Source organism: Mycetohabitans endofungorum (assembly GCF_002927045.1).
In the GTDB taxonomy this organism is placed as follows: Bacteria; Pseudomonadota; Gammaproteobacteria; order Burkholderiales; family Burkholderiaceae; genus Mycetohabitans; species Mycetohabitans endofungorum.
The window spans coordinates 1-115,343 of the sequence record NZ_PRDW01000005.1 but is presented as its reverse complement, the minus strand read 5'-3'; the positions used below and the strand labels follow the sequence as shown (position 1 = coordinate 115,343).

General features: G+C 59.9%; 83 protein-coding genes, 2 tRNA genes and 12 pseudogenes (1 of these 97 running past the window's edge). 59 read left to right on the top strand and 38 right to left on the bottom strand.

The features are described 5' to 3' along the window. A protein-coding gene (locus tag B0O95_RS06595; protein ID WP_104077189.1) for a fumarate hydratase crosses the window boundary here: on the bottom strand, nucleotides 1-953 show its 5' portion. The gene continues 571 nt to the left of window position 1, outside the view; 953 of the gene's 1,524 nt are visible here — the first part of the coding sequence; its start codon is at nucleotides 951-953; its stop codon lies off the left edge, out of view. 49 nt (nucleotides 954-1,002) lie between these two features. Continuing rightward, nucleotides 1,003-1,575, bottom strand: a complete 573-nt coding sequence (locus tag B0O95_RS06590; RefSeq protein ID WP_104077188.1) for a TIGR00645 family protein — start codon at nucleotides 1,573-1,575, stop codon at nucleotides 1,003-1,005. 424 nt (nucleotides 1,576-1,999) lie between these two features. Here B0O95_RS06590 and acs point away from each other — a divergent pair, with 424 nt between their 5' ends. After that, the gene (acs, locus tag B0O95_RS06580) at nucleotides 2,000-3,982 is read left to right on the top strand and encodes an acetate--CoA ligase (protein WP_104077186.1); all 1,983 of its coding nucleotides are present in this window, start codon (nucleotides 2,000-2,002) and stop codon (nucleotides 3,980-3,982) included. Nucleotides 3,983-4,086: 104 nt separating this feature from the next. Here acs and B0O95_RS06575 read toward each other — a convergent pair whose 3' ends face one another. Beyond that, nucleotides 4,087-5,055 (bottom strand): F-box protein, encoded by a 969-nt coding sequence (locus tag B0O95_RS06575; RefSeq protein WP_146064006.1) that lies wholly within the window; start codon nucleotides 5,053-5,055, stop codon nucleotides 4,087-4,089. A 568-nt stretch (nucleotides 5,056-5,623) separates the two neighbouring features. Here B0O95_RS06575 and B0O95_RS06570 point away from each other — a divergent pair. From B0O95_RS06570 to B0O95_RS17145, 3 genes are read left to right on the top strand one after another with little or no spacing between them, the layout of a single operon-like run. Next, on the top strand, nucleotides 5,624-6,361 hold the full coding sequence (locus B0O95_RS06570) for a type IV toxin-antitoxin system AbiEi family antitoxin (RefSeq protein ID WP_104077184.1): 738 nt from the start codon (nucleotides 5,624-5,626) through the stop codon (nucleotides 6,359-6,361). A gap of 46 nt (nucleotides 6,362-6,407) precedes the next feature. Further along, a complete protein-coding gene (locus tag B0O95_RS17150; RefSeq protein WP_233203182.1) occupies nucleotides 6,408-6,815 on the top strand; it encodes a nucleotidyl transferase AbiEii/AbiGii toxin family protein in 408 nt (135 codons plus the stop codon). Next, a complete protein-coding gene (locus B0O95_RS17145) occupies nucleotides 6,812-7,108 on the top strand; it encodes a hypothetical protein (protein WP_233203180.1) in 297 nt (98 codons plus the stop codon). Before B0O95_RS17150 ends, B0O95_RS17145 begins: the two co-directional genes overlap by 4 nt. A 137-nt stretch (nucleotides 7,109-7,245) precedes the next feature. On the opposite strand, the gene B0O95_RS06560 is transcribed toward B0O95_RS17145, so the two are convergent. Beyond that, nucleotides 7,246-8,763, bottom strand: coding sequence for a cryptochrome/photolyase family protein (locus B0O95_RS06560; RefSeq protein ID WP_104077183.1), 1,518 nt, complete (start codon nucleotides 8,761-8,763; stop codon nucleotides 7,246-7,248). A gap of 875 nt (nucleotides 8,764-9,638) precedes the next feature. Here B0O95_RS06560 and B0O95_RS06550 point away from each other — a divergent pair. Further along, nucleotides 9,639-10,185: pseudogene (locus B0O95_RS06550) on the top strand (NAD-binding protein); the annotation flags it as partial. Between the two features lie 576 nt (nucleotides 10,186-10,761). Here the strand turns inward: B0O95_RS06550 and B0O95_RS16460 are convergent. Next, on the bottom strand, nucleotides 10,762-11,451 hold the full coding sequence (locus B0O95_RS16460; protein WP_233203178.1) for a hypothetical protein: 690 nt from the start codon (nucleotides 11,449-11,451) through the stop codon (nucleotides 10,762-10,764). Here B0O95_RS16460 and B0O95_RS16455 point away from each other — a divergent pair. The 5 genes and pseudogenes from B0O95_RS16455 (at nucleotide 11,416) to ldcA (ending at nucleotide 15,508) form a co-directional block, all read left to right on the top strand. Beyond that, on the top strand, nucleotides 11,416-12,222 hold the full coding sequence (locus B0O95_RS16455; protein ID WP_233203177.1) for a hypothetical protein: 807 nt from the start codon (nucleotides 11,416-11,418) through the stop codon (nucleotides 12,220-12,222). The genes B0O95_RS16460 and B0O95_RS16455 overlap by 36 nt on opposite strands. Before the next feature lie 307 nt (nucleotides 12,223-12,529). Next, entirely contained in the window at nucleotides 12,530-13,600 is a 1,071-nt protein-coding gene (locus tag B0O95_RS06540; RefSeq protein ID WP_104077297.1) for a phytoene/squalene synthase family protein, read from the top strand. 51 nt (nucleotides 13,601-13,651) lie between these two features. Beyond that, a pseudogene (locus B0O95_RS06535) lies at nucleotides 13,652-13,959 on the top strand (DnaJ family domain-containing protein). A 24-nt stretch (nucleotides 13,960-13,983) separates the two neighbouring features. Further along, on the top strand, nucleotides 13,984-14,505 hold the full coding sequence (gene tadA / locus B0O95_RS06530; protein ID WP_104077180.1) for a tRNA adenosine(34) deaminase TadA: 522 nt from the start codon (nucleotides 13,984-13,986) through the stop codon (nucleotides 14,503-14,505). A 76-nt stretch (nucleotides 14,506-14,581) separates the two neighbouring features. After that, complete coding sequence (gene ldcA / locus B0O95_RS06525) at nucleotides 14,582-15,508, top strand: muramoyltetrapeptide carboxypeptidase (protein WP_104077179.1); 927 nt, start codon at nucleotides 14,582-14,584, stop codon at nucleotides 15,506-15,508. A 91-nt stretch (nucleotides 15,509-15,599) separates the two neighbouring features. Here the strand turns inward: ldcA and B0O95_RS06520 are convergent, their stop codons facing one another. Next, nucleotides 15,600-17,036, bottom strand: a complete 1,437-nt coding sequence (locus tag B0O95_RS06520) for a hypothetical protein (RefSeq protein WP_233203175.1) — start codon at nucleotides 17,034-17,036, stop codon at nucleotides 15,600-15,602. 667 nt (nucleotides 17,037-17,703) lie between these two features. Between B0O95_RS06520 and B0O95_RS15410 the strand changes: the two genes are divergently transcribed. Continuing rightward, nucleotides 17,704-18,975 (top strand): hypothetical protein, encoded by a 1,272-nt coding sequence (locus B0O95_RS15410; RefSeq protein ID WP_146064004.1) that lies wholly within the window; start codon nucleotides 17,704-17,706, stop codon nucleotides 18,973-18,975. A gap of 110 nt (nucleotides 18,976-19,085) precedes the next feature. Here the strand turns inward: B0O95_RS15410 and B0O95_RS06505 are convergent, their stop codons facing one another. Beyond that, nucleotides 19,086-20,243 carry an acyltransferase family protein gene (locus B0O95_RS06505; protein ID WP_104077175.1) on the bottom strand — a complete coding sequence of 386 codons (1,158 nt, stop codon included), beginning with the start codon at nucleotides 20,241-20,243 and terminating at the stop codon, nucleotides 19,086-19,088. 313 nt (nucleotides 20,244-20,556) lie between these two features. Between B0O95_RS06505 and B0O95_RS06500 the strand changes: the two genes are divergently transcribed. Together B0O95_RS06500 and B0O95_RS15800 are read left to right on the top strand one after the other, a co-directional pair. Further along, nucleotides 20,557-21,309, top strand: a complete 753-nt coding sequence (locus tag B0O95_RS06500; RefSeq protein ID WP_104077174.1) for a hypothetical protein — start codon at nucleotides 20,557-20,559, stop codon at nucleotides 21,307-21,309. A gap of 39 nt (nucleotides 21,310-21,348) precedes the next feature. Continuing rightward, nucleotides 21,349-21,735 (top strand): hypothetical protein, encoded by a 387-nt coding sequence (locus B0O95_RS15800; RefSeq protein ID WP_104077173.1) that lies wholly within the window; start codon nucleotides 21,349-21,351, stop codon nucleotides 21,733-21,735. 12 nt (nucleotides 21,736-21,747) lie between these two features. Here the strand turns inward: B0O95_RS15800 and B0O95_RS06490 are convergent, their stop codons facing one another. The 4 genes from B0O95_RS06490 to B0O95_RS06475 form a co-directional block, all read right to left on the bottom strand. Continuing rightward, nucleotides 21,748-23,004, bottom strand: a complete 1,257-nt coding sequence (locus B0O95_RS06490; RefSeq protein WP_104077172.1) for an oligosaccharide flippase family protein — start codon at nucleotides 23,002-23,004, stop codon at nucleotides 21,748-21,750. A gap of 82 nt (nucleotides 23,005-23,086) precedes the next feature. Further along, a complete protein-coding gene (locus B0O95_RS06485; protein ID WP_104077296.1) occupies nucleotides 23,087-24,280 on the bottom strand; it encodes a glycosyltransferase family 4 protein in 1,194 nt (397 codons plus the stop codon). A gap of 38 nt (nucleotides 24,281-24,318) precedes the next feature. Further along, nucleotides 24,319-26,043, bottom strand: coding sequence for a mannose-1-phosphate guanylyltransferase/mannose-6-phosphate isomerase (locus tag B0O95_RS06480; RefSeq protein ID WP_104077171.1), 1,725 nt, complete (start codon nucleotides 26,041-26,043; stop codon nucleotides 24,319-24,321). Next, a complete protein-coding gene (locus B0O95_RS06475) occupies nucleotides 26,040-26,675 on the bottom strand; it encodes a GNAT family N-acetyltransferase (protein WP_104077170.1) in 636 nt (211 codons plus the stop codon). The genes B0O95_RS06480 and B0O95_RS06475 overlap by 4 nt, the downstream gene beginning before the upstream one ends. A 402-nt stretch (nucleotides 26,676-27,077) precedes the next feature. Here B0O95_RS06475 and B0O95_RS06470 point away from each other — a divergent pair, with 402 nt between their 5' ends. Continuing rightward, nucleotides 27,078-28,094: an amino acid--[acyl-carrier-protein] ligase gene (locus B0O95_RS06470; protein WP_104077169.1), complete on the top strand. Its 1,017-nt coding sequence runs from the start codon at nucleotides 27,078-27,080 to the stop codon at nucleotides 28,092-28,094. On the opposite strand, the gene B0O95_RS06465 is transcribed toward B0O95_RS06470, so the two are convergent. Further along, nucleotides 28,068-28,268 carry a hypothetical protein gene (locus tag B0O95_RS06465; protein ID WP_104077168.1) on the bottom strand — a complete coding sequence of 67 codons (201 nt, stop codon included), beginning with the start codon at nucleotides 28,266-28,268 and terminating at the stop codon, nucleotides 28,068-28,070. The two genes, B0O95_RS06470 and B0O95_RS06465, sit on opposite strands and share 27 nt — an antisense overlap. A gap of 465 nt (nucleotides 28,269-28,733) precedes the next feature. On the opposite strand from B0O95_RS06465, the gene B0O95_RS06460 reads away from it, so the two are divergent. Then, the gene (locus tag B0O95_RS06460; protein WP_104077167.1) at nucleotides 28,734-30,626 is read left to right on the top strand and encodes an alpha/beta hydrolase; all 1,893 of its coding nucleotides are present in this window, start codon (nucleotides 28,734-28,736) and stop codon (nucleotides 30,624-30,626) included. Nucleotides 30,627-30,928: 302 nt separating this feature from the next. Here B0O95_RS06460 and B0O95_RS06455 read toward each other — a convergent pair. The 8 genes and pseudogenes from B0O95_RS06455 to B0O95_RS06420 all read right to left on the bottom strand — a co-directional run. Then, nucleotides 30,929-32,071, bottom strand: a pseudogene (locus B0O95_RS06455) (glycosyltransferase family 4 protein); the annotation flags it as partial. A gap of 258 nt (nucleotides 32,072-32,329) precedes the next feature. Next, the gene (locus B0O95_RS06450; RefSeq protein ID WP_104077166.1) at nucleotides 32,330-32,989 is read right to left on the bottom strand and encodes an amino acid ABC transporter permease; all 660 of its coding nucleotides are present in this window, start codon (nucleotides 32,987-32,989) and stop codon (nucleotides 32,330-32,332) included. Nucleotides 32,990-33,001: 12 nt separating this feature from the next. Then, the gene (locus B0O95_RS06445; RefSeq protein ID WP_104077165.1) at nucleotides 33,002-33,802 is read right to left on the bottom strand and encodes a cystine ABC transporter substrate-binding protein; all 801 of its coding nucleotides are present in this window, start codon (nucleotides 33,800-33,802) and stop codon (nucleotides 33,002-33,004) included. Nucleotides 33,803-33,884: 82 nt separating this feature from the next. Beyond that, on the bottom strand, nucleotides 33,885-34,931 hold the full coding sequence (locus B0O95_RS06440; protein ID WP_104077164.1) for a quinone-dependent dihydroorotate dehydrogenase: 1,047 nt from the start codon (nucleotides 34,929-34,931) through the stop codon (nucleotides 33,885-33,887). 39 nt (nucleotides 34,932-34,970) lie between these two features. Continuing rightward, complete coding sequence (locus tag B0O95_RS06435; RefSeq protein WP_104077163.1) at nucleotides 34,971-35,825, bottom strand: arginyltransferase; 855 nt, start codon at nucleotides 35,823-35,825, stop codon at nucleotides 34,971-34,973. Between the two features lie 340 nt (nucleotides 35,826-36,165). Continuing rightward, nucleotides 36,166-36,906, bottom strand: a complete 741-nt coding sequence (gene aat, locus B0O95_RS06430) for a leucyl/phenylalanyl-tRNA--protein transferase (protein ID WP_104077162.1) — start codon at nucleotides 36,904-36,906, stop codon at nucleotides 36,166-36,168. A gap of 68 nt (nucleotides 36,907-36,974) precedes the next feature. After that, nucleotides 36,975-37,520: an NUDIX hydrolase gene (locus B0O95_RS06425; RefSeq protein WP_104077161.1), complete on the bottom strand. Its 546-nt coding sequence runs from the start codon at nucleotides 37,518-37,520 to the stop codon at nucleotides 36,975-36,977. Between the two features lie 561 nt (nucleotides 37,521-38,081). Beyond that, nucleotides 38,082-38,158, bottom strand: a tRNA-Met gene (locus tag B0O95_RS06420). A gap of 227 nt (nucleotides 38,159-38,385) precedes the next feature. Between B0O95_RS06420 and B0O95_RS06415 the strand changes: the two genes are divergently transcribed. Both B0O95_RS06415 and B0O95_RS06410 read left to right on the top strand, forming a co-directional pair. Further along, nucleotides 38,386-38,883, top strand: coding sequence for a heme-degrading domain-containing protein (locus B0O95_RS06415; protein WP_104077160.1), 498 nt, complete (start codon nucleotides 38,386-38,388; stop codon nucleotides 38,881-38,883). A gap of 84 nt (nucleotides 38,884-38,967) precedes the next feature. Further along, nucleotides 38,968-39,255 carry a DUF1488 family protein gene (locus tag B0O95_RS06410; protein ID WP_076786893.1) on the top strand — a complete coding sequence of 96 codons (288 nt, stop codon included), beginning with the start codon at nucleotides 38,968-38,970 and terminating at the stop codon, nucleotides 39,253-39,255. Nucleotides 39,256-39,397: 142 nt separating this feature from the next. Here B0O95_RS06410 and B0O95_RS06405 read toward each other — a convergent pair whose 3' ends face one another. Together B0O95_RS06405 and B0O95_RS16910 are read right to left on the bottom strand one after the other, a co-directional pair. Beyond that, on the bottom strand, nucleotides 39,398-39,826 hold the full coding sequence (locus B0O95_RS06405; RefSeq protein WP_104077159.1) for a hypothetical protein: 429 nt from the start codon (nucleotides 39,824-39,826) through the stop codon (nucleotides 39,398-39,400). A gap of 262 nt (nucleotides 39,827-40,088) precedes the next feature. Continuing rightward, nucleotides 40,089-40,217 (bottom strand): hypothetical protein, encoded by a 129-nt coding sequence (locus tag B0O95_RS16910; protein ID WP_255710750.1) that lies wholly within the window; start codon nucleotides 40,215-40,217, stop codon nucleotides 40,089-40,091. A 353-nt stretch (nucleotides 40,218-40,570) separates the two neighbouring features. On the opposite strand from B0O95_RS16910, the gene B0O95_RS16450 reads away from it, so the two are divergent. The 3 genes from B0O95_RS16450 (at nucleotide 40,571) to B0O95_RS06390 (ending at nucleotide 42,432) form a co-directional block, all read left to right on the top strand. Continuing rightward, nucleotides 40,571-40,666 carry an entericidin A/B family lipoprotein gene (locus tag B0O95_RS16450; protein ID WP_233203201.1) on the top strand — a complete coding sequence of 32 codons (96 nt, stop codon included), beginning with the start codon at nucleotides 40,571-40,573 and terminating at the stop codon, nucleotides 40,664-40,666. Nucleotides 40,667-41,124: 458 nt separating this feature from the next. Then, nucleotides 41,125-42,222, top strand: coding sequence for a tRNA dihydrouridine(20/20a) synthase DusA (gene dusA / locus B0O95_RS06395; RefSeq protein ID WP_370641765.1), 1,098 nt, complete (start codon nucleotides 41,125-41,127; stop codon nucleotides 42,220-42,222). 134 nt (nucleotides 42,223-42,356) lie between these two features. Beyond that, nucleotides 42,357-42,432: transfer RNA gene (locus tag B0O95_RS06390), tRNA-His, on the top strand. 626 nt (nucleotides 42,433-43,058) lie between these two features. Here B0O95_RS06390 and B0O95_RS06380 read toward each other — a convergent pair. Then, on the bottom strand, nucleotides 43,059-44,381 hold the full coding sequence (locus B0O95_RS06380; protein WP_104077157.1) for an IS5 family transposase: 1,323 nt from the start codon (nucleotides 44,379-44,381) through the stop codon (nucleotides 43,059-43,061). Between the two features lie 106 nt (nucleotides 44,382-44,487). On the opposite strand from B0O95_RS06380, the pseudogene B0O95_RS17345 reads away from it, so the two are divergent. Together B0O95_RS17345 and B0O95_RS06370 are read left to right on the top strand one after the other, a co-directional pair. Beyond that, nucleotides 44,488-44,744: pseudogene (locus B0O95_RS17345) on the top strand (type II toxin-antitoxin system RelE/ParE family toxin). After that, nucleotides 44,678-44,950 carry a HigA family addiction module antitoxin gene (locus B0O95_RS06370; RefSeq protein WP_104077156.1) on the top strand — a complete coding sequence of 91 codons (273 nt, stop codon included), beginning with the start codon at nucleotides 44,678-44,680 and terminating at the stop codon, nucleotides 44,948-44,950. The pseudogene B0O95_RS17345 and the gene B0O95_RS06370 overlap by 67 nt, the downstream one beginning before the upstream one ends. A gap of 661 nt (nucleotides 44,951-45,611) precedes the next feature. Here the strand turns inward: B0O95_RS06370 and B0O95_RS15390 are convergent. From B0O95_RS15390 to B0O95_RS15385, 4 genes and pseudogenes are all read right to left on the bottom strand, one after another. Next, nucleotides 45,612-45,935, bottom strand: coding sequence for a hypothetical protein (locus tag B0O95_RS15390; RefSeq protein WP_146064002.1), 324 nt, complete (start codon nucleotides 45,933-45,935; stop codon nucleotides 45,612-45,614). A 325-nt stretch (nucleotides 45,936-46,260) separates the two neighbouring features. Continuing rightward, nucleotides 46,261-46,338, bottom strand: a complete 78-nt coding sequence (locus tag B0O95_RS17340; RefSeq protein WP_233203200.1) for a type II toxin-antitoxin system YafQ family toxin — start codon at nucleotides 46,336-46,338, stop codon at nucleotides 46,261-46,263. 507 nt (nucleotides 46,339-46,845) lie between these two features. Then, nucleotides 46,846-47,586 (bottom strand): annotated as a pseudogene (locus tag B0O95_RS06360) (lytic polysaccharide monooxygenase); the annotation flags it as partial. A 544-nt stretch (nucleotides 47,587-48,130) separates the two neighbouring features. Then, nucleotides 48,131-48,217: pseudogene (locus B0O95_RS15385) on the bottom strand (ATP-binding cassette domain-containing protein); the annotation flags it as partial. Nucleotides 48,218-48,278: 61 nt separating this feature from the next. Between B0O95_RS15385 and B0O95_RS06355 the strand changes: the two are divergent. Beyond that, nucleotides 48,279-48,639, top strand: a pseudogene (locus B0O95_RS06355) (hypothetical protein). Here B0O95_RS06355 and B0O95_RS06350 read toward each other — a convergent pair. The 3 genes from B0O95_RS06350 to lexA are packed head-to-tail and all read right to left on the bottom strand — an operon-like array spanning nucleotide 48,634 to nucleotide 50,312. Further along, nucleotides 48,634-49,296, bottom strand: a complete 663-nt coding sequence (locus B0O95_RS06350; protein ID WP_104077155.1) for a DUF2939 domain-containing protein — start codon at nucleotides 49,294-49,296, stop codon at nucleotides 48,634-48,636. The pseudogene B0O95_RS06355 and the gene B0O95_RS06350 sit on opposite strands and share 6 nt — an antisense overlap. A 24-nt stretch (nucleotides 49,297-49,320) precedes the next feature. Then, nucleotides 49,321-49,644, bottom strand: coding sequence for a hypothetical protein (locus tag B0O95_RS06345; RefSeq protein WP_104077154.1), 324 nt, complete (start codon nucleotides 49,642-49,644; stop codon nucleotides 49,321-49,323). A 20-nt stretch (nucleotides 49,645-49,664) separates the two neighbouring features. Further along, entirely contained in the window at nucleotides 49,665-50,312 is a 648-nt protein-coding gene (gene lexA, locus B0O95_RS06340) for a transcriptional repressor LexA (protein WP_104077153.1), read from the bottom strand. A gap of 218 nt (nucleotides 50,313-50,530) precedes the next feature. On the opposite strand from lexA, the pseudogene B0O95_RS06335 reads away from it, so the two are divergent. The 5 genes and pseudogenes from B0O95_RS06335 (at nucleotide 50,531) to B0O95_RS06315 (ending at nucleotide 55,520) form a co-directional block, all read left to right on the top strand. Next, nucleotides 50,531-51,579, top strand: a pseudogene (locus B0O95_RS06335) (sulfate ABC transporter substrate-binding protein). 110 nt (nucleotides 51,580-51,689) lie between these two features. Then, complete coding sequence (gene cysT, locus B0O95_RS06330) at nucleotides 51,690-52,586, top strand: sulfate ABC transporter permease subunit CysT (protein ID WP_104077152.1); 897 nt, start codon at nucleotides 51,690-51,692, stop codon at nucleotides 52,584-52,586. Further along, complete coding sequence (gene cysW, locus B0O95_RS06325) at nucleotides 52,583-53,494, top strand: sulfate ABC transporter permease subunit CysW (RefSeq protein ID WP_104077151.1); 912 nt, start codon at nucleotides 52,583-52,585, stop codon at nucleotides 53,492-53,494. The genes cysT and cysW overlap by 4 nt, the downstream gene beginning before the upstream one ends. A 20-nt stretch (nucleotides 53,495-53,514) precedes the next feature. Further along, nucleotides 53,515-54,576 (top strand): sulfate/molybdate ABC transporter ATP-binding protein, encoded by a 1,062-nt coding sequence (locus B0O95_RS06320; protein WP_104077150.1) that lies wholly within the window; start codon nucleotides 53,515-53,517, stop codon nucleotides 54,574-54,576. Between the two features lie 17 nt (nucleotides 54,577-54,593). Beyond that, nucleotides 54,594-55,520 carry a CysB family HTH-type transcriptional regulator gene (locus tag B0O95_RS06315; RefSeq protein WP_104077149.1) on the top strand — a complete coding sequence of 309 codons (927 nt, stop codon included), beginning with the start codon at nucleotides 54,594-54,596 and terminating at the stop codon, nucleotides 55,518-55,520. 64 nt (nucleotides 55,521-55,584) lie between these two features. Here the strand turns inward: B0O95_RS06315 and B0O95_RS06310 are convergent, their stop codons facing one another. Next, the gene (locus tag B0O95_RS06310; protein WP_104077148.1) at nucleotides 55,585-56,019 is read right to left on the bottom strand and encodes a hypothetical protein; all 435 of its coding nucleotides are present in this window, start codon (nucleotides 56,017-56,019) and stop codon (nucleotides 55,585-55,587) included. Nucleotides 56,020-56,290: 271 nt separating this feature from the next. Between B0O95_RS06310 and B0O95_RS06305 the strand changes: the two genes are divergently transcribed. From B0O95_RS06305 to B0O95_RS06295, 3 genes are read left to right on the top strand one after another with little or no spacing between them, the layout of a single operon-like run. Further along, complete coding sequence (locus B0O95_RS06305; RefSeq protein ID WP_199180443.1) at nucleotides 56,291-58,165, top strand: sensor histidine kinase; 1,875 nt, start codon at nucleotides 56,291-56,293, stop codon at nucleotides 58,163-58,165. Then, nucleotides 58,162-58,611 (top strand): response regulator, encoded by a 450-nt coding sequence (locus B0O95_RS06300; RefSeq protein WP_076786930.1) that lies wholly within the window; start codon nucleotides 58,162-58,164, stop codon nucleotides 58,609-58,611. Before B0O95_RS06305 ends, B0O95_RS06300 begins: the two co-directional genes overlap by 4 nt. An 18-nt stretch (nucleotides 58,612-58,629) precedes the next feature. After that, nucleotides 58,630-60,633 carry a response regulator gene (locus tag B0O95_RS06295; RefSeq protein ID WP_104077146.1) on the top strand — a complete coding sequence of 668 codons (2,004 nt, stop codon included), beginning with the start codon at nucleotides 58,630-58,632 and terminating at the stop codon, nucleotides 60,631-60,633. Between the two features lie 97 nt (nucleotides 60,634-60,730). Here the strand turns inward: B0O95_RS06295 and mscL are convergent, their stop codons facing one another. Beyond that, nucleotides 60,731-61,180 carry a large conductance mechanosensitive channel protein MscL gene (mscL, locus tag B0O95_RS06290; protein WP_104077145.1) on the bottom strand — a complete coding sequence of 150 codons (450 nt, stop codon included), beginning with the start codon at nucleotides 61,178-61,180 and terminating at the stop codon, nucleotides 60,731-60,733. Between the two features lie 387 nt (nucleotides 61,181-61,567). Then, nucleotides 61,568-62,032: a carboxymuconolactone decarboxylase family protein gene (locus tag B0O95_RS06280; protein ID WP_370641764.1), complete on the bottom strand. Its 465-nt coding sequence runs from the start codon at nucleotides 62,030-62,032 to the stop codon at nucleotides 61,568-61,570. 115 nt (nucleotides 62,033-62,147) lie between these two features. On the opposite strand from B0O95_RS06280, the gene pdxR reads away from it, so the two are divergent. Then, a complete protein-coding gene (pdxR, locus tag B0O95_RS06275; protein ID WP_233203174.1) occupies nucleotides 62,148-63,665 on the top strand; it encodes a MocR-like pyridoxine biosynthesis transcription factor PdxR in 1,518 nt (505 codons plus the stop codon). 178 nt (nucleotides 63,666-63,843) lie between these two features. Here pdxR and B0O95_RS06270 read toward each other — a convergent pair whose 3' ends face one another. Continuing rightward, nucleotides 63,844-65,043: a tetratricopeptide repeat protein gene (locus B0O95_RS06270; RefSeq protein WP_104077143.1), complete on the bottom strand. Its 1,200-nt coding sequence runs from the start codon at nucleotides 65,041-65,043 to the stop codon at nucleotides 63,844-63,846. Between the two features lie 62 nt (nucleotides 65,044-65,105). Beyond that, nucleotides 65,106-65,789 carry a PspA/IM30 family protein gene (locus B0O95_RS06265; RefSeq protein ID WP_104077142.1) on the bottom strand — a complete coding sequence of 228 codons (684 nt, stop codon included), beginning with the start codon at nucleotides 65,787-65,789 and terminating at the stop codon, nucleotides 65,106-65,108. Nucleotides 65,790-66,137: 348 nt separating this feature from the next. On the opposite strand from B0O95_RS06265, the gene B0O95_RS06260 reads away from it, so the two are divergent. Both B0O95_RS06260 and B0O95_RS06255 read left to right on the top strand, forming a co-directional pair. Beyond that, nucleotides 66,138-68,627 (top strand): penicillin-binding protein 1A, encoded by a 2,490-nt coding sequence (locus B0O95_RS06260; protein WP_233203172.1) that lies wholly within the window; start codon nucleotides 66,138-66,140, stop codon nucleotides 68,625-68,627. A 35-nt stretch (nucleotides 68,628-68,662) separates the two neighbouring features. Beyond that, the gene (locus B0O95_RS06255) at nucleotides 68,663-68,926 is read left to right on the top strand and encodes a hypothetical protein (RefSeq protein WP_104077140.1); all 264 of its coding nucleotides are present in this window, start codon (nucleotides 68,663-68,665) and stop codon (nucleotides 68,924-68,926) included. Nucleotides 68,927-69,259: 333 nt separating this feature from the next. Here B0O95_RS06255 and B0O95_RS06245 read toward each other — a convergent pair. Further along, nucleotides 69,260-70,344: pseudogene (locus B0O95_RS06245) on the bottom strand (IS3 family transposase). 650 nt (nucleotides 70,345-70,994) lie between these two features. After that, a pseudogene (locus B0O95_RS06240) lies at nucleotides 70,995-71,896 on the bottom strand (IS3 family transposase). A gap of 465 nt (nucleotides 71,897-72,361) precedes the next feature. Between B0O95_RS06240 and B0O95_RS06230 the strand changes: the two are divergent. From B0O95_RS06230 to B0O95_RS06125, 24 genes and pseudogenes are all read left to right on the top strand, one after another. Further along, nucleotides 72,362-72,805 carry a helix-turn-helix domain-containing protein gene (locus B0O95_RS06230; protein ID WP_104077137.1) on the top strand — a complete coding sequence of 148 codons (444 nt, stop codon included), beginning with the start codon at nucleotides 72,362-72,364 and terminating at the stop codon, nucleotides 72,803-72,805. 481 nt (nucleotides 72,806-73,286) lie between these two features. Further along, nucleotides 73,287-73,736 (top strand): phage tail protein, encoded by a 450-nt coding sequence (locus tag B0O95_RS06225; protein WP_104077136.1) that lies wholly within the window; start codon nucleotides 73,287-73,289, stop codon nucleotides 73,734-73,736. Nucleotides 73,737-73,798: 62 nt separating this feature from the next. Next, nucleotides 73,799-75,094 carry a phage tail sheath family protein gene (locus tag B0O95_RS06220; protein WP_233203171.1) on the top strand — a complete coding sequence of 432 codons (1,296 nt, stop codon included), beginning with the start codon at nucleotides 73,799-73,801 and terminating at the stop codon, nucleotides 75,092-75,094. Nucleotides 75,095-75,333: 239 nt separating this feature from the next. Continuing rightward, nucleotides 75,334-76,563, top strand: a complete 1,230-nt coding sequence (locus tag B0O95_RS06215; RefSeq protein WP_104077134.1) for a phage tail sheath family protein — start codon at nucleotides 75,334-75,336, stop codon at nucleotides 76,561-76,563. 21 nt (nucleotides 76,564-76,584) lie between these two features. Beyond that, complete coding sequence (locus tag B0O95_RS06210) at nucleotides 76,585-77,166, top strand: phage tail protein (RefSeq protein ID WP_146064001.1); 582 nt, start codon at nucleotides 76,585-76,587, stop codon at nucleotides 77,164-77,166. Beyond that, complete coding sequence (locus tag B0O95_RS16045; protein ID WP_199180442.1) at nucleotides 77,163-77,336, top strand: DUF5908 family protein; 174 nt, start codon at nucleotides 77,163-77,165, stop codon at nucleotides 77,334-77,336. The genes B0O95_RS06210 and B0O95_RS16045 overlap by 4 nt, the downstream gene beginning before the upstream one ends. Continuing rightward, complete coding sequence (locus B0O95_RS06205; protein ID WP_104077133.1) at nucleotides 77,336-78,010, top strand: CIS tube protein; 675 nt, start codon at nucleotides 77,336-77,338, stop codon at nucleotides 78,008-78,010. Before B0O95_RS16045 ends, B0O95_RS06205 begins: the two co-directional genes overlap by 1 nt. 15 nt (nucleotides 78,011-78,025) lie before the next feature. Further along, nucleotides 78,026-80,707 carry a CIS tube protein gene (locus B0O95_RS06200; protein ID WP_104077132.1) on the top strand — a complete coding sequence of 894 codons (2,682 nt, stop codon included), beginning with the start codon at nucleotides 78,026-78,028 and terminating at the stop codon, nucleotides 80,705-80,707. A 51-nt stretch (nucleotides 80,708-80,758) separates the two neighbouring features. Then, nucleotides 80,759-81,190 (top strand): GPW/gp25 family protein, encoded by a 432-nt coding sequence (locus B0O95_RS06195; protein WP_104077131.1) that lies wholly within the window; start codon nucleotides 80,759-80,761, stop codon nucleotides 81,188-81,190. Further along, nucleotides 81,190-81,621, top strand: coding sequence for a hypothetical protein (locus tag B0O95_RS06190; protein ID WP_104077130.1), 432 nt, complete (start codon nucleotides 81,190-81,192; stop codon nucleotides 81,619-81,621). Before B0O95_RS06195 ends, B0O95_RS06190 begins: the two co-directional genes overlap by 1 nt. 45 nt (nucleotides 81,622-81,666) lie before the next feature. Next, complete coding sequence (locus B0O95_RS06185) at nucleotides 81,667-85,041, top strand: baseplate J/gp47 family protein (RefSeq protein WP_104077129.1); 3,375 nt, start codon at nucleotides 81,667-81,669, stop codon at nucleotides 85,039-85,041. A 19-nt stretch (nucleotides 85,042-85,060) separates the two neighbouring features. Further along, nucleotides 85,061-88,039 carry a hypothetical protein gene (locus B0O95_RS06180; RefSeq protein ID WP_104077128.1) on the top strand — a complete coding sequence of 993 codons (2,979 nt, stop codon included), beginning with the start codon at nucleotides 85,061-85,063 and terminating at the stop codon, nucleotides 88,037-88,039. Between the two features lie 326 nt (nucleotides 88,040-88,365). Continuing rightward, nucleotides 88,366-88,824 carry a hypothetical protein gene (locus B0O95_RS06175; protein ID WP_146064000.1) on the top strand — a complete coding sequence of 153 codons (459 nt, stop codon included), beginning with the start codon at nucleotides 88,366-88,368 and terminating at the stop codon, nucleotides 88,822-88,824. Between the two features lie 85 nt (nucleotides 88,825-88,909). Further along, nucleotides 88,910-90,544, top strand: coding sequence for a hypothetical protein (locus tag B0O95_RS06170; RefSeq protein WP_146063999.1), 1,635 nt, complete (start codon nucleotides 88,910-88,912; stop codon nucleotides 90,542-90,544). Nucleotides 90,545-91,314: 770 nt separating this feature from the next. After that, the gene (locus B0O95_RS16440) at nucleotides 91,315-93,345 is read left to right on the top strand and encodes a protein regulator of cytokinesis family protein (protein ID WP_233203169.1); all 2,031 of its coding nucleotides are present in this window, start codon (nucleotides 91,315-91,317) and stop codon (nucleotides 93,343-93,345) included. Continuing rightward, entirely contained in the window at nucleotides 93,342-95,510 is a 2,169-nt protein-coding gene (locus B0O95_RS06165; RefSeq protein WP_233203167.1) for an ATP-binding protein, read from the top strand. The genes B0O95_RS16440 and B0O95_RS06165 overlap by 4 nt, the downstream gene beginning before the upstream one ends. Before the next feature lie 73 nt (nucleotides 95,511-95,583). Further along, a complete protein-coding gene (locus B0O95_RS06160; RefSeq protein WP_104077124.1) occupies nucleotides 95,584-96,510 on the top strand; it encodes a Pvc16 family protein in 927 nt (308 codons plus the stop codon). 110 nt (nucleotides 96,511-96,620) lie between these two features. Further along, nucleotides 96,621-97,571, top strand: a complete 951-nt coding sequence (locus tag B0O95_RS06155) for an esterase/lipase family protein (RefSeq protein WP_104077123.1) — start codon at nucleotides 96,621-96,623, stop codon at nucleotides 97,569-97,571. Between the two features lie 856 nt (nucleotides 97,572-98,427). Next, nucleotides 98,428-99,315: a ribosome-inactivating family protein gene (locus tag B0O95_RS06150; protein WP_104077122.1), complete on the top strand. Its 888-nt coding sequence runs from the start codon at nucleotides 98,428-98,430 to the stop codon at nucleotides 99,313-99,315. Nucleotides 99,316-99,415: 100 nt separating this feature from the next. Then, nucleotides 99,416-99,825, top strand: a pseudogene (locus B0O95_RS06145) (transposase); the annotation flags it as partial. Between the two features lie 321 nt (nucleotides 99,826-100,146). After that, nucleotides 100,147-100,776, top strand: a complete 630-nt coding sequence (locus B0O95_RS06140) for a LysE family translocator (RefSeq protein WP_104077121.1) — start codon at nucleotides 100,147-100,149, stop codon at nucleotides 100,774-100,776. A 571-nt stretch (nucleotides 100,777-101,347) separates the two neighbouring features. Beyond that, nucleotides 101,348-103,003: a ShlB/FhaC/HecB family hemolysin secretion/activation protein gene (locus tag B0O95_RS06135; RefSeq protein WP_104077290.1), complete on the top strand. Its 1,656-nt coding sequence runs from the start codon at nucleotides 101,348-101,350 to the stop codon at nucleotides 103,001-103,003. Nucleotides 103,004-103,043: 40 nt separating this feature from the next. Further along, the gene (locus tag B0O95_RS06130; RefSeq protein ID WP_104077120.1) at nucleotides 103,044-113,015 is read left to right on the top strand and encodes a two-partner secretion domain-containing protein; all 9,972 of its coding nucleotides are present in this window, start codon (nucleotides 103,044-103,046) and stop codon (nucleotides 113,013-113,015) included. Then, the gene (locus B0O95_RS06125) at nucleotides 113,012-113,272 is read left to right on the top strand and encodes a hypothetical protein (RefSeq protein ID WP_104077119.1); all 261 of its coding nucleotides are present in this window, start codon (nucleotides 113,012-113,014) and stop codon (nucleotides 113,270-113,272) included. Before B0O95_RS06130 ends, B0O95_RS06125 begins: the two co-directional genes overlap by 4 nt. 134 nt (nucleotides 113,273-113,406) lie before the next feature. Here the strand turns inward: B0O95_RS06125 and B0O95_RS06120 are convergent, their stop codons facing one another. Continuing rightward, a complete protein-coding gene (locus B0O95_RS06120) occupies nucleotides 113,407-114,834 on the bottom strand; it encodes an IS4 family transposase (RefSeq protein WP_104077118.1) in 1,428 nt (475 codons plus the stop codon). Between the two features lie 225 nt (nucleotides 114,835-115,059). Between B0O95_RS06120 and B0O95_RS16430 the strand changes: the two are divergent. Then, nucleotides 115,060-115,343 (top strand): annotated as a pseudogene (locus B0O95_RS16430) (hypothetical protein); the annotation flags it as partial.

Sequence of the window (115,343 nt, the reverse complement as noted above, 5' to 3'; positions counted from 1 at the left end):
ACGCGCTGGCTGGTCTCGGTGTTTGGCTGCCAATGTACATTGGGCCAGGCCTCCAGCGGCGGCGGATCCAGCCGCGCGACGCCGGAGCCGTCGAGCGTGAAGTGCGCATGGCGGGTCGCCGCGCAGTTCGGGATGATCGCGATCGGCTTGCTGGCCGCGTGCGTGGGCGCCGCCATGATCTTCACGTCTAACACGGTCGACAAGCCACCTAACCCTTGTGCGCCGATGCCCAGCGCGTTGACCTTCTCGTGCAGTTCGACGCGCAGCGCCTCGATCCAGTCACGCGGTCCGCGGGCGATCACATCCTGGATGTCGATCGGATCCATCAGCGATTCCTTCGCCATCAATACCGCCTTCTCGGCAGTGCCGCCGATGCCGATGCCGAGCATGCCCGGCGGGCACCAGCCGGCACCCATCATCGGCACGGTCTTGAGCACCCAGTCGACGATCGAATCGGACGGGTTCAGCATCGCGAACTTCGACTTATTCTCTGAGCCGCCACCCTTTGCCGCTACTTGCACGTCGAGCTTGTCGCCCGGAACGATCTCATAGTGGATCACTGCTGGCGTGTTGTCCCGGGTGTTCTTGCGTGCACCTTCGGGCGGGTTAACGATCGAGGCGCGCAGCACGTTGTCCGGGTGCGTGTAGCCGCGTCGCACGCCTTCGTTGATCATATCCGTCACGCTCATCGTCGCGCCATCCCAGCGTACGTCCATGCCGACCTTGACGAATACCGTGACGATACCGGTGTCCTGGCAGATCGGGCGGCGTCCCTCGGCGCACATCCGGCTGTTGGTGAGGATCTGCGCAATCGCGTCCTTCGCTGCCGGGCTTTGCTCGCGCTCGTAGGCGCGGCCCAGCGCCTGAATATAGTCCAGCGGATGGTAGTAGCTGATGTATTGCAACGCATCGGCGATGCTCTGGATCAGGTCTTCCTGCTTAATGACTGTCATGGTGCTTTTCTCATGGGGGCGCCGCATCGGTTGGCGGCGGAATCAACGCTCAATCGTGGGTTGGAGTTGCGACTGAAACAGGAACATGGGGCGCGTGCGATGTGAGCCGGTCCACCCAGGCCATCACGAGCGCCGACAGCAGGAACGCGGCGTGGATCAGCACCTGCCACATCACCGCTTGCGACGAATGCTGGTCGGGATCGATAAAGGTCTTGAGCAAGTGGATCGACGAGATGCTGATCAGCGCCATCGATAGCTTGACCTTCAGCACGCCGGCATTGACGTGGTCGAGCCACTCCGGTTCGTCCGGGTGGCCCTCCAGACCCAGTCGCGACACGAACGTCTCGTAGCCGCCGATGATCACCATAATCAGCAAATTCGAGATCATCACGACATCGATCAGCCCGAGCACCACCAGCATCACATTGGTCTCGGTCAACGAGGCCGCGTGCGACACCAGGTGCCAGAGCTCCTTCAGGAACAGGAAGACGTAGATGGCTTGTGCGAGGATCAGGCCCAGGTACAGCGGGAGTTGCAGCCAACGACTGAAGAAGATCAGCGATGGCAGCGCGCGCATACGGCGCGGACCAGACGGCGGAAATGGCGGGTGACTGGAAGGCATTGTGCAGCTGAATAAACGGTGTCGCACTGCCCATGCACGCGCGCGGGCAGGGGCGAACGCCAGGGTGGGACCAAAAACGCGGTTATTGTACCGCGTCGCAGTAGAATTGCCGCGGTGCGCCCCGCTCAGCCGATTGGCGCGGCACGCTCGGCTCACGCGCGGGTGTAGCGGTTCACTGCGGGAACACGGCGAATCCGATGCCGTTTAGCTTTTTCTTAATTGAGCAAGCATCGTAGGGTTCATTGTAGAGTGCTGGGTAAGCGCCGGCAAGCACGTGGGCCGATGCGGTGCCGCGACCGTCTTCGCTGCGATGCAGCAGCAGTGGCGGCGGCGCGCGGCGGCTTGTCCAGCGCTTGGCGACAGCGATGCGATACGGCGGCACACGACAACGATTTTTTTCATTCCATTATCAGGAGATAGTTTGATGTCTGCCATTGAATCGGTCCTGCAAGAGCAGCGCGTGTTTCCTCCCAGCGCGCAGACCACGGCCGCGGCCGCCATCGCCGGCATGGATGCCTATCGGGCGCTGGTCGCCGAGGCCGAGCGCGACTACGAGGGATTCTGGGCCCGCCTGGCGCGCGAGCACCTGGCATGGCACAAGCCGTTCACGAAAGTGCTGGACGAATCCAATGCACCGTTCTACACGTGGTTCGAGGACGGTCAGCTCAACGCTTCATACAATTGCCTGGACCGGCAAATCGCTGCGGGCCACGCGCAAAAGAACGCAATCGTGTTCGAGGCTGACGATGGCACGCTCACGCCTGTCTCATACGGCGAGCTGCACCGGCGCGTGTGCCAGTTCGCCAATGCGCTGAAGTCGCGCGGCGTGCGCAAGGGCGACCGCGTGGTGATCTACATGCCGATGTCGGTCGAAGGCGTCGTCGCGATGCAGGCCTGTGCCCGAATCGGCGCGACGCATTCAGTCGTGTTTGGCGGGTTTTCGTCGAAATCGCTCAATGAACGGCTGATCGATGTCGGCGCCGTGGCGCTGGTCACGGCCGACGAGCAGAGGCGCGGCGGTAAGGCGCTGCCGCTCAAGCGTATTGCCGACGAGGCACTGGCGATGGGCGGATGCGACGCGGTGAAGGATGTCATCGTCTATCGGCGCACCGGTAGCAAGGTCGCCTGGCACGAAGGGCGCGACCATTGGCTGCATGAACTGGTGGCCCAACAGCCTGAGCAATGCGAGCCGGAATGGGTCAGCGCCGAACATCCGCTGTTTATTTTGTACACGTCGGGTTCTACCGGCAAGCCGAAGGGCGTGCAGCACAGCACCGGCGGCTATCTGCTGTGGGCCGCGTTGACAATGAAATGGGCGTTCGATATCAAACCGGACGACGTGTTCTGGTGTACCGCCGACATCGGCTGGGTCACCGGCCATACGTATATCGCGTACGGACCGCTTGCGTGCGGTGCGACCCAGGTGGTGTTCGAGGGTGTGCCGACCTATCCGAATGCGGGCCGTTTCTGGAACATGATTGCACGTCACAAGGTGACCGTATTTTACACCGCGCCCACGGCGATCCGCTCGCTGATCAAGGCGTCCGACGCGGACCCGAAGTGCCACCCGAGCGCGTACGATTTGTCCTCGTTGCGTATCATCGGCACGGTCGGCGAGCCGATCAACCCGCAGGCGTGGGTCTGGTATTACGAGCAGGTCGGCGGCAAGCGCTGCCCGGTGATCGACACGTGGTGGCAGACTGAGACCGGCGGCCACATGATTACGCCGTTACCCGGGGCCACGCCGCTGGTGCCCGGCTCCTGCACACTGCCGCTGCCGGGCATCATGGCGGCGATCGTCGACGAGACCGGCCAGGATGTGCCAAACGGGCAGGGGGGGATCCTGGTGGTTAAGCGTCCGTGGCCATCGATGATCCGCACGATCTGGGGCGATCCCGAGCGCTTTAGGAAGAGCTACTTTCCGGAAGAGTTGGGCGGCAGGCTGTACCTTGCAGGGGACGGCAGCGTGCGGGACAACGACACCGGTTATTTCACGATCATGGGTCGCATCGATGACGTGCTAAACGTCTCCGGCCACCGCCTCGGCACGATGGAGATCGAATCGGCGCTGGTCGCCAATCCGATTGTCGCCGAAGCGGCGGTCGTCGGGCGGCCCGATGATACAACCGGTGAGGCGGTGGTCGCTTTCGTCGTGCTCAAGCGCGCCCGCCCGCAGGGCGACGAGGCGGTGCAAGTAGCGAATGCATTGCGTGCATGGGTGGCCAAGGAAATTGGGCCAATCGCCAAGCCGAAGGACATCCGGTTTGGAGAGAACTTGCCCAAGACCCGCTCCGGCAAGATCATGCGGCGGCTGCTGCGCTCGCTTGCCACGGGCGAGACGATTACGCAGGATGTGTCCACGCTGGAGAACCCGGCGATCCTCGAGCAGTTGAACGAGGCCCGCTGAGCAATGCTCGTCGTCAGCTTGCTGGGGCGGAAGCCGGATGCCTATACGCGCGCGCTGTTCGACTATATCCGGCATCCGTGAGCGCCAGATCGACGAGCGTTCGGTCAGGCTCCCGTACGAAGGCGTTCGATATGGTCCAGTGTTGACTGCGACACGATACGGTGCAGTGTTGGCCGCGATAGAGGGTGCGCGTCGGATGCCGCGTTGCCGGTCAGGTTCCTCAGCCGCTGCACAAGCCGGGACCGTTCCTCGCCTGCTATCGCGTCGTTGGCGCCCACACTGTGCTTGTCGCCTTGACGGCGGGCATCACCTATCGCCTGTTCGAGCAAGCTGACGAACTTGTGCAGCGGCAGGCCCTTGGGCCGCCATACGAAGACGGCAGTGCAAAACTCGATGTCGGGATTCTCCAACGCATGCTGATCGCGCTCGCCGGCGAACAGGGCGGCCTCGCTCTCGGAAAAACCGTAGTTCAGCAAATGAATGGCGTAGTTGCGGTTTGATATTCCGACATTTCCGTCTTGGATTCGCGGAAACAATCGTTCGACCGTCATCGCTTCCTTACCTTGCAATCCGATGATCCGTGTCAGTGCCGGTGCGCGTTCGCGTTCCGGCAGTGCTTCGATTTGCGACTTCAGGTGGTGCAGCAGGGCGCGATGTTGCAGTTCGCGTGCCGACGCGTTATCACCCGACGGCAAGCTGCCGTCCCGCTTGTTGCGGTGCGCTGCGGACGACGCGTTGTCATCGGAGCGCATCACATGATCGATCATCTGATTCAGCACGTCCTTCCTGTCCCGCGGTGCCAGCCATTCGAGTTCAAAGGACTGAATGATCCAATCCAGTTCGGCATGGCTGTGCTCGAGCCGTTCCAAAGACGCCGTCCATAGGCTTCTTGCTTGATCGTGCTGCTTGGGGCCGGGGGCCAGCTGGCGAACGGCCTGGAGCTTCTTGTTCACGAGAAAGCAATGGCGTCGGGGCAGCAATATCTGCCGGAACTTGTGGTTGACTTCGGACAACTGCGCCGTATCGCTGAGCGGAAGGCCGCGGAATATGTTGGCGAGAATCTCCGTTGGCATTTCGTTCAGACTAGTGGCAGCCCGCGGGCCATTGGACGGTTGCTTGGCAACCAGCCCGTCGAGTCGATGCGCCCCATAATGTCGTTGCACGGTGGTTTGGCACCCACCTGCATCGGCCGCGCAAGCCGCTGGGGGGACCGGTTCAAATGTCCCCGTGCCTTGGCTGGCAGGCGGTGTGACGCTCAAGGAGAGAGGATGTGGCATTCGGTAGTCTCTGAAAACCGCGATTGTCGGAGCAAGTGCGACAATAGGCTGCACCGGTGCCGAAACGGCAATGGAAGAACCGAACCGGCGCGATACGGTGAGATCGGACAATCTGTGGGCGCCACACTGCTGACACCATCAGCGATGCTTTACCCGAGCGCCAGGGCCGTGGCCCGGCATGAGTGGAAGATGTCGCAGCATGGTGAACCGGGTTGTTCGTTCAATACGGCTGGCCGTGCAGGTGGAAGGCGCTGCTTGCGTGCGGCGTGCGCGTGTGTCGAAATGGTTGACGCGATGGCGTTGATTCCGTACATGCTTGAGGCATTCATGGCACGGTATCTTAAAAAAACTAACTAATCGTAGTATGGCTACGATTGTGTCAAGCAAATTAAATGCACTCTATACGCGCGTGGCTCCGGGGACGCCGCTGACTTCGGAAGACCTTGTGACACTGGGCATCTCGGCGGATTTGGCGGTGCATTACGTGCGCGCTGGTTGGCTCACGCGTTTGACGCGTGGGGTGTTCTGTCGCCCAAACGACATCTTGGCCCTGTATCCCAGCCTGCTGTTGCTGCAGCGCAGGCTCGAAGGCTCGCACGTGGGTGGCAAGTCCGCGCTGGACTGGTACGGCTTGCGCCAGTATGTGCCGCAACAGCCATTCCTGCACCTGTACGGCTGGGCAGCCGGGCGTCTACCGGAATGGTTCACCGAGCGCTTCCCGGCTGAGTACCACCGCAAGCGGCTGTTCGAAGAACAGCCGGGCGCCATGCTGCACGTCGGGCCGTTCGAGAAGCGCAGCGGAGCCCCGCAGGTCTCAGCACCGGAACGCGCACTGTTGGAAATGTTGAGCGACGTTGGCGTGCGCCAGCCGCTGCAGGAGGCCCGCGAACTTGTTGAAAGCGCCTACAGCCTGCGTGCCGAAGTGCTGCGCGAGCTTCTGCAGCGTTGCACGAGCGTGAAGACCGTGCGTCTGTGCCTGCAGCTTGGCCGGGACGGGGGGCTGCCCTGGATGGCCAAACTTGATCCGACCACGTTGCCAACAGGCAGTGATCGACCTTGGGTGGCCAAATCGGCCGACGGCCTGCTGGTGCTCAAGCCATGAACCAGACCTATCTTGATACCGCGCGCTGACGCAGGTGGCTCCACTGGTGTTCGTAGACGACACCTTTGCACTGAAGGGCGGCACTGCGATCAACCTCTTCGTGCGTGACATGCCACGTCTATCGGTAGATCTCGATCTAATTTTTCCGGACCATACGCTGGCGCGCGACCAGGCTTTGGTGCGTATCAATGATGCCATCCGGCAGGCGGCCGAGCGCTTGAACAAGCGTGGATTCCAGACGCACATGCCGGTGGCCAATGCTGGCGAGACTAAGTTGCTGGTGCGGCGTGGCCGTACCGAGGTCAAGATCGAGGCCAACTTCGTGATGCGGGGCACGGTGCAGCCGGTGGGCCGCGCTTCGCTCACATCAGCAGCAACCGCCCGGTTCACGAGGTGCTGTTTCCGTCGCTGTGCGACATTCGACAGGACTACGAAAGCAACTTTCAAGGCATGACCGCTGAACCGGTGCCGCTCGATGCGTTGCTCGCGGTGCGTGAGCGGCTGGCACGCGAACTCCAACAAGGGTTGGATGAGAGCGAGCGCCGCTTCCTCCTGTCACTCGTCGCCGGCGTCCCCGAATGGCCGTTGCTGGGAATCACCCATCTCGACCAGCTACCGGGTATTCGCTGGAAGCTACACAATTTGGCGCAGTTGCAGAAGACCAATGCGAAGAAGTTTGCTGAGCAGGCCGATACGTTGGCAACACGGCTGTCTTTGGTCACCTTGCCGACGACTGGAGGAGCGTAAGCATGGATGTCCTATATTTCCTCCAGGACCGCATGAGGCTCATTCGTCAGTATGGCGGCACAGCTCTCCAACGAGGTTACAAGAAAGAGCGAAGCAGAGGAGGCGCCTTACATTCCTCCGTTTAGCGAAGACGGGGATTAAAACGATGTGCTTGTGACTCGCCCCATCGCCTTCAGCGCCCGTTCGCGCGCCTGCTGGTGAGGCACCACCGGCAGCGGATAGTCCTGACCAAGCCGAACCGACGCCAACGCCAGTTGTGCAGGTTGTGCGAGCCATGGCGCATGGACGCATCCGTTCGGCAAGCGCGCGAGTTCGGGCACCCAGCGTCGCACATAGGCGCCCTGTGGGTCAAATTTCTGACCCTGTAGCACCGGGTTGAAGATGCGAAAGTACGGCGCCGCATCGGCGCCACTGCCAGCCACCCATTGCCAATTCGCAGGATTGCTAGCGTCGTCGGCATCGACGAGCGTGTCCCAAAACCAGGTCTCTCCTTCACGCCAGTCGATGAGCAGATGCTTGACCAGGAACGATGCTGTCACCATCCGCACGCGATTGTGCATCCAACCGGTATGCCACAACTCGCGCATGCCGGCGTCCACAAGCGGATAGCCGGTGCGGCCGCGCTGCCACGCGCGCAGATCCGTGGCATCGGCACGCCACGGCATGGTGTCGAATTGCCGTTTGAAATTGACTTGATGCAACGGCGCACAATGGTAGAGCAGATAGTATGAGAACTCGCGCCAGCCAAGCTCGTCGAGAAACTTGTCCACGCTGCTGCTCGCGGTGGACGCGCTGCGCCCATTGCCGCAGTGGTGCGCGGCGCGTGCCGCAGACAGTACGGCATGCCATACCTGCCGTGCCGAGAGATTGCCGAAGCGAAGATACGGAGACAGCCGGCTGGTTGCCTGCATCGCGGGAACGTCGCGGCCACTTGCGTAGCGGGTCAGCGCGTTCGCGAGAAAATCGTCTAGCTGCGTCCATCCTGCTTGCTCGCCGCATTGCCACGTTTCGCGCAGTCCGCCGGCCCAATCGGGTGTACGAGGCTGGAGCGCCAGTGCAGACAGATTTTTCACGCGTGCCGCCACGGCGACGTTTTCCGGCACCGGAAAAAAGTCGATTCGCTGAGGTCCGGGCCGTGGCGCTTCAGGGGAATACTCGTGGCGCGCGGCGCGCCAGTACGCGCCGAAGACCTGAAACGGACGGCCATCTCGCGTGGCGACGGTCCATGGCTCTCGCAGCAAGTGTCCGTTGAAGGTGAAAACCGCAATGCCGCGTTCTTTGAGCGCCGTCTTGATCGCGATGTCGGTTTCGCGTTGCGACGCCGAATACCTGCGATTCCAGCACACCTTGATCGCGCCGATTGCCACGGCGAACGCTTCAATGGTCTGCGACTCGGAGCCGTGAAGGACAGTCAATTCGCCGCCCAACGCTATGAGCGTAGCATTGAGTGCGTGTAGAGATTCATGGAGCCACCAGCGCCCAGCTGCGCCCGGCGGGCGCGTATTTTGTGGCGCCGGGTCGTGAACATACACGCACACAACAGGGTGACCCGTGGCAATGGCGTATTCGAGCGCGGGATTGTCGGCTAGGCGTTGATCGTCGCGAAACCACACGACGACGGGCGGTAGCGAGTAGGGCGGCGCAGACGGCGGCATTGGGAAGTCGCGAAGCGGGTGGCCAACACAATCTCCATAATACGGGTTCCCGCGCGGATGGCTGTTGGAATTTATCAACAGCGTCGCATCGTTTCCTGCAGGCTACAGGCGGCGGATCAACTAGCGGGAGGTGTCGGGCAGCGAAGACTTGCGAGCGGTCAGCGGTGAAGTCCGCATCTTCGTGCTGGCTCGTGTTACGGACTCTTCTGCAGGCTCGCGTGTATTGCCTCGATCGGCGCATGGTCGTTGGCTTCCTCGATTTCTTTAGTCGTAACCGGAGGCCGTGTCGGGTCGCACATTCTGTCATGCAGGTCTCGTTGCATCGGGGTCAACGCGCCTCTGACGGCTGTCCCGACACGTTCGTATTCAGCCTGTTCCACGCTGTTATCCAGCGGCGGCGCGCAAGGTTGCGGTGCGCAGGATTGCGGCTCGGCAGGCGAAGGCGGTGCCATTAGGGCAGCGGGGGGGAATGGGTTATAGGGGAAAAAGTACGCCTGCGATTGGTTCAGGAACTGCGGCATGGTATTGGCGAAAGGTCCATTTGTAGTCCAGAGAAGATCGCGCAGAGCAGCGACCGGTCCCCACGACGGTATCTGGGAAGGCGCAGGTGCCGGACGCGCGCCTGAACTCACGGGCGTGGGCGTCGTTGTTTCAATGGGTCCAAGTCGTGGCGGTGTGGTGAGGTAAGGACCGTTGTCTGACATGTGGTGTTCCAGAAATAGCTGAGCGAGCGCGGCAGCGAAGCGAGCGCCCGTCATATGTCGGATATCGATTATCGCTGTTGCGCCATCTGGCTCGCGCGTCGGTCGGCGCAATCGTGGATGATGTCGCGAAGTCCGCTGGCGGCAATGGAATAAACGGTGGGGGGACTCCACCTAGCAGACTTTCGCCCCGGCGTGCCACTGATCGATTCAAGCACGATCGATCCAGCGACGATGCAAGCCGTTGCGGCGGCCGCCGGCCGGCAGCGCAATCCGTTTGCTGATGCGCCTGTCTCGGGGACACCGGCGGCGCGCAGGCCGGCACGCTCACTTTCATGGTCGGTGCCGACATGCAGTTGCTCGAGCGCATTCAACTGGTGTTGCTGAGCATGGGAAAGAACGTCGTTCGGTGCGGCGAACCGGGCATGGGCAGGTGGCCAAGATCTGCAACAATCTGGTGCTCGGTATATCGATGATGGGTGTGGCTGAAGCAATGTCGCTCGGTGTTTCGCTCGGTATCGACCCGGCGGTGTTGGCCGGCATCATTAGCACGTCGACCGGCCGTTGCTGGAGTTCGGATACTTATAATCCGTATCCGGGCGTGCTGCCGAATGCGCCGGCGGCGTGTGGCTACAGCGGCGGGTTTGCGACAGTCCTGATGCTCAAAGACCTCGGCTTGGCGACCGAGGCAGTGCGCCATGCGAAGCAGCCGGGCTGGCTTGATGGCAAATACTTGTCCGACTCGATTACATCTTGGGCGTCTCGCCGCCTGCACACGCCAGCTCCCGTGACGATAGACTGCCGCGCCCCGTTTCCCGGTTGTAGAATGTCATGCCACTGACACTACTCTGCCGTGTGGCGTTGTCATCGGTGTTTTGAACACCCGTCGGCCGCGGGTATTCCTATGTTGTTCGATGTTGCGCCGAGGTAGCCTGTTTCAAGCAGGATGGCCGAGTGGCCCGGCGCTTTTCGCCAAACATAAAAGAGAAGTGGCCGGCGGCAATAGACAGGCTATGGGCGGGCCAATATCTCGCGGGTCTTTTTCAGTCGTGTTGATTTCTCGGAATCGAGTGCATCACGCATGGCATCGGGAATCAATCACACGGTTTCGAGTTGAGCAAAAGACAGTTTTACACGGATTGAGCAATTGAGTAAAAAAGCGGTGCCGTTTGATCTAGTTTTCGAGCAAAGGAAGCGGAATAGGGCGGTGTTAAAAGACGCTCGAACCGCGAGTGAATCGGTGCACGTCAACGCGGCCTTGAAGGATTTAGCTGCATCCGGTTGGCTTATCAGGGCACTACGTTACAGAATAATCCAGTGTGTCGCTGTGATGCTTGTCGGTGCTGCGGGGGCATGTGGGGGCGGTGGCGGTGGCAAGTCTGATGATGACAGGGTCCAACGCGTAGTCGTCAAAGAGGCGGACGGAGAACGAGAGTGGGCCCGGTCGCCAATGGATCCTGTACAAGGCCAGCACACCGGTACCACGGTCGGTTCTCCAGCCCCTACGACAAATTCGGCCCATACGACGAATATCATCAACATTACGAATGTAGGCCGATTTTATGCGACGGATGGAACGGTCGAGATTGGTAATCTGAATCACGGTAGAGGCAGGAAGAGGCGTAGTATTTGGCGGACAGGCCACAGCGTAAGCGAAGCTGTGGTGAACGACTTGGATGTGGGCGTAGGCGTAGGCGAGCACGAGGCGCGGATCTCGGACGTCGGTGTACAGACCGAACCCGAGCCTGCTGCCCAAGTCGCGCACGTTGGCGTACAGACCAAACCCGAGCCCGCCGCCCAAGTCGCAGACGTTGGCGTACAGACCAAACCCGAGTCCGCCGCCCAAGTCGCAGACGTTGGCGTACAGACCGAACCCGAGCCCGCCGCCCAAGTCGCGCACGTTGGCGTACAGACCGAACCCGAGCCCGTCGCCCAAATCACGCACGCCGGCGTGCAGACCGAACTCATGGAGGCGCACGAAGCGCAAGGCCAGTACGTCGGCAGCTTATGGGGCAACTACGATTTCACCGCGTTGGTCACCCCGGCGGGCAAGTTTTATGCGATATACGCTTACGGCGACGACATAGGTGAGGCCGTTGTTGGCGATCTCGACATGGGCAACGGCGGGACCGGGATCCTCTATCTGAAAGAGCGGCTTGCAATAAAGGTCAAATTAAGCACGTCGGCCGATTTCGACCGTTCTCTGCCTTCCCGCGCCGGTTCTGCAGTGGTCTCGGTCTTGGCCAACCAGTTTCCCCGCTGTCAGAGTATTGTCACTCAGGCCGACAAACTGTTGTTCAATCCGCAATCGCTCCACATCGTCGCATCCGCCGATGGCCTGCCGCCGTTCCAATTCCGGGGCAATGCCGACATAGCGTTATATACCAAGCCGACTGTGAGCAAAGTGGTCGGGAGATACAAAGGCATGTCCAGCAAACGTGACTACCTTGTCAACGAGATCAATATGCCGGTCATACTTGAAATGACGATCGATGGCCGGGGCAGGATCACAGGGAGAGAGGGATATTGCTCATTTGTCGGCAGGATCGTTCCTCGTGAGTGGGGCAATGCCTACGATATCGAGATTGGGTTCGCAGACGACATAATGTGTTCCTACCAAAACTCGACGGTTCGTGGCGTAGGTTTCTACATTGAAAAGGAATGCCGGCTTCGCGCGATAATGCAAACGTCGTGCAAGGGCGGCATGCTGTTCAACATGACGCGTGCCGACGCCCGACCGGGCGGGTCGCCGTCCTAGCCCAGCAGCGCGCGGGCGTGCGCTGGCGCCCGCGGTGCTCAACCCGCTCGAGCATTGGAGGTGAGCTGCTCCTCCACGCGGGCCGGGCCTTGATGATGGCCGAAGGCGGCTTGCCGGACCCGACGGCGCGGCGACGCCAATCCGTGAACCGGTACAATGCCGGCTGTGACTGTTAATTCATGGCTGCGCGATGTCCGATTCATCGTTCGACTCTCGCTCCGGCTGCGCTGCAGCGCACGCGCGGCGTGCCGCCGGGCCGGTGGCCGGCTCGCAACCGCCCGCCTCCGTGACCGCTGCTGACCGATCCATGCGCGATCCGGTGCGCGCTTTTCTGCTCGGTCCGCTGCTTAAGGGGGTGTCCCGCTCATTTTACTTGACGCTGTGCGTGTTGCCCGCCGGCATGCGGGACCCGGTGGGCCTGGCGTATCTGCTGGCGCGCGCCGCCGACACGATCGCAGACACACCGTTGATCGAGCCCGCGTTGCGGCTGAGAATGCTATTGACACTGCGTGCGCACGTGAATGGCGACGAACACGATCGCGGGTCGCTGCGCGAGATTGCCGGACAGTTGGCTGCGCAACAACAACAGTCCGACGAGCGGCGGCTGCTGGAATCGCTCGAGCCGGCGCTGGCGATCCTGCAGCAGTTGGGCGAGCGCGATCGCGAGGCGGTCCGTGACATTGTGTCGACGCTCATGCGCGGCATGGAATTCGATTTGACCACGTTTGCGCACGAGCGCTCCGGGCAGATCGTGGCGTTACGTGCATGGCACGAGCTGGATCAGTATACCTACATGGTCGCCGGCTGCGTCGGCGCGTTCTGGACGGAGATGACCTATACGCATCTGCCGCGCGCGCTGCACGGCGACCCCGTGGCGATGTCGGAGCGCGGCGTGCGCTTTGGCAGGGCACTGCAGCTAACTAACGTGCTGCGTGATTGCGCCAAGGACCTGCGGATTGGCCGCTGCTACTTGCCGTCCACGATGCTCGAGCGGTACGGCTTGACGCCGCAGGACCTGTTGTCTGCCGAGGCGGCTGGCCGTGCGCGCCCGGTGATGCAGGAACTCGTGCGCCATGCGCTGGATCAGTTCCGCGACGCAATCGACTATACGCTGGCGATCCGCCGTTCGGCGCCGCGCCTGAGGCTGGCATGCCTGTGGCCGATCGCCATCGGCTTGAAAACGCTGCTGTTGTTAGTCGATAGCGCGAACTGGCTGGTGCCGGAGCCGGCCGCCAAGGTTCGGCGCCAGCAGGTGTACGGCATCATCGCCACCTCGATCGCGCTCGTCGGGTCCAATACGCTGTTGCGCGCATGGCTGGAGCGGTTGATCGCTGCAATAGAGTGCCGACTCCATTGCGCTTCGCACGATGGCGGTTGAACCGCGCTAGAGTTTGGTATCCTTGACGCGCATTCTGAATCTTGTTCGTCTATGAAACTGCTCGACGCGCTGGTTGAACAGCGCATCGCCGCCGCGGCCGCGTGGGGCGAATTCGACGATCTGCCCGGCAGCGGGCGTGCGCTGCAACTCGACGACGATCTGCTCGTGCCGTATGAGGTTCGCGTGGACCACCGGATCGCGCGGAGCAGCATCGCTTGCGGGCGAAGTGGCTGGCGCTGACCATGGCGCTCGAATCGCTGCGTGGTGGGCCGATGGTGGTGCCGCACGAGTATTGCCGCCGTGTCGCTGAACGCCTAGCTGGCTGTGGCGGCGCCGTTGCGCCAGTAGCGACCGACTGAGCGACCCTTCGACGCGGAGCTTGCATGTGCAACAGCGGTTTGTTTGAAGCGGGCCCGTTGGCCCGGGATCTGCATTTCATGGCGTTAGCGCGCGCTGCCGCGCGCCACGCTTATGCAATTGGCGAAGTGCCGGTGGGCGCCGTGATCGTGCGGGGCGACGAGGTGATTGCGCAGGGTTTCAACCAGCCGATCAGCACTCACGACCCGTCCGCGCATGCGGAGATGGTCGCGCTGCGAGCGGCTGCACAGGCGTTGTCCAACTACCGGATGCCGGGCTGCGAATTGTACGTAACGCTCGAGCCGTGCCTGATGTGCGCCGGCGCGATCATGCATGCGCGCATCGCTCGCGTGGTGTTCGGCGCGCATGATCCGAAGACCGGCGCGTGCGGCAGTGTCGTCGACGTGTTCGCGCAGCCGCGGTTGAATCATCACGCGAGTGTCGTTGGCGGCGTACTGGCCGATGAATGCTCGCACGAGTTGAGCCAGTTCTTCGTCGAGCGCCGCCGGCAGCTGCGCGCGTCGCGTACACTCGGCGACGCAAGTTGATCCCGGTGGACGTCGCGCCGTGTCGGCATGGGTTGCATTACGCGCCACACATCGTCTTTTCCCGCACAGGAGCGTCATGAGGCCCTGCACGATCGAACTGATTGCCCCTTGCGGCTACCCGCAGGATCCACAAGCTGTCGCCCGGGCGCTGGCACGCTGGGTCGATACTGGCCATCATATCCGGGGCATTGATACGACCGAGCGGCGCTTCCAGCGCTTTGCGGGCACGGATGCGCAACGGGCCGCGGACCTGAATCGGCTCGCCGACCCCGCGCGGGCGCTGCCGGACATCGTGCTGGCCGTGCGTGGCGGCTACGGCGCGATCCGGTTGCTGCATGGACTGGACTACGCGGGATTGCAATGCCGGCTGGCCGGCGAGCCGATCGCGATCTGCGGCCATAGTGACTTCACCGCGATTCAGATGGCGCTGCTCGCGCACAGCGGCCTCATCACGTTCGGCGGCCCGATGCTGAGCAGCAACTTTGGCGCGCCGAGACTGAGCGCATTCACAGTCGAGCATTTCTGGAGGGCGATTAGCAACCCGGAGTTCACGATTGGCGAGCCGACGCCACAGCCTGACGACGTCGACCTGCACGGCACGCTGTGGGGCGGCAATCTCGCGACGATCGCCGCGCTGGCCGGTACGCGATACTTGCCGGACATCGATGAGGGCATCTTGTTTGTTGAGGATGTCAACGAACATCCATTCCGCGTCGAGCGGATGCTGTACCAATTGCATCTGGCCGGCATCCTACCGCGCCAACAGGCGCTGGTGCTCGGCGATTTCACCGGGGCGCAGTTGTCGGACTATGACAATGGCTATGATTTTGACGCGATGGTCGAGCAGATCCGTGCGCTGACCGGTATTCCGGTGATCACCGGGCTGCGTTTTGGCCACGGCGCGGATACTGTGACGCTGCCCGTGGGCGTGCCCGCGCGATTGAAAGCCGGCGCCGACGGCTTTACGCTGACAATTAGCGGCCATCCGACCCTGGCGGAGTAATACTACCTGTGGCAGCGGGGCTATCCGACGCTGGGTTGCAGCGAGGCGCCGGGAACCAAGCAGCGCTGTCTCGCGCCTCAAGTTTTAAGCCTTAAGCCTCGCGCATGTGTGAGGTGCGCGCGGTTAGCTCCACTTCATGCCGGTCCGCGGCCTGTCGTGCGCAATTGCGGTGATACAGCCGGCAATAGGCGAATGCAACGAAGGTCCACGGTGCAAGGTACGAGAACTCCGGCACCGATACCATCATCATCATATAGGTCGCGACGCAGCACTGCCGTAGCGCGATTGCCTTCGGCGCCCAATCGAGCTTGAATGCTGGATACAGCAATAGCACACTGAACAGGGCGATGCCCAGCAGGCCATTGTTGACTAGCAGCGTTGAAAACATGTCGGTGGTGCGGATGTAGCCGAAGCCGATTCCTACCAGCTTGTTCGCAACGGGCGCCTTGAGCCAGAAGTCGATAGCAGCCATGAACCCGGCCGAGCGCTCCTGGCCCGATGAATTGGCGCCGGTGAGTTTCTTGATCACCACGTCATCCGCTAATTGCACGACTTGCTCATTGAATACGATGACGATCGCGATGATGGCCAGCGCGGCCAGCACCAGCTTGATGATATTGATCCGCGTGTGCATCATCCGGATGCCGAGGTAGCACAGGTAGCCGACCATCGCCGTCGTGGAGGCCGTCATCACGAGCGACGCGCCAATGATGATCGCGGGCCAGCGCGACCGTTGCACGGTGCGGGCATAGACCCAGAACGGGAACATCGACAGCGCATACATCGATGGTTCACCCGTCAGCGACTTCAGGCGCTGCATCGAAATACCGCCGACGCCCATTGTCTGAAAGTCGCTGCCCGTGACGATGTCCTTGGGCAGCGGCCGGGCCAGTGTGTTGGTAAACTGACGATTGGACAGGAAGTCGCCCGACTGGCCGGTCACAAAATAGTAGGCGCACTCATAAAGTCCGTACACGGCAAACAGTACGCCGGAGGCAACGATGATGCGATCCCATGCGTCGTCGCAGTAGACGTACAGGTAGGTGCCATAGAGAACCACCGCGACGACATAGAGAGATTGCGTGAAAAGCGAAGAGCGCATGACAAACGAATGGTCATACGGATTGACCAGCGATAACGTGTCGAGGTCAGGCGTATAACCGTCGGTCAGGTCGGCTAGTTGCGTCAGTGTGAACAGCAATACCCAGACAAAGATCGCGGTTAAAAGGATACGCAAATAGCGGGTACGCTCGCCGCCTCCATACAGCATAGCGATTGCCAGTGATAAGAAGCACATCAAATAACCCGGCGTGGTGCCTTGCGCACTGGGAAACACCAGCACGGACGTGATCGGCACAAAAAATGCCCACACCAGATAATAACGATCCACTGCCTTAAAGGCACCACGTGTCGTACTGGAACCAAACCTCTCGTTCCATGATGGACCGACGACGTGCTGCCCATCGCCGGGGCGCGCTGGTGCGGCATACAGAGTGCGGCCGCGATGGTTCGAGTTCGTGTCGTTCATCTCACAGGGTGTTCCGCAATCAATCACTGAAGCAACCGCTGGCTATTGCCATCATGGCATCGGGCCATTACCGTCGCATCTTGTGACGCACTTGAGTCGGGAGGGGCGTATACGCTTTGGTTATTGGCATAGCATCGCGTACGATCCAACGCGTATCAGTGCGTTGACGTACCATTTTGAACTAAAGACGTGCCGGCGGCGGGCGCATACCTGGATAGGGTGCTTGCTGTTGGTGCGACAGCCATACTGGGTACATCATATTGCCGGGTACATTGGGTCGAGCACGGTAATGGGCTACGCTATGCGTCGTCAGCGTGTGTGCAGCGAAACATCAATCTTTTCAAGTGCCCAAACCAAGTAAAATGTGCGCTCGTTCTTTTGACGCATGAAGCGTCATCCTAGTTCTCTTAGCTGTGCGTGCGGATAATTTGCTCGCTGGCTAGCTTCGGGTTCGTCGATTCGGCTGTCGATTGCTATCCGCACCCTGTGTCACTGTGCGTCCGGCTTCAATCCACCGTTTCGTCACGAAGAAGTCCCATTCCCACGAAGTGCAAGACGACGCCCGGTGTTCCAGAGGTGCGGTTCTTCGTCGTGTCCAATGCGGCACAGGCACGAAGTGCCTTCGCCAAATATTTGGCGAAGGCAAGTGCGTTTCGATGATCGACCTTTGTATGACTATACATTCAAATCCATGATTTCGAAGAAGAGAAATTCATCTAAAAACTCCTCCCATTGCGCCTCAAACGTCGATTTGGACTCCCAAGGCGGTGCGAAAGGCGCGCTATGCGTGCGACGTGAATTCCTTCGCACACTGGTTGCTACCGCCGGAACGATGGCGCTGGGGGTGTGTGCAAGCAGTGAGGTAGGGGCTGCTAACCTCGGCCGCACGCGCCGCTGGCCCAGCAGCGGCGCAACTTCGTCAGGTTCAGCAGCATCGGCTTCGAGTGCTGCTAGTACTACACCCGTCAGTGTGACGACATCCAGTGTCGCGGCAACATCCAGTTCCATGTCGTCGAACAGCTACAATGCCGTGTCGTCTGGGTTCTTCGGGATTAACGGACACATTAATTCGGGTAATGCGTATGGCACGGCGTTTGCCACACAGATAGCCTACATGCGCGACCTTGGCATTTCGAATGTTCGCCAAGACGTCTGGGATACGATTGGGGCAAAAAGCATTGCATCTTTCGTTGACACATTGAGGGGGACTGGCATTAGCGTCTCAGTGGTGATCACCCCAAAGCTATTCAATACCGATGAAGCCGCTGCGTACAGCAATAGCTTTCAGCTCGCGTACTCCATCGCAAGTATTCTAAAGGGCAAGGTGCTGTTGTATGAGTGCGGTAACGAAATGGAAATCGGTTTCGTTTCCCGTGGCGGCAACTTTCGCACCGACTACCGAGCGACGCCGTACTTTATTTATCGCGGGATGATACGCGGCATGATCGATGGCGTACGCGCCGCAGATCCCCGCGCGGCAGTGGCCGTTACCGCCGGGTGGTTGCACTTCGGTATTCTGCAAATGTTGGCCGACGGCACGGATCCACAAGGTGGAACGAGTGGGCCACGCGTCAATTGGGATGTTACCTCCTGGCACTGGTATAGCGATATGGGGGACATCACGAATGCAAACAGTATCGACGTGCTTCATGAGTTGACGCGGCGCTTCCGGCGACCGATCTGGATTTCCGAGTATGGTTATCGACCGTATGGTCAGTCCGGCAACACGCTGTTTAACGCACAAGCGAGTTATCTGGCCACTCAAACGCGGCAGTTCGTGAAGCTCAAGTCGCAGTACAGTTTGTTGCAGTCGATCCAGCTGTATGAGCTATTCGACATGTCGGCTGACGATGGCTATGGCCTGATCAAGTCGGATGGCGTCACGAAAAAGCCAGCCTATAGCGCCGTAAAAGAAAGCATTGCCAGCAGCAGAAGGTAACGATGGCGTAGCCTGCGGGCTTCATGCATGAAGGGGGGCCGTGCCAAGGGCAGTACCACTCGTATCGTTGTGGTCGTGACCTGCCCCCTGCAGACAAGGCCATCCTGAGTCTAGTAAAGTTTATTTTTTTGAATGGCCCCGGTTCGGTCCACCACGTCGACGTCAGGAGCGGAAGTTAGCGCGTGTCCGATACGGATACTGGGCGCTTCGCAAAAGCGAAAGCTGACCCAGGACAATATGACGGCCGGCATCAACGGAGCGACCATGTAGACACCGAGCGGCGCACTGGTCCATTGATAGTGTTTGCATAGCCAGAAAATGAGATACAGCGGCACGCCGTGTAGTAGATAGACCGAATAGCTGATTTCGCCAAGCCATACAAAGGGCTGGTAGTGGACCTTCAGTACCGTAGCGAAACTGATAAACAGGGCGATACCGACAAGATAGCCGATTGACGATGAGACATGGGTGTAATCGTGGCGGTGAAGGTCGTAGAGGGCCATTGCAACCGCAATCAGAGCGATCAGTGCCGTCAGCATGACCAGCGCGCCCCGGTAGGTCACCGACATGCCAACGACAGCATCCCGGCGTCGCCAGACGACTAACGCCGCACGGGGGGTGTCGTATGCCTTGCGGAACACCGCACCCCAGAACATGATAGATAAGTGATACAACATCCCTTTATATTGTCCGGGTGCATCATTGGGAATGACGTGCAATGCCGTAGTCAATATGAACAGCACGGACAATCCGGCGCTTACAGTGACCAGTGAGCGCATCTGGTGCAACAGGCCGCCCCAAAACAAGAGTAGGCAAAGAATGTAGAAATACAACTCTGTTTCGAGCGTCCAGTAGTGGCCCATGATCGCATCGAAGCCGAGCGCAGTCGGAATCATCGTGAGGTTCGCTGCAACGCCGATGCTGCTCATTTTTTGCTGAAATAGGGTCCAGTATACGAGGTACCCAATCGGTACCGAGAGCCAGAATGCGGGATACAGCCTCATGAACCGACGTATCAAGAATTTGCGCGTACCATCGGCAATCGACCCCCGCAACGAGTTTGGAATCAGCATCCCGCTGATTCCAAAGAAAATCACGACGCCGACGCGTCCGAAGTTGACTGAGCGCTGCAGTGTATCCAACCCGTTTTGGGAACCTGCAAGAGGAGCTAGCAGTTCGGCATAATGCGTCCAGATGACTAGCAATACCGCGATTGAACGCATCGCGTCAATGTGATCAAAGTGGCCCTTTGCTCGAGCGTGTGTCATTTATCTGTTCCCGGTCGGTTGTCGCAATGTGACACAGGTAAGCAGTTCACATCATTAGGGTAAGCGTCGATTCCGCCTGTGGCTTCGCAGCATGGGACTGTGGCCGCCGGGGGAGCTCGTGATAACCGACGCTACCATCATAAACGCGATACTTCGGTGTGCTGTCGTACATCCGTTCAAAAAATCTGCGGGAATGCCGCAAATATAGTTATTGAGTATTTTACTGGCTGCAAAGGATTCGAGAAACATATCGTCCAATGGTACAGTTTGTCCCCCGGCTATACGAATAGTTGATAGTGCCAAGAATGTATGGGTGGTCAGCGATGGCGTCGTATTGAAAAATGGGGAGAACGCGGCGTTCACCGAACAAGTGACTCTGCTTGTGTATTACGAGGGCATAATTTATCAGCAGAACTTGGATGGGGCCTGGTGGGCATGGAATGGCGGTGACTGGGTCGGTGTGACCGGTGATCCACGTCCCCCGAAAAATCAGTTATTCTACGGCATCAATTCCCATTACCCGCGGGGTGAATTCGCCTATGGATTAGTTCCAGTGGATAAACAATTAAAGCAAATGATGAATTTGGGAGCAAGAACGATTCGCGTCGGTGTAACCACTGACAGTGAAATCGCCCGTATGCGTTCGCTGCTGCAAGCTTTGACAGGCACTGGCATGCAGGCATATCCGTGCCTCGATGTGTATCTGACAAAAGATGCAAATACGAGTCCTTTTGACTACAGTGAGCCATATTATTACGATATCGGTTTTTCAACCGGCGCACGGGTTGCAAATAGCTTGAAAGGATTGGTTAAATATTATGAAATCGGCAACGAAATTGATAGCCAAGCGCTCATATCGGCTTCAGTCGACGGAAATAGTAAAACTGATTACGATAATCAGTGGTTTATTCTCGCACGCGGATTGATCCTTGGCTTGGCGGATGGCGTCAAGTCGGTTGATACATCTGCAGCAATTATAGGACCAGCCTGCAGTTGGCTGCATTTGGCGTTTCTCGATCTGTTGTGGAATGGGGTTCAGCCGAACGGTGGAACAGGAAACCCATAAGTGCGCTAGGACATTGAATCGTGGCACTGGTACTCCGACATGGGGAATATTCTGAGTGCGACGGGGACCTCGGGGACGCATAACGTGCTTTTGGAGCTGCAGGCTGCACGTGGCCTACCTATCTGGTTGACTGAGTTTGGTGTACGCCCATATGCTAATGGAGTTCCTGGCGTGTCGAATACACCCACTGAAACCCAAATGGGCGACTGGCTGTTGGACCATGGTTTTAATAGAGGTGGATATCCGACATTAATAGGCGTGGCGGCCCAGTATGGCCTCCAAAACATCATGTTATTCGAGCACTACGATGATGCCTACGATGGGAACTATGGAGTCCTCGGTAGCGATGGCGCGTCGCTCAAGGCACGCTATTCGCGATTACAGCAGTTTTTTGCTGAGCATCCCGTTGAAAGCATCTTTCGTTAAGCGCAATTACTGTTATTGACGGGGGGCCGCCCGCCCAATCAGCGACACGCCTTGCGCATAAAGAATGTAAGCCAGCGCGGCCGCCACCGCGCTTTCCGCGACCAGTACCGCGGCGGCCGCGCCTTGTTCGGCGAACCACTTCGCGAGCAGCGGCAGCAGAGCAACGTTGAGGAAGCCGGAGGAGATCAGCACGCGGCTGAACGCAGTCTTCATACCCAGCGGCAGCATCGTTTGTACGCCGAACAGGTCGGTCATCCCTGCCATGAAAGGAATGAACGCCATCCAGCGCAGCACGCCGATCGTCGGCTCGTAGTTCGCGCCGTACAGAATGCGCACCGCAAGCGGCGCGCCGAAGAAGATGCATAGCGAGATCGCCAACACCATCGCGCTCTGAACTACGAACAACTTGCGCAGGAAGGTCATCGCATCCTCACGCGCATGGTGCATCAGGTAGCTGATTTGCGGGTACGCAGCGGCTTTCATCGGCTGCAACATGCTGATCGCGGCGCGGATCAGCTTGTCACCCGCAGCGAAGTAGCCGGCGGCGACGTTGCCTGAGACAAAGCCAAGCAGCACGGTATTGGTCGATGCATAGAACGCGACCGACGTCGACGCAAGGAATACTTGCCAGCCGCCGGCTAGGGCATCGACGATATCCGCGATGCTTACTCGAACAAATTCAACCTCACGTCGGATGAACATGTAGACGAAGATCGCGATGCCCGAGCCAAGCGGCACGGCGGCGTTGACGACCATCGCGAGCGTGACGTCGGAGCGCTCGCGCACGAGCAGGAACATCGCGGGGACGCTGAGCGCGCGGCTGGCGAACAGCAGCAGACTCATCGTGCGCAGGTTCTCCACGCCCTGAAAGTACCAACTCGGTGTGAGCGCGGCCCCGATGGTCATGCCGAAGCCGATGATCAGCAGCGTGCGGTCGAGGGCGAAGCGATCGACGATGAAGGTCAACGCGAGCAGGATGACGAATCCGGCCGCGGTGATCGCCACCTGCGCGAGAAAAGTGGCCCAGAACACGCGCGAGCGCTCGGCGCGATTTTCGCGTGCGAGCGCGATGCGCGGCGTGGCGGTTAGATCGAAGCTGTAATTGGTGAAATTGATGAAATAGGTGATGACAGCCAGCGCGAACGCAAGCTGGCCGTAGCCCTCAGGGCCAAGAACGCGGGTGAGCAGCGGCAGCGTAAGCAGCGGTACGACGTAGGTCGAGACCTGCAGCGTCATCAACAACAGGAAGTTTTTCTTTACGGACGACATGTCCCGCTCCGGACTGGAGAAAATGAACCGGCGCAGGCCATGCACGGTAGCTTTGCGCGGGTGTCGCGCTGATCGATTATGCTCATTTGCGTACCGTATCGGGTTCTGCTCCGGCATGTAAATCGAGCAGGGCGCTCAACCGTGTCGCATAGTGCTCGCGCGTATACTGGGACCAATCGTAGCGGCGCCGCGTGTCGCGCAAATGCATGCCCAGTGCATCGAGCGCGGCGACCAGGCTGGCAGGTATGTGCTGGTACTTGATCTTGTTGCCGATTTCATCGCCAAAACTGGCCAGGCTGCCCAGATCGTGCACGAGCACCGGCAGACCAATCATCGCCGCCTCGACGATCACCAACGGTGCGTTTTCAGCCCAGACCGACGGCAGTAGGACCGCATCGTGCGCGCGCAGCGCCTCAAACAACTGCGCGTGGTCGAGCCGACCCGCAAAGCGCAATCGGTCGCTGTCGACCAGCGCCTTGTACTTCGCGTGCAGGGCATCGCGTTGCGAGCCGTCGCCGTAGACGGTCACGCTGCCGAGCCGATGCCATTGCGTGTGGCTGGCCAGTTCGAGAAACGGATCCAGTCCTTTTTCGGGCTCGATGCGTCCGACGAATGCCAGGTCGAAGCAGTCCTTGTCGACGGTGCGGGGCGGCGCCTGGGCGATGCGGGTATTGACCGGATTGGGCAGGATTGCTGAGCGCGTCATGCCGCGCCGTGCTAGCGCATCGCGCATGTAAGGGCTTGGGCACAGGAACTGGTCAAAGACAGCAGACGGATTCAGCAACGTATCGACCACGTGCCAATGCAGCTTTTTCACTGCATCGTGCAGCATGCCGCGTGGACTGGCGCATGTGAGCAGCCGCCGGCTGTCGCTCAGCGCCTCCAGCGGCAGAGGCTTGGACATGCCCGGTTGTGGATAGATCAGCAGATTCGGGTTGTAGAACACCATGTGGTAGTCATGGCAGGTCAGGAAGGTCCGGTAACCGAGCTTGCGCTTGTATCGTTGTATGACTGGCAGAATCGATGGCGACAGCAGGCTGTGATAGTTGTGCACCAACACGCGTTGGGGCTGAACGCGTTCGATCGTGGCGGCCAGCGCGCGCGCTGCGGCAGGATTCCACGCGCGCCGCGCCATGCCATGCGCGTCGGCCACCGCTCGTTCGTCGAAGCCTTCGGCGCCCACGCCGGGCAACTCCCGCAGTACGTCCACCGAGGTCCGGTACACTTCCTCCGCCCCGCCTTTGCGCACGAAATCGTTGATGACCAGCACCCTCATCTCGCGCTCGGCGACGGTGGGCCCCGTGGCGCGCACGGTCAACGGCCGGCCCGCCATGCGCTCACGCCGCCGCGCGGCGCGGCCGTGGCGCTTGGCGTTCCCCCAGCGCGGGAGACAGCCGTGTCTGAAGTGGCTTGCGCAGCATCGACGACTCCCGCCGCATGAGCGGTTGCGACGGGTGTGGCACCGGACGTGCTGGACACGCCGGGTGCGCCATGTGCGCCGGATGCATCGGGTGTGCCCGCCACCGGCCGAGAAGCCCGGCCGTACTGGTCGTCCAGCCGCACGATATCGTCCTCGCCCAGATAATGTCCCGACTGTACCTCGATGATCTCCAGCGGCGTCTTGCCCGGATTCTCAAGCCGGTGCACCGTGCCCAGCGGGATATACGTCGATTCGTTCTCGCTTAGCAGGAACGTGCTGTCGCCGCACGTCACGCGCGCGGTGCCGCGCACCACGGTCCAGTGCTCCGCGCGATGGTAGTGCATCTGCAACGACAGTTGCTTGCCCGGCTCGACAACGATGCGCTTGACCTGAAAACGCTCGCCGTGGTCGATGGAATCGTAATAGCCCCAGGGGCGATGCACCTTGCGATGATCTTCGGCTTCGACATATTGTTCGGACTTGAGCCGTGCCACCACGGCCTTGACTTGCTGTACATCATGCTTGTTGGCGACCAGCACTGCATCGGCGGTCTCGATCACCACGACGTCCTTCAAGCCAACGCAGGCGATCAGGCGTCCTTCGGAATGCGCGAAGCTGTCCTCTGTGCCCTCGAAGATCACGCGGCCGCGCGATACGTTGCCGGCTGCGTCCTTCGGCAGGATTTCCCAGATGGCGTCCCATGAGCCGACGTCGGACCAGCCGGCCGCCAGGGGCACAACGACGCCTTGAATGCCCGGGCCCGCTGGATCGGCGAGCCGTTCCATCACGGCGTAGTCGATCGAATCGGACGGGCATGCGTCGAAGGCGACCGCGTCTGCCTTGAAAAAGCCACCGGCTTGCTCTGCGCCGCTTCGCCAAGCTGCCTCGCAGGCGGCATGCATAGGCGGGTTCAGCGCGGCGATTGCCGCGAGCCAGGTTGACGCGCGTACTACGAAGATGCCGCTGTTCCACCAATATTCGCCAGACTGCAGGTATTGGCGGGCCAGTTCCTGGTGCGGCTTCTCGACGAAGCGCTCGATTGCGTGGCCGCCCAGCGTGCTATTGGCATGCTGCACCGGCGCGCCGATTCGGATGTATCCATAGCCGGTCTCCGCGTGTCGGGGCAGCACGCCGAGTGTGGCGATGGCGCCGGCTTGCGCGTAGCGGGCGGCCAGCGCGATGGCGTCCTGAAACGCCTTCGGATCAGTGACCGCATGGTCGGCGGGCATCACCACCAGCACCGGGTCGCCGTGACGCGCCTGCGCGTCTAGCGCAGCAAGCGTTAGCGCCGGTGCGGTGTTGCGTGCTACCGGCTCCAACAGGATGCGGGCGGACTTGCCACTGGCGCGCGCTTGCGCGGCACTCATGAAGCGGTGGTGCTCGCCGCACACGAGCAGCAGTTCGTCGTCTAGCGTCGCACTGCTGATACCGTCCAGGCGACGGGCAGTTGCCGTCAGCAGCGATTCATCGGCGATCAGGCCAATCAATTGCTTAGGGTGGTGCTCGCGCGACAGTGGCCACAGCCGCGTGCCGGAACCGCCGGCCAGGATCACCGGCAGCAGGTGCGGCGGCGCGTCGGCCGAGACGGAAGACGTGAATGTAGGCTCGGTACCGGTCATCGATTTACTCCGGAATCTGCGGGATGGCGAGGTGAGAATGCGTAAGCGTCCGGTTCGGTGCGCGCATCGGCGCGCGCCGCGCGGGCTGGCTGGGAGATGCTGCCCAGCGCGCCGGCCACCGGCTCGACGAGGCCGCGCACACCGCGCAGTAGGCCGCGGCTGGGCAAGGTCGCGTCGCGCATCGAGTGGATCATGCCGATGTACGGCATGCCGTGTTCGAGGAACGGTCCATCGACCTTGCGAAAACCAAACCGGCCATAAAACGCTTCGCGGTAGATCGGCGAGTGGATCCGCACTGGCGCGCCTGGCCAACGCTCGCGCGCATGGCCCAGCGCCCGCCTGAGCAGGTGCTCGGCGGTGTCGTCGTCGCGCCGCGCGGCGCTTGTCAGGAATTTGTCGATCATCGTTTCCGGGTCGATGTCATCGCCCGGCAGCAGGCGCGCGTAGCCTCCCACCGATCGCTGCGGCGCGCGCGTGTCGATCGCGAAAACGTGCAACGCGTGCTCGTCCCTGCCGTCGATGTCCAAGTGCACGTGAGCGTCCTCGACAACTAGTACGGCATTGCGCGCGCGCAGGATCAGATATAGCTCGTCCGAACTCAGTTGCCTGAATTCGCAGCATTTCCAGTCCATGATGTGTTCCTCGTTCGGCCAGCGCGGAAAACGTCAGGCGTGGCCGGATAGCACCGTGCGCCGCCGGCACCGCAATGTTGCAATGCCAAAAGCGTCCGCACCCTATGGAACGAAGGTACTGGCGAGGGCGTGCAAGCTCTGTTCGCAAGCGCACTATTCGGCATGGATCCCCGCGGGGCCGTAAGGTCGCGACGCCGGCGTTGTGCGTTGCACGATCAACGTGCACTGACCCACTGTTCGGCAGCGAACCGATGCCCGTGCGGGTTTTCGCGTACAACGTGCGCTTGCGGTGCTGCACGGCGGCGTTTCTGGATAGCGTCTGCCGCGCCGTTTCCATCCGCCCGGAACCCGCAAAGCACAGCATCAATCATGCGACACGAATCCTCACCAAAGGAGCCGAACATGGGTAGTGCCAATCTGGAGTCGAAGCGGTCCGGTCCTGGAACCGTGCCGAACGAGCGCGATCGCGCGGCGGCCGCTCGCGAGCTGAACGACGCAGCGGGCGCCGCCAGTTTTCTCGAACAGTTATTCGAGCGCGGCTTGCTGATTCCAAGCGATGTCGACGGGCTGTATGGCCGTGGCGCCGTCTTCGAGGACGTCGTCGAGCGCATCAGCGACTTGATCGGTGCATGGGGGGTGGAGCGCGGCGCTGACGTGATGCGGTTTCCGCCGACGATGAGCCGCACGTTGCTTGAGCAGAGCGGTTATCTAAAGAACTTTCCGCAGTTGGCTGGCACGGTCTTTAGCTTTTGCGGCAATGATTTCAGCCATCCCCGCTTGCTCGCGTGCCTGGATAAAGGTGAGGACTGGACCGCCGAGCAGAAGCCCACACGCATCATGATGACGCCAGTGGCCTGTTATCCCGTCTATTCGGTGATGGCCAAGCGCGGTCCGGTGCCGGCACAAGGCTACCTGATTGATATTTTTTCGTATGTTTTCCGTCAGGAGCCGTCACTGGAGCCGGAGCGGATGCAGCTGTTTCGGCAACGCGAGTTCGTCAGGATGGGCACGCCCGAGCAAGTGCTCGCCTTCCGACAGGACTGGATGGACCATGCGCGCTGGATGTTCGACGCGCTGGAACTGCCGATGTCGCTGGAGCTGGCCAACGATCCGTTTTTCGGCCGTGGCGGGCGCGTCGTGGCAAACAGCCAACGTGCGCTGCAGCTCAAGTTCGAGGCGGCGGTGACCGTGCTCAATCCGAACAAGCCTACCGCGTGTGGCAGCTTTAACTACCATATGGACAACTTCGGCAAGACGTGGGACATCCGTACCGAAACCGGCGAAATCGCGCATACTGGGTGTTGCGGCTTTGGACTTGAACGGATTGCGCTCTCGCTATTCAAGTTGCATGGTTTCGATATCGCCGCCTGGCCGCAGCGGGTGCGGCAGACTCTATGGAAGTCGCCATGCGGCCAGTAGCCGCGCGACAAAGCGTGCGAGCAGCGTCGCCTCGATGGCGCGCGCGTCGTCGAATTCGTCTAGTCCTTCAAAACGATCCCCACTCTTAGCCGCGCGCCCGAACGCCATGGCAACAAATAGTGCGACGGCTTGGATCGCGAGCACGATGATGACGATATGCAGCATGTTATTCATGGTCCTTTCCCTTCAAGCGCGCCGTCTCGTTCGGCGCGTCCCCCAGCCCGACAGCGCGAGATTCGGCAAGGTGTGCGCCGTTGCACTGTTGGCCATCCTTGCTGCATATCGGCAGCACTGCGCGAAACTTGAGGGTCCTCCTTACATCTAGTGTGCGCCGACCCAAAAGGACGTCTCAGGGGTGACAGACAAAAAATGGCTGGATTTTTCCCTATTTCGTCGGGAGAAAGCCCGTGATTAAACCCAATACCCGTCTTGGACGCGGGGAGCAGCGCGAAGGCGGCACGCGCACGGCGACGAGCATGGCCCGATTGGGTGCGTCAGCGCACCGACCCCACTCCTACGGATGCCGCCTACTAACCGGCGCATCCGTGCCGTGGACTCGTCGTCATGGAGGGGGAAGGCCGGATGGCCCGTGCGCCACAACACGCAGGCGCCGGGTGAAAGAACAACGAGGGTTAGAGAATGGACACGACGATGCGGCCTGTCTCGTTTGATGGGCACTTCGGCTGGCTTCATGGCGCGCAGGCTGGTGATCCGGGCGACGCGGGTTGGGGCGTGGTGCTGTGCAACCCGCTCGGGCATGAAGCATTATGGTTGCATCAGACGATGCGGCAACTGGCCGAGCGGTTGGCGTCGCGGCGCATTCCGGTGTTGCGCTTTGACTATGCAGGTACCGGCGATTCGCTGGATCGTGACACGCTGGTCGAGCCGACCCGATGGACGGGCGAAGCGGTGAGCGCCGTCGAACATCTGCGGCGCATGATGGGGGTGCAACGCATTGCGCTGGTCGGGGCGCGCTACGGCGCGATGGTGGCCGCGCAGGCCGCGCCCCAGGTCGGCGCGCAGCGCGTCGTATTGATGGCGCCGGTCGTCTCGGGCCGGCAGTTCGTTCGCGAACTCAAGGTGCTGCAGCAGACGTGGCGGGAGAAGACGGGCTCGCACGTGCAGACAGACGCGCCACCGGCTGGCGCATTCGATGTGCTCGGGCATCGGTTCGACCTGGCCGCGATGGAGCAGGTAGCGAAGCACGACTTGCGCCGTGTCCAGGCACCGCCCGCGGCGTCGGTGCTGATCATGCATGTCGACCCGCACGATCCGAGCCATGCGCTCGCTGATGTGTACCGGTCGCAAGGCGCGCGTGTGGACGCTGGTTTGTTCGCCGAATACCCGGGCGCGATGCAGCCATCCTGGCTCGCCGAAGTACCGCAGGCCACACTCGACGCCGTCACGCAGTGGCTGGTGAACGAAGAGGTGACGCATCAGACCGCCCCGGCGGGCGCATCGTGTCGCGCATCGCCGATGCTGGTGTGTGCCGGTGCGCCGCTTCAGACTGACTGGATGGTGGAGCAGCCGGTCAAATTGGATCAGGGTCGGTTGTTCGGCATCCTCTGCGAACCGGCGGACAGATTGGGCCGTGCGCCGCTGGTTGTGATCCCCAACACGGCCGCCACGCACCATGTCGGGGACGGACGCTTCAACGTTGAGTTGGCGCGCCAGCTCGCGCGTACGGGGTTTGCTTCGCTGCGGCTGGATGCGAGCGGGCTGGGCGACAGCGCAGCAGCGGCCACGCAGACCGATCCGGGCTCGTTGAGCTTCGACGCGCTGGCCGCCGACACGTCCGATGCGGTCGATTGGGCGTGCTCGCGTGGCCATCCGGGCATTGCGCTGTTCGGTATCTGCTCCGGTGCGTACCTGGGCTTGCGCGCCGCGCTCGACAATGCGGCGATCCGGGGCTTGATACTGGTGAACCTGCTCGGCTTTTCGTTTCCCGATGGATTCACGATGCATGACGCCGGCCGGGCGGGTGCCGGATCGACCCGCGCGCATTTCCGCTCGATGTGGCGCGCGCAGAAGTGGGCTCAGGTGTTGCGCGGCGAGGTCAGCCTGCGGCCGGTCATCGGCACGCTGTGCCGCTATGCAGTGGCGCGCACGCGGGGCTTTGCGGCCGCCTGGACGCAAGACATACGGGATACGCCGGGCAGCAGCCAGCGGGCGCGTCGCCAGATGAAAGAGCTGGCCGCGCGCGGGGTTCGCGTGCAGTTGCTATTTAGTCCGCTGGACCATGGTCTGGACGAACTCGAAGTTCATTTCGGTCATGGCGGCCAACGGCTCGCACGGATCGGCGGTGCGCATGCTCGCGTGATACCCAACATGGACCATGAGGTGCTGAATCCGGCAGCACGCGAGCGGGTAGCGGCATTATGCGAGGCGTTCCTCACGGAGCTTTTCGCCGACGTGCTCGATAAGCGGCAGGCTCGTCCATCGCTGCGCGCCGAGCCCGCTCGTGCGTCGTACGCGCACGCTCATGTGCCGGCAGCTACGCCGACGCTGCCGTCCGAAGAGGCGACGCTGTAGTGGGAACGGAGGGGCCGGATTGATGCGATCCGGCCGGGCGCGTTCGGCCGACGCGGTATTCGCCAGCCAATGTGGGATAGAAATTAGCCCGCTTGTGCGAGCTGTTGGTCGCGATGCGCGTTTGCCTCTGAGGTTGAAGCACTACTGAGATCGCTGTGCTGCGTGCGTGCTGCTGCATGGCTCATCGATCTCATCCGGGCGGGCAGTGGCGACGCGGCGGGTAGAGTGGCGGCAATCGCAGCGGCGGCGGTACACGGCGTGGCCGAACCGGCGTAGGCGGGTGTATCGCCCGATCCCGTATCGTCGGCCACCGGCGTCGCCAGTTCGGCCTGCAGCCGCTGGTAGCGTTCCATGACCAGGCTGGAAAACGCGGCACGGAAGCGATCCGCAGAAAAGCGTTGCGCGTTGGCGCGGCACGCGAGCGGCGTGAACGTGCCGCAGGGCAGCGCCTCAAACCGTTCAACGGCATCGATCAACGCGGGTGTGGTTTGCGCATCGAAGAACAGGCCGGTAGGTTGTGCGTCGGTATGGGCGCGCACCGATTCGAGCGCACCGCCCTTACCGTAGGCGATGACGGGCGTGCCGCACGCCTGTGCTTCGACCGGTGAGATGCCGAAGTCCTCCTCGGCGGCGAATACGAATGCCTTGGCGCGCTGCAGGTACGAATGCAACACGTCGAAGGATTGATAGCCGAGCAGCGTCACGTTCGGGCCCGCCAGCGCGCGGATCTTGGCCATCTCCGGGCCGTCGCCGATGACGATCAGCTTGCGCTGTGGCATTCGGGAAAAGGCATCCACGATAAGGTCAATGCGCTTGTAGGGCACCATCCTGGACGCGGTCAGATAGAAGTCCTCTTTGGCAGTATTCAACTGCAGGTGCTCGACATCCACCGGCGGATAAATGACCGTCGAATCGCGACGATAGACCTTACGGATGCGCCGCGCGACAAAATGCGAGTTTGCCGCGATCAGGTCCACGCCGTTGGCTGAACGCGCGTCCCAGTTGCGGATGTAGTGCAGCAGCGTGCGCGCGAGCACGGATTTCACGCCGCGCGTGAGCCCCGCCTCACTCAAGTATTGATGCTGCAGATCCCATGCGTAGCGCACCGGCGAATGCACATAGCTCACGTGTAACTGGTCGGGCCCGTTCAGCACGCCCTTGGCCACGGCGTACGAGCTGGACAGGATCACGTCGTAGCCGGACAGATCGAATTGCTCAATGGCCAGCGGAAACAGCGGCAGGTAGCCGCGGTACTTGCGCCGGGCCATGGGTAACTTCTGGATGAACGACGTGTGGACCGGCTTGCCGCGCAGGCACGAGCGCTCTTCCAGGAAGTCGACCAGGCTGAAGATGTCCGCTTGCGGGAAACAGTCGATCATTTGGGCGAGCACCCGTTCGGCGCCGCCATGGACGACCAGCCAGTCGTGAACAATCGCTACCTTCAAGCGTGGGCCCTCTCGGATTGGGTTGCGGCCTCGCGGCCGACGCGGCGTCGACGCCACGTGCGCTCTGCGCATCATGGCCATTCGGGCCATTATCGGCAGCACTCGGCGTTATCTATGTACGGGGGCGCACAATGATGCACACCGGGCACAACGGTGCGGAAAGCACGCGCGCCGCCGCGGCAGCTGTCCTGGGGTCACCCCGCGGTACGCTGGTTTCGTCGGGAAATCGACGTCGGCGCGCACTGAGCGCATGGCCGCTCAGTGCCGCGTGGGCAATGCGAGGTAGCGTTCGAGCCGGTGCTGGAGTCCCTCGAGCAGGTGGCACAGCACCCAGTACACGCCTGCTGCGCCGACATAAAGCGGCAGCGGCTGGTAGGTGGCCGCGATCACTTCCTGCGCGCTGCGCAGCAGTTCGGTCACCGTGATCACCGACACCAGCGAGGTGTCCTTGACCAGACTGATCAGGCTGTTGGACAGGCTCGGCACCGCAATACGCAACGCCTGCGGCCCGACCACGTAGCGCAGCGTCTGCTGGCGCGACAGGCCCAGGCTGTACGCGGCGAGCCATTGGCCGCGCGCGATGCCCAGGATTGCGCCGCGCATGCTCTCGGACAGGTACGCGGCGACGTTCGCGGACAACGCCAGCACGCCGGCCGGCGTCGGATCCAACTCGATCCCCACGCTCGGCAAGCCGTAGTAGACAACGAAGATCTGCACCAGCAGCGGCGTGCCGCGCATGACGCTGACGTATGCGCGAGCGACGCCCACCGGCCAACGCCGCTCGCTGACGCCCATCAGTGCGATGAGCAGGCCGCCGGCTAGCCCAAACGCCATCGATAGCAGCGCAAACTTGATCGTCAGCAACGCACCCGCGGCGAGCGCGGGCGCGGACTGCAGCAACAACATCAACGGTGACATCGAGGTGGCGGCTTACTTCAGCGGCCGGGTCACGTCAATGCCAAACCACTTGTCGGAAATCTTCGGCAGCGTGCCATCGGCCTTTAGTTGCGCAATGGCGTCGTCAATGGCCTTGGCGAACTTGGGGTTGCCTTTCTTGAATGGTATACCGACCCTTTCCTGCTGGCCCAGCGTGCCGCTCGGACGCAATGGCAGCGCGGTAGTCTTGATTAGGTACGCGAGCATCAGCCGGTCGTTGAGCGCCGCGTCGATGCGGTCCGCCGCCAGATCGCGCAGATACTCGGGTGCACCCGGGTAGGTCTTCACCCCGATGCCGGGCACCGACTTGGCCATGTCGTTGTAGTTCGAGCCCAGGCTTACGCCGAGCTTCTTGCCCTTCAGGTCGTCGAGCGATTTGAACTGGCGCGAATCGTTCTTGCGCTGGATTAGTTGCGCGACCGAGTACGTATAGGGCTGCGAAAAGTCGAGCGTCTGCTGCCGCACGGGCGTGATACCGACCTGGTTCACGACCACGTCGAACTTGCCGGCTTGCAGTCCGGCGATGATGCCGCTCCATTCAGTGGTGACGAACTCGGGCTTCACGCCGAGCCGCAGCGCGATCGCCTTGGCCACGTCCACGTCGTAGCCGACGAGTTCGCCATGAGTGTCGCGAGCGTTGAATGGCGGATAAGTCCCTTCGAGGCCAATGCGCAGCGTGCCGCGCTCCTTGACCTGATCGAGCAGGTCGGCGGCTGGTACAGCCACAGCGGCCACGCCGAGCGCGCCGCCGACCAGTGTCGCGGCGATCCATTTCCTGAGCAGCGAAAGTTTCATCGTTTTCCCTCTTGGCGGGTAGTGACAAATGGCGGCCAACATAGCGAAACTGCAATCAAAACTTAAATATCATTTGTATTCTCTATATTACGCGCGAATTGCGATGGCCAGCGGTGGCACGCACGCATTCGGCCACCAGCGTCGGGCCGCGGTAGATCAGGCCGGTATAAAGCTGCACCAACGATGCACCGGCTGCAAGCTTTGCATTCGCGTCCTCGCCGCTGAAAATCCCACCCACGCCGATGATCGGTACCGCGTCGCCTAATTGCGTGTGCAATTGCTGGATCACCCGGTTGGACGAATCGAACACCGGCCGCCCGGACAGGCCGCCGGCTTCGTCGCCATGGCGCAGGCCCTGCACCGCAGTGCGCGACAGCGTGGTATTGGTTGCAATCACGCCATCGATACGGTGCCGCAGCAGCGTGTCCGCAATCGACTTGATCTGTTCGTCGTCAAGGTCCGGCGCGATTTTCAGCGCCAGTGGCACCTGCTTGCCGTGCAGATCCGCCAGCCGCTGTTGCTTGTCCTTGAGCGCGCCCAATAGCGCATCCAGTTCGTCGGCGGCTTGCAGCTGTCGCAGGTTCTTTGTATTCGGCGATGAGATATTGACCGCCACATAGCTGGCGAATGGATAGACGCGCTCTAGGCAGTACAGGTAGTCGTCGACCGCGCGCTCGATCGGCGTATCGGCATTCTTGCCAATGTTCAGCCCCAACACGCCACGATAGCGTGCGGCTCGCACGTTGGCGACGAAGGCATCTACGCCATGGTTGTTGAAGCCCATCCGGTTGATCAACGCATCAGCCTGTGGCAGTCGGAATAGCCGCGGGCGCGGATTGCCCGGTTGCGGGCGCGGTGTCACCGTGCCGACCTCGATAAAGCCAAAGCCGAGCGCCGCCAATCCGTCGATGCAAGCGCCGTCCTTGTCCAGGCCGGCGGCAAGCCCCACCGGGTTGTGAAAGGTCAAGCCCATCACGGTGCGCGGCGCATCGGGCGCGTGCGGGGCGAGACAACGCGCGATGCCGGCGCGGGCGGCCGCGCCCAGCAGGCGCAGCGTCAAGTGATGGGCGTCCTCCGCATCCATGCGGAACAGGCGCGCCCGTGCGAGCGGATAAAGGGAACTGAGCACGGAAGTGGGCTGGGCCAACGGCCCTGAGTCGAAAGCCCGTTATTTTACCGGGGGCGCAAGCCGTTTGATGGCGGCATCGAGCGGCGGCACGTCGGCCTGTCCAGGCTCCAGGTCGCGCCATTGACCCTCGACCAGTCCCTCGAGCGGCTTGAAATTCGCCTTGTACGCCATCTTGCTGCTTTCACGAATCCAGTAGCCCAAGTACACGTACGGCAACTTCAGGCTGCGCGCCTGCTCGATTTGCCACAGGATGTTGTAGGTACCGAAGCTCGAGCGTTCAACATCGGGTTCGTAGAACGTATAGACCGAGGACAAGCCATCGCCGAGAATGTCAATCATGCTGACCATGCGCAGTTTGCCCTTGCGGGGGCTCGCGCCTTCGCGCACCGCACGCGAGCGCGCCGTGCCGCGTGGGTCGTACGGCTCGCGGAACTCGACCAGCCGCGAGTTGATGCGGCTTTGCAACAGGAACTGCTCGTACTGATCGCGGCTGTCACGATCCATTCCGCCGCCGGCATGCCGTGCGGCTTGGTAGCGTATGTACAACGCGTAGTGTTCCTCATCGTATTGCAGCGGCGAGACCGTCGCGACCAACTCGTGATGGCGGCGCCACACCTTGCGCTGGGTCCGGCTTGCATCGAAGCGCTCGACCGGCACGCGCACCGGCACGCAGGCGCGACAGCCGTCACAATAGGGTCGGTAAGTGAAGACCCCGGAGCGACGGAAGCCTGCCTTGACCAATTCGGTGTAGACATCTGAGTTGATCAGGTGACTTGGCGTGGCGACCTGTGAACGCGCAATGCGTCCCTCCAGGTAGCTGCAGGGGTAGGGCGCTGTCGCATAGAATTGCAGCGCCGACAGCGGCGATATCGGCAGTTCGTTAAGGTAGGTCACGTCAGCCCTTCACACAGCAATCGTTTGCCCAATATGTGGCGACATCAGATCGCTTCGGTGCCGATGGCATGTTTGCGGCGGCCAAGTCAAGCCAGCACACGAGGCTGTATCAACGGTATCACGAAATGACGGCAGGTTGTGGCGCCGGCCCCCGAACGGCATAGTCGAAGGTTTCCACCGTACGCAAGCTCTTGCCAAGCAGCAGGGTGTCCCTTATAGGGCCGCCACTTCGATAAGCTTATCGGACAGCGTGGACCAGCGCGCCTTGTCGCGGCGGGTGCGCAGCTTGCAAGTTGCTTTCGACTCCAGCGGCGAGATTCCGTCGCACGGTCCGGGCGCACTATTCGTGACTGTCATTCCAGTACCGATGCAGCACTTGTTTGTCGAATTGCCACGGGATTGGCGAGTGTCGTATCGCGTCACGCATGTGGGCGATAAACGCGCGACGCGATACTTCACGCGCGCCCAGCGAGGCAAGGTGAGCGGTGTTTTGTTGGCAATCGACCATGTCGACCCGGTGCTCGCGCAAATGCGCGATGAGCGCGGCGAGGGCGATTTTCGACGCGTCCGTACGGTGTGCAAACATCGATTCGCCGTAGAACATGCGGCCCAAGCTCACGCCGTACAGTCCGCCGACGCGTCGGCCCTCGACCCAGGTTTCGACGCTATGGGCCAGGCCGGCGCGGTGCAACGCCTCATAGGCGGCGATTACTGCGGGCGTGATCCACGTGCCATGCTGCCCGTGCCGGTTAGCGTTCGCGCACGCGTGCATCACGTCGGCAAAGCCAGCGTCCACACGGATCTCCCATGAAGGCTCGCGCAGGACTTTTTTCAGGGTCTTGCGCAGCGACATCGACACCTTGAATTCACTGGGCACCAGGATCATGCGCGGATCGGGACTCCACCACAGCACAGGCTGGCCCTTCGAATACCACGGGAAGATGCCGTGCTGGTACGCATCGAGCAGTCGGCGCGGATCCAGCTCGGCACTCGCGGCGAGCAGGCCAGATGCGCCGCTGGCTTCGTCCAGAGCGCGCTCAAGCGGAGGGAACGGATCGTCGGGGTTGAGCCAGGGAACCATAGTGAGATCGGCGTGCCGGCACGGGTGTTGCGTCGCGACGCCGCGCGGCGCGTGACCCGCGCGCGGGATTAGCCGTCATGCAGTGAGCGGAAGATGTCGCCGGTGTGCAGGCCGAAGCCGCCCGCGACGCGATCGGCAAAGAAAAAGCGCAGCGTTTGCCCAACGGTCGGGAACGCGATTTCGTCCCAAGGGATATCGGCTTCATCGAATAGCCGCACCTCCAAGCTTTCCTCGCCAGCCTGCACGTCGATGTCGAGCAGCCGCGCGAGGTAAAATAGGTGCACCTGGTGCACATGCGGCACATTGAGCAGCGTGAACAGCGTCTGAACCTCGACGCGCGCGCCCGCTTCTTCCAGCGTCTCACGTGCGGCAGCCTCCGCCGTCGTCTCGCCGATTTCCATGAAGCCAGCCGGCAATGTCCAGTAGCCATAGCGCGGTTCGATCGCGCGGCGGCACAGTAGCACCTTATTGTCCCAAACCGGGACCGTTCCGACCACGTTACGTGGGTTCAGATAGTGGATTGTATTGCAGTTGTCACACACGAAGCGCTCGCGGTTGTCGCCGGGAGGCACGCGCAGACTCACCACGTGGCCGCAGACAGAACAAAATTTCATCGATCGAGGGTCGGTGGGACAATGGTGCGCAGTTTAACATTGGGCGCGTGGCCGACATTTTAGGAGAGACGCAATGCAATCGCGAGAGACTCAATGCAATCACATTCCATTCCCCGTCCCCTGCTGATCGTCGATATGCAGCGGGGATTTGTTCTATGGCTGCGAAACACCTTACGTCAGCGCGGAAACGGATACGGTTTTGATAGAACGCGCTCGAACTGCTTTTACGGCATCGGATTGGCGCAATGGCTTGCCGAATTCAGCGTTGGCGAGTGTGTCCTTGCTGGGATGGCAACTGAAATTGCATTGATACGACGTGCCGCGCCCCTATATGGGCGTAGACCAATGTTGAGGCTGCGCCGTGTTCAGATCGAGCCGTGCTGCTCGTCGGGGTAACGGGGGAGGGGGCGCTTCGGGTAGCGGCAATCTTATCCGGTCTTGGCGCCGACGCTATAGCGTGAACTCCAGCATGACTGCCCCCGATACCACTCCAGGTGCAACATTGCCTCGCCGGAAAACAAAAACCTCGGGTTTCGTATGAAACCCGAGGTTTTCAGAATTTGGTTGCGGGGGTAGGATTTGAACCTACGACCTTCGGGTTATGAGCCCGACGAGCTGCCAGACTGCTCCACCCCGCGTCCGTCGAAGAATTAAATTATACACAGATCCGTTCTGCGGTGCAAGGACGTGCAACGCGGAATGTCAGCGCAACGTGAAACTGCTTGGTTCGCGAATGCACTGCGCCGCGCCGCCATGCCGCTAAAATGATGACTTATACGAGAGTCTGCGACTTCATTGGCTTCACCTTGGCCGGCCTTGCCGGCTTCTTTTTCACCGGCGGCGTTGCTGGCCGGACCCATTGCCCATGGACATCACTCGAGACCTGCAGCACATTGCCCTTCAGGAAAAGACGCTCATCGCGCCACGCTTTGACGCGGATTTTGGATGGCAGCTCGGCGCACACTTGCATGAGCTTGCCAAGGCGAGAGCGCATGCCGTCGCGATCGACGTGCGCACTTTCGGCCATCCGGTGTTTTACTGCGCACTGCAGGGCGCGACACCGGACAATGCGCGGTGGGTGCGCCGCAAGAGCAATACGGTGGAGCATTTCCGGCGTAGTTCGTACGCGGTGGGCCTGCGCCTTGCACAGTCCGGCGCCACGCTGGCCGACAAGTACGGCCTGTCGTGCGCCGACTACGCTTCGTACGGCGGCGCGTTTCCATTGACCGTGCATGGCGCGGGCGTAATCGGTTCGGTTACCGTGTCGGGCCTTGCGCAACGCCAGGACCACGAACTGGTGGTCGAAGCGCTCTGTGCGTTGCTCGGGCACGATTACAGCGGATTGGCGTTGCCGCACGACTGAATCGGCGTCTAGCTATCGACCGACTTGGCTGGCCATGCCGCGGCTCGCTAGAATGGGAATTCACGTCCGATTCCCGAGGCTGGCATGCAGATTGATTTTCCCGCTGAAGCCGGAGCGTACCGCGACAGCAACCTGACCGTGGAGTTCGATGCCATTGTCAATGGTGAGCGGGTACGTTGCGCCATCTCCGTTGAAGCCCTGGAGGATCACTTTGGTGTTGTATCGAACGACCGCGACGGCTGGATCCGCGCGTTCGACCGGGGCCGCGCGCGCATCCTCGAAACTGCGCGCGAGCATCTGAAGCGCTGCGACGGACACCCGGTGCTGCTCAAGAGCGGTCATTTCCCTCCTGGCGACGCGTTACGGGAGTGACCGGCGCGAATCGCCGGGCCGCGGGCCGCGCGGTGGCCCTGCCGGCTCCGGATGATCCGCCGCGTCGCTGTCGCGGCCCGTTGCATCGTTGTGCTGCGCGGTCGCGACGGCGTTTCGGCCTAGCTTGCGCGCCGCAGGCGGTTCATGACGGCTCGTCACTGTCCGTCATGAACGCGCGCATGAACACCAGCGCGCCGAATCCCCACATCGCATTGACGACGAAACCGAACGCGAGGCGCGGCAGCATGTTGCCGCTTGGCCAGATACCGCGGATCGGGTCAAGCACGAACACTGTCGTTGCGGTCAGCACGACGCCGCCGAACACGAATGAGCCGAGCCACGGCGCAGGCCGTTGCGGATCGACGCGCAGCAGCCACGCCAGCACGATGCCCCATAGCGCGCCGAGCAGTGCGGTGAGCAGAAACTCGGGGACGCCGAGGGACGCGAACGGCGTGGTCGAGAACGGCAGTTGGTCGGTCAATTCGGCCGCGTGTAGCAACGCGATCGCTGCCTCGTGAAAAAACAGCACGGCGAGAAAGCCGGCAATGAACGGCAAAATGACGCTTTGCATGATGGGATTGACAGACGGCACGCGCGTGCTTGCACGCTTAGGATATGCATTATAGTGACCTCAGGTGAGGATTCGCGCATATTACGAATCGGCACAACTCAAGCTGAAAAAAGTCGTTCTGTCGGTGCAACCGGGTCACTAGACTCGCAATTCAGGGTGCGTCTGGTCCCGTCGATGTAGAAACACCATTCGACATCGTGACGTCGGTCATCACGACGCGCTCGATCCTCGCAGCCGTTCAGTTGCTGCATGCCGCGCCGTGCTAGCGGGCGATCGCATCGCTTGGCAGGTGATCTCGCAGGATGCGGTCATTGGTCTTCGAATCCGGACGCTTGATCGGCATATTGTCCGGGTTATTGGCCTTGCCTGCGTCTTCAGGACGTTTCGACATGCCACCTGCGCCACTGCCTGGGACTGGCGCAGACGTCCCAGCGCCCACAGGGGCAGATCTCGCGCCGGAGGAGCTTGCTACAGTGGGCGACGCCGCCGCGCCGGCCGGAATCGTCCAACCGGAGCGAGGCGCGAGCTGGCTTGCCGCGCAGCCGGCGCAGGGCGCAGCGACTGCGGAGGCCGCCACCACTACGACGCTGTACTTCGTCAGCCATGTTATGTGCCTCATCGCTTTCTCCTTTTGTCGCGCCACAGCGGCCGGCGCCTGCGCGAACTCGATTCCATCTTTCATTGAAGCATAAATCGCACCGCGGGGTACTGTGCGCTGTTGCAGGCGCTGGCCATGCCGGCGGGATTATGCTGGCCGGATGCAACACGGTGTCCGGCGCAGGGCAGGATATTTCCGCGGGCTGCAGCGCGGTGACTAACTTCGCGGAGAAGGCGAAGTAGCAAAAAAAGCCGCAGCGCGTGGCTGCGGCCAACGGCGCCAGCCGCGGGCCATACGCCGACGCCATCGACCGGAGAGTATGCGTCGGCCTCAATTATTTCGACCATGCTGCCGAAACGAACATGCCGGTGCCACCCGAACCCGAAGAAATTCTGGGATCGCAGGCGCCGGGCATGTGACTCGAAGTGAGCAACAAGCCTCGAGCCTCTCTCATCCATCTTGGCGGATCGGTGCGTGTCCAGGCGAACAGAGGGGGCCGGGTATGCCCCTTTACGATCATCGCCGGACCACCCTCGGTCCATTGGGAAGTCGTCGAACATAGCGAGACGGTCTGCAGCGAACGATAACTCTCAACAGCTCCGGGCTGCTGCGACGAGCTCAAGTTTTGAGGAATGTATTCTTGAATTAGGGGTTTTTTAATCCGTCGCGGGCTGGGTTTTTTGCGCAGAGACACGCGCGAGTGCGAGGCCGCCGCAGAGACGATAAAATGTTGGTTTGCCCCATACCTGTGCATTCCGCGACTGCTGCTCCAATGATCGATTTCGACGCCCATCGTGCCCGACGCATCTGCGTCGCGCCGATGATGGACTGGACCGACCGCCATTGCCGCTATTTCCACCGGCAGTTATCCCGCCACGTCTACCTATACACGGAAATGGTGACGACTGGCGCGCTGTTGTTCGGCGACGCCGCACGACACCTGTCGTTCATGCCACAGGAGGCCCCGATTGCATTACAGCTCGGCGGCAGCGAGCCGGACGAGCTCGCTCGCTGCGCGAAACTGGCAGAGCGGTGGGGCTACGATGAAGTCAACCTGAATTGCGGCTGTCCGTCCGAGCGGGTGCAGCGCGGCGCGTTCGGTGCGTGCCTAATGAAGGAGGCAACGCTGGTCGCCGATTGTGTGAAGGCAATGTGCGATGCGGTCGCAATGCCCGTGACGGTCAAGCACCGGATCGGCGTAGACGCAATCGACGACTATGGATTCGTGCGCGACTTCGTGGGCACTGTGGCTCAAGGTGGATGCCGCGTATTTATCGTGCACGCGCGCAACGCGATACTGAAGGGTCTGTCGCCGAAAGAGAACCGCGAGATTCCACCGTTGAAGTATGACTACGTGTACCGGCTCAAGCACGACTTCCCTGAATTCGAGATCGTCATCAATGGCGGCATCAAGACGCTGGATGAGGCGCATGAACACCTGCATCACGTCGACGGCGTGATGATCGGGCGCGAAGCCTATCACAATCCCTTTCTGCTGGCAGACGTCGATAGGCGCTTCTACGAGCCGTCGGCGCTAGCGCGCACGCGTGGCGAGGTCGAGCAGGCGATGATCGAGTACATTCGGGCCGAACAAGCTCGGGGCACCTACATCGGCGCCGTCACGCGGCATATGCTCGGGCTTTATCGCGATCAGCCTGGCGCGAGAGGGTGGCGTCGCGTGTTGTCGGATCATCGAAAGCTGGCTACTGGCGATCCGCGCATATTCGACGAGGCGCGCGCCATGTTCAACGCTCGCCCGGTCGGGTACGATCGCATCGCGGAAGCGCATGCCGAGTGAAGCCAGTATCTGGGTCAGAATTTTTTGCGTTCCACCGCTAGCAAAATGGGAAATCCCTGCGTATAATTTTGGTCTTCGCTGGTGATCGTTCTTACCGGCGTGCAGCGTTCCTCGATATATCGGTTCCTGCAGTGGTGGCCGTAGCTCAGTTGGTAGAGTCCAGGATTGTGATTCCTGTTGTCGTGGGTTCGAGTCCCATCGGCCACCCCAAAGAATTCATAAAAAATCAAGTATTTAGAAAACGGCGCTGAGGTGTTACCCAGTGCCGTTTTTGCTTTGTCATTCCCAATTTGGGCATTACATACCTCGCCGCTTCACGGTCTTTGTGCGGTCGTAGACGCGTCGTGCGGCCGTCGCCGGATTTGCATGAAGATCCGGCAGCATGCCGCATTCTGCCTTATGCTTGGTACGTAGTAGGCGCGTAGGTCGTGGAACGTGAGCCTCCTTCCGAACTTTTTCAGCTCGAGTGCCTTGCCCATCAGCTTCGACCATTCCGCCTCGAAGTCGGCCGACGTAGAGTTCGGCCGGCGTAGAGTGCGCCCCATAGCGGTTCGAGAATACATACAGGCAATCGTCCTTGCGGGCCGTGCGCAGGCGCGCCAGCAACTTTGAAATGGCCGGCGTGATCTCGATAGGTTCGATTACCTCTGCACGCTTTTGCCGCGCTGCTTTGCGCACTTAATCCGGATGATGACGACCATCTCATCTATCTGCGGCCACGACAGAGAGTGATGCGACCCAAGACGTGAACGCCAGGAAGTCTTCCGGTTCTGGCACCTCAGTGCGTGGATGCTCATTAGTCCGTCCTGAACAATTCGCTTTGCTCTGCGGCGAGTTCATGCTGCTGACACCCTGTGAGCCTCGCGATTGAGCAGAGCAACCCAGATCAGGGCGTAAAAAAGCCGCAGCTTCCTGAGAATCATGCGCAGGTTGTGGCCGGCGCCGCACAGCACCGCATGGATGGCATCGCCCAGCACCCCTTTGAGCCAGTTGCGATCGAGCTTGCCGTCTGCTTTCATATGGCCAATGACCGGCTCGATTGCACTGCGCCGCCGGATCATGGCTCGCAAGCCGCGTGTGATGCCACGACGCAAACCCGGATGATAGATTTTCACGCCATCGATGGCTACACCCTTGTAGCCACGGTCCACGACGGCGATTTGCGGTTGAACCTCGCTCAAGATTGACGCCTGTTCCAGTGCTTCGGCCAGCGTATGACCGTCATAAGGATTGCCCGGCATCGAGCGCGCGCCCACCACCAGGCCTTCTTTGTGCGTCGTCGTGATCGACACTTTCACGCCGAATTCGTACGGCTTGCGCACTTTACCCTTGGCCAGGCACTCGACTTCCGGCGCATGCAGCACATACAGCTTGTTTTTGTCCTTCTGCTTCTGCGTGAGAATCCGCTTCGTGCGGCCAATCAGCGCTTCCAACGCTGCGCGACTTGGCTCAGCGACACCATTCAGCTGCCGCTCCAGATCACGCATCACACGTCCCACTCGAGAACGCAAAGTGCGCAGCGCTTTGTTCATCCGCTTGTACTGCTTCGCATGTGCATAGCGGCCGATCTGGCTTGCCAGGCGCGGGGCCTCGCGATTGTAGTTTTGCCGCAGCTTCAGCCCGTGCCGGGCGGCCGCTTTCACCAGATGTGCCCGGCAACGCTCGAGCAGGCGCGAATCGGTGGGATGCGCAATCGCCTTTTCCATCACTGTCGTATCGACAATCACCCGTTTCAGGCTCGAGGTCTTGATGACGTTGGCCCGCTTAGCCGCCTCGATCGTCTCGGCCAGCAGTTCTTCAATGCCCGCTTCGCCCAGTCGCTTGCGCCAGCGCGTCAGGCTCGACGCCTCGATCGGCGGCCGGGTCTGCAAGTACGTCTCACTCGTAAAAACTTGCCAGTACGGATTCTCCAGCCATTGCCAGACCACGTTCTCATCCGACAGGTCGAAGGCGTGCTGCAAATACAGCAACCCCGCGATCAAACGCGGCGACGTTGCCGGCCGGCCGCGCTGCGACACGAAGCTCGTGCTCATCGCCGTGCTCAATCGGTCCCAGTCAATCAGATCGGCCAGACGAACCAATGGATGCTTTAAGTTGATCTGCTCGCGCAGCGGCTGGCGGAACAAATCTCCCTCTGGCACCGGCGTCTTCGGACCCATTCAACCCCCGTCGAAATTTGCAGGAAATTCACGCCAATATGCCTGCCTCTTGCAGATCCCACAATACCATTCCGGCCTCAGAGCCTTACTGCACCAGCGTTTTCGAATTGTTCAGGACGGACTCATTAACGGTAGGCGCGTTGCCCGCTTTGCCGATATCGAGGCTGTCGCCATACGGAAGTTGCAGCAACTGTAAGCTGCCGTTGATCTGGATTTTTTGAAAATCCCGCCGGGAAACCAGTTGGAGGCCTTGGAGCGAGATCGAATCGGCCAGTACAGCACCGCATTAACAGCCAATGGCGCGTATGTTTCAAGTTTGCGAATGGCTTGAGCCGATGGGCATTTCGCAATATGCTTTGGTGAAAGCGATCGAGGTGCCACCGCGTCGTATCAACGAGATCATTAAACACGGTCGTGCCATCACGGCTGATACGGCTGTGCAGTTGGGTGCTTTCTTTGGTCCGCAAAGCTGGATGAATCTACAGACGCACTACGATACCGAAATGACGAAGGAACGGATCGGCGTTGAGAAGATCGCTGCGATCCAGCAACATGCAACGTCGGTTTGACATAGTGCAAACCACGCACAATAATCTGCGGTATTTGATACACGTCATATGTACGTCCAAAGCCCGCTAAACGAACGCCAGCGGGTTTTTTGCGTTTACCGACTCATCGGCCACTCAGACCGTCAAATTGCAGTCCGGAACAAGCCGGTAAGTGTCCGCAGCAACTTCGGCATTGCGTCAAGCTTTTATCCTTACCGGTAGCGATGCGCCGTTGGCTCGGCGTGAAGGTTTTTGACAGGGGATAAGTATGCAACGGTACGCAAGTGTGTCGCCGATTGCCAAAATCGTTAATCCGTCAAGAGTGCGGGGGCTACTGCGGGATAGTCTGATGAGCCCGGATCGCCATGATAGGTTTCAAAAGAATTTTCGACGATGCGCTGCATCTATCACAGCATGGGGAGCGCACTGGCCTGAACGTACTGCGGTAAGAAACTAGTTAAAAGTCAGAGAAGTTAAAGGTTAGAAAGAGAGATTTTTACATCATTGCTTTGCCCGCCTTGCGGCTTAATAAAAATTTTTCCGATAAGGCGGGCACCCGAAGCGTAGGCTCAATAAGACGATAGGATTTATAGTTTTTATTTATAGTGGTTATCGTATAAAAAGAAAAATTTTGACAAAACTCTATTAGCGGCTATTTGTTTGTTATTGTTTTTTGCGTGCTTTAACGGTATCTTTCGATAAGAATATAGGGTGTGCCTTCTTGTAAATGTTTGTTCATAGAAGGGCCTGTTGTGTAAACTCCAATAATACGGAAACCCATGGTATAAATTTGTGATGTGGTTGCTAATGGCCTATAAAAAAACCTTTCCATAATTTCGTCATCGCATTTCCATTGCATATTAATTCCCAGTTCTGTGCTGGCTATAATACTTTTCCCTCTTTCCGTTTGTTTTGCGGGAAAGCAAAACCCGCCATCAATTGCAAATGCATTTTTTGTTGTGAAGAATGCCATGCAAATCAAAGAGATGAAAAATTTATTATTCATTCTGTCTCTCCTTTGATGAATAAATTAATATATGTGACAAAATGCGGACGTAAATTAACTTATAACAAGCTTATCAGCTGGTGCAAGGAAAATTTCCCATGCATGGGAGTGCGTCACTAGCAAACAGTTACTTACCCTTACCTCACCAAGCGTAACATGCGTTTTTCCAGATGGCTAGTATGAGGAGCCCAACTAACATGGCGACGTAACACATCGATGAAGGATGCTGAATAATCCGCCATATTTGATATAAATCATGCCAGGCGTGCGACCCAGTCTGCTGAGAGAAAAGCCAGCGTTTACTAATTGGGATGCACTGTGAATATTACCACTCGAATATTTCACTGTGTGAAGCAAGCCGCGTTAATCTAAGAATGTCGGAATTTGACTTTCGGTAGGTCAGTAGTAGGTCGGGCTTAATGTGGCGATCGCGGTAGCCTACCCACCGTCGGAAAGGTCGTGGGCGCGGTAGCGAGCGACCAACGGCTGGTGGATCGTTAGAGCGAATAGTACCGGCTTGGCCGCATCATCCGGTGTGGTGCGGTGTTGCCCTTGGCCTCCTGCTTGTAGTCACGTTTGAACGCAGACGATCGGTCATTCATTGAATAGATTGACAATTAGATCGAACGGCAAATATCGGATCACGCCGGAGGACGTCATTACCTTTGAACGGACTGAACTGAGAGCAGCAAGATCGCCAAGCGAATATTGAGGGCACTGCTGTCCCCAACTGCGGTGGAGTTGCTTCGTGCATTCGTTCAACGATATTAAACGTAGGGGGCGACCTGGACGAGCCGGGGTGCTTTCGCCCATCATGCGAAGGTGTGCCTGCTCGCCGGCCTTAAGCGCAGGGCTGGGCGCTCAAAGAGCGCCCAGCTCAACTCACTTCAACGCCTGGCGTACTTGCTCATTCACGCACGATCGTTACATCACTGCAATTGAAAAAACCCTCGTTGCCTGCATCTATACGTTGCCAGTAGCTGTAAAGAATCGCATCACCTACACGGTTTTCCGGAATAGGAACGTTGAGTTTATAAAATGACTGTACATTCGGCAAATGGCCTGCACCATTAGCTGGCACCGGAGCTGGAGCGGGTGCATCGTAAATCAGTTCAAGATCCGACCAGCTTAGTGGCCGAGTCGGATCGTATGAGGGCTTGGAGATAAACACACGCATGTATGAAGGATTATGCGCTGTCGTGTTTTCCCAGGCTAGCTCTATAGAACCATTTCGGGGGGTAATTTTGGTTTTACGCCAAAGGGTCGTTGGTGCACGGTCCAGTCCCTGCTTGCGCGGGTCGCCTCCCGCGCACAGTAGCCCGTCGGGCACGGCCCGTTTGACCTCGTCAAAATTATCGGGATTCCTTGGGTTGGCGGAGACTTCGTTCCACTGCACAAACGGGTAAGCACTATTGTCGCCTGCGCGGTAGGCAGCCAGGCAATCAGCGTGCGGAATACCGGAGCCGTCTGGTGACGACCAATAGCCTCCGTCCAAATGGCATTGATACTGTCGGGCGATTGGAAAACCTACCGCGCCATGCGCGCTCACTTCCTGCACCACGCCGCTTATGCCTGCCATCCCCGCTAACCATAGACAAGTTGCACGCCAGCCCAGGCTAGAACGCCCCAAATTTCTTCTCATCTTTTTCATCGCTTTCTCCTTGAGATAAAAATTCAGCTTGTACCGCATCAACTCCCCAATAGTTAGACCGAAACTACAGCGTCTAACACCACTGCAACAGTCAACCGACGTACCTACCGGATACGCCGATCCACTCCTTGCCCGTTTGCCCCCGGATCCACGCAAGCTGACTTAAACACGTTGAGTGACACTCGATGCGTTGTCCCAGTCGCACTTCTCCGCGTGGCTCGCTTTTTGTGCTCAATCTCAGCCTCATGGCGCTTTGCGATTCTTCAGCCAGTAACCCGAACCCGTTTTCCTTCTAGTTCGCTACGTCCCGAAGCGACTCCATCGGAGCATGTCTCTAAATATCATAAATTTGTGAATTGATGATTCATTGATTTCGAACTCACTGTAAACTAGGTGTATTGCTTCCGCAAGAAATTTCCATGAGCCAACAAGCGCGCGCGGGTCGCGCACGCACGAGTGCGTGCCTTCGCGTGGTGAAGAGTACGCAAAACTCGTCAAACAGTTACGATATTAAATCGAAACGAGGCCAACGATTGCTACGGATTCCAATCCTCGCCAGCGCCATGCCGAGCACCATACGCAGCGTGGTCGTCTTGCCGGCGCCGTTCGGCCCCAGTAACCCGTAGCACCGCCTGTTTTGGCGGTAAACGACAGGGCAGTGCTACGATGGGTCGCGGGAAGGGCGCAAAGCATTGCGCCAGGGAACCGACGTGGCACTGGACCTGAGCGCGCAGACGCATGTGCTGGCCGTCATGAACATGCGCTCGAGCATTGCGCAAAGCGCGGGGCTGATGACCGACGTGGCGTGCGGGCAGTTCGAGCAGGCGGCGCGGGACATCCTGCGGGAAGGGGTGGATGGGCTCGGAGAATACGCAGCTGCTGGACCGTGTGCGCTGCAGCATCCTCGTTGCCGTCACGAGCGCGGGTGAAGCGGATGGAGCCGAGTTATCCACCGCCGCAGCCGCCGAAAGAGTCCGAATCGGATCTGAATCGGCGCACTGCGGTGTGGGCTTGCATGTGGTCTGTCGCGTGTCGCAACGGCCCGCATCATGAACCGTTGAGTTTGACCCCGACAAGTTGCCAACTGAAGACGCCGGTGCGGTGAAAAATCGTCGCATACGGTGGTTCCTTCGGATCAGTGCGGTATCGGACCACGAACTCATTGATGCCGCGATAGCCGGCGCTCACTTGAGCGCCGCCGCTTACGGATGTGCCGGCCGCGGGCTGCCGGCTGCCTGATGTATTGAAACCGGCGGAAGCCGAGGTACCTGAAACGGCTGCGCCGCGTGTCGCATCGGCTTGCGGAGCCCGCACCGGGCCCGGCGGTGCCGTGTCGCTCGCCACATCGCGCGGGGGCATGCCGGCCAGCAACGCGGCCACGCCGTCTGGCGTCGCATAAATCTCGACAATGGGTGCGATCAATGCGGAGCCGACCATCGTGCCGACACTAGCGACTGCCTGCGCCAGCGGCGAATCGTCCGCATGCGCCCCGACCGCGCGCGCGATTCGTGCATTGAGTTCCTGTTTCAGACTGGTACGCAATGCAGGGTAGTTGACGTATCGATTGACCGCCTCGGCGTCGCGCGCATCGGCTGCATGCTCCAGGCGGCTCAAGACGATATAAGGCGACGCGTAGCTGAGCATGCCTGCCAGCACGCTAGCTAGCGCCACCCCTGCGGCGACAAGACGCTTGAATGAGGCCGATGTCATATGCGCAGTTGTAGCGGGAGCAAATTAATCCAGCAAGCTGGGGGCAACCCCAGTCTCCTCTGCCGCGATATACCGGTCGATCATGCTGCAAACCGCATCGATATGGCCCACGAGCACCACACGCGACGCACTGCGGTAGACGCGCACCGGATCGTCCTTGCGCAATGGGCGACGACGGGTCGGTTCAGCCTGAGGCACGCCGTGGCGCAGCGGCACGCGCGCGAAAGCCGGCAACCCGGATGGCAATGAAGTGGCGGGGCGCGACGATGCACCACATGGCACGAGGCCTCGCAGATGACGCAGGCGCCCGAACGCGCGTAATGGAAACAGGTGGGCAAGTCGTTTCATCGGTTTCTCCGTGTCGGTACTCAGAACGCGTTGGGACGGATTAAGCCGACCGCAATGCCTTCCAGTTCGAAATCTTCCTGTCCCGGGCTTACGACGATGTTCTCGTAATCCGGATTTTCCGCGATCAGTTCGATGCCATTCGCCAGTCGATGGAAGCGTTTGACCGTCACGTCGTCGCCCAGCCGCGCCACCACGATCTGGCCTTCTTTCGCGTCGTGCTGTTTCTGTACGGCCAGCAGATCTCCGTCGAAGATTCCCGCATCGCGCATCGACATCCCGCGCACTTTCAAAAGATAGTCGGGCCGGCTCGCAAACAGCGCTGGATCGCACGCGTAACGCTGCTCGATATGCTCGTGAGCCAGGATCGGACTGCCGGCCGCGACGCGACCGACTAGCGGCAGTGACAACTGCACGAGCGCCGGATGCGGTAGCGTGTAGTGGCGCGGTCCGTCTTCCGTCGACAGCAACCGGATCCCGCGTGACGCACCCGCCGCCAGTTCGATCACCCCTTTGCGCGCCAGCGCGCGCAAGTGCTCTTCGGCCGAATTGGCCGAGCTGAAGCCGAGTTCTGCAGCGATCTCGGCGCGCGTCGGCGGAAAGCCGGTGCGCTCGATCGCGCGGCGGATCAAGTCGTAGACCTGCTGCTGACGGACGGTGAGTTTAGTCATGGTTACTGTATGGATGAACAGACGCCTGTATTTTTATACAGTATCTGCGGTATTTCAAGTGCTAGTTGCAATCGTCGTCCCCCGGTCAGGGGATAGAGAGGCTCCTCGCTCGGTGTCTTACGACTTTTGAATATAAAAGCATAAGGAACGATTATTTTTGATAATGAAATGCGTTCGTTAGACTTGGCCGGTCCCTCACGACATCCACGGGCATACAAATGAGTGAACAGGCAACGGGGCGGGCGCGGCAGCGCGACAGCGCATCGGTGTGGCGGCGCTTGGCTGCGGCATGGGTGCTGACGGGCGGCGTCGTGGTCAGCGGCACGACCGTCGCGGGCAGTACGCTACTCAATGTGTCGTACGATCCGACGCGGGAGCTGTACCAGGATGTGAATCAGGCGTTCGCAAAGGAATGGAAGGCCAAGACCGGCGAGAGCGTTTCGTTCAGGCAGTCGCACGGCGGCTCGGGCGCGCAGGCGCGCTCGGTCATCGATGGCTTGCAGGCGGACGTCGTCACGTTGGCGCTGGCCTACGATATCGACGCGATCGCCAAGAAGGGGCTGATTGATGCGGATTGGCAAAAACGCTTGCCGGACAATGCGTCACCGTACACGTCGACGATCGTGTTCGTCGTGCGCAAAGGCAATCCGAAACGTATTAAGGGCTGGGACGATCTGGTCAAGCCGGGCGTGTCCATTGTCACACCGAACCCGAAGACCTCCGGTGGCGCACGTTGGAACTACTTGGCCGCATGGGCGTACGCGGTGCACCAGCTGGGCGGTAATGAGCAAAAGGCGCGCGAGTTCGTCGCGAAGCTGTACAAGAATGTCGGAGTGCTCGATTCCGGCGCGCGGGGAGCGACCACCAGCTTCGTGCAGCGCGGCATCGGCGACGTGCTGGTCACCTGGGAAAACGAGGCATTCCTGTCGCTCAAGGAATTCGGGCCCGACACATTCGAGATCGTGATGCCATCGGTCAGCATCCTGGCCGAACCGCCGGTCGCGTTGGTCGATAAGGTGGTGGACCGACACGGCACGCCAAGCTCGCACAGGCTTACCTGAACTTCCTGTACACCGAGCAGGGCCAGCAGATTGCGGCGAAGCACTTTTATCGGCCGCGCTCGAGCAAGGTGCCCGAGGCGCTGACCCGGCCGTTTCCGAAGCTCAAGTTGTACACGGTCGACGATACATTCGGCGGATGGGCGAATGCTCAAAAAGTGCATTTTGCCGACGGTGGAGTATTTGATTTGATTTATCAGCCACAGTAAGCCGACGACGGCCGCCAGGCGGCGGCCCGCGGCCTGAGATGGCTGTCGGCGTGCGCCGAGCCCGGATTCTTTGGGCCCGGCGCGAGCGGTGCTTGAGGCGAGTAACAGGCATGAGTCGTTTTTCTTTTCGCAAGCCCAGTGCATTGCCCGGGTTCGGTGTCACGCTCGGTATCACGGTGGCGTATTTGGGCCTAGTGGTGCTGATCCCGCTCGCCGCGACCTTCTTGAAGACGGCGACATTGACGTGGCCCGAGTTCGCGCGTGCCGTCGCATCGCCGCGCGTGCTGGCCTCGTACCGGCTCACGTTCTGCGCGTCGCTGGGCGCCGCGCTGCTCAATGCGGTGTTCGGCTTTCTCGTAGCATGGGTGCTTGTGCGGTACGAGTTTCCGTTCAAGCGGCTCGTCGATGCGGTGGTCGATCTGCCGTTCGCTTTGCCCACTGCGGTCGCTGGCATTGCGCTGGCCGCCGTCTACTCGGATAACGGCTGGGTGGGCTCGCTGCTCGCCCCGCTCGGCATCAAGGTGGCGTTCACGCCGCTCGGGATGCTGGTCGCGCTGACCTTCATTGGCATGCCGTTCGTGGTACGCACCGTGCAGCCGGTGCTGGAGGACTTCGAGCGAGAGCAGGAGGAGGCCGCTGCCTGCCTCGGTGCGACGCGCTGGCTGGCCTTTCGCCGTGTGGTCCTGCCTTCGTTGCTGCCCGCGTTGCTGACGGGTTTTGCGCTCGCGTTCGCGCGTGCACTTGGCGAATATGGCTCGGTGATTTTCATTGCGGGCAATATGCCAATGAAGTCTGAAATCACATCATTGTTGATTATCACGAAGCTGGAACAGTACGACTATGCGGGTGCGACGGCACTGGCAGTTGTGATGTTGCTCGTATCGTTCCTGCTGCTGCTGGCGATCAACACGCTGCAATGGGTGCTGCAGCGGCGCACATCCAGTACGCGCCGCGCGGCGCCATCTGGCGTCGCACCGTCCGTGGTCGTGGCTGGAGGGGCGCAATGAGCCAGCAAGCCACTCAATCGGCGGTCGCGATCGGCGCTAGCGTGCAGTCGAGGCGGGCGCCGCGCGTGGGCGCGACGACCGAGCCACGTGCGGTACGTTGGGCGCTGACTGCGATCGCACTGCTTTTTCTTGGTCTGTTCCTAGTGCTGCCGCTGGTCGCGGTGTTCTATCAGGCGCTAGCCAAGGGCGTGGGGGCCTATCTGAACGCCCTGACCGACCCGGATGCGCTGTCGGCAATCAAGCTGACATTGATCACGGCGGTAATTGCCGTGCCGCTGAACGTCGTATTCGGCTTGTGCGCGTCATGGGCAATTGCAAAGTTCGAGTTCCGCGGCAAGAGCCTGCTGACCACGCTGATCGACTTGCCATTTTCGGTATCGCCGGTGATCTCTGGGCTGATCTACGTGCTGATGTTCGGCGCGCAAGGCTGGTTCGGCCCGTGGCTACAGGATCGCAACGTGCAGATCATCTTCGCGGCGCCGGGCATCGTGCTGGCGACGGTGTTCGTCACGTTTCCGTTTGTTGCGCGCGAGTTGATCCCGCTGATGCAGGCGCAGGACGCCGACGAGGAGGAAGCGGCCCGCGTGCTGGGCGCCTCCGGCTGGCAGATCTTTCGGCGCGTGACGCTGCCCAATGTCAAGTGGGGCCTGTTGTACGGTGTGATCTTGTGCAACGCCCGCGCCATGGGTGAGTTTGGTGCCGGCTCGGTGGTCTCTGGCCACATTCGTGGGCAGACCAACACGATGCCCCTGCACGTGGAAATTCTCTACAACGAATACAATTTCGTCGCCGCGTTCGCGTTCGCGGTCGCGTCGCTACTGGCGTTGCTTGCGCTGGTGACGCTCGCGCTGAAGTTGATCGCGCAACGACGGCTCACCCAGACGTCGAGCGAGCCGGCAGCCAGCTAGTCATCTAGGCAGAAATTGATATGGGCATTATCGTTCGCAACTTGCAAAAGCATTTTGGCGATTTCGCCGCGCTCGACAACGTGTCGCTGGAATTCCCGTCCGGCGAACTGGTCGCGCTACTCGGGCCCTCCGGCTGTGGCAAGACCACGCTGCTGCGCGTGATTGCAGGTTTGGAGTATGCGGACGCGGGTCAGGTCGTGCTGCACGGGCAGGACGTGAACGACGTCGGCGCGCGCGAGCGTCAGGTCGGTTTCGTGTTTCAGCACTATGCGCTGTTCCGTCATATGACGGTGTTTGAGAACGTCGCGTTCGGGCTGCGTGTGAAGCCGCGTCGCGAGCGCCCCTCAGAGGCGAAAATCCGGGAAAAGGTCCACGAGCTGCTTAAGCTTGTGCAACTGGATTGGCTTGCGCAACGCTATCCGTCTGAGCTGTCGGGCGGACAGCGCCAACGCATTGCGCTGGCGCGTGCGCTTGCGGTCGAGCCCAAGGTGTTGTTGCTCGACGAGCCGTTCGGCGCGCTCGATGCCAAGGTGCGCAAGGAGCTGCGCAGCTGGTTGCGGCGTTTGCACGACGACCTGCATATCTCGACTATCTTCGTCACGCATGACCAAGAGGAGGCACTGGAGGTTGCAGACCGGATCGTGGTGCTCAATCGCGGCCGCGTCGAGCAGATCGGTAGCCCGCAGGACGTCTACGATCATCCGGGCAGTGCGTTCGTCTATGAATTTCTCGGCGCGGCGAATCGGCTGTCCGGCACGCTGGGCGAACAGGGCTTCGTGACGCACGGCGAAGGCGCACGGATCGCCGCGCGGGGTGACTTCAGCGGACCAGCGCTCGCCTTCGTGCGGCCGCACGATCTACAACTGTTGCCGCAGGCGGGCGCCGCGCAGAACGGTATCCGCGTGGACGTGCGGCGGATCGTGCCGCTGGGCGGCTCGGTGCGCGTCGAGCTCCAGGCTCAGGCTGGCCAGACGCTGAAAGCGGAACTCGATCGTGACGCATGGCCCGCGCTGGGGCTGGACGTCGGCGACGGCGTGACCGCGGTGCCGCGCGCCGTGCGGGTGTTTCCCGCGCAACGATGAGAAATTGAGAAAACAAAATGAACTTCCAGCAACTGCGCTTCGTGCGCGAGGCCGTGCGCCAAAACATGAATCTGACCGAAGTGGCAAATGTGCTGTATACGTCGCAATCGGGGGTATCCAAGCAAATCAAGGATCTCGAGGACGAGCTTGGTGTCGATATCTTCATCCGCCGGGGCAAGCGGCTCACTGGCTTGACGGAGCCCGGCAAAGCCGTGCACACGCTGATTGAGCGCATGTTGCTCGATGCGGAAAACCTGCGCCGTGTCGCGCGGCAGTATGCCGATCAGGACACTGGCCATCTGGTGGTCGCCACCACGCACACGCAAGCGCGCTACTCACTGCCCAAGGTCGTGCATCGTTTTAAGGAGATGTATCCGAAGGTCCATCTCGCGCTGCGCCAGGGCAGTCCGCACCAGATCGCGCAGATGGTGATCAACGGCGACGCGGACATCGGCATCGCGACCGAGGGCCTGGACCGCTACGGCGAGATCGTGACGTTCCCAGGTTACTCATGGCACCACACCGTCGTGGTGCGAAGAGAGCATCCGCTCGCGACCCGGCCCGCAGTGACGCTGGAGGATATTGCCGACTACCCGATCATCACGTACGACCAGGATTTCACGGGACGCTCGCACGTGGATCAGGCGTTTGTGCGGGCCGGTGTTGCGCCGGATGTGGTGCTGACGGCGATCGACGCGGACGTGATCAAGACGTATGTCGAACTGGGACTGGGCGTGGGCATTGTCGCTGCAATGGCGTACGATCCGAAGCGAGACAGTGAGTTGGTTGCACTGGACACACAGCACTTGTTCGAGCCGAGCACGACCCGCGTCGGACTGCGCAAGGGCGCGTTTCTGCGCGCCTATGCATACCGGTTGATCGAGATGTTCGCGCCCCATTTGACCGAAGCCGAGGTGTCCGGCCAGTTGCGCGAAGCCGCCTGACGGCGTGAACACACCGATGAACGGCATGCGGCTGCCCAGCGGCACGTCGTGGATTAGTCGTGGATTATGTCTGCCGTGTGCGCAGCGGGCGTCGCGTGTCACGTTCGGCGCCGTGTGAGCGCCGATTTGTGATCGAGCAGAATTGAGGAAGGATCGCGGTGCGCGCCAGGCTGGCGAACACCAGGAAGCCGACGCCGTTGGCTTCATACCAATAGCCGCCGCACTCGAGTCCGTCCAGCGGCTGCTCCAACGCATGGGCCACCGATTCGATGCAGCGCCGGCGCAACTCGGCCGCACGCGGGTAGGGCGGCTGCGCGCCGCGCACCGTGCAGATCAGCACGTCCAAGCCCGGCAGCGCATGCGCATACAGTACGGGTTCGTCCTGGGCGCGGGCGCGCGCGATCTTGGTGTCGAGCTGCGCGAACGGCTCGCAGCCAGCGAGTTGGGCCAAAAAGGACTCGTCGCTGCAGGCGCGTCTGTGCTTTTTTGAAGTGGGCATGGTATTCGCCTCGAAACGGCTCGGATGGAATGAAAAGACGGCGGTCGCGGCAAACGCAGCAGCAGTCGTCGCGCAGGCGTTCCGATCTTTATAGCATATTGGCCGATTCGAAAAAATGAATCCAGATCACGTCGCCGCGAGCCTGCGCCGCGATTGAAATATCGGCGTGCAAGGCCGATAATCGTTTGCTGGCCGGCACTGGACCCGTAATGTGACGCCGGCGTTCGACAAGGGGACATGCATTGACGTTCGAGCGGATGCCGGTTGGCACATGAGGCTCTTTACCAAGGGACTATTGCTCGTCGCGGTGCCGATAGTGTGCGAGCTGGCGCTGTTGGTCGCGTTGTTCGGCGTGGAACGGCAAGTGGCCGACGCCGAACGATGGGCGTTGCAATCTAAAAAGGTGATCAATCAGGCCGAGGCGTTGCTTGGACCGTTGCTGCGCCAGGCGTCGCAATTGCGAGCGGGGATTATCGTCGGTGACCCGTCGTTCGCGGACAAGCGCGCGACATGGATCGAGCTGGCCGACCGGCTTAATGCACTTGAGGCGACAGTAGCCGACAATCCCGAGCAAACGGGTCGCACTGCGCGTATGCGCGAGACGATCGACCGGTATCGCATGCTGACGCAGCGCGTGGCTGAGCAATTACGCGAGGGTGAGCGCCAGCGCGTCATCGAGACATACCGCGGTGAGGAAATGCCGCGCGAGATCAATGAATTTCGCAGCGAGTTGAGCGACTTCGTCGATGCGGAGAACAAGCTGCAGGCGGATCGTAATGCACAGTTGCAAGGCTCGCTGAAGACGCAACAGTTCATGCTCTGGTTTGCGGTGAGTGCGTCGCTGCTGATCGCGGTGATCACAGCGCTTGCGTTTGCGCGACACATCGGCCAGCGGATCGAGGTTTTGACGACGAACGCGCTGCGCCTAGGCACGGGCGAGCCTCTGGGCGCCCCATTGGGCGGCCGCGATGAAATCGCGGAGCTTGACGAGGTGCTGCATGATACGAGCCGCAAGCTGGTGCGGGCGGAACGCGAGCATGCACTGCTGAAGGCCGACCTGCAACGACGTACCGGTGAGCTTGCGCAGGTCAATGAGGAATTGCGTCAACAGACGCAGGACAATGAGATGTTTATTTACAGTGTGTCGCACGATCTGCGCTCACCGTTGGTGAACCTGCAAGGGTTCTCGCGCGAGTTGAAGGTCTCGGCCAGCGAATTGCGCGAGACGATCGGCGAGCTGGATCTGCCCGTGGCCGAGCGTGAACGGCTGCAGCGCATCGTCGACGGCGAGATCCAGGAGTCGATTGGTTTCCTGCAAAACGCGGTCACGCGCGCGGGCGGCATCATTGAAGCATTGCTGCGGCTGTCGCGCGCGGGCCGGATCGAGTACCAGTGGGCGCTGGTGGACGTGAACGCCGTATTGCAGCGGGTGATCGGGGCGCTGAAGGACCAAACGTCGGCGAACGGCGCACGCCTGCTGATTCAGCCGCTGCCGCCGGCATGGGGCGATGCTAGCGCGATCGAGCAGATTTTTGGCCAGTTGGTCGGCAATGCATTTGCTTACCTGGATCCGTCCCGCTGCGGCGTGATCGAGGTTGGTTGGATCAATCCGGGCGGTGACGGCGACTCGCCACAGGCCGCCGCGCCCACGACACACGTCGCGCAACCTGGGGCGGACGGTCGCATCGCAATGGCGCGGCTGACCGGCACGGGCGAGCGCCATCGTATCTATTATGTAAGGGACAACGGGCGCGGCATTCCAGCGGCGTCGCTGCCGAAGGTATTCAGTGCGTTCCAGCGGCTGCATACGGATGCGGGCCCTGGCGATGGGGTAGGGCTTGCGCTGGTCAAGCGGATGGTGGAGCGACATCGTGGACGTGTCTGGGTCGAGTCGGCCGAAGGTGCGGGGTCGACGTTTTACGTCGCGTTACCCGCGCATGCGCCGCTGGGCATAGCGTACCCGGGAGGTGTCGCGATCGGTCACGCACTGGAGGTGAAAAATCAAGAGCGTGGCAAACGTTTGCCTTACTGGGCACAGCGCGATGCGGGCATGGCCGCTCTCCATGTACTGACCGCGCACCGGGTCGAGGACGCCGGTTTCGGCCCGTATGCCGGTGCATACAATACTTCTTGGGAAAAATCATGACAATTGGGGAGACGGTTAGCATCATCCTAATCGAGGACGATGATGGCCATGCGACGCTGGTCGAGCGCAACCTGCGCCGCGCAGGCCTGACCAATGGCTTCAAGCGGCTATCCGACGGTCACCAGGCGCTGGACTATTTCTTCGGGCCCGCGCCGCTCGGCGATCTGCGCAACTGCGTGGTGCTGCTGGATTTGAAGATGCCGCGCGTGGACGGGGTCGAGGTGCTGCGCCGTCTGAAGGAATCGCCGCAAACCGCGTCGCTGCCGGTCATCGTACTCACGACCACCGACGATCCGCGCGAAATCGAGCGGTGCTACGAACTCGGCTGCAATGTCTATATCACCAAGCCGGTTGAATACGATGCATTCATCGAGGCGGTCAGGCGGTTGGGTTTCTTCCTGCAGGTCGTGAAGCTGCCGTGCAGCGTGCGGCCGAGCGCACGCTGACCGCGTTCCGGAGTAATCATGTCCAGCGACGCTCACGTGCTGGTGCTCGACGACGACGAGGGCATCCTACTGCTTGCGGCGCGTGCGTTGCGGCGGGCCGGCTATCGTGTCAGCGCATGTTCGACGGTGCAGCAGGCGCTCGATTGCATCGGCGAGCCGTTGCCCGATCTGCTCGTGCTCGACTACCGGCTCGGTACGCCACAAACCGGACTGGATTTTTTCCGCGGACTGGTTGCGCGTGGGATCAAGCTGCCGGCCATCCTGGCGACAGGCTTTTCGGACGAGTCGCGGATCATTGAGGCGTTGCGTGCCGGTGTGTCCGATGTGGTGCCGAAAGCGGCCGATTACCTCGATTACCTGCCCGAGGCCGTCGAACGTGCGTTGAACGAAGCGCGGATGCGGCGTGTTGTGGCGGAGTCTGAGCGCACGCGCGATCGCGAGCGGCACTATCGAACCATTGCCGAAGCGCTGCCGCATCTGGTCTGGACTTGCACGCCGAGCGGCGAATGCGATTTTCTGTCCAGGCAATGGTCGGATTACACCGGAATGCCGGCTAGCGCGGGACTCGGTGCCGGGTGGTTCGACGCGGTACATGTCGATGATCTTCCCGCGCTGCGTGATACATGGCGACAGACCATCGGGCGGGGCACGGACAGCTTCATCCGCGAGGTAAGGCTGCGGCGTCATGACGGCGTGTATCGCTGGTTTTGCATGCGAGGCACGGCATTGCACGAAGCGGACGGGCGCATTGTGAAGTGGTTCGGCACGTGTACGGACATTCAGGATCAGCGCGAGGCGAGCGACGAGCGCGAGCGGCTGCTCCAGTCCGAGCAGGCGGCACGGCAGGTGGCCGAAGAGGCCAATCGTGCGAAGGACCGTTTTCTCGCGATGTTGTCGCACGAATTGCGCACGCCACTTACGCCGGTGTTGGCCAGTGCGCGAATGCTCGAGCGCGCTCGTGACGTTCCCGAACCGGTGCGCTCCGCCATGAAGATCATTCGACGCAACATCGAGTTGGAGGCCCGCCTGATCGACGATTTACTGGATTTGACGCGGGTGGCCAACGGTAAGCTGCTGCTGGCGTTGGAGACGGTGGACGTGCACGAACTCATCGATGCGGTGCTGGAGATTTTTCGCAGCGACATCCAGGTCAAGCAATTGCGTGTGGAACTGGATTGCGCTGCACAGCACCGCTTCGTGCGCGGCGACCGTGCGCGGTTGCAACAGATGTTGTGGAATTTGATCAAGAACGCAGCCAAGTTTACGCCCGAGCGTGGCCGCATCGTGCTGCGCACGCGCGATGCCGAGGCGCTATCCGAAGCAGGTGCGCCGCAGATCCGGATTGACGTGCAGGATAGCGGTATCGGCATCGCGCCGGAGCAACTGGGGCGACTGTTCAACGCATTCGAACAGGGTGGACAGCGCACCACCCAGCAGTACGGTGGTCTGGGCCTGGGCCTGGCAATCACCAAGGCGCTGACCGACGTGCATGGCGGGACGGTGCACGCCGCCAGTGAAGGCTTAGGGCGCGGCGCCACCTTTACGATCGTGCTGCCTAGTGTCGAGGCACCCGGGCCGGTGATGGAGCGCGGCACGATCGCGGCGGCGCCGCAGCGCGCCACGCTGGACATCCTGCTGGTCGAGGACCACCAGGACACAGCCGACGTGATGGCTCAGCTCATCGCGGGCTTTGGCCACAACGTGATCGCGACCGGGACCGTGGCCTCGGCGCTGCAGGCTGCACGGCAGCAGCGCTTCGATCTCGTGGTCAGCGATATTGGTTTGCCCGATGGTACGGGGCTGGACCTGATCACGGCGTTGCGGGGCATCGAGACTGGCGCACGCGTGCCGGCGGTGGCGCTGACCGGCTATGGCTCGGATGACGACGTGCGCCGCTGTCTGGATGCCGGCTTTATGTCGCATCTGACCAAGCCAGTCAACTTCACACTGCTCGAAGGCCTGATCGAGCAGATCGCGATGGCCAAGGGCAGCGATGACGCGTTGTCCACGCCCACCGCTTGATGCCGCGACGACTGCGCACGACTGCGCACGACTGCGCACGACTGCGCACGACTGCGCACGACTGCGCACGCGACACGTGGGACCCTGTGTAGGCGTATTAGTTGCGTTTTTTCAGTTCGTCCCGGATCTCGCGCAGCAACGCGATATCCTCGGGTGGCGCTGCCGGTGTTGCCGGCGCGGCCGCTTGCGACACCGGCGTGCGCAGCTTGTTGACAAACTTAACCATCAGGAAGATGACGAAGGCGAGGATGACAAAGTTGATCACTGCGGTGATGAACGATCCGTAGCCCAGCACGGCGGCACCCGCCGATTGCAGGTCCTTGAACGAATCCGGATTGCCTTTGAAGTTAGGCGGAATCGCGGCGAGCCTGATGAACTGGTTCGAGAAGTCAATGCCGCCGGTCAGCACGCCGACGACGGGCATGATCACATCCTTGACCAGCGAATTGACGATGGTGCCGAATGCACCGCCAATGATGACGCCAACAGCCAGGTCCATCACGTTGCCCTTGACGGCGAACTCTCTAAACTCCTTGGTCATGCTCATAGACCGGTTTCTCCCAAAAAAATGCATAGGCGGTTGGGAGCGCAACGTGCCGGCCGATGGCGGCGTCGGGCAGCAGGAATGTGCGCCAGGCCGCGAAGCCGTGCGGGCCCGGGCGAATCATATCAATAAAGATGTGGCAACAGCAGCACCGGTGCGGGAGTTGGCAGCCGATGCCACACGATAGCCGATGCTATGCGCGGTAGCCGATGCATACCCCACCCCAATGCTCGCCGCACATGAACAGGGGCGCGGACACGTCCTTCATCAACATGAATTCGTTGCCACCCATGTCGCGCCGGTAGTTCTGCAACAGGAAACGCTTGTTCGACCTGGATAAGCAAGCCGCTATTTTTGCGCTCTCGTGAATGGGGTTTCCGGCCCAGCGGCTCAAGCGGCGCTGGCGGTACGGCGTGTGACCGGCAGTTGCATGCCGACGCCGAGTCGGTTCCAGGCATTGATCACCGCGACCGCGAAAGTCAGGTCGGCAATCTCCGTGTCGCTGAAGTGAGCCTTCAGTGCCTCAAAATCGGCATCGGCTGGATGACCGCCAGGTAGTGTGGTCAGGCGCTCGGCCCAGTTCAGCGCGGCGCGCTCCCGTGCATCGAACAGCTCGGTCTCGCGCCAGGTCGGCACGCTGAGCAGGCGCTGCACGTCTTCGTTTTGCTGAACCAGGTCGTGGGAATGCATGTCGACGCAAAACGCGCATCCGTTGATTTGCGATACACGTAGGAACACAAGGTCACACAACTTCTGGCCGAGCGTGGAGCGTCCCAGTGCGGCATTGACTGACGCCAATGCAAGATAGGCATCCTTGGACAGTTCACGGTAAGGCAGGCGGGGTTGGCTCATCATGGTTTCCTTTCGCGTCAATGGACTATGAGCCTTTATCGTAGGCGGCGAATGGGTTATCGTAAAAGGCCAAAAACGGTTTAAATGATTAGGCCATGATGCAAGCTGGAGCAGGGCGATGACAGCGGAGCACGGCGGTAAGCGAGCCGTGGCGCGCGAAGGCCGGCCCAGCACGATGCCGGCGGCCGATTGGGCCTGCACGCTAGAGCTAGATCGCCGGCGTGGTGAGCCAATGTATCGGCAACTGGTCACCCGGCTGCGCGAGGGTATTCTGGACGGTCGGTTGCCCCCCGGCATGCGGCTGCCGTCCACGCGCGCGCTCGCTACACAACTCAATACCGCCCGTGGCACGGTTGAACTCGCCTACGAGTTGCTCGCGGCGGAAGGATTCATCGAGACGCGCGGCGCAGCCGGCACCCGGGTCAACGCACGACTCTCACCACAGCATGGACCGGTGAAGCCTGCACCTGCACCGTCGGCCAATAGTGCACCGGTGAGTGCCGCGATAGCGGTGGCGCCGTTGCAAATGGGACTGCCTGCATTGGACTTGTTCCCGCGCAAGCTGTGGGCCCGGGTGGCTAGTCACGAAGGGCGCGCGTTGGCCACGGAGGCGTTCAGTTACGGTGATGCGCAAGGCCAGTTCCGCTTGCGTTATGCGATTGCCGGCTATCTTGCGATAGCGCGCGGAATAGACTGCGACCCTGCCAGGATCATTATTACGAACGGGTATCATGGCGCACTTGGACTGTTGATGACGGCGTTATTGCCGGCGACGGCGTCGCGCCCGATTTGGTTCGAGGATCCCGGCTACCGGCGGGCACGCGACGCGTTGAGGCTGGCCGGCGCGCAATTGGTTGGCGTGCCAGTCGACGACGAAGGACTGGATGTCGACGCAGGCGTGGCGAAGGCACCACGGGCCTACATGGCGCTGGTCACGCCTTCGCACCAAGCGCCGCTGGGGGTATCGCTGTCATTGCCGCGGCGGCTCGCGTTGCTGGGCTGGGCGGCGCGCGCCAACGCGTGGGTTGTCGAGGACGACTATGATGGGGAATTCCGATACTCAGGCCGGCCGTTGCCCGCGCTGGCAAGCCTGGATGGCGGCGAGCGCGTGCTCTACGTCGGCTCCTTCAGCAAGGCGCTCGCGCCCGGCCTGCGGCTCGGCTATATCGTCGCGCCGCCTGCGCTCGCCGGGCACTTGGCCAAGGTGGCCGCGTTGCTAGCGCCGCCCCCGGCCCTGACGCTGCAGGAAAGCATCGCGGCCTTTATCGAAGCCGGACATTTCAGCCGGCACATCCGCCGGATGCGTGCCGCGTATGCGGCGCGGCGCGACGCACTTGCCGCGGCGTTGCACCGTCGCGTCGGCGGCGTATTGGATATTTCGCCCAGCGTTGGCGGCATGCATCTGATTGGCTGGCTGCGTGAGTCTTCCGCGCCACGCGACGGCTCGCTGGCGAACGACGTATTGCTGGCCCGGGCAGCGGTGCGCAGCGGCCTTGCGCCCGATGCGCTGTCGCCGTGGTATTTGCATCAGCGGCGACGTGAGGCGCTGTTGATGAGCTTTACCAACGTGCTGCCGGAACAGGCCGACGACGTTGCCGTCAGGCTGGCCGCCGCATTCGAACGATCCTACGCGTGATGACCACGAGGAATGGTCGTAAGACGATATCAATGCGCCGGCGAGCCGCGATGCGTTGCTGGATGCGGCGCAGCGTTTCATCGGGCGATTGTCCGCCGGCAAATCTATGCTGCAGTCGTAGTCGTAGTTGCGATTGCAGTTGCAGTAGACGTCCCATCGGCTGCGCGGCGTGGGCTGTTTAGTTCCAGTTCGAGTCGTCGTTGTCGCCGACGTCGATGTTACCGCCCGCGTTGTCGCCCCAATCGTCGTTGCCGCGGCCGACATCGAATCCTGGGTCAAGCTGTGTGCCTGGATGGCCGCACCGGCGCTCGTCGTCGACGATCACATCGCGCTCGATCACCTGCTCACGGCTGCCCCCGAGCATTTGACCGAGCAGCACGCCGGTCAACAGCCCGCCCATGCCGCCTCCACCGCCGCCCGGTTGCTGCACGATCACGGTCGGTTGCGGTTGCGTCGGCGGCGCCGCGTCGCCTTGTGCATGACCGAAACGTTCGGCTTCCTGGGCATACACGGACGGGTTTCCACTGCTTGACGAGTTACCGGTACCGGTGCCGGCGTTGCTCGCGGTCGCATTCGGAGCGGCTCGTCCTTCAGTGCGGGCCCGGGCGCTGTCCAGACGACGTTCGAGATCCTCGAGTGCGTAGTCTGGCACCGGACTACCGTTGTTCGCAAGCTTGTCGGTCAACTCGCGCAACGCGGTTTCGATCGCGTCGACTTCGCCAAGTAGTGCTTCATGTCCCGGCACCGTCGAGAGGCGCACATCGAGCTTGAGCGAGCGCGTCGCGTTCAGCAGTTCGGTTGCGCGCTTGAGTTGCGCGCGGCGCTGCTCCTGCGCGCGACTATCATCATTCGAACGTGCGCGCAACACGGTACGTCGCACCAGCAGTACGACCAACGTGAGCACGATAACAAAGCCGATCCACATGCCGATCGACGGGCTGTGGCGTGGCGCCTGCGCAGGCGGCGCGATGGGCGCCACCGCCGTGCCGGCGGTGCTGGGCAGCATCGCGGGCGCAGACGGCGATGGCCCACTGGGCGACACCGCATGCTCGGCCTGTTGCTGCACGCGCGCCTCGATGGCGTTGAACTGCGCGGCGCTGGAGGCAAAGCTTAGTTCAGGGTCGAGCGCCCGCGCTTTCTGGAGCTCGGTCAGTGCGTGCGGGGCTCGGCCTTCCTGGGCGAGTACCTGGCCGTACAGGTAGTGCGCATGCGCGCTGTTCGGATGCGCGCGCAACACTTCGACGAGCTGGCTGTGCGCCTGCTGCCAGTTGCCTCGTGCAATCGCGTTGTTGACCTCGCGCGTGCTGGGCACCGCAAAAGCTGCAGCCGACGCTGCGATGGCGGCGCCGGCCAGGATGATCGCCAGTAGTTTCTTCATCGTTTGATCGGGCCATGCATCGGCCCATACAAAGGCGTGCGTCGGAGCGCGGCGCACGCAGTTTACGACTGGGCAGTCGTACCGAGCTGCTTCTTCAGTGCCTCGAGACGATCGTCCACAGAGGGCCCCTTGGACAGCGCGGCCAGCTTGTCATCCAGCGCTTTGCCGCTACGCTCGTCGGCCGAGTTCAGCCGCGAGTCGGAGCGCGCGTTCTGCAGCGCGACTTTGTCCTCGAGTTTCTGAAAGTCCTCTGCAAGGTTTTGGCCACCGATGCCGCCCAGCGCGGTGGCCGCCGTGTCCTTCGCTTGCGCAATCTGCTGCTTGGCTTGCAGGATGTTCGAGCGCGCATTCAGGTCGTTGCGACGTTCGCGCATCTCGTTGATTTGCTGCTTGAGCTGTTCCACCGACGGCTCCAGTGCCGCCAGTTCCTTTGCAATCGCGTCGCGTTCGGCCTGCGCATTCGCCTGGGCACTGAGTGCTTCGCGAGCCAGTGCCTCATCGCCGGCTTGCAGCGCGCGTTTCGCTCCGTCTTCGTACTTCTTCACCTTGTCATCGGCGACGTCGCGCTTGCTGCGCTGCATCGCGACCTGCGCCTCGATCTCGATCAGCGAGTTCTCCGCCTTCGCGATGCTGTCGTCGAGTTCGCGTACGATCTGCCGTGCGTCGCGCGCGGGATCCTGGACCGATTCGGCTGCGTCGTTCAACAGGCCCTTGAGCGTACGCGAGATGGTGTTCAGTAGTGACATGAATTCCTCCGTTGATTGGGCCGCGCCTGAGCATCGGCCGCCGCGAATAGTAGGACCGGGCGGGCGGTTGCAAGGGCCGCACTTGTCGCGCTGTTGGCCAGCGCGCGCAGCTACGCCTGTGCTTTGACGGGTTGATGGCGGATTCGTTGCGCCGCCGCGCTGCCTGATGGGAGGATCATACGCGACGTGGCGCCGACGCGGCACGGCAGCGCGCACCAGCAATTGCTTACAAAAAAGTCGGGGGGAGTGCCGCGTGCACGCATTAAAATGCGCGTTTTGTCGCGACGCCGCAATCCGCACGGGGCGGTAACATCACGCGCGTCGACAAGACCGCGGCGCTATCCTGACATGCCTACCGTAAAACGACCCGATCCGTCCGATCCTCAACGCGGCGAGCGTCGTGCACCACCGACGCGGCAGCGTGCCGCGGCACGCCAGCGGGGCGAGTCGCGCTCGCTGGCTGCCTCGTTCATGCTGGGCTTTGCCGGCCTGGTGGCGGCCGCCGCAGTGATCGGCGCACTGGTGCTGGGCTACGCGCTGGTTGTGATGCGACCAAAGCTGCCATCGCTGGACGTGTTGATTGACTATCGCCCTAAGGTGCCATTGCGCGTCTACACGGCCGACCACGTGTTGATCGGCGAATTCGGCGAGGAGCGCCGCAGTCTTGTGCGAATCCAGGACGCGCCCGACATGATGAAGAAGGCCGTGCTGGCGATCGAAGACTATCGGTTCTACGAGCACGGTGGTGTGGACTTCATCGGTATCCTGCGCTCGGGCATCACGGACCTAGTGCACGGCGGGCGTGCGCAGGGCGCGAGCACGATTACGATGCAGGTAGCGCGCAACTTCTTCCTGTCCAGCGAAAAAACCTACACGCGCAAGATCTACGAGATGTTGCTCGCCTATAAGATCGAGGCGGCGCTGTCCAAGGATCAGATTCTCGAGTTGTACATGAATCAAATCTATCTCGGTCAGCGTGCGTACGGATTTGCCGCGGCGGCCCGCGTGTACTTCGGCAAGGACCTGAAGGACATCACGCTAGCGCAGGCCGCCATGCTGGCGGGGTTGCCGAAGGCGCCGTCCGCCTACAACCCGATCGTTAATCCCTGGCGTGCGAAGGTGCGGCAAGAGTACATCCTGAAGCGCATGCTCGAGCTGCGCTACATTACGCAAGACCAATACGACCAAGCGATCCACGAGGACTTGCACGTGCGTACGGCGGGCAACGAATACAGTGTGCACGCGGAATACGTCGCCGAAATGGTGCGCCAGGCGATGTACGCGCAATATCGTGATGAAGCCTATACGCGCGGGCTGACGGTCACGACGACGATCGACTCGGCGGATCAGGCCGCCGCCTACGATGCGGTGCGCAAAGGCGTGCTCGACTACGAGCGCCGCCATGGCTATCGCGGACCGGAGGCGAGCGTCGAGCTGCCGCCCGCCGGGGGCGAGCGCGATCAGGCGATCGAGGACGTGCTCGTTGACCATCCGGACAATGGTGATTTGCTTGCCGCCGTGGTCATTGATGCGAGCCCGCGGCAGGTCGATGCGCAGTTGTCCGACGGCACCGTCGTGCAGATCAGCGGCGACGGGCTGCGCTTTGCCGCAGGCGCCCTGTCGCCCCGTGCGTCGGCAGCAGTGCGGATCCGAGCCGGCTCGGTCATCCGCATCATGCGCGATGCAAACGGCCGGGCCTCGATTACGCAGCTGCCGCAGGTCGAGGGTGCGCTCGTGTCGGTCACGCCGCAGGACGGTGCGATCCGCGCGCTGGTCGGCGGCTTCGATTTCAATAAGAACAAGTTCAACCACGTCACGCAGGCGTGGCGGCAACCGGGCTCGAGCTTTAAGCCGTTCGTTTATTCGGCCGCGTTGGAAAAAGGGTTGGGCCCGGCGACCATCATTAACGACGCGCCGCTGCATTTTCCGCCGACAACACCGGGTGGGCAGGCGTGGGAACCGAAAGACGATGACCAGCCCGACGGCCCGATGCCGATGCGCCTGGCGTTGCAGAAGTCCAAGAACCTGGTATCAATCCGGATTCTGTCGTATATCGGCACGCAGTACGCGCAGCAATACGTGACCGAGCGGTTCGGCTTCGATCCTGACAAGACGCCACCCTACCTGCCGATGGCATTGGGCGCGGGACTGGTGACGCCGCTGCAATCGGCGACAGCCTATTCGGTCTTTGCGAACGGTGGTTATCGGGTCAATCCGTATTTGATCGCGCAGGTCGACGATGTGCACGGCACGCCGTTGCTGAAGGCCCAGCCGCTGGTGGCCGGCCAGAATGCACCGCAGGTGATCGAGCCGCGCAATGCGTATGTAATGAACAGCCTGCTGCATTCGGTCGCCTCGGCAGGCACGGGCTCGGGAACCAACGTGTTGCATCGCGGTGACCTGGCCGGCAAGACCGGGACGACCAACGACGCCAAGGACGGCTGGTTCACCGGCTATCAACACACCTTGGTCGCGGTCGCGTGGATGGGCTATGACCAGCCCAAATCACTTGGTAGCCGCGAATTCGGCGCACAGCTGGCGCTGCCGATCTGGGTCCAGTACATGGGACGCGCGCTGCACGGCGTGCCGCAGTACCAGGCGCCGATGCCCGAAGAGTTGACGACGATCGACGGCGAACTGTTCTACGCGGACAAGACGCCGGGTAACGGCTTTATCGCGTCGATCGGGCTCGACGAGAAAACGCCGGCCGGCGCAAGCGATTCGAACGCGCAGTTCGGCACGGTGGGGCCAGGCGGCATGCAACCGCCGGTGCCGCCCGATGTGAACTCGGCAGAGCGCCAGCAGATCATGAACCTGTTCGACGGCAGCAAGCCATAACGCGCGTCGTGCCGCCGGGTTACCCCCCATACGCGTTGACCAAAGAAGCGTTCTGCGAGAATGTAAACGTCGCCGCCGGCGAAGTCATCGGTGAATTGGGCCGGTGCTATCGCAGCAGCGAATTACTTCACTTGCTGCGCACGATTGCCAGCGTGCTCGTCGAAATGGACGGGCATCTGGTGATGGGCAACGACGGTACACACAACACGCCTTCGATCAATAACTGGTTCGCTCGTCATCGGCGCTTCCCTGTTTATTTCACGCCGACTTCCGCGTCTTGGCCGCGCGGCGCTGTTTAGCATTGGCATTGAGCTCTCGCCGTATTACTTTGCCGGCGGAATCCGGGCAACCTATGCCGGGATGTTGATTGTGGTACCAGCCCAGATATGGGAAGGCTATGATTGGCTCACCCCGGCTCAACTCGGCCGTAGGCTGACCAAGATCGCCACGCACGTTGATCTCCGCACGTTGCGCAAACATGTGCGGGAACCGAAAGTGCCCAAGAAGAAAGGCTATGCTGCTGGATGCGTAGCACGATGGCATGTCTCAACCGCACGTGTCATCAAGGCTGTACGCGCCATTTAATCATCTTGAAAGGGTAACCTCCTTTTCACGGAGTTCAGAAGTAGAAACTATGCGGCCATGGCCAGCCGCTGCTTTGGCGTCAATCCGCCCAGGGCCGTGTTCGGGCGGTCGTGATGGTCAGTCCACATCCAATCGGCCGCGAAGCGCTGCACGTGGTCCAAGTCTTCCCAGTGGTACAACGACAGCCATTCGTACCGCACGCTCCGGTTGAATCGCTCGACATACGCATTGTGCTGAGGTTTGCCCGGCTGAATGGAGTCGAGCCTGATGCCATACTGCCGGGCCTATTCGGTGATCGCCGCGCTCAGGTATTCGGGCCGTCGTCACACCGAATCGCTTTCGGCCTGCCACGCCAACGGATGATCTGCCGCAGCGCACGGATCACCTGCTGCGACGGCAACGAGAAGTCGATCTCGATGCCGAGTGCTTCGCGGTTGAAGTCGTCGATCATGTTGAACAGCCGGATGCTGCGTCCATCGGCCAGTTGCTCGTGCATGAAGTCCATTGACCCAACCTGGTTGACGGCAGCCGGCACCGACAGCGGTTCCGGAACCTGCCGGACCAGCCGCTTGCGTGGCTGGATCCGCAGGTTCAACTCCAGTTCGCGATAGATCCGGTACACGCGCTTGTGATTCCAGCCGAAGCCTTTCACGTTGCGCAGGTATAGGAGCACAGCCCGAAGCCCCAGTTCCGGTGGTTGTCGGTCAGACGCAGCAGCCAATTCGCAATCTCGTCGTTCTCGATGCTGCGCCGACCGACGTACCGATAACAGGTCTGGCTGCTCCCAAACGCCTCACATGCCAGCCGGATCGATACGCCCCGGCTGGACACCACATGCATGGCCATATCACGCCGGCAAGATAGCCTCAGTCTTTTTTGCGAGCGCCTGCGCAACGATCTCGGCCTTGATCTTCTCCTCGACGACCATCTTGCGCAGTCGGGCATTCTCCGCTTCCAGTTCCTTCATCCGCGCGATCAGCGACATGTCCATGCCACCGTACTTCGAGCGCCACTTGTAGAGCGTCGCCGTGCTGATACCTAATTCCCGGCATAGGTCCGGTACCGCCAGCTCCGACTCCACGCGCGGGAGCGCGTCCATGATCTGGCTGTCCGTGAATCTCGACTTCTTCATTCCGTAGAATTGCCTCAATGAGAAAATTCTACTTCTGTTCCCGCTGGATTTTGGGGGATTATCGTAAGTTGCTGGGATGTTCGAGCGGTCATCGCGTTTGTGCTATGCACCAGTCAAGCCGGTGATGCATCGGTGGTGCGAGTGGTTCAAGCGCCCGAAGGCGGTCAATCGTGCACTGCACCTGGGCGACGTAAGCGGGTGCGTCAATAGCGTGATGGCATGATGGGACAAATGCCGCAGTTCATAAAGCTTGAAATTTTGTTTCACTTGTGAGAAATTTCCTTCTGTCTGAACGAAGGGCGCGCAGCGAAATGAGGCATGACGATTCGCTGAGGCAGGTGCAGTACCGCGGTCTTCGATCCATGCAAGCGATGTTTGAGGCACGATAATGAAAGCGAATACTGGCTTGACTCAACGACACTCCCCTCAGGTGCGCAGTACAGTCCCAGTCTCTTTCTCCTACTGTCAGTTTCACGAGCACGGCGGTAATGCCGCGTGATGACTGATCAAGCATATCCACTCTTCTGCTCATTGTTTAACGACTCGCGCTGATGTGTGTCGGCGTGTTGCAGTGCTTTAAACCAGCTGATGCATGAATCGCTTTGCGTGTAAAGCGTGAGTGTGATCCGCTTGGGTTTTCCAGACCAGATCTAGAGCGAGTTTTTCGGCGTTTCGGGTTCAGCCGGATCCGGCAAAAGCGCCAGCTGACAGGCAAATTCAGCGGGCGCCAACTCTTTGAGAGCAGAGTGTGGACGGCTATTGTTGTAATCCCGGCGCCACGCTTGGACGAGGCGCTTTTGCTTCGCTCAACGTCTCGAACCAATATAAGTTTAAGCACTCGTCGCAGAATGATTCGTAACGTCTCGATGCGGCAATTGTCCGTCGGCTTACCCGGCCGGGTGAAGTCGACTTCTACGCGATGATGATACGCCCACATGTCGAGCAGGCACCAGAAAAATTCGCTGCCATTGTCCACGAACAGGTGTCGTGGAGCGCCGCGTCTGGCTGCGATTCGATTTAGTGCTGACACCACGTGTTCGCCTTTTAATCGTTGCCCGACTTTGATGGCCAGTGCCTCCTTCGTGAAGACATCCACGATTGTCAAGGTTCGGAATTTTGAGCCATCGAGCAAGCTGGTCGGCCACGAAATCCATACTTCAGGCGTCGTTCGGTTGGGCCGGCATGATCTTCGCCATCCGTGTCACCACCATCTTTCGTTGCTTCGCCAGTTTCGAGCGCAACTGCAACTGCTCTTCGCAATACAGCCGGTACGCCTGGTTCTTCCCCAACTGCCAGCCTTCGCGGCGCAGTAGCACGTGGACACGCCGATAGCCGTAGCGCATGCGCGCGCGAAGCTCAGCACGAAGGTCCTTGACGCTGCGGTAGTACTGAACACTGCGCGGTTGCTTCACGAGCCGCCAGGCCCGCCTCATCGTCAATCCGCTCTGCTCGGAAATGCCGATCTGGCGGATCATGCCCGCCACCGGTCTCCCAGTTCCGTTTGCTTGAGCACAGTCACAATTTGTTCAATCGAAAAGCGCTTCCGTTTCATGGCAAACCCCCTCCTGGTTCAGGGTCAAGTTTGCCGCAAAACTCGCTCTCGCATCGGTCCAGAATTCCTAAAGCAATCATGGCGCATATTCTGGCTCACCATGATCAGCCGCCCTGTTCCGCAGGCACCGTTGCTCTTGCGCAACCTGATCAAGCTTGCCCGGCTTGGCGGCTATCTGGCACACGCCAATGATCCTCCTGCAGGAAACTCTGTTATATGGCGCGGCATGCGGCGCCTAATCGATATCCAACTTGGAATATGGAATTGTGCTAATGAGAGACGGTTAATTGCAAGGCTGCGGCAACGCTTACATCATGTCAGCAGTAAGCCATATATATCTCAATTCTAAAGCAATGTCTAGAAAGAATAGTTTTTAAACAGTGTAAGCAAGAAATTCAAAAACGCCCTGCCGGCGGCAGCGCCTCGCTCGCCGCCTGGAACGGGGCAACATTACTAGGAAACTCGATGAGGCAACACAAATTGTCCGCACATCAGCGCATGGCCGTACTCGACGCATGGAAAGCGGGGGACTCAACATTGGCGCTGTGCAAGACTCACGGCATTAGCCGAGCGACATTGTATTTATGGAAGCAGACCTATACCGGCATGTCGGCCGAAGCGATCCAACGATGGGATGCGCTTGCGCGTGAGCACGCGGTACTGCGGCGCCAAATGTTGCGCGAACAAGCCGACCGGATGCTACTACAGGCTGTGTTGCAGGCACTCGAGCTGACGGTGGAGCAAAAGCGAGCCATGGTACTTTGGGCGCGCACGATGCGCTTGAGCAGTGTATCGCGAGCGTGTCAGTTGCTTCGGCTGTCCCGCTCACAATTCAGTTTCGATGCGGCGAATGACCCTCACGCTCAGTCGAAACTCTTCTGTGCGCACGCCGATTTCTCGCCCTTGTGAGATGGAATGAGGGTGTTATCTGGTTTTTTTGTCTCCCGTGTAAGCGCTTTATCAGCCCTCTTAGAGGATAACCACGGCTGTCGAACCCGGGTAATCCGCCGCCGCCGTTAGCGTGCAGCCTTCGGGGAAGACGTGCGCGGTAAGCGGACATAGGTGAGCGTTTTGCGTTTCGGGATGCGGCAGCTGTCTAAAAACAATTTGCGCTACAAAGACGATGGGTCAGCACATATCATGCGGTCACTCGCGTTCTCGTGCGGTATGTGCTGAATGCCGCACAAAGAGAGTGTGCGATCCGCCCAGACGAGTCAGGCGAGTGGTGCACACGAATAGGACGTTGACGATGAAGAGGAAGCGACGTACGCGGTGGCTCCAACCGGCTGGAGATGTCGATTGGCTGTCGGCACCTCCCCGTCGGGAAGGGGGCCCAGTATGTGGTGTAACGAAGTGGATCGATTACGCTTATTAACGTAGGAAATAAAGCATGGCACTGGATTCCAAGACGATGGCGGCGACTTATCCGATTCCGACCTACCGCTTTACGGTAACGGTCGGCAAGGAGCAGATGGCTTTCAGCAGCGTGTCGGGGTTAGAACAGTCGGTGGAAAAGATTGAGTACAAGGACGGGCTCGGCGGCTTGTATCAAATGCCAGGCCAGGCACAATCAGTTACGCTCACGCTCAAGCGTGGAGTAATGCCCAAGAATAGCCAGCTGTATGACTGGATGAGCTCGATTTCACTGAACCGAGTGGAAAAGAAGGACATCTCGATTAGCCTGACCGATGAGTCGGGTAAAGAGCTGTTGGTGACGTGGAACGTGAGCAACGCGTTTCCGACCAAGCTCACCGCGCCAAGCCTGGATGCAACGAGCAACGAGGTGGCGTTCGAGGAGCTGAGCCTGGCGGCGGATCGCGTGACGGTAAATTTTCATTAAGAGTTAAGCGCGTCGCCAAACGGTTGAGTTGGTGAATGGACAATGAATGTAAAGAGGGGATCATGGCCGATTACAAGGTACCTGGGGTGTATGTGGAGGAGCCGTTTGAACTTGCGCTGTCAATTCCGGCGGGCGAGACAGCGATTCCGGTGTTTGCGTATGAGGAAAACAAAAGGGCTAAGTATTCCGACAAACCGATTCTGGTCCTGAAGGACGGCCAGGAAATCCAGTCGTGGCTGGACGTAAGCCAGCTCATTGCAAAACAGCGCGATCCACTGCAGCAAGCAGTGGCCGACGCAACAACGGCAGAAAAGTTGACGGAAGCTCAGAATAATTTAAATAAATTTAACGACGATTTGTTAAGCGATCCGCTGTATCTGTCGCTGAAGACGTATTTCGACAACGGCGGCGGGCGAGCCTATGTGATGGACGTGAACTCGCTGGCGTCGGCCGTGCCGGGGTTCGACGACATCACGTTACTGGTGCAGGCCGGGGTAAAATTAGACAGTTTCAAGACGTCTGTCAGCACACTCTGCAAGCCGGGCAACACGTACTTTGCGGTGTTCGACGGGCCGTCTGATGAAATTGATCCTAACGGGAAGGTGACAACCTCGACAACTAGTATAAGCAACGATCAAGGGGCGCCGAAAAAGACAAAGGACGCAACAGAACCAAAGGACGCAACAGAAGGCTACGACTCGAATCCGTACACGGCGGCGTACTACCCGTGGCTGCAGGCGGACTGGGCGATTAAGTCAGATAAGACGACGCGCGCCGATATTCCACCGAGCGCGGCGGTTGCGGGCGCGTATTGTACGGTGGACCGTGAACGCGGGGTGTGGAAGGCGCCGGCCAATGTGGCGCTCAAAGGCGGCGTGACACCGAAGTATAAGGTGTCCGATAACCTCAACGGAATACTGAATGTGCCGAGCCCGGGCGGCAAAGCAATCAACGTGATTCGCGCATTTCGTGGCACGGGTCCGTTGATCTGGGGGGCGCGTACATTGAAGTCTGACCTGGACACGTGGCGGTATGTGCCGGTGCGGCGCCTGTTCAATGCGCTGGAAAAAGACGTGCGCCGCGCGATGGGGGTGGCGATGTTCGAGCCGAACAGCGCGCCGACGTGGGAGCGGGTGCGCAGTGCCATCGATATTTATCTGCACGGTCTATGGAGGCAGGGGGCACTGCAGGGTAGTACGCCGCAGCAAGCATATTTCGTGCATGTTGGACTGGGCCAGACGATGACGGCAGATGACATTAATAACGGCAAGCTGATTGTGCAGATCGGTCTGGCGGCGGTGCGTCCGGCCGAGTTCATCATCTTGCAAGTGTCGCAGCAGCAGCTATCGGTATCGTGAAACCGGATCCGACGCGATGTAAAGTGGGTGGCGCTTCATAACGGGGCGCCGTTTGAATAGTGGTCCGCAGCGCGATTATTGCCGACGAACTGGATATTCCGACACAGACGGCGATTTATTTCCTGGCGATCTAAAATAACCGTGAAAGTAGGTGCGGCGGCAGTACGCCCGGCAAAATTCATTGAGCTGCAGTTTATGCAAAAAGTGGTAAACGCGGGCGACGAGAGTGAGAGCGCGGCATGAGCACGCAATGGTCGGAGCAATGGAGTATGTCTGGGGTTAGGCTGGCCGAGACGAACAGCGTGACGCCGCAGGCACCGCAGGTGCCCAGTGCCGTGCCGGTGTGGATAGGCTGGCTTGAGCAAGAGCCGAAGTGCAACGTTCAGAAGATTGGCCAGCCGGTGTGCTTGATGACGGTGGACGAGTGGCCGTGGGAAAAGCAAGGGACACTGTACCAGAGTGTGCGTCATTATTTTGATAATGGCGGAGAGCTGTGTTACCTGTACGTGCAGGATAAACCGCCCACGCTCGACGAGCTGCGTAACTCGCGAACGTATGAGTCGCTTCTAAGCGAGACGGAAATTACGCTTGTTGCAATACCACAATTAGGGGAGTTGACCGAAAAAGCACTAACAACGGCCAGCAGAGTAGACGAGTCGGCACAGGCTTATGTCGACCGGTGGGGTGCGCTGTTGGACGCGTGTCAGGCACGCCCAGACTGGTTTTTTGTGCTCGATGCGCCGCGCGACATGAAACGGGCCCAGGCATGCCTGAATCTGTTGCGCACGACCCACGCCTTGGGTGCGCGCGGCCAGCACGCGGCGCTGTATGGGCCGCACCTGGTGACGGACTATGAAACGCAGGTCGACCCCACACAACCACTGGTGCTGCCGCCCAGCGGGGCGGTCGTGGGCATGATGGTGCGCATGGACCGCGAGCGCGGCGTGTGGTCGGCGCCGGCTAATGAGGCACTGGCGCGAGTGGTGCGCACCGAATGCCACGAGAGCGGCGCGCAGCAGTGGTTTAATCCGGATGCACCGTCAATTAATTTGATTCGCCGCTTTCCCGGGCGAGGCGTACGGGTATGGGGATGCCGCACGCTAGCCGGTACGACGGCGGGACCGTTTCGTTATGTGCAAGTTCGCCGGTTAGTGACATACGTGCAGACCAGCCTGACACAACTGTGCCAGTTTGCAGTGTTCGAGCCGAACGAGCCGATGACATGGTTCAAGTTGAAGTCAGTGGTGGGCGCGTGGCTGCACGAGTTGTGGCAGCTCGGCGGGTTGGCGGGCGCGCGCGAAGAGCAGGCATTCGAAGTCCACGTGGGGTTGGGCGAAAGCATGACGGCACACGATGTGATCACGGGCCAATTACGGATCAAAGTGCGCTTGGCGGTGTTGCATGCGGCGGAATTTGTCGAGATTCAGTTGCGTTTGGATCAGCAGACGGCAATTGAGCAGGCCGCGTAACAAGCGAAAAGAACAAGGATCATGGTCAAAATCATCGAACCGAGTGCGCCAAGCTTGTCGCATCGCTTCACGGCGACGTTTTTCTTGAATCGTGTGCCGAGTGTGTCGGCTGCTGATATGCGGTTTCAGCGTATTAGCGGCCTGTCGCGAGGACTGAGCGTGAAGACGGTGAATGAGGGCGGCGACAACGTGGGCAGCCGGCATTTACCAGAACGGGTGACGTTCGGCAACGTAGTGCTCGAGCGCGGCGTGATGCCCACAACGATGCTCACGGATTGGCTGGGCCGCGTTTTTAACGACTTCGATATCAGCGCGCTGGGTATAGCGGGGGTCGGCAAAGCGGTGAACGGCGTGATGCACAGGTTGGACGCGAAAGTGCTAGGGCAGCTCACGCAAAAGGCGCTGGACCAGTTTTCGGACGGATTGACCGCGATCATCATGTTGCTTGACGAGCATGATTTACCGATCAGCAGCTGGACACTCACCGGCGTGGTGCCGATCAGATGGCAGGTTGGTGATTTGGACGCGAGCAGCAATACGGTATTGATCAATACGATGGAGCTGGCGTATCACCGGATGCGCTGGCTGGGGGTGCGGGCATGACCGTTGAGATTCGGCAATTGGTGATCGAAGCGCGCGTGGTGGACGACGAACGCGGCCGCGTGCCGCGGCGTGCCGCACCGCACTTAAATTCGCTGGAACAGGCGCAGCTGATTGATCGGGTTGTGCAACGCGTGCTGGAGGCGTTGCGTGAACACCAGGAGCAGGTCTGATGCGAGCCGATCATGCATTGGCAAAACTGCGCGTGGAAGCTTACGCGGATCGCGACGCGGTGACGGCTACGCACACGCTCACGACACTGTACAACCCGAGCTCAATTCATCTGAGCTATGAGGCCGACTACGTGTCGCAGGCGTCGCTTACGACCACCTGGCCCGGCGATGCGTACCGGCAGGTGCAGCCGGGCAGCCTGTCGCTGGAGCTCATGTTTAATCGCTGGGACCAGAGCGATGATGTCGCCACCGCGATTCAGTCGCTGCATCGGATGTGCTTTGGGATCGAGCCGGATAGTCAGACCGGCGAGCCGATGTTCCTGCGGGTGGTCTGGGGGCAGATGCGCTGGCATGGCGACGGATATTTTGCCGGTCGGGCCCGTTCACTGCGGGTCGCTTATACGCAATTCGATCGCAGCGGCCAGGTGCTACAGGCCAGCGCGCGGCTCACGTTAATGGCCGATGGCGGGTTAAAGCGCCAGCTGGCGGGCAAGGTGCGTCAGGCGCTCGCGCACCGTGTGCCGGGTGGCGATACGCTGCCGCTGGTGGCCGCACAGTCGGGCCGCAGCGCAGCCGCGCGCGATTATCTGTCGCTGGCCTACCAGAACAATTTGGACAGTATAAGCGTGCTGGCGCCGCATGCGGCGCTCGCACTCGGACGAGACGAGGACTAACGGGAGCCAGACGAGATGGGCGCACGGGAACAGACGCTGGTCAAGCTGACGCTGTCCGCGTATCGGGATCGGGATGGCCGGCACCCGCTCGGCACGTTCGAGGCGATGTACAACCCGGAGTCGATCGAGGTGAGCTACAGCGCCGACTATACGCCGGAGCAGTATGTGAACGATCAGCGGCAGATGAGTCGCTACGTGCGCTCAAATCCGGGCGAAGTGAGCCTGGAGCTGATGCTGGACGCGATTGGCACGCGCTCAGGTGGCTCGATTGAAGCGCAGCTCGCGCACCTGCGCGCGTTGTGCTTCGATCTTGACAGCGGCACCGGCGAGCCGCACTTTTTGAAAGTGCAATGGGGCAACGTGCGCTGGCTGTCGGACAACGATGCGCCACGTGAGTTTTGGGCGCGCATGACGCAGCTGGAAATCGACTATTCGATATTCAACCGGCAGGCCGCGCCCCAGCGGGCGGTGGCGCGTATTACGCTCGCAGCCATCCAAAGACAGCAGCGTACCGCAGCGCCGGGTCGGCCGGGTGGGGCCACGCCACTGCGCGGTCTCGCGAACCGGCATATGCCGCGCGTGCAGGCGGGCGAGGTGACGCCGCATGCACCGGCACTGGATATTGCGGTGGAGTTTGGCCAAGGCGGCATTCTGAAGCAATTCCAGCTCACTGAAGTGGATGTGCAAACGCTGACCAATCGACTGCCATCTGCCACGTTGCGCTGGACAAGCGCGCTAAACGAGCACGACGATTACGATGCGTTGCAAGCGGATTTAGCGCAGTGCGCGCCGAACCAACCGATGACGATCAAGGCCGCGGGCAACGTGCTCTTTGAGGGCCTGATCATCGCACGCGAGGTCACGGTCCGCCAGGGTAGCAAGCGATTAACGCTGCGCGTGGCGCATCGTATGCAACGGCTCAGCACAACGCATCGCAGCCGGGTGTTTGCCGAGCAAAGCGATCGGCAGATCATCCAGGCGATTCTAAAAGAGCATGGCGTGTCGGTGAAGTGGGTCGGCGTCCATCTGGAAATGATACCGGCCAGTGTTGAGCTTAAGCACGAGCAGATGGTGCAATACGACTGCTCGGACTGGGCGTTTGTGCGCGCACGGCTGGCGGCTAACGGACTGTGGTTGCTGCCGCAGGCGCAGGTGTCGATCGGCGTGCCGAAGCTGGCGATTCGTGCCCAGCATCGTCTGGAGGCCAACAAACCGACGAGCCCAATCGAGGAAGCGATGTGGCTCTCAAACAACCGGGATATGCCTCACGGCGTGAACGTGTCAGCGTGGAATATCGGCGAGCAGGCGATGCTGCCGCCCAAGCGCGGCAAGGCAGCCAAACTGGGCAGCCACGCATTGGACCCCGCGTCGCTCAAGACGCTGGTTGACCAGGCGTCAGCGCAGGCGGCGACGTGGTCGCTGCAATACGGTGTGCCGCTCAGCGCGACCGAGTGTGGTGCGCTGGCTAATGGCCGGTTGCTGGGCCAGCAGGCGATGGGTGTGCAGGCGCGTTTCACGCTGCGCGGGCAGGCCGATTACCAACTGGGCGAGACGCTGGAAGTGAAGGGTTTTGGTAAGCAACTCGATGGGCTCGGTGTGGTGACGGGCGTCGTGCATCGGTTTCGAGCCGAAGAGAACGTGTGGCGCACGACGGTGATGCTGGGGCTGGAGGCCGTTCGGGAGGTGGATGCGCCCCTGGTGCCCAAGGCCCAGGGACTGACGATTGGGGTGGTCGACACGTTCAAGGCGGATCCGAAGACGGATTGGGATCGGATTCGCGTCAAGGTGCCGGCGATTGATGAGAGCAAGCCGCTATGGGCGCGCGTCACGCATCTGTATGCGAGCCAGGACAACGGCGTATTTTTCTATCCAGAGCCGGGCGATGAGATCGTGCTCGGGTTTTTTGAGAACGATCCGCGCTTTCCGGTGATGCTTGGCGCAATGCACAACCCGAAGAATAAGGCGCCATACAAGCTCGATGCGAAAAATGATGTGAAGGGCATGATCCTGCAAGACGCCAAAAACGGGAACCAGTATGAGCGCCGGTACGAATGGCTGTTCGATCGGGACAAGCAGGAAGTGAAGGTCAATTATTTCAACACAAAGACGGTAGACGGCGAGCCGAAAAATCAATTCAAGCTCAGTGACCAGGACGGCATCACACTGGCGAGTAAGGATGGCGACATCCAACTGAGCGCAAGCTTTGGGCAGGGTAAGGAAAACGGTAACGTGCGCATGACGGCGGACAAAGACATGACGATGCAAGTGCACGACACATTCACGCAAGCGGTGGGCGATCCGAAGCAGGCGGATAAGCAGATGCAGCTAGCGATCGACGCGAAGAGCACGCGTCAGGTGACGCTGCGCAATCCGCAAGGCGATATCGAGATGCAGACGGACAAACAGCTGAAGGTACACGCTAAAGACAAGGCGGTTATTCAAAGCGGCGAGGAAAGCGTCACGATCAGTGATGCCGAAAAGCAAACCACGGTGAGCAGTACGAAGAAGGTTGTGCTTGATGTGTCACATGGTGGCGAAAGCGTGAGCGTTACCGCACCGAAGGTGGAGGTTACGGGTGAGAACAAAGTCGATATCAAGAGTAGTACGGAAGTCGACATCACAGGTGATACCAAGATCGTTATTAACGGTAAAGCGGAAGTGGATATCACCGGCGCCACGGTGAACTTGAAAAACTGAATTGTGATGGGATCGATTCAAAGCGAAGTTTAAATCAATAAGGAGTCCATCATGTCAGACAAGGTCGACGAATTGTTTGGTCGCGGCTGGGCATTTCCGCCACGTTTCACGGCAGATACGTCGCAGGAAAGCAGTGTCGTGCTGGCCAAGACGGCACGGGAAAATCTGCTGCAAGGTATGCGGATCCTGTTCATGACGCAACCGGGTGAGCGGATCATGCGTGAGGACTACGGGTGTGATCTGCAGTTCGCGATGTTTCGCAACATCGGCGAGCCCCTGTTTGCCGAGCTGCATACGCGCATTACTGACAGCGTGGCGCGTAACGAGCCGCGCGTGGCGCTCGAGACGGTGTCGCTGTATCCGGATATGCAGCAACAGGGTGCATTGCACGTGGACGTAACCTATCGGCTGGCCGAAGGTGACACGGTGGATCGTGTTTCGGGCGCAGTGAACATTGCAGACGGACAAGACAGGGGATTTTGATGGACCCGTTGAAGCTTGTGGTGTTGGACGGCGATACTGTGCAGTTTGACACGACGTTTGGGCCTGCGGTGGCGCTCACTCCGCCGGTCGCGCATATCGCAGGAAGTGGGCAATTTTCGGTGAATGGCAAGAAGATATGCATCAGCGGTGATGAGGCCAGCGTAAAAGTACCGGGTGTGACATACCAATCAGGGATTTTTATGGGCGGGGTTGGGGAGGTGGTCATCGAAAAACTTCAAGGACAAACTGCGCCGAGAGTTGTGAGCGGAAAGCCGGTCATGGTCAAGGGAGTGAAATTTGTAGCGAAGCTTAAAGTAATAAGCAAGGCTAAATCAACTTCCAGTCCTCCCCAGGAAGATCCTATGTCGGAGTACCTTGGCACTGGAGAGTTTATAACCGAGAGCCCGACGCGCTCCACCTACGCCGGCTAGAGAAAGGCAAAAGCAGGCAATTCCTTCCTATCAACGAGATTAACCATGTCCGATCCGATTGTGCCACCCGAGATGGATTTCGTGCTGGACGATCGCAGCGTGCCACGGCTGCTGCAAGAGTTGGCGGAGTACAGTCGAGCATTGCCGTCGGTAACGCAGGACGGTACCGACACGTGGGAGACGGTACTGTTTGGCCCAGAGCACGAACGTGACGCGGTGCTGCGCACCCTTGCGCAACTGGCCGCCGGCTCCGAACGAGCCGACGGTCAATTGCCTATTGCGCAAACGGTCGTGCTGGCGATGCTCAAATTGCTCGACACGCCCCGGCGGCTGATTAACCAGTTGCCTGAGCAACTGCGGGATCTATATTACCGCGACTATCTGGGCATGCTCGAGCGCGTGGCGCAGCCGGACCGTGTGATGCTCTCGGCAGTGTTGGAGGACGCGTGCCCCGAGCTGGTCATGAAAGCCGGCTTGGCGTTCGATGGTGGCCAGGACAGCGAAGGCACCGCACGCGTGTACCGGCTGGACCAGACATGGACGGTCAATCACTCGCGGTGCACGGATCTGCGCTGGTGTACCGGGTCACAGAAGGCGCGGGTGGCACGAGTGCTGTTTGACGAGGCGGCGGGCCAGGCGTGGCCAATCGGCGGCGTGCGCCTGTTTGCGCCGGTACCCCAATCGATTTTGCCTGAGCCGAGCCCCGATGAGGATCGTCCAGTACGCGCGGCGCGGATTGTGACGTTGGTTCAGTTGGATCTGCCTGGCGACAGGACCCTACCGGAGCTGGTTGTCACGTTCGCGGACAACATCGATTCATCGAAACTGCATGCGGAAGTTAGTGCGGGGGATCATTGGGTCGGGAGCAAGGACTCTCAACCTGATCCAAAGGACTCTAAAAAAATCACGTTCTCGTTCGAGCAGGCTGATCTGGAGCCCGCTGCGGCGTCTAAACTGGATGGCTTGACGACGAGCGTGCCGGTGGTCCGGCTTTCATTGACGGACGGCGGCGCGGTACCTGGCGTGCAGACGATCTCATTCATTGCGCCCAAGGCGGGGGCAGTCACGTATACATCAAACGCATTTGAGCAAAGCGTGCAGCTGCCGTTCGGCTATGCACGGCAGGCCAGCCCACCGTATGATGGCGACGAACTGTATCTCGGCATTCGGTCGATCGAGCCGGATCAGCTGTTGAGTTTGCATTGGCAATTGCGTAGTCCGCAACAGTTGGCCTTCGATGAATGCAGTTACTTGGCGCAGGATGCGCAAGATGGCCACTGGGAGCTGTTGGACGACGCCTTGATCGATGGCACGAACGGTTGGCGCACCAGCGGCGTGTGGTCGCTAAGCTGGCCGCACGATGCGCTTGATACGGCCCAGATTGAGTCGCCGCTGCAGCGTCGGATGCCGCCAGGGCGCTACTGGCTACGCGTGCGTGTCAAGTCCCCGGCCCGCGAGCCGTCGCAGGCTGTGTCAATGCCCGTGTATCCGTGGGTGCGCGGCCTGCACACCAACGCGTTGTCGGCTACGCTTGCCGAACCCCAGACGATCGATGCGGCCCATTTTAAGCAGCCGCTACCCGCTGGCACAATTGTGGCCACGGTTGATTCGGTGGACGGTCTGCAACGCGTGCTGCAACCATGGCCGTCCGCGGGCGGGCGAGCGGCCGAGACACGCGCGGCATGGATTGCGCGCGTCTCGGCACGCCTGCGTCATCGCGAACGTGCGCTGACCGACTGGGATATCGGGCGCCTATTGCGGGATTACTATCCGGGCATCCGCGATTTGCATCTGGCCGAGTCGCGCATGGCACGCGCGATGCAGCACCGTGCGCGTCAGACGATCGTGCTGATGCCGCATGCGTCAGCGAATGACAACGACGATGCGCTACGACCAGCGTTCAGCCAGGCCCATCTGAACGAGATGCGTGATTGGCTTGCACAACGCGCATCACCGTGGCTACAGATCACCTGCTGCAATCCGGACTATGTGCCGGTCCAGGTGAGATGGTCCATTACTTTTGCGCCAGGTATCAGCCGCGCGCTGGGTAACCAGCAGATCCAGCAGGCGTTGCATACTCATTATTTGGCCTGGAGTACGAGCGACGTATCGGTGAGCCTGATCGGACAGCCACTGGCGTATCACGAGATGATGCGGGTGATCCAGGCCTGCGACGTTGTGCAACATGTTGACAGTCTGACGCTCAATGGGCGAGAGGACTCGGTGGATGCAGCGGACACCGAGGTGTTAGTGCCGGTGTTTGCGTCGCCTGAATATGCGCAGGTCAAACTAGCGTTTCATCGGGAGCAGCTGGCGGGAGCGTACTGGCAACGCGCGGTAATTTATGGCAATGGGCGAAATCACGTCGAAGTAGCTTGCGTGATCCCGAAGAAGCTTACCTTTGCGGGCGCCGGTCAAATAGATATTGAGGACCAGAAGGTCTTTCTGTACGACTGCGACACAGGCAAGCGTCTGGACGCACAGGGATCCCCTGCTGGTCCAAGCTGCACTAACCAAACCGGCCAATACTGCTTGCCCGTGCAGGTTGCGAGCAAGCGGGATATCTTGCCGACGAAGGACGATCTGTGGTCGTTACACCGATATATCCAGGCTGATCAGACTGTGGGGCGATATCGCATCGGTGTGGGTGCCGACGTGCCGCTCTCGGATGGTCGGACCTATAAGCTGCGTTCGCACGAGGCGGGCCTCGAACTGGGCCTGCAGGTGTTGCCAAAGGTGGATTACGCTGCGCCCGAAAATTGGGTGATCAACACGCTGCCGCCTGTGCCGCTTGCCGTGGCAACCGATGCGCAGGTATCGGTTGAATTAGGCACGTATGTGTTGCAGGCGAACACTTTATTGGTGGGGCCGGCGCAGCTCACACTGATGCCGACGCTGCCGACGGTGTTAACGAGTCAGGAGTTGAGCAAAGCCTGGGGTACGGCGATCAAAATGCTGTCGGATGAGGCACCGCATGCAATTACGGTAAGCGATGATGCGATTCATTGCTGGTGGGTCGGTCCGGAGTCTTCCGAGCCTTCCAATTCGGGGCCTCCTGAATCTCCTATAAAGCGGTATGGGATTAAACAAGGCGCAACCATTGAAATCCCGCTGGGCGAGAACAGGCAATCGATTTCATTCGGGGACACGGATATTGTGTTCAGTCCGGTCCCGTGTCGTCAGCCTATGCAATGGTTGACGATATACGGGTTGCATATCCGTTCGAAACAGACTGATCTTGCGATTAGCGGCGGCATTGAGTCTTATCCGATGGGCACACTTGATACCGGCGTGCCAGTCGCCCACGTAACGGACAGCTACGGCAATGAAGGCACGGTGCACCTAGCCATCCAGCGTGATCGACCGGAATTAAAACATAAGTGTGCGCAGACGCTGGATGGGCACTCGGATAACTGCTAATACAAAATAAGGTCGATTTATGGCGCAAGAGCTGACTGTCCCGGACGACGTGCGTGAACAGATTCATTTCGATACGCTTTGGTCCCAAGTGCAGGAGACCATCCAGGCCCATTCAGGTAAACTGTGGACCGATCCGAGCGAGCACGATCCGGGCGTAACATTGCTGCAGGCGTTGACCTTTATTGCGGCGGACGTGAGCTATCGGCATACGTTACCGCTGATCGATCTGCTCACACCTCAAGAACGGCCGCCGGAGAAGACGCAGGATCCCGAGTGGCAACAACAGGATAGTCTGATTACGCCGGTCTACGGGCCGCAGCGTGCGCTGACGTGCGGCCCGGTCACGCTGGATGATTACCGCCGTGCGTTGCTGGATCTGACGGTGGGCGAGAGCGGCAGCAGCCGCTTTTGTTTGCTCGATGCGCAGCTTGAACCGGCGACCTTTGATGCGCGTTACCGTTACCAATACGATCTAAAGACACTTGAATTCCGGTTCCCGATGCAGCCGGATCCCTCAGACTATGTGCTTGCTGGGAGCTATCAGTTGTGGGCCGCGCCTCACCCAGAAATTTTGCAATCCGATGCTAGCGCGGCGGTCGACGCCTTCTTTCAGGCACACCGGAATCTGTGTGAATCGATCCCCCAGGTGTGCTGGGTTAAGCCGGCACCAGTGCCATTGCAACTTGTCATCGATGTTGACGACGATCTGACCGACGACCAGGCGGTCAGCTTGGCGGCGAAGGTGGTGATGACGGTGGAGCACTGGTTCAATGCGCCGATCGAACATGTGAGTGCGAACGAGCTGACTGGGCGAGGGTATGCGGTCGATACGGTCTATTGTGGCCCCAAACTCGAACACGGCTGGATGACGCAGTTGCCCACGTTGGTCGATTACCGGCAAGCGCGCGTGCTGGACGTGCGGCGGTTAGCGATACCGCTGCAGGCGCTTACCGGAGTCAAGCGTGTAAGCGCCGTGGCATTGAAAGGAAAGGACAGCACCCAGTTCACGGTGCCGCCGGAGCACTATCCACTCGCCTGGCGCAAAGAGGATGGCAAGCGCGACTTGGATCAACTGCTGAAAAACGGCGGTCTGCAATTCCGGAAGCGAGGACAGCAGTTCCCCGTGGGGGAAAAATCACTCGAAGACGAACTGAACAAACTCGATTGTCAGGCGCAGCAGCCTGCCCGACAACGTGAACAGCCCAAGCAGATGCCATACGGCCAATATCGGGATCCGGCGCGCTACCGCAGCGCAGGCTCGTATTTGCCGGCTTGTTATGGCTTGCAGCAGGTGTGGGATAAGCTGACAACGGTGCCGGATGCTCCGTCAAAAATCGCGACTCGCGAGTCGGTACGTCAACTGATGCTGTTTTTACTACCGTTTGAGCAATGGTTGGTCAATCGCTGTGCGCAGCTGGCGCAACTACCCAGTGTATTGTCGTTCGATCGGCGTGAGGATCTCAAGCCGGAGTCGAGCATGCCGGATACGCCACTGATTTGGGGCGATGGGCAATTACCTGCCTATGCGCGCGACAAGAAGGAAGTGCTCGCGCCAGAAGACGAGCCGAGTCGCGACAATGCGCGATGGATATTGGATGATTACATCGACGGGTTGTCAAAGTGCGCGGGCAAAGCTGCACGGGACAACGAGAAAGAACTGCAGATCTTAAACTATCTATTGGGCTACTTTGGGGCGGGGCGGGCTGAGCGGACGCTGCTCAAAGTGAGCAGCACAGAGTTTCGTCGGGTTCAGCAAGCCTATCTGCGCCAGATTACCGCGCTGACCTATGATCGCGCGGCTATTAGCATCAGCGAGCCGTCAGCGTTGCAGCGGCGCATCGCCGCACGCCTGGGCATGGGGCCAAGGCTGTTTAGTGGCCAGGGATTCAAGGACATCCGGCGTGAGGATGTGCCATTCTATTTGATTGAACACCGAGAACTATTACCCGTTGCACCCGCTTTCGAGGATTTGCGCCGCGACTGGCAGGATATTCAGGACATCAAGCACGACAGGCCCAAAGATCTGCTGACGTTGAAGCTTATGGCGGGAAGCGGAGCGGAGCGTCTTCAGAAGGGTCAACTCATCGACCTGATACCGAAAGACCACGATGAAGAGACCATCCCGCTGCTTGCAAATGTGGTTCATGATGTGAGCATCACCGGATCGGTCTATACGGTCGAGATCGATTTGAAGCAGCACCATCGTTTGCAAGGATCGGCAGAGTCGATCGTGGCCGATTACCAGGAGGGAAAATTTTGGCAATGGAAACTCAGTCCCGTATGGCTTAAGCGTAAGGTCTATGACCTTATGTACCAGCCGTCATATCAGACGATAAATAGCCGGTTACAAGACGATCTCGCTCAGAAGTGTAGAGTGTTATGGGTGGAAAGCTTCCCCGACGACTTGCTGCCGGGTACCACGATCACGCTGAGCAGATTCGATACGAAGCAGCCGATGTCGCCGCCTGATCTGCACACAGCGACGATCGTGCAGATTGATCCGGTCGCAGGCTGTGTGTTGGCTCAATGGGAAGGTTCTGATGATTGGCCAACCGATAAGACCTACCTGTGGAAGTGGTCGGCCCCATACAACCAGGATTTGTTCGAATTGACGCTGAGTGTGGTATTGCCTCGCGAGCGACTCAGGCAGGATCCGGTCGCCGATCCGATGGCCGTGGATCGATGGGTACGGGGCATCCTGGCTGACGAAGTGCCTAGTCATCTCACATTTCAACTGCACTGGTTGAACGATGTTGATTTCCAGAACTTCGGCACGCTCTACCAACAATGGCAGCAGGAAGGCCAACCAGCAGGTGACCTGTCCTATCGATTACTCGATCTGTTGTCGATCGGTTATGCGCCGATCGACAACAGGACAGGGGTTGGAATCGCCCATATTCTGGATGAAAAATCGCAAGACGAACTGACTATGTGGACCCGTCCGAATAATGTGGATGCGCTTAAGAATGCACTGGTCTTCTATGTGGCAAAGGATTAAGCGCTTCAAATCCAATAGCGGCATGCCCGCCGGACTGTCTCGAAAACTGAACTGGGTGGCAAGAGGTGCGTGACATGTCAACATCGAAAACTGAAAAGCAATCCGAAATGCAAAGTTCGAGCCCGTACCGTCCAGAGCCGTCGTTGGCCGCGGTCCGTGACGCGTTCACTATAAAGCCAGGGATGGTTGCAGCGGTACCTCGGGCTGCCGATTTTGTAAACCTGATTGATTTGGCAAACCGAGCGACGTTGCTAGGGCTGGGTAGCGAGTCCGCGCCCGGCCCGGGCTTGAAAATCGGAACGGCAGGAGCGGATATAGGCAAGGCGATGCTCAATCTGACTGATGCGGACGCGGGCGGGCTGAAGGTGGCGGAAAACGTATTGAGTGTCGCGGCGGGGCCGGGAGTGAGACTCGAGCGCAACGTTGGTTTGCATCTGATACTGACTTCTGCCGGTGGTTTGCAGCTCGATCAGGACACCGGCGCGCTCGATGTAAAACTGGCGCAACACGGTGGCTTGACGTGTAAGCAGGCGTCTGATGGGTCGTCACAACTGTCGGTCAATGCAGGGGCCGGTTTGGCGCTAACCAACACTGGACTGCAGGTGCGGCCCGGTCGGGGCGTGGAGTTCGACGCCGAATCTCCGAGGCCCGCGCTGCAGATCCAGTGTGACGAAGGGGTGGCGAGTGATGAAGTCGGGTTGGCCGTGGCACTCGCGCCTAACGGGGGGCTGAAGTTCGACGGCAATGGCGAGCTGACCCTCGACCTTGAGGACTTGATGAGCTAGGCACATCGACAGACAGGAACAGAATCATGTGTGTCGTTGCTTGATCGCGTGACTCGCATGCGCTGAATTAGGGATGGAATTAACCATGACGGACGAATACAACGAAAACGGCAAGGAATCGAAAGCAGAGGGGTTAAAGAAAAGCTTTGGTTCGGGGCAGATCCCGACGCAGGCAACCTTTAGCGAATTGATCGATCTGGCCGACGTGGGGCGTAAAACGTTGGGGTTTAACGAGGGCGATTTTACGCAGCCTCCGCAGCCGGGTAGTGGGTTAACTGTGCCGGATGTTAATCACCCGCTGCAGGTGAATATTGCGGCGGATAAATCAGGCGGACTGAAGTTTAACGAGGTGACTCACGCGCTCGAGTTGACGGTAGATGGCAAGCAAAGCGGTCTAGTGCTGGAGAAAGACAAGGGGCTCATGGTCAAGCCAGGGCTCGGGATTCGGGTGGATGAGAGCGGCGTGGCGGTGAAGACAGCGCCCGATGGCGGCCTTGAGCCGACCGATGAAGGGCTGATGGTCAAGCTCGGTGCGGGTCTGATCGTAGAGAAAGCAAATGAGCCGGTCAAGCTCCATATTGCAGAAAAAGGTGGACTGAGTCTGATTGAACCCAATGCAACAAACCAGTTGTCGGTCAAGGTGAATCAAGACAAGGGCCTGGATATCGATCCAACGGAAGGGGTGCAGCTTAAGGCCGATATGGGGTGGTTTGAGTTCAAGGATAAGCAGCTGAAATTCACCGACATACAGCTGACCAAATTTAAGGAGGCGGCCGTGCAGGCCGGCAGCGGTGCGCTAGATAAGGCGGTCAGCGGCACGAGCACCGGTTCCAGGCAGAACAGCAACCCAAACCAATCGAAACTGGAACAGGATATCGCCAAGGCGCTCAATGATGCCTATGGGGAAGGGCATAAAGCGGCGTATTGCGAAACGGTGAAGCCGGACGTGAGGAAGACCAGCCTGTCTATATTTGCAAAGGCCCAGCCCGTGAACTTAAGACAGCTGGCCCAAGTGAGCCCGTCCCGGGGCGGTGAATTGTGTTTCACCAAAGGTAATACGCCAGACAATGAGTGGAAGTCGATAGTTGCGCAACTCAGCAGGGACGGCGACATAACATTGAGGGGCGCTGGACGCATTGCAGTCTTGGTGCAGGAGTTGACACAAGACCCTAATCTCTTGTCGCGTGCGGTACAGTTTGAGGTCCAGGTGGGAATGTTTGGCGCACGCAAGGTCGATTTGCTGGGAGACGATAATGGCACTTTCGTCAGTTTCGAGTACAGCACGGACGAAAGCGGAACCAAAGTCACCATAACCGCACGCAAAATACCCAGGAAATTTTATGTGGCACGTCCAGCCCAAGACGACTTCAGCACAACGACAGGCAAGTTCGAGTTGGTAACAAGAAATTTACAAGCCAAGCCAGAGCTGTCCTGGTCCCTGGGTTCGCTCGTGCCTGTCGTAATAAGCACAGAGGACGACCCGAACGACCGAGGAGGGAGATCGTCACGGCTCACGTTTGAGGTTTCTTCAAAGCATGTTGGTATTTCACCTGATGCTAACCAGCCCGGTCCCGGCTGGCCAGGTAAGCCCGGTTCCGGCTGGCCAGGTAGCTTCGACACGGAGTGGTGGACCCTGGACTTGCCCGATGGACCTTATAAGATCGCGGAGTACACGGACACCGACGGTATGCGCTGCCAGGTGTTTCTCGCACAGGGATAAGGCCCAGTGGGAAGCCGCTAGACGTACATCGTGCAGGCCATACCCCGTGCTTTTATTTTGGCCAGCGGCCAGAGTTGCATGTGCGCTTGGCATCTCCGACCTTTCGTGAGGTTATCGCATTGTGCCTGCTCATAAAGCCGTCGGAGTTTCATTGCATGGTTGGATAAGCGTAGAAGAGGTGGGGATTGGCCGCGGCCGCCTGATCGACGAGTCGGTGCAAGTGTGCTACGGAAGCAGTGGTGCCCCCGTGCTCAACAGACATGTTCGCAAGCTCGGAAGGGAGGCTTGCAGCAGTGTCAGACATTTGATTACAAGGGCACATCGGTCGGCGACCATACAACGAGCGTTTCGCCCCGCGCTTTCGTGATATGCGACAACGGCTCGAAGCGATACGTGCTGCGTACCAGTGCATTCTTGATCCGGATCAGTTCGGTTTACCAATGGAAACGCAAATGCCAAGTATTGGCGTGAGCGGAATAGTGGCGGCGTTGTATGCACAGCCAAGAATAAGCGTTATTGACGAGTACGTCGGACAAGTTGCCGGGTGGAATAGATTGCGCGATGACCGAGAGAGGGTTGATGCGAGCGCGGCACAGGCATGCGTGACGGGAGGCGGAGCGCACGAGAAGCACGCGCGCCACTGCCGTATTCGCAACCGGTGCGATCGGCAACGGAGTGCAATGAACGATGAGGTAGCGGCATCGTGGTCTAAGGAGCGCTGCACCCGGCATTAAGCGAGCAAATCGTTTAGGGCATGTCACGGAGGACGTATGGACGGATTGAGTGATTTTCATGGCGTCAGCATCGACACGCTGCACTTCGTGCTGCGCGTGAACGGACGCGATGCACCACGGGTGCAGCAACGCTGCAGTGCATGGTGCCACACGCACCTGAAGTCGCGCCTGTCGGCGCTGCAAGCGCAGACAGGCGCAGGGAACGAGATGATCGAACGGTTGGTGCTGGATGTGGGCGACGTGAGATTGAGCCGACTGGAAACAGAACTTGAAGCGCGGATCATGCAGCAGCTGAGCGAGCGGTTGCAGCGATGGCAAATGGAAGCGAGGTGGGCGTCGCCGTTGCAGATTGACGGAGCAAGTTTGGCTGAAACGGAAAGCGATGAACAAATCGTGCAGCAGCTGACTGAGCGGTTGCAGCGATGGCAAAGGGAGGCGGGGCGGGCGTCGCCGTTGCAGATTGACGGAGCAAGTTTGGCTGAAACGGAACACGATGAACAAATCGTGCAGCAGCTGAGCGAGCGGTGGCGGCGATGGCAAAGGGAGGCGAGGCGGGTGTCGCCGTCGCAGATTGGCGAAGCGCGTTTGGCTGCGTGGGAGGACGTGATGGCGAACGACGGATGGATGACGCTGGGAACGCGCGCCGGAGTGCGGATGTATGAGCGAGAAACGCGCACCGAGACGGGGCAGATGCTGCACGGGCGAGAGGCGGCGACGGCTGGCAGCGCTACGGCGCCAACGACGACTGCCTCGACACCGGCCCCGGCACCCGACGCGGTTGGCCTGCCGGCGCTGTTTGCGTATCTGCACACTGGCGTCTGGCACGCGCCGGTGGCCTGGATGCCGCCTTGTACGCCGGACGCGTGGCTGCGTGCACAGCTGATGCAGCCGCAGCCTGATGCAATCCGGGCCGCGCTGGCGACTGCATGCGTGCATCCGCGTGGGCTGCAGCGGTTGCTGGCCACGTTTGCGCCGCCCACGTGCGATGCGCTGGCAGCGTGGCTGGCGACTGGACACTCGCCCGGGATGGGCGGGCCGGTATGGCTGAGCACCACGCGCGTTGAGGCGGGCCTGGCGGTGATCCTGCGAGCGCTGCCGTGGGTGCGCAGCTGGCCCGTTGCGGCGCCTGTCGACGCGGCGCAGCCGGCTACCGGAATGGCCGCACCCGACCCGGTGGGCCTGGCACTGTGGCGGGTAGTGCTCGGCGCGACGCAGCCCACACCAGCCATGATCCCGACCCGGCTGGGCGAGGCGCTAGTGCAGCACGCGCACGCGCTGCTGAGCGGGACACCGACTGAGCCGGTGCAGGCCGCGCTGCAGGCGCTGGCGCACGGACTCGGTGAGCCCGTGGCCACGGATGATGCAACGCATAGCTGGCGCGCCCGTTTGTTTGAGGTGACCGGTGTGGGGCACAGGCGTTCGACGGTGGCGGGTCAGAATACATCAGCGCTGCCAAGCGCGCAGGCCGCCTCTGACGTGGCGCGCTATGGCGAGGCGGCCGCGCCTAAGCCGCGTGTCCGAACACAGGCGCCGAGGGACACGGGCCGTTCGCTGGTTGAAGCGCTGCCGTTGCCGGTTGCCAATGCCGGCTTAGTGCTGCTATGGCCGACGCTACCAAGGCTGTTTCGGACGCTGACGTTGACCGACGATACGGGCCGATTCAAGGATAACGCGGCAAGGCAGCAGGCGCTCGCGTGCCTGGACTGGCTCGCATGGAGCGAGCCCGTGTGTGCCGAATGGCGGACGCCGCTCACGCGCATGCTATGCGGCGTGTCGGACGATGGGCCGCTGGAGCCCGAGCCGCTGACAGCGCAGTTGCGCGAGACGCTGGACGGGTGGCTGGCGGGTGCACTAGGCAGTTTGCCGCGCCTGAGCCGCTGCTCGATCGGCGAGCTGCGCGCACTGTTCCTGCAACGCCCCGGCACATTACACGAGACCGACGGCGCATTGATGCTGAGCGTGGCGCGCGAGGCAATCGATATTTTACTGAACGAAGTGCCATGGCCGCTGACGCAGGTGGCGCTGCCGTGGCTATCACGCCCACTGAGCGTGGACTGGATCGTATGAAACTTTTCCCCTCACTCGATGTGCCCGCGCCAGACGCGGAGCCGCACCCGGCAGCCGAGTCGGCCGGGGCGCAAGGCGAGACGGCGCGCGTGAGCGCAGCGTTCGAGACGCTGGGGCCGTGGCTTGAATATGTCGACCAAGTGCTGCAGCAATTGCTCATCTGGCAGCAGCAACACGAGGACGACCGGCTCAATCTCGCCGGGTTGCTCCAGCCGGTGGAGGCGCTCGAAGCCAGCTGCACACACCCACGCGGCATGCCGCATTGGAGCAGCGACGATACTGCGCCGTGGACAACGCTGCACGCGCCCACTGCACACGGGCGACTGGCCGAGGTGATCGAGCGATTCGGGCTTACCTTGTTTGAGACGCAGGTTCTGGTGTTGTGTGCGCTGCCACTTTTCGAGCCGCGTTATCGGGCGCTGATCGCTTATTTGCAGGGGGATGAAGGCGCGAGTTGGCCCGGTGTGGAGTTTGCGTTGACGCTCTTTAGTGCGACGCCCGTGCAGCGCATCGCGCACCGCCACCTGCTTGGCACAGACGCTGGGGCTTTGGTGCGCCACGGCCTTGTCTACTTGGCGGAGCGCAACGGCCGCGCGAGCACGCGCGACGACGCTGCGTACCTGCGCGTGGACGAGACCGTCTATCGCTACTTAAGCGGAGCAGATGCGACATCGCTGCCCACGGCGCTCACGCAGGTGGCGCAGTGGTGCTCCGCTTCTCGCGCCGGTGACATACTGCGTGACGGCCCGTGGGCCGCCTGCGCGCAGCAGATTGCGGCGTGCTGTTTCGGGGCTGAACCGGGCCGTGCCCCGTTATTGCTGTTGCACCCAGCCGACGGCTGCCTGGCGTTCATCGCGCAGCTGGCTCGCGACGCGGGCCGCCCGACGTTGGTCGTCAACCTGGCGGCATTACCAGACGAGATGGACGAAGCATGGCCGCTGCTGCTCGCGGCGCTGCGCGAAGCGCGCTTGCACGGCAGCGTGCTGGTGCTGCAACAGCTCACTGACGGTGTGGCGCGGCACGGGCGATTGCTCAACGCGCTGGCGCCCCGACTGGCGCGACATGGGCAGCCGGTGGTGGGGCTGTGCTCTGAGCAGGACGCGGGCGACGTGTTTGCCACTTTGCCGCGGGTGCGCGTGACGCTGCCGCCGCGCGCCCGCGAGGACGATACGCGGTTATTGCAAGCCAGTTTGAGCCCGGCCGGCGACGGGTGGGACCTGACAGCGTTGCTGCGGCACACGCGGGTTAATCCGGATGCACTCGAGTCCACACTGAAGGAGGCGCACGGCTATCGGGCGCTACGCGACGCGCAGACGCCACTCACACCAGCCGATCTGCATCAGGCGCTGCGCGTGCGGGGCCAGCAACACTTTGGCTCGCTCGCGCAGCGCGTGTCACCGCGGCGCACGTTCGATGACTTGATTGTTAGCCCAAATGTGGCCGAGCAACTGCACGAGATTATTGCGGCGATCCGGCAGCGCGACGCGGTGCTCGCGCGCGGGTTTGCGCGCAAGATCGGCAACGCAACGGGCATCAGCGCGCTGTTCTACGGTGAGTCGGGTACTGGCAAGTCGATGGCTGCCGAAGTGCTTGCCGGCGAATTGGGCGTGGAGCTGATTCGTGTCGATCTGTCGACGGTGGTCAACAAATATATTGGTGAGACGGAAAAGAACCTGTCGCGGATCTTTGATCTGGCGGTAGCCGACACGGGCGTATTGCTGTTCGACGAGGCCGATGCGCTCTTTGGCAAGCGCAGTGAGGTCAAGGACGCGCAGGACCGGCACGCGAATATCGAGGTGTCGTACCTGCTGCAACGATTGGAGCAGTACCCGGGGCTGGTGGTGCTCACGACGAATAACCGCGGGCATCTAGATGACGCGTTCACGCGCCGGCTAACTTTCATGACGCGCTTTGAAGCACCGGATGCTCGTCTGCGAGAAAAAATGTGGCATGCGATTTGGCCGGCGCAGGTGGCAGTGGACGAGGAAGTGGATTTTGCGCAGCTTGCGGCGGTCACGGAATTGACCGGCGCGGGCATTCGTAACGTCGCGTTGCTCGCGAGCTGGCTCGCAGCCGAGCAGGGCCGAGCGGTCAATCGGGCCGATATCGAGCGCGCGGTACGCCGTGAATTGAGTAAGACCGGGCGCATCATGCCGCATATCTAAGCGTCATAGGGGCCTGCCGTTGAAGTGAAGCGGGCGCGATGGGAAATCGCACTTTTGAATAACGGAAGTAATCATGGATGACGAGCTTAAGCAGCAAGTACGCAAGGATTTAGAACGGGGCCAGGCAATCATTGCTTTGAATAGGACGATTCAAGCTGCACTGAAAAAACACCTGGATGAGATCAGTGCAAATTTAATCAATATTCGTTTTGATATCCCGGACAAAACCTGCCTGCCGGATAATCCCACAGTCTGTGTGTTCCTCTACGATATTCAGGAGGATCTGGAGTTGCGCCATGCGCAACCCCGCCCGTATCGGGCGCAGACGGGAACATTTGACCCCCGACAGGTGAACGCGCGTTGTTGTTACCTCGTTACGTACTGGGAGCAGCCGAAGAAAGCGGGGATGGGGCCGGATAGCCAACCGATGATGGTGATGAACGCGGTGCTCAACGCGCTGCTTAACGCTGAGTTGGATACGAGTCTCAGGGAGCTGAACTTGCCGTTATTCTCGCGAGTCATTGCGCCATCAGAACATTTGTCCAGCCTGGGTAATTTCTGGCAATCGTTGGGCGATCGGCCACGCCTGTGTCTGAATTTCCAAGTGACCATTCCGATCGAGCTGGGGCGGGATCAGACGGAGAAGACGCCACCGGTATTGAAACCGATGCTTGACCAGGCGATTCCCGGATCGTGGGAGGACTACGACAAGTCGTTGCCGTTCAAGCGCGCGCTGGTGGACAAAGTACTGGCATTACTAGATGTGGAACAAGTGCAATCAGCGCGTGTGCAACTGGCGCGTCTGGCGGTGACCTGCGAGTACACAAATCCTAACGAACCGCCGACGGCTCATGTGAGCGGGCTGCTTGATGAGAAGACGCACGAGGTGCTGTCCCGGGTGATTAACGAGAATGCAGGCGAGTGGAGCAAGATCGGCGTGCAGGTGTCGGTGAACATCGACGGACTGACTGAAGTGAAAGCGAGCAAGGATGCTGGTTAATAAGCCGGTAATTATTTTTTGCGCCGGAAAAGCTGCTATGGTCCGGCTGAAATGATTGCCATCCGACTACTGGGAAACTATGAAGTTACATCTTGTCAATGAGGTGAGCTATGAGAAGGTCCTATAAATTTCATTCCGACCAACAGAGAAAGGCTCGGCGAGCGCAGGTTGCCTCCAGCCAGGATGAGCTGGATTCGTCAGTGAGACTGGTTAGCTGGCTTGAGATGGACCCAGATAGGCCATTTAAGGGGGCAGAAGCAATTTCGAAACGCCTTTACAATGGATCACAAGAAATTCACACCACCAACCTTGAAATTGGCCATGATAAAAGCATACCTAAAGACAAAAAAGCACCCGTATCGGAAGCCACTCAAAAGCAATTAACCAAAGGGGTAATAGGAATTTTTAGCAAAAGGCGCTACCTCAATCGTCCACCTAATTTTATAGGGCCGTCCGAGCAACCTGACAATGGTATTGAAACCATTTTGATTCACGGCACGTTTAGCGGCACAGCAGCTGAAGTAGGCTGGACCCGACCGGACGGAAAGCACGCCGATATTGTCCGAAAAAACTTTGGTGGGAAGGTGACAGCATTGCAATGGAGTGGCAAAAATCATAAACTCGCTCGTATTGAGGCGGGGCAAACCCTTGCGAAAAAAATTGATGAAAACACACGGGCCGGCATCATTACCAATGTGATTGCGCATAGCCATGGCGGCAATGTCGCTTTTGAAGCGATTAAACAAACGCAAGGTAATATTAAACAATTGGTCACTTTAGGTACACCTATACGGCGTGATCATTTGCCTTTGGAAGAAAAGCTCAGAGAAAAGGTAGAGCATTATATTCATATTTCGGGCGGCAAAGATACCACTGCTCCTATAGGCGGCGTGGACTGTGTTAGGTCGTTTAAAAATTGCGGCAAAAAAATGGGTGTAAACAACGCTAAGATAAAGAACGCATTGGCCAATACCCAGCTTCATGTGGTGGATGCAGACCATAGTGAACTACATTCGGAAGCCGTTTTAGGGCTGATCACCGCTATAACACGAGCAACATGATTGTGATGCTGCTTAATGGATAGCGACGCGTGCGTTGAGGACAGTCAATGCCTTTCGGGATACGGCTGCACGATACGCTACAGGTTACTCGGCGGATTATGTCGGATGAGGTGAAGGCACGGTGCCCACGGGGCGCAAGTCACGTGATCCAGTATTATGTGCGCTGCTGCCCAATGCGTGCTTATTCAACGCATGTTGTAAACATGACGAACTGAACCTTTCAATACGTATTTTAACGCATCCCGATACGGCTACTGGCGCCGACGCATGAAACCTGAACTATCAGACTGGCAAAGTTCGCCGATGAGGGCCTTACTGCCGCACGTTGAATGGCTGGACGCTCTGCTGCAATCCCTTGCCCAGCCAACTGGTGTGTCCGCCTAGTTTGAGAAGGGGCGCAGTACCGTGCCGGCCGCACCGCCGGCCACTGGCCGGCTTGCGCAAGTTGTCATACGTTTTGGCTTGTCGGACTTGGAGCGGGACCGAACGGAATTGTCATACTTTGGCGCAAGAAATGGCGGTATAGGTGGAAAAATATTATGCTTCAACGGATTGTATAATACTCAATTTTAAGAAGGCGTAAAATCGGGGCTTTGCTGGGAGCCGCTTTTCAGGTGGTTACCGCCAGTTTCTGCGTGAAAGGTGCAAAAATTCCAGCTAGAGTAAAATACTCAAACGACGCCGGATATATTTGCGCAAGCCAACCAAGTCATTAATATTTGCGGTTGAAAAACAGGGCGACTATAAATATGATTCTAGATTAATATACCTTGGCATGGGGCGGCATTGTTTATAATTATGTTGTGTCAGCATTTTAAGGTTTGTCTTTTATTGTTATGCGCTCACGGAAGATAATATGATTAATAATTTCGAATTTCATTCAAAAGATTACCTTGATGTGCATAAATCAATTAATGATCTTCGAGTGGGGGTCAGTGAAAAATTAAAGTGCATTCCGGGTATTGCGGTCACAAAAGAGAACGGTGTTGATGGCTTAACACGCATTAATTTTCCGGATTCAGGGGTAGGTAACGTATCTTTGGTTATGTCTCATCAAAATTTTTATATAGTGGGTTTCATTCGAATAAATAAAAGAAATCATGAAAGTGAATTTTTTAAATTTTCTGATGCTGAGTTTAAAAAAATTAGTATTCCGGGGATGAAAAATATTACTTTGGATAGCAATTCTCATTATAATGCGCTTTCAAATATAGCGGGAAAGGATAGAGGTGAGATAGGGGTTAGTAAGGAGTCTATACATAATTCCGTGATAAATTTATCAAAATTTGATGGAGGGACTAAAATTAATGATAAAGTGGCAAGCTCTCTTCTTATCCTTGCCACGGTGACGTCAGAAGCAGTTAGAATTCCCGTGATTCAGTGCAGAATTGCTAAGAGCATTTTGTTGATAAAGATCCTTATACTCTCGGAGAAGAAGGAAAAAAAAATAACTAACGATTGGTCTAAGACGAGTAAGGCAATTTTGGCAATCAATGGGTTTATATTGAGAGAAAAGGGGGTGGAAGATTACAATTCTTTAATAGAAAAAATATATCCTTTGACAAGAAAGGAGGAAGGGTTGAGTGAAATGAAGGATCTTTTGGTGAAAGTTAATAAATATGCTCCCCCAAATGGGATGCCAGTAAGTGGTGACCCAGATTATTTGATAAATGATTATGATGGCAAGGGTAGAGTGAAATACCTAAATTCGGTGCTTTCTCGTATTAAAGTTGCGTTAAGGTAGAAAATGGTGTCGCGGACCGACGTATTAGCCCTCGTTTATGGAGTTGGTAAACCCAAATTTTTCAGCAACCTGTTAACGTTGGCCGTCGTGGCAATGGGCACTGATCGAAACGCTGCTACCTCCCACCCAAGCCGCGCCGTTTCAAGTATCCCGGTCGCAAGCCAGTAGCGGAGCGCGTGGTTTTGACGGGCGTCCGTGTTCGTGTTCAAGACCGGCATTCGCTGGCATGACCTGCCAGCGCGATTGGGTTGCGGCTCGGGGGAGTTGCTGGTGCAGGCTGCACGATTGGCAGCAAGCCGGCGTGTAGGGGTCGATTGCACACATTGTTTTTGGCGAAACTGCAAGCAGCTCAGAAGATCAACTTCTCACGCGTGGTCGTTGACTCTTCGTCGCTTCGCGCGATTGGGGCGGACGAAAACTGGTCCGAACCCCACCGGTCGAGCGCGACCCGGTTCCAAGCATCACATCGCCACCGACGCCAACGGAACGCCGATCGCGGCAATCCTAACCGACATGGCTGGGCTACGCGTGACGATCGCCAGCGCGCCATTCGATCACCGACTGTATCATTTTGTGCTGGACTTCTCGCACTGGGAATACGCCCATGTCGCCAAAGGAAGCGAGAGCTTCAAGGCATTATCCACTGACTTGCAAAACACGCTGTGGTTGCCTAGGAGTTGCCCGCGCGAAAATCGCATGCTACACACGCGCAACAATCGCGTTCAGGCTCACGAGAATGGCTATGGGCTGATATTGCCCATGTGTCAGGCTTAATGGCGGCACGCATGGACGTGGTTTGAGGTGATCGATGAACGGCGATAGGAGCTTTCGATGCTGGAATTTTCGACTTTGGGCACCTTTGTCGTGGTCGTGCTCGGACTGTTGCTGATTCCCGGGCCACCCGTGTTGCTGGTGCTCACGCGCACAGTACAAGGCGGCCGCACAATCGGCGTATTCACCGGACTCGGTGTGGCGGCTGGAGATCTTATCCACACGCTCTGTGCAGCAGTGGGCTTATCCGCGTTGCTGATGACCTCGGCGCTGGCATTCAATATCGTTAAGTTGGCCGGCGCCGCGTATCTACTGTATCTTGGGGTGCAGGCGTTGCTCGAGAAACCGACACTTGGGTATGCGCTTACGCCGAAGCCGGCTGCGGTTTCACCTAGGAAGGCCTTTGTTCAAGCGATGCTGATCGAGGTACTCAATCCAGAAGTCGCGTTGTTTTTTCTTGCATTCCTGCCACAGTTTGCGCAGCCGGAGCTCGGTGCGACGTTTTGGCAGTTCGTCGTGCTCGGACTGATCTTTGTCGCCATAGGCACGTTGTACTTGACGGCTGTAATCTTTTCGATACGCTCGCTTGGCCGCATCATGTCGCGTTTACACTGGCTGCGCCGCTGGGAGAAAAAAATTATTGGCACCATCTTCGTCCTGCGTGGACTGAAGCTGGCGATGCAGCACTGATAATGAGCTGACTTCGACCATCGCTGCCTACGCATACTATCCTATGGCGGATCTGGCGGCGTTAGAGGTTTACTACTTCATCCTTCGAGGTCGGGCAAAGCCCAAGGAATATCGCTCTTAAGCGTTGGAGCCTGCCCCAAACCCAGTGCGGTTCACTGCTTGTTGCCAATGCTGGTCCGCTGCCTGCAGCGTGGCTGGATTACCCACTCACCGGTGAATAGCACATCGTTGGTCGCTCGCCGCGGCCTGATCGATGGAAATTCGTGTCTGGGGCGCCTTCACCGGGTCTTTATGGTGTCTCGGCTGGAAACAGGATGTACCCGATCAACATGGTGGCGCCGGGCCGATCGCTTCTTCTGCCTCTACGCTCGCGGCCCGCCTGTAACGGAGGGCTGCGGCGGCTGCTCGAGTGTGGAGAGCGCGAGTTCTGCTAGGATTGCCCTAGCTGCGTTATTTAGCTGCCAGCGCTAGGCAGAAAATGATTACTATGATAAGGAAAAAGGGGAAGCAGTCGGTTTGTCATCGCCGGTGGGGTGGAAAAGGGGTAGGGTTTTGCGTGGGTCTGGCGCCGATGATGTTGGCGCAAGCGCTACCGCTCGATGGCGCCGAACAGCAGCCGCTGCGCGAGCAGGAACGCGAGCGCGTACTTCGACAGCAGCGTGAGGCCACGCCGGACGTGCGGTTGACACGCCCGTTAGCGCCTGAGCAAGCGCGTCTTCCCGCGCAAGAGTCGCCCTGTTTTCGCATCGAGCGCATAACACTCGACGGCGACACGGCCACGCATTTCCAATGGGCGTTGGCGGCGGCCAATCCGCCGGACGACCCGGCCATTGGCCGCTGCCTGGGCACGGCAGGCATCAACCTGACGATGAAGCGGGTGCAAAACGCAATTGTAGCGCGTGGCTACGTGACCACGCGCGTGCTAGCGGCCCCGCAGGATTTAAAGACCGGCACGCTCGCGCTCACGCTTATTCCGGGGCGGATCCGTGCGATCCGCTTCACCGACGACAGCAGTCCGCGCGCGACGCGGTGGAACGCCGTGCCGATTACATCAGGCGATTTGCTCAACCTGCGTGACCTCGAGCAGGCGCTGGAAAACTTCAAGCGCGTGCCGACGGCCGACGCTGACATCCAAATCACACCGGCTGAAGGGCCAGACGCCCAGCCTGGCGAGAGCGATCTGGTGATTGCGTGGACACAAGCGCATCCGGTGCGCCTGAACGTCTCTATCGACGATGCAGGCAGCCGGTACACGGGTCGGTACCAGGGTAGCGTGACTGTCTCGTACGACAACTGGTGGACGCTTAACGATCTGTTTTACGCCAGCTTCAACCACGACCTTGGCGGCGGGCATAGCGGCCCCAAAGGCACGCGTGGCTACACCGTTCACTATGAGGTGCCGTATCGTTACTGGCTCCTGGGTTTCACCACCAGTGGCTATGATTATCACCAGCCGGTCGTGGGCGCCTACCAAACCTACCGCTACGGTGGTGATGGCGACCTTACTGAAGTGCGCCTCTCGCGCCTGCTTTATCGCGATGCCGTGCGCAAGACCCACGCTCATGTGCGCGGGTGGCTACGCCATGCGCACAGCTTCATCGATGACACCGAGATTGAGGTACAGCGCCGCCACACGGCAGGCTGGGAAATCGGTTTAAGTCACCGCGAATTCATCGGTTCCGCCACGCTGGAGGGCGGCGTGGCGTACCGCAAAGGTACGGGTATGTTAGGGGCTCAGCCGGCGCCGGAGGAATTTTTTGGCGAGGGGACGTCGCGCCCATCGCTGATTACTGCAGACGCTCAGCTGACCATCCCATTGACCATTGCTGCACAGCGACTACGCTACACCACGGCATGGCGCGGACAATGGAGCCGCACACCGCTCGCGTTGCCGGAACGCTTTTCCATCGGCGGGCGCTATACCGTGCGCGGTTTTGATGGCGAAAGCGCCTTGATCGGCGACCGAGGCTGGCTGGTGCGCAATGACCTAGGCTGGTCGCTGGATCGCACCGGTCAGACGCTTTATTTGGGTGCTGATTATGCAGAAGTGGGCGGGCCGTCCGCCCACTTCTTGATTGGGCAGCACTTAGCCGGTGCTGTGATTGGCCTGCGCGGCGGGGCCAAGGGGCTGTTCTGGGACGTTTTTGTCGGTACGCCGCTTAGCAAGCCGGCGGGTTTTCAGACCCGTCGCTTCAACGCCGGCTTTAACGTCAACTGGTCATACTAGGTATCGGCGTTAGGACTGCTACCTTTCCTGAGTACCCGTCATGAATTCACATTTATATCGAGTCATCTTCAATCGGGCCCGCGGTTTACAGATGGCCGTGGCGGAGCATGTCGCCAGTCAAAGCAAGCAGCGCGGCGTTCGGGCCGCACGCTCGGTATGCAGCCTGCTGGCGACGATGCGGGCACTGGATTTTTCGATTCTGGTGTCGCTCGGGATGGTCGTTGATCTCGCACAAGCGCAGATCGTGGCTGATCCTGGCGCGCCGCGCGACCAGCAGCCAACCATGCTAAACGTCGCCAACGGTGTGCCATTGATTAACATTCAAGTCCCCAGCGCAAGCGGTGTGTCGCGCAATACCTATAGGCAATTTGACGTCGACCATCGGGGCGTGATTCTCAACAACGCTAGTACCCACGCGCAGACGCAGCTCGGCGGCTGGGTGCAAGGTAATCCGTGGCTAGTCAACGGCACCGCACGTGTGATTCTCAATGAGATCAACGCCAGTCATCCAAGCCAGTTGCGTGGCTACATGGAAGTGGCCGGCGAGCGTGCGCAAGTTGTGGTTGCCAATCCGGCGGGGATCAGTTGCGACGGCTGTGGCTTCATCAATGCCAATCGCGTCACGCTGACCACCGGCGCCCCGATCATGAATGGCGGCAACCTCGACGGCTACCGCGTGCAGCAAGGCGCCGTTACCATCACCGGTGGCGGGCTCGATGCGAGCCGCGCCGATTACACTGACATTATCGCGCGCTCCGTCCGGATCAATGCTGGCCTCTGGGCTCAGCAGCTGCGCGTGACGACCGGCGCCAATCAGGTCAGTGCCAGTCAGGGCGTGGTGGATCCAATCGCCACAGACAGCAATGTGCCGGCTTTCGCCCTAGACGTGAGCCAACTCGGCGGCATGTACGCACAGAAAATTGTTCTGCTCGGTACCGAGCACGGCGTGGGTATGCGCAACGCAGGCCGAATCGGCGCATCAGCCGGCGAACTGGTGGTGACCGCCGACGGCCGCTTGGAAAACAGCGGCGCTCTGCAGGCCAAGACCAATACGCGTTTGGACGTCGGCGGCGGCGTGGCCAACAGCGGTACGATCAGCGCTGGACGCGAACTCGTGCTCTACACCCCAAAAGATCTGGACAACCGGGGCGGCACCTTGAATGCTACGCGCCTGGAAGTGAACGCGGATTCTGTTACAAACCGGGGTGGCACCATTGAGCAAACCGGCGTCCAGGACCTGGTTGTACGTGCCGCGCAGGTTCGTAACCGGGAGGACGGCCGCATCGGGCAGGCTGGGTTGGACACCGATGCCGCCACGACGCCTGGGGATGACGGCACGTCGGACATGAACGTTTTGGGTGACAGTGACGCCGCGCCGCTCGCGGCGGGTGCGCTCAACGTTACCAACATACTGGATAACGATGGCGGCCGCATCATGGCCAAAAGTGCCATCGATCTGACCGCCCACGCGGGCCTGGACAATGAGGGCGGGCATTTAGGCGTGCGCGATTTAAACGTAAAGGACGGCGATCTGGTCAACCGTCTGGGTGAACTATACGTAACAGGCAGCCATCAACTCCAACTCGGCGCACTGCAAAACGAGAAGGGGCAGATGCAACTAGCCGGGCCGCTAACGCTGAACGCCCAATCGTTCGATAACCGCGCGGGTCAGCTGGTGGTAACCGGCGGCGATAACCGTCTGGAGGTGAAGGATGAGCTTGATAATAGCCGAGGCGGGCAGATTGTCAGCGACGGGGCGCTGCATATCCGCGCCAGCACGCTCAAGAACGCGCAAGGTCGCGTGCAGCAAGCTGGCGGTGGCCGTTTGCAGATCGAGGTGCCGCAACTCGAAGGCGTCGGTGGCACGCTGGTAAGCGATGGCGTTTTGACCCTGACAAGTCATAGGGCTGACTTGCGCGGCGGCTTGACTCAAGCCAAGCAGATTCATGTTGACACAGACACGCTGATTACCGCCGAAGGCGTGCTGCGCAGCAGTGGCGCCGGCATGCTTGAGTTGAAGGTGCGCGACGTGTTAGACAACACCCACGGCGCCATTCGCGGTAATGGCGCGTTGACGTTGCAGGCGCAACAGCTGACCAACGAACGAGGTAGGATTAGCGCGGCCGGCACACACGACACGCAGGTTGATATCGCTGATCAACTCAACAATACCAATGGCCAGCTTGTTACCGCGGGCAACACGATGGTGAAGGCGCGTGATTTACGTAACCAGGGCGGCATGATCAGAACCAAGGGTCAATCCAACTTGGACGTGAGCGTTGACGGCACGCTCGACAACCGTGCGCAAGGTACGCTCGCCGCCGATGGTGATTTGAAGGTAACCGCGCCTACAGTGGACAATCGCCGGGGGAAGCTGATTGGCGTTCACGGACTACGCTTCGAGTCCACCACGCTGGATAATCGCGAAGACGGTTTATTAAACGCAACCGAAGGCCACCTGAAGGTGGACAGTCAAGGCCACATCCATAATGCGGGCGGCACGCTCCAAGCCGCCGGTGAGCTGACGTTGGACAGCACAGGCTTGGACAATACCGACGGCGCGATCCGGGGCAGCCAGGTCAAACTTGATACTCGGCAAGCGACACTGAATAACACTGGCGGCACACTGATGAGCACTGCCGGTCGCCTCGACGTCAACAGTGGTGTACTGGATAACACCGGCGGGTTACTGCAATCGGCCGGCGCGATGCGCGTGCAAACACACGGTCAAACAGTGCGTAACATTGATTCTGGCAAGACGGGCGGCCTCCTCAGCGGTGGCGAATTGGACTTAAATAGTGGCGAGTTGCACAATCGCGCCGGCGTAGTGCATAGCCAAGGCCAACTCGCCGCGCACATTGGTACGTTCGACAATACTCAAGGCCAGTTTGGCGGTAGCGCCAAAGTCGGGCTCAAGGCTGACAGTTTGCGCAATAGGGGTGGCGCGATACAGGCTGGACAGGCGCTGCAGATGGGCGTGGCTGACGTCGCCGATAACGATGGTGGCCTGATAGCCGCGAGTGGCGAGTTATCGCTGAATGCTAAGCGGATTCATAACCGTGACACCCGCAGTACAGACCCGGCTACGCCGTTGGGTTTGCGAGGCGATGCCGTTGCGCTGACGGCCAAGCATATCGACAACCATGCCGGGACCATCGCCGCCAAGCGCCGCGTGGAGATCACCGGCGCGGGCACGGATAGCGTGCTGGACAACACACAAGGCCACGTCTCCTCGGCCGGTAGCATTCAGGTTGTTGCCGATCGTGTGTATAACTCGGCTGGCACGCTATTGTCCGGCACCGACTTCCGTGTCGAGGCTGATAGTCTGAGCGGAACCGGCCATTTACTGTCTAAAGGCAATTTGAACTTAGCGTTGCGGCAGGACTTTGACAACGAGAACGAAGTGACGGCCAACGGACATGCCGTCATTCGCACCACGGGACGGCTGGTTAATCGCGGTACTTTCCAGGCAGACGAGCTTGAAGTACGGGGTGAGCAGATCGACAACACCCTCGATGGCCGAATCAACGGCAACCGCGTGTGGGTGGCCACCGATGGCAAGCTGTCTAACCGTGGCCTAATTGATGGCGCACAGACGCGCGTTGTGGCCGGTGCGGTGGACAATGTCGGCACCGGGCGCCTCGACGGTGATCACCTTACGCTGCAGGCCAATACCGTTGACAATCGACAGGAGGACGGCCAGGCGGCGGTCATCGCCGCACGGGCCCGGCTGGATATCGGTGCGAGCAAGCTAAGCGGAGCGGGCCGTTTGCTGTCCAACGGCGATTTAAACTTGGCGCTGCAGCAGGACTTTGACAACGATCACGAAGTGATTGCCAACGGCCATGCCGTCATCCGCACGGGGGGACAACTGACCAACCGCGGTGTTTTCCAAGCAGGCGAGCTCGAAGTACGGGGCGAGCAGATCGACAACACCGTCGATGGCCGGATCAACGGCAATCGCGTGTGGGTGGCCACCGATGGCAAGCTGTCTAACCGTGGCCTAATCGGTGGCGTGCAGACGCGTGTTGAGGCCGGTGCCGTAGACAATGTCGGCACGGGGCGTCTCTACGGTGATCACCTTGCGTTGCAGGCCAATACCGTTGACAATCAACAGGAGGACGGCCAAGCGGCGGTCATCGCCGCACGGGCCCGGCTGGATATCGGTGCGAGCAAGCTAAGCGGAGCGGGCCGTTTGCTGTCCAACGGCGACTTAAACTTGGCGCTGCAGCAGGACTTTGACAACGATCACGAAGTGATTGCCAACGGCCATGCCGTTGTCCGCACGGGGGGGCAACTGACCAACCGCGGTGTTTTCCAAGCAGACGAGCTCGAAGTACGGGGAGCGCAGATCGACAACACCGTCGATGGCCGGATCAACGGCAACCGCGTGTGGGTGGCCACCGATGGCAAGCTGTCTAACCGTGGCCTAATCGATGGCGTGCAGGCGCGTGTTGAGGCCAGTGCCGTAGACAATGTTGGCACGGGGCGTCTCTACGGTGATCACCTTGCGTTGCAGGCCAACACCATTGACAATCGACAGGAGCATGGCCGGGCCGCAGTCATTGCTGCGAGGACACAGCTGGATATCGGTGCGAACGTCGTCAACAACCACGAGCAGGCGCTGATCTTTAGCGCTGGCCATGATAGTACGGCGCTAAACATTGCCGGCGCGCTGAATGAGCAGGGCCAGGCCGTGGGTCGTGCCGGTCACGTGCTCAACGACAGCGCCACGATTGAATCGCTGGGGGGCCTGAGTTTCAACACCCAGCACCTGCTCAATCGCAACGCGCACTTTGCCACCGAACTGGTGCAGGTTAGCGGGCCAACCCAGAGCATAGAGCTTCAGCCGGACGGTGATCCCAATAAACACGATATTAACGAATATCATTGGGCGGGAGGGCACAAATCCGGCTGTTATTTTCACAATGGCACCGGCGCCGAAATCAGCAGGTGGACCCAGTACGATATAACGCGCACCGAATACGAAACCCGGGTCACGCAAAGCGCGCCGGCGCTCATTCGCTCGGGCGGTAATCTTGTGCTGCAGGGTGAAAACTTCACTAATGACAAAAGCCATATTTTCGCCGGCGGCACTTTACAGGGCGATTTGGGTAACCTGAAAAATGAGGCGGTGTTTGGCCAGCATATTACCCGCGAGGTAGGCACTAGCCAGTTCACTTGGAATGAATGGCGTGGCGGCGTGAAGCGCCGGCATGACCGCCACTGGGAGGCACGGATTGCTTACACGCCAGCCGACATCGTGCACACGATTGAGCTGCCCGTCTCCAAGGTCGAGCAGCATACCGCCAGCGGCGCGCGTGGCTATGTGCTTGCACAGCAGCAGCTTAGCCAGGCAGATGACGCGCTGAAAGCAAGCGCAATAATCGAAGTGCCGGCCGTGCCTAGTGTGCGCGCCGCACCCGAGCTAGGCCAGGTTGATGTCGCGATAACCGGTCCGGATCTGGCGATAAGCGGCCAGGGGCCGGTGATAGCGGGTCAGAATCCGGTGATAAGCGGTCAGGAACCAACGAGCGGCCAAGAAGAGCAAGGTGTGCTTGATACGCACGGCGATGCCCCCATGGTTATCCGCACTGTCCAGCCGAGCGCCCAGGTACCGGCTAACAGCTTATTTCGTGTTCAGCCCAACAATGACAGCTATCTGATCGAGACCGATCCGCGCTTTACCGACTATCGCACCTGGCAAAGCGCCGCTACCCTACTGTCACAAGGAAAGCACAATCCGGCCGCCACACACAAGCGCCTGGGCGACGGATTTTACGAACAAATGCTGGTGCGTGAGCAAGTCGCGCAACTGACAGGTCGGCGTTTTTTGAAAGGCTATGCCAGCGATGAGGCGCAATACCAAGCGTTGCTCGAGGCCGGCAGCGCTTATGCGAAAGCATGGAACCTGCGTCCTGGCGTGGCGCTAAGTGCGCAGCAAATGGCGCAGTTGACTCGCGATATCGTCTGGCTGGTTGAGCAGGACGTGCACCTACCCGATGGCACTGTCACTCGCGCGCTAGTGCCGCAAGTCTACGCCCGCGTCAAGCCGGGTGACCTTGACGGTAACGGCACACTGCTCGCCGCGGAATCGATCGACATGCGACTCAAGGACGAGCTCGTCAATACAGGCACCCTCGCGGGACACACTGCCGTGCAACTGAATGCCGAAAATTTGCGTAACGTTGGCGGCCGGATCACTGGCAAGACAGTATCTGCTCAGGCGCTTGGCGACATTGACATAATCGGCGGCAGCATTGACGCTGACCAAGCCTTATTCGTTCAGGCTGGCCGCGACCTGAATATGGTCACCACAACCCGCAGCGATGCCAAGCAAGCTGGCCAGAGCGACTTTAGCCGTACCCATCTGGACCGTATAGCCGGTCTGAGCGTTAACTACCCCCTTGGCGGCCCCCTGGTGGCCAGCGCCGGGCGCGACATCAATCTAATTGCCGCGCAGATCGCCAACAATGGACAGAACGGCCAGACTACCCTAATCGCCGGCCGTGATCTGAATCTGGGCACGGTCAAAGTCGCGGAGCAAGAACGCAACGTCATCGACGCCAGCAACTACCTTAAGCAAGGCATTGAGCAAGAGGTCGGGACCACCGTGGAGGCGCGGGGTAACGTACGCATGCAGGCTGGCGGCGACCTGAATGCCCGTGCGGCCCGCGTCAACAGCGACCAAGGCACATTGGTGGCGCTGGCTGATGGGGATGTCAACATCGTGAGCGGGCAAACAAGTCGTCACTGGAGCGAAGGCCGGCAGTATAAAAGTCGTAATCTGTTCGGCTCCAGTCAAACCACCACTCGCGACAGCCTGGCGGACACTACCGCGCAGGCCAACACCTTCGGTGGCCACACGGTGGCGGTGCAAGGCCGCAACGTGACCTTGACCGGCAGCAATGTCGTGTCAGATAAGGGCACGTTCATTGAGGCGCAGAACGACCTGACTATTCAGGCTGCAACGCAGACCTACAGCGAAAGCCACTTCAAGGAGACCAAGAAGAGTGGTTTACTACATAATGATGGGATGTCGGTGACAATTGGCAGCCAGGCGCACAGCGCTGACCAGCAAGAGGCCGGCACTCGTGCAACGGTTTCCAGCGTGGGCTCGACCAATGGTAACGTGACCTTGGCTGCCAAACAGCTCTATCGGCAAGAAGGCAGTCATATCCTCACGCCGCGGGGCGATGTGGATATTCAGGCGGGCGAAGTCATTATTACGGAAGCCCGTGAGCAGAGTCAGGGTACGCAGCAAACTCAGTTCAAGCAATCGGGTTTGACCGTGGCGGTGACGGCGCCAGCGATGGCGGCGGCTCAGACCGCGCAGCAGGTGGAGCGGTCGGTCGGACAGATATCCGATCTCCGTATGCAAGCGTTGGCGGGCGTGACGACTGGCTTGGCCGCCAAGAACACTGCCGACGCCATAGCTCAGGATCCGAAATCGGGTGGCGGGGTTAACATTTCAGTCACTGTGGGCGGCGCGCAGAGCGGGAGTCAGGCCACTTACAACCGTGCCACCGCATCGGGTTCGAGCATTGCCGCTGGCGGCAACGTGAGGGTTCAAGCTATCGGTCCCGGCCAAGATTCCACGTTGACTGTACAAGGTAGCGAGATCCAGGGTGGCGGTGATGTCCAACTGAAGGCCGACGGCAAAATCAATCTGCTGGCCGTGCAAAACGCTCGCGAGTTGCACCGGACCCACAGCAGCCTCAGCGGTGGCGCAGGCGTGGCGGTGAACCTAAGCTCCCAGGGCAAGGCAGCCGGTGTGACAGCGAACGTCAGTGGCGCACGCGGCTGGGGCGAAGGCACTGACGTGAACTGGACACCCACCCACGTGAGCGCGGGTAACCGACTGGTGCTGGAGTCGGGCGGCGATACTACGCTTAAAGGCGCGGTGCTCAGTGGCCGGCAAGTGATCGGCGAAGTGGGCGGGGATCTGCACCTCGAAAGCCTGCAAGAGCGCAGTAGCGAGCGCAGCCGGGACATGTCGCTCGGCGGCAGCGTGACGGCGGGTTTGGGGGTGGCGGGTAGCGTCAGCTTCAGCCAGCAAAAGATTGCAAGCGACTGGGCGAGCGTGACCGAGCGCAGCGGCATCCAAGCGGGCGACGGCGGTTTCCAGATTAACGTCAAGGGTCACACGAGCCTGAAGGGCGCGGCGATCGCCAGCACGCAGCAGGCAGTGCATGACGGAGCGAATAGTTTGACGACGCGCACGTTAAGTACCGAGGATATCGTCAACTACGCCGAATACAACGCCAGTAGCGTGGGCCTGAGCGGAGGTTACAGTGTGGGCGGCAGTGGTGGTGGCGAAGACCTGGAAGGGGTTGGCACGAACCAGTCTGGACAGGCGGCGACGGGCGCGGAGCAAGTACCGGGTAGCAAGCTGCCGTCGACTCCGGGCGGATTCAGCGTTGCGCCGCCGAGCGTGATGGCCGCTTCGGGCAAGGCCAGCAGCACGACGCTGAGCGGGATTATCGCCGGTACGATTCACATTACGGATGAGGCGCAACAGAAAGCTTTGACGGGGCGAGACGTTGCGCAAAGCCTTGCCGAGCTGAACCAGCAGGTGTGGAGCGGGCAGGATGGTAATCACGCGCTCAAGCCAATCTTCGACAAGGAGAGGATTCAGGCGGGGTTCGAGATTGCGAATCAGTTGACACATCAAATCGGCACGTTCGTGGGCCATCGTCAAGCGCAACTGGATGAAGCGCAACAAGCGGCCCAGGACCCGAATCTGAGTGCGCAGGCCAGGGCGCAAGCGCAACAGCAAGCGGCGCAGCTAAAGGCGCAATGGGGCCCGGGCGGCACTTATCGACGCGCGCTATCGGCGCTGGGCGCCGCAGCGGGTGGCAATGTGACGGCAGGCGCGGGGCAGTTTGCACTGTCGGCGACAGTCAATTACGTGCAGGGTTTGGCGGCCAGCGAAGTGAAACGCGTGGCAGATGGCTTGCAAAGCGAGGAAGCGCGCGCGGCGCTGCATGCGCTGGTGGGGTGCGCGGGCGCGGCGGCTAGCCACCAGGAGTGCGGCGCGGGCGCGATGGGGGCGGCGGCCAGTTCGATGCTGGGCACGCTACTCGGGCCGACGCAGGGGTTGACGCAGCGTCAGAGAGAAGCGCAAACAAACCTGGTGAGTTCGTTGGTGGCAGCGGTGGCGGAGATGGCGGGCCAAGACACACCGATTGCGACGATGGCTGCGGTGACGGAGGGGCGGTTTAATCGGCAGTTGTATCCACCGGAAAAGACCTTAGCCCAACAGCTTGCGGAAAAGAGTGGTGGCAAATACAGCCCGCAGCAGATTGAAGACCAGATGCGGCAGATGTCGATGACAGAGGGTGGCCAAACATATGCTGGGAGTCCCGACATCTTGATAGGTGATCAGCGTCCGACGGATGCACAAGCCAAATGGATATATGGGGGTAAGACTGCGGACGGAAAGCCAATCCTGACGCAGGCGTCAGTAGCGAATAATGCTGAGCTGCAGCGGTATATCATGGATACGGTGAGGAGCAGCGATGTGCCAAGTACCATCAGTTACACCGCGGCACCCACGCAACCAGAGCTAGGACCGCGAAGGTATGCGCTTAAGCCCCCGGCGAAGCCCTGTGCGACGGCAGAGTGTGCAGCGGGACTGACGCCAGCGGGGATGCTTTATTATCCGCCGGATTTGCCGAAGGAGCAGATCGCGAATACCGCTGCGGTTGTATCGACGGCAGCTGGCCGGTTTGGTGCGACAACGGGTGCGATTGCGGCCGTACCTTCGCCGTATGCTCCTGCCGCTACGACACTAACTTTTGGTGCATCGGTAATAGGACTAAGCGCGGGAATGATTGAACAGATCGTGAGGCCAAATCCTAAAGCCTATGCTGTGGATAGTATCGTAGATTTAACAAATTACTTTGCTTCCGAACGATATCCCTTGTATGGCCCTGTATTCAATGAGATTGGAGGAGTGGTCAAGGGTTTAGACTGGGTAAATCAATTTAAGCAGCCTGAAAAGAAATGAAAAATTGGATCATTCGAGATGGAAATTTTACCCCGGTTGTTAGAGGGGTGGCGTGTTTTATAGGAGGGGCGATCACGCTCATTGGATTAAAGTATGATGTAATGTTTGTAGCTCTGCTTGGTTTTACGTTGGTTGCAGTGGGTGGTATATCATCAAGAGCAGCTATGTTAGGGATTAAGCCATTCGAAAATTCATATCGCGAAGCGCGGGAGAGTTACAAAAAGAAAGATGATGCTCAAAAGGGAAAGTCGAGATAGAAAATCTACGGTTTAACCGACAGTTGCATCCGGAAGAGAAGAGGTGGGTCAATGGTCGTGAGCAGTGTATGCGAAGCGCCACGATTTGACCATCGAACAGGCGCATGAAGGTAAGCGTTGCGTCTTTCTTGCAATTACCCATATCTTGTTAGCGCGAGTTCATACCCGAGTTGGATATCGATCAAGCGCCGCATGCCGCGCCACATGACGGTGTTTCCTGGGGCAGGATCGCTAGCGCGAGCCAAATAGCCGCCAAGCCGGGCGAGCTTGAGCAAGTTGCGCAATAGCGGCGGCGCTTGCGCGCTACGAGGTGAGTCCTGGACGACACGTCCAAGCAATTCGATTTCGGTCTGTGTAAATGCCACCTCGGGCGGCGCCTGCGGGACAGATCGGCTGATCATAGTGAGCCAGAATATGCGCCAACTCAGGATGCAGAACACGCCAATCAGGTTCGCGAGCCTGTCGGCCGTACGCAACTTTGACTCTTCTGCCCTGCATCCCGATTTCAGGATCTTATGGAATGTCTCGATCTTCCAGCGCATGGCATACCAGTTTAATTTTTCGACTGCCTCGGCGCGCGATCTGACAGGCATATCGGTAATCAGTTTCCACTCAATGCGAGCTCGTCCACGGGGTGCATTGCGCTCTTGGGCGTGAATAACGCTCAGCTGCAGTGCAGGGTAGCGCTTGTGCTTGCCAATCGGTGGTAATACCGTCATTCGCTGGTAGCGAAGCTCAAGCGTAGCGGTCATCGGACGGCCCTTCTTATCACGAAGCTTAACGCGGTGCAATCCCTTAAGCTGGACCTGCTCCATTTCGTGTGCGACAGTGCGCTGACCATCGCCGGCCAAGCGATCAACACAAGTGCGCACTAGGAAATGTGTGCATAAATCGTATGCGCTACAAAACAGCTCATAAATGTCGCTTTCCCGATCACCGATGTGAACGCAACGGGCAGGCTCACCCAGCAGTGCCGTTGACTGGCGCATGTTCTCTAGCCAGCGATAGCTTTCCTTCTGCTCAATCGGTACGCGCGTCGGATTGACATGTCGCTTGAGCGCCGTGCAACCCTTGAGCTTGCTGCGCGTCCAGAACTTTACCGCTGCCAGGCCCAGCGGCAGTCCATCCGCTGTGACAGCCAGACTCGAATGCATCAGGATGCCGCATTGTGTCAGCGGCTGTTGCAGACCATGCCTTGCCGGCCGGATCGACGTTTTGCCCGTGTAGCCGATGAGTTCGGTGCGTTCGCGCTGGTACGAGAATGTCGTTGTATCTTGCACAATGAGAACAGGGCCCTGTGTCGCCCTTAAACGCTCAGCACTAGCCTGAAAGTGCCCGCTCAGGATATCGTGCTCATTGACACGCTTGTTGCACAGGAAACGATAGGCCGCCTTGGTTGAAGCCCAGTCCTGGCACGCAAATGGAATCGTCTGGCCCATGCCGTTCCATAATTGGATCAAAAGCTTGCCCAAACGCTTGCGTAGCCGCGAGTCCGCAAATTCGCTTTCTTCAACTTCATGCTCAAACCATGCTTGATTATCTGCCTTTCGGTTCCCTGCCATCTCGTTCGCACACCGGTCATCATAGATGCCAAGTTACCAGGATCCGCGATTGAGATGTGGGTAATTGCAAGCTTGAGACGACGCTTACGCATGAAGAGCTGACAATACAGGCAAACCTGCAAGTGCAGAATGGCTTGCCAGGCGAGTGGAATCAACGGGGCCCACGCATTCCTGAGACAAGCGCACGGGATGTTGCCGGCAGACGGTGACAGCGGACCAGGCTATATGTTCTATGCGACGCCGGCGCAGAAAGCTGATCCGAGCATGTATGCGGGGCACTATCCGAGCGGCTTGGGGCTTAACCAGCCCACATCAGAAGCGATGAATGCGTCGGCCAATCATGATGCAACCAGTCGAGAGATGATTGCGAAACAGACGCTGGGTGCGGCGGCTGGCGCAGGGGCGATTGTGTTGGTGAGGCTACCCCAAAAAACTGGGCCATTCAAAAGTAGAAAAATCCGGCATGATGCAACCTTGACAAGCAGAAGGTCATGTCGTGAAGAAGAGCC

Bases quoted from the DNA above. Each gene is read 5' to 3' on its own strand.
- B0O95_RS06590 (WP_104077188.1), bottom strand. From the start codon at position 1,575: ATGCCTTCCAGTCACCCGCCATTTCCGCCGTCTGGTCCGCGCCGTATG.
- acs (WP_104077186.1), top strand. From the start codon at position 2,000: ATGTCTGCCATTGAATCGGTCCTGCAAGAGCAGCGCGTGTTTCCTCCC.
- B0O95_RS06575 (WP_146064006.1), bottom strand. From the start codon at position 5,055: ATGCCAACGGAGATTCTCGCCAACATATTCCGCGGCCTTCCGCTCAGC.
- B0O95_RS06570 (WP_104077184.1), top strand. From the start codon at position 5,624: ATGGCTACGATTGTGTCAAGCAAATTAAATGCACTCTATACGCGCGTG.
- B0O95_RS17145 (WP_233203180.1), top strand. From the start codon at position 6,812: ATGACCGCTGAACCGGTGCCGCTCGATGCGTTGCTCGCGGTGCGTGAG.
- B0O95_RS06560 (WP_104077183.1), bottom strand. From the start codon at position 8,763: ATGCCGCCGTCTGCGCCGCCCTACTCGCTACCGCCCGTCGTCGTGTGG.
- B0O95_RS06540 (WP_104077297.1), top strand. From the start codon at position 12,530: ATGCGCGATCCGGTGCGCGCTTTTCTGCTCGGTCCGCTGCTTAAGGGG.
- tadA (WP_104077180.1), top strand. From the start codon at position 13,984: ATGTGCAACAGCGGTTTGTTTGAAGCGGGCCCGTTGGCCCGGGATCTG.
- ldcA (WP_104077179.1), top strand. From the start codon at position 14,582: ATGAGGCCCTGCACGATCGAACTGATTGCCCCTTGCGGCTACCCGCAG.
- B0O95_RS06520 (WP_233203175.1), bottom strand. From the start codon at position 17,036: ATGAACGACACGAACTCGAACCATCGCGGCCGCACTCTGTATGCCGCA.
- B0O95_RS06505 (WP_104077175.1), bottom strand. From the start codon at position 20,243: ATGACACACGCTCGAGCAAAGGGCCACTTTGATCACATTGACGCGATG.
- B0O95_RS15800 (WP_104077173.1), top strand. From the start codon at position 21,349: ATGGGGAATATTCTGAGTGCGACGGGGACCTCGGGGACGCATAACGTG.
- B0O95_RS06490 (WP_104077172.1), bottom strand. From the start codon at position 23,004: ATGTCGTCCGTAAAGAAAAACTTCCTGTTGTTGATGACGCTGCAGGTC.
- B0O95_RS06485 (WP_104077296.1), bottom strand. From the start codon at position 24,280: ATGAGGGTGCTGGTCATCAACGATTTCGTGCGCAAAGGCGGGGCGGAG.
- B0O95_RS06480 (WP_104077171.1), bottom strand. From the start codon at position 26,043: ATGACCGGTACCGAGCCTACATTCACGTCTTCCGTCTCGGCCGACGCG.
- B0O95_RS06475 (WP_104077170.1), bottom strand. From the start codon at position 26,675: ATGGACTGGAAATGCTGCGAATTCAGGCAACTGAGTTCGGACGAGCTA.
- B0O95_RS06470 (WP_104077169.1), top strand. From the start codon at position 27,078: ATGGGTAGTGCCAATCTGGAGTCGAAGCGGTCCGGTCCTGGAACCGTG.
- B0O95_RS06465 (WP_104077168.1), bottom strand. From the start codon at position 28,268: ATGAATAACATGCTGCATATCGTCATCATCGTGCTCGCGATCCAAGCC.
- B0O95_RS06460 (WP_104077167.1), top strand. From the start codon at position 28,734: ATGGACACGACGATGCGGCCTGTCTCGTTTGATGGGCACTTCGGCTGG.
- B0O95_RS06450 (WP_104077166.1), bottom strand. From the start codon at position 32,989: ATGTCACCGTTGATGTTGTTGCTGCAGTCCGCGCCCGCGCTCGCCGCG.
- B0O95_RS06445 (WP_104077165.1), bottom strand. From the start codon at position 33,802: ATGAAACTTTCGCTGCTCAGGAAATGGATCGCCGCGACACTGGTCGGC.
- aat (WP_104077162.1), bottom strand. From the start codon at position 36,906: ATGGTTCCCTGGCTCAACCCCGACGATCCGTTCCCTCCGCTTGAGCGC.
- B0O95_RS06425 (WP_104077161.1), bottom strand. From the start codon at position 37,520: ATGAAATTTTGTTCTGTCTGCGGCCACGTGGTGAGTCTGCGCGTGCCT.
- B0O95_RS06415 (WP_104077160.1), top strand. From the start codon at position 38,386: ATGGACATCACTCGAGACCTGCAGCACATTGCCCTTCAGGAAAAGACG.
- B0O95_RS06410 (WP_076786893.1), top strand. From the start codon at position 38,968: ATGCAGATTGATTTTCCCGCTGAAGCCGGAGCGTACCGCGACAGCAAC.
- B0O95_RS06405 (WP_104077159.1), bottom strand. From the start codon at position 39,826: ATGCAAAGCGTCATTTTGCCGTTCATTGCCGGCTTTCTCGCCGTGCTG.
- B0O95_RS16910 (WP_255710750.1), bottom strand. From the start codon at position 40,217: ATGTCGAAACGTCCTGAAGACGCAGGCAAGGCCAATAACCCGGACAAT.
- B0O95_RS06380 (WP_104077157.1), bottom strand. From the start codon at position 44,381: ATGGGTCCGAAGACGCCGGTGCCAGAGGGAGATTTGTTCCGCCAGCCG.
- B0O95_RS06370 (WP_104077156.1), top strand. From the start codon at position 44,678: ATGGCGCGTATGTTTCAAGTTTGCGAATGGCTTGAGCCGATGGGCATT.
- B0O95_RS15390 (WP_146064002.1), bottom strand. From the start codon at position 45,935: ATGAATAATAAATTTTTCATCTCTTTGATTTGCATGGCATTCTTCACA.
- B0O95_RS06350 (WP_104077155.1), bottom strand. From the start codon at position 49,296: ATGACATCGGCCTCATTCAAGCGTCTTGTCGCCGCAGGGGTGGCGCTA.
- B0O95_RS06345 (WP_104077154.1), bottom strand. From the start codon at position 49,644: ATGAAACGACTTGCCCACCTGTTTCCATTACGCGCGTTCGGGCGCCTG.
- lexA (WP_104077153.1), bottom strand. From the start codon at position 50,312: ATGACTAAACTCACCGTCCGTCAGCAGCAGGTCTACGACTTGATCCGC.
- cysT (WP_104077152.1), top strand. From the start codon at position 51,690: ATGAGTCGTTTTTCTTTTCGCAAGCCCAGTGCATTGCCCGGGTTCGGT.
- cysW (WP_104077151.1), top strand. From the start codon at position 52,583: ATGAGCCAGCAAGCCACTCAATCGGCGGTCGCGATCGGCGCTAGCGTG.
- B0O95_RS06320 (WP_104077150.1), top strand. From the start codon at position 53,515: ATGGGCATTATCGTTCGCAACTTGCAAAAGCATTTTGGCGATTTCGCC.
- B0O95_RS06315 (WP_104077149.1), top strand. From the start codon at position 54,594: ATGAACTTCCAGCAACTGCGCTTCGTGCGCGAGGCCGTGCGCCAAAAC.
- B0O95_RS06310 (WP_104077148.1), bottom strand. From the start codon at position 56,019: ATGCCCACTTCAAAAAAGCACAGACGCGCCTGCAGCGACGAGTCCTTT.
- B0O95_RS06305 (WP_199180443.1), top strand. From the start codon at position 56,291: ATGAGGCTCTTTACCAAGGGACTATTGCTCGTCGCGGTGCCGATAGTG.
- B0O95_RS06300 (WP_076786930.1), top strand. From the start codon at position 58,162: ATGACAATTGGGGAGACGGTTAGCATCATCCTAATCGAGGACGATGAT.
- B0O95_RS06295 (WP_104077146.1), top strand. From the start codon at position 58,630: ATGTCCAGCGACGCTCACGTGCTGGTGCTCGACGACGACGAGGGCATC.
- mscL (WP_104077145.1), bottom strand. From the start codon at position 61,180: ATGAGCATGACCAAGGAGTTTAGAGAGTTCGCCGTCAAGGGCAACGTG.
- B0O95_RS06280 (WP_370641764.1), bottom strand. From the start codon at position 62,032: ATGATGAGCCAACCCCGCCTGCCTTACCGTGAACTGTCCAAGGATGCC.
- pdxR (WP_233203174.1), top strand. From the start codon at position 62,148: ATGACAGCGGAGCACGGCGGTAAGCGAGCCGTGGCGCGCGAAGGCCGG.
- B0O95_RS06270 (WP_104077143.1), bottom strand. From the start codon at position 65,043: ATGAAGAAACTACTGGCGATCATCCTGGCCGGCGCCGCCATCGCAGCG.
- B0O95_RS06265 (WP_104077142.1), bottom strand. From the start codon at position 65,789: ATGTCACTACTGAACACCATCTCGCGTACGCTCAAGGGCCTGTTGAAC.
- B0O95_RS06260 (WP_233203172.1), top strand. From the start codon at position 66,138: ATGCCTACCGTAAAACGACCCGATCCGTCCGATCCTCAACGCGGCGAG.
- B0O95_RS06230 (WP_104077137.1), top strand. From the start codon at position 72,362: ATGAGGCAACACAAATTGTCCGCACATCAGCGCATGGCCGTACTCGAC.
- B0O95_RS06225 (WP_104077136.1), top strand. From the start codon at position 73,287: ATGGCACTGGATTCCAAGACGATGGCGGCGACTTATCCGATTCCGACC.
- B0O95_RS06220 (WP_233203171.1), top strand. From the start codon at position 73,799: ATGGCCGATTACAAGGTACCTGGGGTGTATGTGGAGGAGCCGTTTGAA.
- B0O95_RS06215 (WP_104077134.1), top strand. From the start codon at position 75,334: ATGAGCACGCAATGGTCGGAGCAATGGAGTATGTCTGGGGTTAGGCTG.
- B0O95_RS06210 (WP_146064001.1), top strand. From the start codon at position 76,585: ATGGTCAAAATCATCGAACCGAGTGCGCCAAGCTTGTCGCATCGCTTC.
- B0O95_RS16045 (WP_199180442.1), top strand. From the start codon at position 77,163: ATGACCGTTGAGATTCGGCAATTGGTGATCGAAGCGCGCGTGGTGGAC.
- B0O95_RS06205 (WP_104077133.1), top strand. From the start codon at position 77,336: ATGCGAGCCGATCATGCATTGGCAAAACTGCGCGTGGAAGCTTACGCG.
- B0O95_RS06200 (WP_104077132.1), top strand. From the start codon at position 78,026: ATGGGCGCACGGGAACAGACGCTGGTCAAGCTGACGCTGTCCGCGTAT.
- B0O95_RS06195 (WP_104077131.1), top strand. From the start codon at position 80,759: ATGTCAGACAAGGTCGACGAATTGTTTGGTCGCGGCTGGGCATTTCCG.
- B0O95_RS06190 (WP_104077130.1), top strand. From the start codon at position 81,190: ATGGACCCGTTGAAGCTTGTGGTGTTGGACGGCGATACTGTGCAGTTT.
- B0O95_RS06185 (WP_104077129.1), top strand. From the start codon at position 81,667: ATGTCCGATCCGATTGTGCCACCCGAGATGGATTTCGTGCTGGACGAT.
- B0O95_RS06180 (WP_104077128.1), top strand. From the start codon at position 85,061: ATGGCGCAAGAGCTGACTGTCCCGGACGACGTGCGTGAACAGATTCAT.
- B0O95_RS06175 (WP_146064000.1), top strand. From the start codon at position 88,366: ATGCTCAATCTGACTGATGCGGACGCGGGCGGGCTGAAGGTGGCGGAA.
- B0O95_RS06170 (WP_146063999.1), top strand. From the start codon at position 88,910: ATGACGGACGAATACAACGAAAACGGCAAGGAATCGAAAGCAGAGGGG.
- B0O95_RS16440 (WP_233203169.1), top strand. From the start codon at position 91,315: ATGGACGGATTGAGTGATTTTCATGGCGTCAGCATCGACACGCTGCAC.
- B0O95_RS06165 (WP_233203167.1), top strand. From the start codon at position 93,342: ATGAAACTTTTCCCCTCACTCGATGTGCCCGCGCCAGACGCGGAGCCG.
- B0O95_RS06160 (WP_104077124.1), top strand. From the start codon at position 95,584: ATGGATGACGAGCTTAAGCAGCAAGTACGCAAGGATTTAGAACGGGGC.
- B0O95_RS06155 (WP_104077123.1), top strand. From the start codon at position 96,621: ATGAGAAGGTCCTATAAATTTCATTCCGACCAACAGAGAAAGGCTCGG.
- B0O95_RS06150 (WP_104077122.1), top strand. From the start codon at position 98,428: ATGATTAATAATTTCGAATTTCATTCAAAAGATTACCTTGATGTGCAT.
- B0O95_RS06140 (WP_104077121.1), top strand. From the start codon at position 100,147: ATGCTGGAATTTTCGACTTTGGGCACCTTTGTCGTGGTCGTGCTCGGA.
- B0O95_RS06135 (WP_104077290.1), top strand. From the start codon at position 101,348: ATGATGTTGGCGCAAGCGCTACCGCTCGATGGCGCCGAACAGCAGCCG.
- B0O95_RS06130 (WP_104077120.1), top strand. From the start codon at position 103,044: ATGAATTCACATTTATATCGAGTCATCTTCAATCGGGCCCGCGGTTTA.
- B0O95_RS06125 (WP_104077119.1), top strand. From the start codon at position 113,012: ATGAAAAATTGGATCATTCGAGATGGAAATTTTACCCCGGTTGTTAGA.
- B0O95_RS06120 (WP_104077118.1), bottom strand. From the start codon at position 114,834: ATGGCAGGGAACCGAAAGGCAGATAATCAAGCATGGTTTGAGCATGAA.